General features: G+C 64.5%; 99 protein-coding genes and 3 pseudogenes. 59 read left to right on the forward strand and 43 right to left on the reverse strand.

Going from position 1 to position 115,343, the window contains the following annotated elements:
• The first annotated feature begins 484 nt into the window (after positions 1 to 484).
• Positions 485 to 1,354: a sugar phosphate isomerase/epimerase gene (locus tag KF886_19410; GenBank protein ID MBX3179530.1), complete on the forward strand. Its 870-nt coding sequence runs from the start codon at positions 485 to 487 to the stop codon at positions 1,352 to 1,354.
• A 79-nt stretch (positions 1,355 to 1,433) separates the two neighbouring features.
• Here the strand turns inward: KF886_19410 and KF886_19415 are convergent, their stop codons facing one another.
• Positions 1,434 to 2,948 (reverse strand): pectic acid lyase, encoded by a 1,515-nt coding sequence (locus KF886_19415; protein MBX3179531.1) that lies wholly within the window; start codon positions 2,946 to 2,948, stop codon positions 1,434 to 1,436.
• A gap of 26 nt (positions 2,949 to 2,974) precedes the next feature.
• On the opposite strand from KF886_19415, the gene KF886_19420 reads away from it, so the two are divergent.
• Genes KF886_19420 through KF886_19440 form a run of 5 tightly spaced genes read left to right on the forward strand, consistent with a single transcriptional unit; the run spans position 2,975 to position 7,594 of the window.
• Positions 2,975 to 3,184 carry a hypothetical protein gene (locus KF886_19420; protein MBX3179532.1) on the forward strand — a complete coding sequence of 70 codons (210 nt, stop codon included), beginning with the start codon at positions 2,975 to 2,977 and terminating at the stop codon, positions 3,182 to 3,184.
• A complete protein-coding gene (locus KF886_19425; protein MBX3179533.1) occupies positions 3,171 to 5,387 on the forward strand; it encodes a VTT domain-containing protein in 2,217 nt (738 codons plus the stop codon). Before KF886_19420 ends, KF886_19425 begins: the two co-directional genes overlap by 14 nt.
• Positions 5,388 to 5,391: 4 nt before the next feature.
• A complete protein-coding gene (locus tag KF886_19430; GenBank protein MBX3179534.1) occupies positions 5,392 to 6,108 on the forward strand; it encodes an endonuclease/exonuclease/phosphatase family protein in 717 nt (238 codons plus the stop codon).
• A 52-nt stretch (positions 6,109 to 6,160) separates the two neighbouring features.
• Positions 6,161 to 6,835, forward strand: a complete 675-nt coding sequence (locus KF886_19435; protein MBX3179535.1) for a LysE family translocator — start codon at positions 6,161 to 6,163, stop codon at positions 6,833 to 6,835.
• Positions 6,836 to 6,877: 42 nt separating this feature from the next.
• Positions 6,878 to 7,594, forward strand: coding sequence for an aminopeptidase (locus KF886_19440; protein ID MBX3179536.1), 717 nt, complete (start codon positions 6,878 to 6,880; stop codon positions 7,592 to 7,594).
• Positions 7,595 to 7,599: 5 nt separating this feature from the next.
• Here the strand turns inward: KF886_19440 and hemH are convergent, their stop codons facing one another.
• The 3 genes from hemH to KF886_19455 all read right to left on the reverse strand — a co-directional run bounded on the left by hemH (position 7,600) and on the right by KF886_19455 (position 11,313).
• The gene (gene hemH, locus KF886_19445) at positions 7,600 to 8,622 is read right to left on the reverse strand and encodes a ferrochelatase (GenBank protein ID MBX3179537.1); all 1,023 of its coding nucleotides are present in this window, start codon (positions 8,620 to 8,622) and stop codon (positions 7,600 to 7,602) included.
• 142 nt (positions 8,623 to 8,764) lie between these two features.
• Positions 8,765 to 9,688: a flippase-like domain-containing protein gene (locus KF886_19450; GenBank protein ID MBX3179538.1), complete on the reverse strand. Its 924-nt coding sequence runs from the start codon at positions 9,686 to 9,688 to the stop codon at positions 8,765 to 8,767.
• Complete coding sequence (locus KF886_19455) at positions 9,685 to 11,313, reverse strand: glycosyltransferase family 39 protein (GenBank protein MBX3179539.1); 1,629 nt, start codon at positions 11,311 to 11,313, stop codon at positions 9,685 to 9,687. The genes KF886_19450 and KF886_19455 overlap by 4 nt, the downstream gene beginning before the upstream one ends.
• Before the next feature lie 125 nt (positions 11,314 to 11,438).
• Between KF886_19455 and KF886_19460 the strand changes: the two genes are divergently transcribed.
• The 15 genes from KF886_19460 to KF886_19530 all read left to right on the forward strand — a co-directional run bounded on the left by KF886_19460 (position 11,439) and on the right by KF886_19530 (position 23,014).
• Positions 11,439 to 11,909 (forward strand): capsular biosynthesis protein, encoded by a 471-nt coding sequence (locus KF886_19460; GenBank protein MBX3179540.1) that lies wholly within the window; start codon positions 11,439 to 11,441, stop codon positions 11,907 to 11,909.
• Positions 11,906 to 12,385 carry a beta-1,4-galactosyltransferase gene (locus tag KF886_19465; GenBank protein ID MBX3179541.1) on the forward strand — a complete coding sequence of 160 codons (480 nt, stop codon included), beginning with the start codon at positions 11,906 to 11,908 and terminating at the stop codon, positions 12,383 to 12,385. The genes KF886_19460 and KF886_19465 overlap by 4 nt, the downstream gene beginning before the upstream one ends.
• 279 nt (positions 12,386 to 12,664) lie before the next feature.
• Positions 12,665 to 13,654, forward strand: coding sequence for a glycosyltransferase family 2 protein (locus KF886_19470; protein MBX3179542.1), 990 nt, complete (start codon positions 12,665 to 12,667; stop codon positions 13,652 to 13,654).
• A gap of 2 nt (positions 13,655 to 13,656) precedes the next feature.
• A complete protein-coding gene (locus tag KF886_19475; protein ID MBX3179543.1) occupies positions 13,657 to 14,388 on the forward strand; it encodes a glycosyltransferase family 2 protein in 732 nt (243 codons plus the stop codon).
• A gap of 3 nt (positions 14,389 to 14,391) precedes the next feature.
• Positions 14,392 to 14,784: a DUF2304 domain-containing protein gene (locus tag KF886_19480; protein MBX3179544.1), complete on the forward strand. Its 393-nt coding sequence runs from the start codon at positions 14,392 to 14,394 to the stop codon at positions 14,782 to 14,784.
• Positions 14,771 to 14,938: a hypothetical protein gene (locus tag KF886_19485; GenBank protein ID MBX3179545.1), complete on the forward strand. Its 168-nt coding sequence runs from the start codon at positions 14,771 to 14,773 to the stop codon at positions 14,936 to 14,938. The genes KF886_19480 and KF886_19485 overlap by 14 nt, the downstream gene beginning before the upstream one ends.
• Positions 14,939 to 15,137: 199 nt before the next feature.
• Positions 15,138 to 16,364: a glucose-1-phosphate adenylyltransferase gene (gene glgC / locus KF886_19490; GenBank protein MBX3179546.1), complete on the forward strand. Its 1,227-nt coding sequence runs from the start codon at positions 15,138 to 15,140 to the stop codon at positions 16,362 to 16,364.
• A 199-nt stretch (positions 16,365 to 16,563) separates the two neighbouring features.
• Positions 16,564 to 17,550 (forward strand): tetratricopeptide repeat protein, encoded by a 987-nt coding sequence (locus KF886_19495; protein ID MBX3179547.1) that lies wholly within the window; start codon positions 16,564 to 16,566, stop codon positions 17,548 to 17,550.
• Between the two features lie 49 nt (positions 17,551 to 17,599).
• Complete coding sequence (gene lepB / locus KF886_19500; GenBank protein MBX3179548.1) at positions 17,600 to 18,148, forward strand: signal peptidase I; 549 nt, start codon at positions 17,600 to 17,602, stop codon at positions 18,146 to 18,148.
• A 140-nt stretch (positions 18,149 to 18,288) separates the two neighbouring features.
• Complete coding sequence (locus KF886_19505; GenBank protein MBX3179549.1) at positions 18,289 to 19,062, forward strand: rhomboid family intramembrane serine protease; 774 nt, start codon at positions 18,289 to 18,291, stop codon at positions 19,060 to 19,062.
• A gap of 23 nt (positions 19,063 to 19,085) precedes the next feature.
• On the forward strand, positions 19,086 to 19,418 hold the full coding sequence (locus tag KF886_19510) for a J domain-containing protein (protein MBX3179550.1): 333 nt from the start codon (positions 19,086 to 19,088) through the stop codon (positions 19,416 to 19,418).
• Positions 19,419 to 19,454: 36 nt separating this feature from the next.
• Positions 19,455 to 20,468: a ThuA domain-containing protein gene (locus KF886_19515; protein MBX3179551.1), complete on the forward strand. Its 1,014-nt coding sequence runs from the start codon at positions 19,455 to 19,457 to the stop codon at positions 20,466 to 20,468.
• 148 nt (positions 20,469 to 20,616) lie between these two features.
• Positions 20,617 to 20,958: a type II toxin-antitoxin system RelE/ParE family toxin gene (locus tag KF886_19520; GenBank protein ID MBX3179552.1), complete on the forward strand. Its 342-nt coding sequence runs from the start codon at positions 20,617 to 20,619 to the stop codon at positions 20,956 to 20,958.
• Between the two features lie 63 nt (positions 20,959 to 21,021).
• A complete protein-coding gene (locus KF886_19525) occupies positions 21,022 to 21,327 on the forward strand; it encodes an XRE family transcriptional regulator (GenBank protein MBX3179553.1) in 306 nt (101 codons plus the stop codon).
• Between the two features lie 478 nt (positions 21,328 to 21,805).
• Positions 21,806 to 23,014 (forward strand): hypothetical protein, encoded by a 1,209-nt coding sequence (locus KF886_19530; GenBank protein MBX3179554.1) that lies wholly within the window; start codon positions 21,806 to 21,808, stop codon positions 23,012 to 23,014.
• A gap of 12 nt (positions 23,015 to 23,026) precedes the next feature.
• On the opposite strand, the gene KF886_19535 is transcribed toward KF886_19530, so the two are convergent.
• From KF886_19535 to KF886_19545, 3 genes are all read right to left on the reverse strand, one after another.
• Positions 23,027 to 24,757 carry a tetratricopeptide repeat protein gene (locus KF886_19535; protein MBX3179555.1) on the reverse strand — a complete coding sequence of 577 codons (1,731 nt, stop codon included), beginning with the start codon at positions 24,755 to 24,757 and terminating at the stop codon, positions 23,027 to 23,029.
• Positions 24,758 to 24,947: 190 nt separating this feature from the next.
• Entirely contained in the window at positions 24,948 to 25,289 is a 342-nt protein-coding gene (locus KF886_19540; GenBank protein ID MBX3179556.1) for an iron-sulfur cluster assembly accessory protein, read from the reverse strand.
• A 70-nt stretch (positions 25,290 to 25,359) separates the two neighbouring features.
• Positions 25,360 to 25,644 carry a DUF1858 domain-containing protein gene (locus tag KF886_19545; GenBank protein MBX3179557.1) on the reverse strand — a complete coding sequence of 95 codons (285 nt, stop codon included), beginning with the start codon at positions 25,642 to 25,644 and terminating at the stop codon, positions 25,360 to 25,362.
• A 224-nt stretch (positions 25,645 to 25,868) separates the two neighbouring features.
• Here KF886_19545 and KF886_19550 point away from each other — a divergent pair, with 224 nt between their 5' ends.
• Positions 25,869 to 26,225, forward strand: coding sequence for a Rieske 2Fe-2S domain-containing protein (locus tag KF886_19550; GenBank protein MBX3179558.1), 357 nt, complete (start codon positions 25,869 to 25,871; stop codon positions 26,223 to 26,225).
• A 9-nt stretch (positions 26,226 to 26,234) separates the two neighbouring features.
• Here KF886_19550 and KF886_19555 read toward each other — a convergent pair whose 3' ends face one another.
• The 4 genes from KF886_19555 to crcB are packed head-to-tail and all read right to left on the reverse strand — an operon-like array spanning position 26,235 to position 29,751.
• The gene (locus KF886_19555) at positions 26,235 to 26,999 is read right to left on the reverse strand and encodes a CPBP family intramembrane metalloprotease (protein ID MBX3179559.1); all 765 of its coding nucleotides are present in this window, start codon (positions 26,997 to 26,999) and stop codon (positions 26,235 to 26,237) included.
• Positions 26,989 to 27,666 (reverse strand): endonuclease III, encoded by a 678-nt coding sequence (nth, locus tag KF886_19560; GenBank protein ID MBX3179560.1) that lies wholly within the window; start codon positions 27,664 to 27,666, stop codon positions 26,989 to 26,991. The genes KF886_19555 and nth overlap by 11 nt, the downstream gene beginning before the upstream one ends.
• Positions 27,654 to 29,354, reverse strand: a complete 1,701-nt coding sequence (gene polX / locus KF886_19565) for a DNA polymerase/3'-5' exonuclease PolX (GenBank protein MBX3179561.1) — start codon at positions 29,352 to 29,354, stop codon at positions 27,654 to 27,656. Before polX ends, nth begins: the two co-directional genes overlap by 13 nt.
• Positions 29,347 to 29,751 (reverse strand): fluoride efflux transporter CrcB, encoded by a 405-nt coding sequence (crcB, locus tag KF886_19570; protein MBX3179562.1) that lies wholly within the window; start codon positions 29,749 to 29,751, stop codon positions 29,347 to 29,349. Before crcB ends, polX begins: the two co-directional genes overlap by 8 nt.
• Before the next feature lie 206 nt (positions 29,752 to 29,957).
• Here crcB and KF886_19575 point away from each other — a divergent pair, with 206 nt between their 5' ends.
• The 5 genes from KF886_19575 (at position 29,958) to KF886_19595 (ending at position 33,990) form a co-directional block, all read left to right on the forward strand.
• Entirely contained in the window at positions 29,958 to 31,127 is a 1,170-nt protein-coding gene (locus KF886_19575) for a PLP-dependent transferase (protein ID MBX3179563.1), read from the forward strand.
• A 105-nt stretch (positions 31,128 to 31,232) separates the two neighbouring features.
• Positions 31,233 to 32,849 carry a hypothetical protein gene (locus KF886_19580; protein ID MBX3179564.1) on the forward strand — a complete coding sequence of 539 codons (1,617 nt, stop codon included), beginning with the start codon at positions 31,233 to 31,235 and terminating at the stop codon, positions 32,847 to 32,849.
• A 95-nt stretch (positions 32,850 to 32,944) separates the two neighbouring features.
• A complete protein-coding gene (locus KF886_19585; GenBank protein MBX3179565.1) occupies positions 32,945 to 33,238 on the forward strand; it encodes a type II toxin-antitoxin system Phd/YefM family antitoxin in 294 nt (97 codons plus the stop codon).
• Complete coding sequence (locus tag KF886_19590; GenBank protein MBX3179566.1) at positions 33,216 to 33,542, forward strand: type II toxin-antitoxin system RelE/ParE family toxin; 327 nt, start codon at positions 33,216 to 33,218, stop codon at positions 33,540 to 33,542. Before KF886_19585 ends, KF886_19590 begins: the two co-directional genes overlap by 23 nt.
• A gap of 13 nt (positions 33,543 to 33,555) precedes the next feature.
• The gene (locus KF886_19595; protein ID MBX3179567.1) at positions 33,556 to 33,990 is read left to right on the forward strand and encodes an HD domain-containing protein; all 435 of its coding nucleotides are present in this window, start codon (positions 33,556 to 33,558) and stop codon (positions 33,988 to 33,990) included.
• A 15-nt stretch (positions 33,991 to 34,005) separates the two neighbouring features.
• Here KF886_19595 and asnB read toward each other — a convergent pair whose 3' ends face one another.
• The 5 genes from asnB to KF886_19620 form a co-directional block, all read right to left on the reverse strand.
• Entirely contained in the window at positions 34,006 to 35,895 is a 1,890-nt protein-coding gene (gene asnB / locus KF886_19600; GenBank protein ID MBX3179568.1) for an asparagine synthase (glutamine-hydrolyzing), read from the reverse strand.
• A 22-nt stretch (positions 35,896 to 35,917) separates the two neighbouring features.
• Positions 35,918 to 38,302: an endopeptidase La gene (gene lon / locus KF886_19605; protein MBX3179569.1), complete on the reverse strand. Its 2,385-nt coding sequence runs from the start codon at positions 38,300 to 38,302 to the stop codon at positions 35,918 to 35,920.
• Positions 38,303 to 38,963: 661 nt separating this feature from the next.
• On the reverse strand, positions 38,964 to 41,732 hold the full coding sequence (locus tag KF886_19610) for a hypothetical protein (protein ID MBX3179570.1): 2,769 nt from the start codon (positions 41,730 to 41,732) through the stop codon (positions 38,964 to 38,966).
• Between the two features lie 25 nt (positions 41,733 to 41,757).
• Positions 41,758 to 42,513 carry a metallophosphoesterase gene (locus KF886_19615; GenBank protein ID MBX3179571.1) on the reverse strand — a complete coding sequence of 252 codons (756 nt, stop codon included), beginning with the start codon at positions 42,511 to 42,513 and terminating at the stop codon, positions 41,758 to 41,760.
• A 74-nt stretch (positions 42,514 to 42,587) separates the two neighbouring features.
• Positions 42,588 to 44,744, reverse strand: a complete 2,157-nt coding sequence (locus tag KF886_19620) for a sulfatase-like hydrolase/transferase (protein ID MBX3179572.1) — start codon at positions 44,742 to 44,744, stop codon at positions 42,588 to 42,590.
• 155 nt (positions 44,745 to 44,899) lie between these two features.
• On the opposite strand from KF886_19620, the gene secA reads away from it, so the two are divergent.
• The 8 genes and pseudogenes from secA (at position 44,900) to KF886_19660 (ending at position 54,989) form a co-directional block, all read left to right on the forward strand.
• Positions 44,900 to 47,758 carry a preprotein translocase subunit SecA gene (gene secA, locus KF886_19625; protein ID MBX3179573.1) on the forward strand — a complete coding sequence of 953 codons (2,859 nt, stop codon included), beginning with the start codon at positions 44,900 to 44,902 and terminating at the stop codon, positions 47,756 to 47,758.
• Positions 47,737 to 49,221 carry a transglutaminase domain-containing protein gene (locus KF886_19630; GenBank protein ID MBX3179574.1) on the forward strand — a complete coding sequence of 495 codons (1,485 nt, stop codon included), beginning with the start codon at positions 47,737 to 47,739 and terminating at the stop codon, positions 49,219 to 49,221. Before secA ends, KF886_19630 begins: the two co-directional genes overlap by 22 nt.
• Before the next feature lie 554 nt (positions 49,222 to 49,775).
• Positions 49,776 to 50,516: an ABC transporter ATP-binding protein gene (locus KF886_19635; GenBank protein MBX3179575.1), complete on the forward strand. Its 741-nt coding sequence runs from the start codon at positions 49,776 to 49,778 to the stop codon at positions 50,514 to 50,516.
• Positions 50,513 to 52,207, forward strand: a complete 1,695-nt coding sequence (locus KF886_19640) for a hypothetical protein (GenBank protein MBX3179576.1) — start codon at positions 50,513 to 50,515, stop codon at positions 52,205 to 52,207. The genes KF886_19635 and KF886_19640 overlap by 4 nt, the downstream gene beginning before the upstream one ends.
• Before the next feature lie 3 nt (positions 52,208 to 52,210).
• Positions 52,211 to 52,606 carry a secondary thiamine-phosphate synthase enzyme YjbQ gene (locus KF886_19645; protein ID MBX3179577.1) on the forward strand — a complete coding sequence of 132 codons (396 nt, stop codon included), beginning with the start codon at positions 52,211 to 52,213 and terminating at the stop codon, positions 52,604 to 52,606.
• 337 nt (positions 52,607 to 52,943) lie between these two features.
• Positions 52,944 to 53,027 (forward strand): annotated as a pseudogene (locus tag KF886_19650) (prepilin-type N-terminal cleavage/methylation domain-containing protein).
• Between the two features lie 75 nt (positions 53,028 to 53,102).
• Entirely contained in the window at positions 53,103 to 53,957 is an 855-nt protein-coding gene (locus KF886_19655; protein MBX3179578.1) for a hypothetical protein, read from the forward strand.
• Positions 53,958 to 54,215: 258 nt separating this feature from the next.
• Positions 54,216 to 54,989 (forward strand): hypothetical protein, encoded by a 774-nt coding sequence (locus KF886_19660; protein MBX3179579.1) that lies wholly within the window; start codon positions 54,216 to 54,218, stop codon positions 54,987 to 54,989.
• 9 nt (positions 54,990 to 54,998) lie between these two features.
• Here the strand turns inward: KF886_19660 and KF886_19665 are convergent, their stop codons facing one another.
• The 9 genes and pseudogenes from KF886_19665 to KF886_19705 form a co-directional block, all read right to left on the reverse strand.
• Positions 54,999 to 55,880, reverse strand: coding sequence for a hypothetical protein (locus tag KF886_19665; GenBank protein ID MBX3179580.1), 882 nt, complete (start codon positions 55,878 to 55,880; stop codon positions 54,999 to 55,001).
• Between the two features lie 51 nt (positions 55,881 to 55,931).
• Positions 55,932 to 56,414 carry a 2-C-methyl-D-erythritol 2,4-cyclodiphosphate synthase gene (gene ispF, locus KF886_19670; protein ID MBX3179581.1) on the reverse strand — a complete coding sequence of 161 codons (483 nt, stop codon included), beginning with the start codon at positions 56,412 to 56,414 and terminating at the stop codon, positions 55,932 to 55,934.
• Positions 56,405 to 57,100 (reverse strand): 2-C-methyl-D-erythritol 4-phosphate cytidylyltransferase, encoded by a 696-nt coding sequence (gene ispD / locus KF886_19675; GenBank protein ID MBX3179582.1) that lies wholly within the window; start codon positions 57,098 to 57,100, stop codon positions 56,405 to 56,407. Before ispD ends, ispF begins: the two co-directional genes overlap by 10 nt.
• Positions 57,097 to 58,143 (reverse strand): TRAM domain-containing protein, encoded by a 1,047-nt coding sequence (locus tag KF886_19680; GenBank protein ID MBX3179583.1) that lies wholly within the window; start codon positions 58,141 to 58,143, stop codon positions 57,097 to 57,099. Before KF886_19680 ends, ispD begins: the two co-directional genes overlap by 4 nt.
• Positions 58,144 to 58,249: 106 nt before the next feature.
• Positions 58,250 to 59,095 carry a purine-nucleoside phosphorylase gene (locus KF886_19685; GenBank protein MBX3179584.1) on the reverse strand — a complete coding sequence of 282 codons (846 nt, stop codon included), beginning with the start codon at positions 59,093 to 59,095 and terminating at the stop codon, positions 58,250 to 58,252.
• A gap of 68 nt (positions 59,096 to 59,163) precedes the next feature.
• Positions 59,164 to 59,433 (reverse strand): DUF167 domain-containing protein, encoded by a 270-nt coding sequence (locus tag KF886_19690; GenBank protein ID MBX3179585.1) that lies wholly within the window; start codon positions 59,431 to 59,433, stop codon positions 59,164 to 59,166.
• Between the two features lie 236 nt (positions 59,434 to 59,669).
• Positions 59,670 to 60,605: pseudogene (locus KF886_19695) on the reverse strand (acetyl-CoA carboxylase carboxyltransferase subunit alpha).
• Positions 60,606 to 60,812: 207 nt separating this feature from the next.
• Positions 60,813 to 60,950, reverse strand: a complete 138-nt coding sequence (locus KF886_19700; protein ID MBX3179586.1) for a hypothetical protein — start codon at positions 60,948 to 60,950, stop codon at positions 60,813 to 60,815.
• A 314-nt stretch (positions 60,951 to 61,264) separates the two neighbouring features.
• Positions 61,265 to 62,113: an endonuclease/exonuclease/phosphatase family protein gene (locus KF886_19705; protein ID MBX3179587.1), complete on the reverse strand. Its 849-nt coding sequence runs from the start codon at positions 62,111 to 62,113 to the stop codon at positions 61,265 to 61,267.
• Positions 62,114 to 62,337: 224 nt separating this feature from the next.
• On the opposite strand from KF886_19705, the gene KF886_19710 reads away from it, so the two are divergent.
• On the forward strand, positions 62,338 to 62,907 hold the full coding sequence (locus KF886_19710) for an NAD(P)H-dependent oxidoreductase (GenBank protein ID MBX3179588.1): 570 nt from the start codon (positions 62,338 to 62,340) through the stop codon (positions 62,905 to 62,907).
• Positions 62,908 to 62,914: 7 nt separating this feature from the next.
• Here the strand turns inward: KF886_19710 and KF886_19715 are convergent, their stop codons facing one another.
• On the reverse strand, positions 62,915 to 63,310 hold the full coding sequence (locus KF886_19715; protein MBX3179589.1) for a hypothetical protein: 396 nt from the start codon (positions 63,308 to 63,310) through the stop codon (positions 62,915 to 62,917).
• A complete protein-coding gene (locus tag KF886_19720; protein MBX3179590.1) occupies positions 63,307 to 64,338 on the reverse strand; it encodes a sensor domain-containing diguanylate cyclase in 1,032 nt (343 codons plus the stop codon). The genes KF886_19715 and KF886_19720 overlap by 4 nt, the downstream gene beginning before the upstream one ends.
• Positions 64,339 to 64,482: 144 nt before the next feature.
• On the opposite strand from KF886_19720, the gene KF886_19725 reads away from it, so the two are divergent.
• The 4 genes from KF886_19725 to purD all read left to right on the forward strand — a co-directional run bounded on the left by KF886_19725 (position 64,483) and on the right by purD (position 70,473).
• Complete coding sequence (locus KF886_19725) at positions 64,483 to 67,734, forward strand: PAS domain-containing protein (protein MBX3179591.1); 3,252 nt, start codon at positions 64,483 to 64,485, stop codon at positions 67,732 to 67,734.
• Positions 67,735 to 67,843: 109 nt separating this feature from the next.
• Entirely contained in the window at positions 67,844 to 68,323 is a 480-nt protein-coding gene (locus KF886_19730; protein MBX3179592.1) for a nuclear transport factor 2 family protein, read from the forward strand.
• A gap of 185 nt (positions 68,324 to 68,508) precedes the next feature.
• On the forward strand, positions 68,509 to 69,114 hold the full coding sequence (locus KF886_19735; protein ID MBX3179593.1) for an IMP cyclohydrolase: 606 nt from the start codon (positions 68,509 to 68,511) through the stop codon (positions 69,112 to 69,114).
• 75 nt (positions 69,115 to 69,189) lie between these two features.
• The gene (gene purD / locus KF886_19740) at positions 69,190 to 70,473 is read left to right on the forward strand and encodes a phosphoribosylamine--glycine ligase (GenBank protein MBX3179594.1); all 1,284 of its coding nucleotides are present in this window, start codon (positions 69,190 to 69,192) and stop codon (positions 70,471 to 70,473) included.
• 68 nt (positions 70,474 to 70,541) lie between these two features.
• Here the strand turns inward: purD and KF886_19745 are convergent, their stop codons facing one another.
• The gene (locus tag KF886_19745; protein MBX3179595.1) at positions 70,542 to 71,480 is read right to left on the reverse strand and encodes a diguanylate cyclase; all 939 of its coding nucleotides are present in this window, start codon (positions 71,478 to 71,480) and stop codon (positions 70,542 to 70,544) included.
• 211 nt (positions 71,481 to 71,691) lie between these two features.
• Here KF886_19745 and KF886_19750 point away from each other — a divergent pair, with 211 nt between their 5' ends.
• Positions 71,692 to 72,135 carry a biopolymer transporter ExbD gene (locus KF886_19750; GenBank protein MBX3179596.1) on the forward strand — a complete coding sequence of 148 codons (444 nt, stop codon included), beginning with the start codon at positions 71,692 to 71,694 and terminating at the stop codon, positions 72,133 to 72,135.
• A gap of 5 nt (positions 72,136 to 72,140) precedes the next feature.
• Here KF886_19750 and KF886_19755 read toward each other — a convergent pair whose 3' ends face one another.
• Genes KF886_19755 through KF886_19775 form a run of 5 tightly spaced genes read right to left on the reverse strand, consistent with a single transcriptional unit; the run spans position 72,141 to position 74,987 of the window.
• Complete coding sequence (locus KF886_19755) at positions 72,141 to 73,337, reverse strand: hypothetical protein (GenBank protein ID MBX3179597.1); 1,197 nt, start codon at positions 73,335 to 73,337, stop codon at positions 72,141 to 72,143.
• Between the two features lie 28 nt (positions 73,338 to 73,365).
• Complete coding sequence (locus KF886_19760; protein ID MBX3179598.1) at positions 73,366 to 73,653, reverse strand: hypothetical protein; 288 nt, start codon at positions 73,651 to 73,653, stop codon at positions 73,366 to 73,368.
• Positions 73,654 to 73,673: 20 nt separating this feature from the next.
• Positions 73,674 to 74,153, reverse strand: coding sequence for a hypothetical protein (locus KF886_19765; protein MBX3179599.1), 480 nt, complete (start codon positions 74,151 to 74,153; stop codon positions 73,674 to 73,676).
• A complete protein-coding gene (locus KF886_19770; protein ID MBX3179600.1) occupies positions 74,153 to 74,413 on the reverse strand; it encodes a hypothetical protein in 261 nt (86 codons plus the stop codon). The genes KF886_19765 and KF886_19770 overlap by 1 nt, the downstream gene beginning before the upstream one ends.
• Entirely contained in the window at positions 74,400 to 74,987 is a 588-nt protein-coding gene (locus KF886_19775; GenBank protein MBX3179601.1) for an RNA polymerase sigma factor, read from the reverse strand. The genes KF886_19770 and KF886_19775 overlap by 14 nt, the downstream gene beginning before the upstream one ends.
• Before the next feature lie 281 nt (positions 74,988 to 75,268).
• Here KF886_19775 and KF886_19780 point away from each other — a divergent pair, with 281 nt between their 5' ends.
• The 3 genes from KF886_19780 to KF886_19790 all read left to right on the forward strand — a co-directional run bounded on the left by KF886_19780 (position 75,269) and on the right by KF886_19790 (position 80,440).
• Positions 75,269 to 78,712, forward strand: a complete 3,444-nt coding sequence (locus KF886_19780) for a HEAT repeat domain-containing protein (GenBank protein ID MBX3179602.1) — start codon at positions 75,269 to 75,271, stop codon at positions 78,710 to 78,712.
• A 501-nt stretch (positions 78,713 to 79,213) separates the two neighbouring features.
• The gene (locus KF886_19785) at positions 79,214 to 80,029 is read left to right on the forward strand and encodes a hypothetical protein (GenBank protein MBX3179603.1); all 816 of its coding nucleotides are present in this window, start codon (positions 79,214 to 79,216) and stop codon (positions 80,027 to 80,029) included.
• Between the two features lie 246 nt (positions 80,030 to 80,275).
• Positions 80,276 to 80,440: a hypothetical protein gene (locus tag KF886_19790; protein ID MBX3179604.1), complete on the forward strand. Its 165-nt coding sequence runs from the start codon at positions 80,276 to 80,278 to the stop codon at positions 80,438 to 80,440.
• 168 nt (positions 80,441 to 80,608) lie between these two features.
• On the opposite strand, the gene KF886_19795 is transcribed toward KF886_19790, so the two are convergent.
• A complete protein-coding gene (locus KF886_19795; GenBank protein ID MBX3179605.1) occupies positions 80,609 to 82,207 on the reverse strand; it encodes a hypothetical protein in 1,599 nt (532 codons plus the stop codon).
• Positions 82,208 to 82,432: 225 nt separating this feature from the next.
• Here KF886_19795 and KF886_19800 point away from each other — a divergent pair, with 225 nt between their 5' ends.
• The 5 genes and pseudogenes from KF886_19800 (at position 82,433) to KF886_19820 (ending at position 87,215) form a co-directional block, all read left to right on the forward strand.
• Positions 82,433 to 83,506, forward strand: a complete 1,074-nt coding sequence (locus tag KF886_19800; GenBank protein ID MBX3179606.1) for a LacI family DNA-binding transcriptional regulator — start codon at positions 82,433 to 82,435, stop codon at positions 83,504 to 83,506.
• 124 nt (positions 83,507 to 83,630) lie between these two features.
• Positions 83,631 to 83,825, forward strand: a pseudogene (locus tag KF886_19805) (DUF1559 domain-containing protein).
• 108 nt (positions 83,826 to 83,933) lie between these two features.
• Complete coding sequence (locus KF886_19810; GenBank protein ID MBX3179607.1) at positions 83,934 to 84,635, forward strand: hypothetical protein; 702 nt, start codon at positions 83,934 to 83,936, stop codon at positions 84,633 to 84,635.
• A 76-nt stretch (positions 84,636 to 84,711) separates the two neighbouring features.
• Positions 84,712 to 85,956, forward strand: coding sequence for a right-handed parallel beta-helix repeat-containing protein (locus KF886_19815; protein MBX3179608.1), 1,245 nt, complete (start codon positions 84,712 to 84,714; stop codon positions 85,954 to 85,956).
• 128 nt (positions 85,957 to 86,084) lie between these two features.
• A complete protein-coding gene (locus tag KF886_19820) occupies positions 86,085 to 87,215 on the forward strand; it encodes an alpha-mannosidase (protein ID MBX3179609.1) in 1,131 nt (376 codons plus the stop codon).
• A 33-nt stretch (positions 87,216 to 87,248) separates the two neighbouring features.
• Here the strand turns inward: KF886_19820 and KF886_19825 are convergent, their stop codons facing one another.
• Together KF886_19825 and KF886_19830 are read right to left on the reverse strand one after the other, a co-directional pair.
• On the reverse strand, positions 87,249 to 87,455 hold the full coding sequence (locus KF886_19825; protein ID MBX3179610.1) for a hypothetical protein: 207 nt from the start codon (positions 87,453 to 87,455) through the stop codon (positions 87,249 to 87,251).
• A 77-nt stretch (positions 87,456 to 87,532) separates the two neighbouring features.
• A complete protein-coding gene (locus tag KF886_19830) occupies positions 87,533 to 88,294 on the reverse strand; it encodes a hypothetical protein (GenBank protein MBX3179611.1) in 762 nt (253 codons plus the stop codon).
• 238 nt (positions 88,295 to 88,532) lie between these two features.
• Here KF886_19830 and KF886_19835 point away from each other — a divergent pair, with 238 nt between their 5' ends.
• Genes KF886_19835 through KF886_19845 form a run of 3 tightly spaced genes read left to right on the forward strand, consistent with a single transcriptional unit; the run spans position 88,533 to position 92,951 of the window.
• Entirely contained in the window at positions 88,533 to 89,939 is a 1,407-nt protein-coding gene (locus KF886_19835) for an arylsulfatase (GenBank protein ID MBX3179612.1), read from the forward strand.
• 3 nt (positions 89,940 to 89,942) lie between these two features.
• Entirely contained in the window at positions 89,943 to 91,769 is a 1,827-nt protein-coding gene (locus KF886_19840; GenBank protein ID MBX3179613.1) for a hypothetical protein, read from the forward strand.
• 54 nt (positions 91,770 to 91,823) lie between these two features.
• On the forward strand, positions 91,824 to 92,951 hold the full coding sequence (locus tag KF886_19845; GenBank protein ID MBX3179614.1) for an ATP-dependent 6-phosphofructokinase: 1,128 nt from the start codon (positions 91,824 to 91,826) through the stop codon (positions 92,949 to 92,951).
• Positions 92,952 to 92,978: 27 nt separating this feature from the next.
• On the opposite strand, the gene sugE is transcribed toward KF886_19845, so the two are convergent.
• The 3 genes from sugE to KF886_19860 form a co-directional block, all read right to left on the reverse strand.
• Positions 92,979 to 93,299 carry a quaternary ammonium compound efflux SMR transporter SugE gene (sugE, locus tag KF886_19850; protein MBX3179615.1) on the reverse strand — a complete coding sequence of 107 codons (321 nt, stop codon included), beginning with the start codon at positions 93,297 to 93,299 and terminating at the stop codon, positions 92,979 to 92,981.
• A 73-nt stretch (positions 93,300 to 93,372) separates the two neighbouring features.
• On the reverse strand, positions 93,373 to 96,726 hold the full coding sequence (locus KF886_19855; GenBank protein ID MBX3179616.1) for a mechanosensitive ion channel: 3,354 nt from the start codon (positions 96,724 to 96,726) through the stop codon (positions 93,373 to 93,375).
• Between the two features lie 258 nt (positions 96,727 to 96,984).
• Positions 96,985 to 102,054 carry a c-type cytochrome gene (locus KF886_19860; protein ID MBX3179617.1) on the reverse strand — a complete coding sequence of 1,690 codons (5,070 nt, stop codon included), beginning with the start codon at positions 102,052 to 102,054 and terminating at the stop codon, positions 96,985 to 96,987.
• Positions 102,055 to 102,316: 262 nt separating this feature from the next.
• On the opposite strand from KF886_19860, the gene KF886_19865 reads away from it, so the two are divergent.
• Positions 102,317 to 103,636 (forward strand): DUF1080 domain-containing protein, encoded by a 1,320-nt coding sequence (locus tag KF886_19865; GenBank protein MBX3179618.1) that lies wholly within the window; start codon positions 102,317 to 102,319, stop codon positions 103,634 to 103,636.
• A gap of 155 nt (positions 103,637 to 103,791) precedes the next feature.
• Here KF886_19865 and KF886_19870 read toward each other — a convergent pair whose 3' ends face one another.
• From KF886_19870 to KF886_19880, 3 genes are all read right to left on the reverse strand, one after another.
• Positions 103,792 to 104,052: a glutaredoxin family protein gene (locus KF886_19870; protein MBX3179619.1), complete on the reverse strand. Its 261-nt coding sequence runs from the start codon at positions 104,050 to 104,052 to the stop codon at positions 103,792 to 103,794.
• A 55-nt stretch (positions 104,053 to 104,107) separates the two neighbouring features.
• Complete coding sequence (gene mpl / locus KF886_19875) at positions 104,108 to 105,517, reverse strand: UDP-N-acetylmuramate:L-alanyl-gamma-D-glutamyl-meso-diaminopimelate ligase (GenBank protein ID MBX3179620.1); 1,410 nt, start codon at positions 105,515 to 105,517, stop codon at positions 104,108 to 104,110.
• 338 nt (positions 105,518 to 105,855) lie between these two features.
• Complete coding sequence (locus KF886_19880) at positions 105,856 to 106,506, reverse strand: DUF4203 domain-containing protein (protein MBX3179621.1); 651 nt, start codon at positions 106,504 to 106,506, stop codon at positions 105,856 to 105,858.
• 239 nt (positions 106,507 to 106,745) lie between these two features.
• Here KF886_19880 and KF886_19885 point away from each other — a divergent pair, with 239 nt between their 5' ends.
• The 6 genes from KF886_19885 to nrdR all read left to right on the forward strand — a co-directional run bounded on the left by KF886_19885 (position 106,746) and on the right by nrdR (position 112,391).
• Positions 106,746 to 107,042 carry a zinc ribbon domain-containing protein gene (locus KF886_19885; protein ID MBX3179622.1) on the forward strand — a complete coding sequence of 99 codons (297 nt, stop codon included), beginning with the start codon at positions 106,746 to 106,748 and terminating at the stop codon, positions 107,040 to 107,042.
• A 92-nt stretch (positions 107,043 to 107,134) separates the two neighbouring features.
• Positions 107,135 to 108,364, forward strand: coding sequence for an aspartate aminotransferase family protein (locus KF886_19890; protein ID MBX3179623.1), 1,230 nt, complete (start codon positions 107,135 to 107,137; stop codon positions 108,362 to 108,364).
• Positions 108,340 to 109,266: an ornithine carbamoyltransferase gene (gene argF / locus KF886_19895; protein MBX3179624.1), complete on the forward strand. Its 927-nt coding sequence runs from the start codon at positions 108,340 to 108,342 to the stop codon at positions 109,264 to 109,266. Before KF886_19890 ends, argF begins: the two co-directional genes overlap by 25 nt.
• A gap of 310 nt (positions 109,267 to 109,576) precedes the next feature.
• Positions 109,577 to 110,803, forward strand: coding sequence for an argininosuccinate synthase (locus tag KF886_19900; GenBank protein ID MBX3179625.1), 1,227 nt, complete (start codon positions 109,577 to 109,579; stop codon positions 110,801 to 110,803).
• Positions 110,804 to 111,271: 468 nt separating this feature from the next.
• Complete coding sequence (gene rsmD, locus KF886_19905) at positions 111,272 to 111,808, forward strand: 16S rRNA (guanine(966)-N(2))-methyltransferase RsmD (protein ID MBX3179626.1); 537 nt, start codon at positions 111,272 to 111,274, stop codon at positions 111,806 to 111,808.
• 133 nt (positions 111,809 to 111,941) lie between these two features.
• A complete protein-coding gene (gene nrdR / locus KF886_19910; GenBank protein MBX3179627.1) occupies positions 111,942 to 112,391 on the forward strand; it encodes a transcriptional regulator NrdR in 450 nt (149 codons plus the stop codon).
• A gap of 128 nt (positions 112,392 to 112,519) precedes the next feature.
• Here the strand turns inward: nrdR and KF886_19915 are convergent, their stop codons facing one another.
• Positions 112,520 to 115,216, reverse strand: coding sequence for a M48 family metalloprotease (locus tag KF886_19915; GenBank protein MBX3179628.1), 2,697 nt, complete (start codon positions 115,214 to 115,216; stop codon positions 112,520 to 112,522).
• Positions 115,217 to 115,343: the final 127 nt, after the last annotated feature.

A 115,343-nucleotide genomic window follows, 5' to 3' on the forward strand; every position in this document is an offset into this window, starting at 1 on the left:
GTGCCGAAAGAGATAGTCGGTATAGCTCCGAGTTGCCCAGACTTGAAAAACCGATGGTTCCTTGTCGTTTAAGTCCTTTCTGTCGTTTAGGTCTTTTTTCTGGCATCGCGCCGGAAAGCGCAAGTAAGCTTGCGCAGTCCAATGTCGTCTCTATCGCTTCGCCGCGTCCCACGAGAAAAGGAACGGCGCTCTCTGGACTGCGGTGGCTTGCCACCGCTCTTTCTGCGGGAGCTTGCTCCTATGCCGGACAGCTTCACCCGCCGCCGCGAGCAAGCTCGCTGGGATGAAGCGCAAGCAAGCTTGCGCAGTCCAAAGCGGAGCCCTTTACTACACGGCATCCGATTACGAGGGGCGCGTCTTTCTCTGGCATACCGACGATTGGTTATAGGCCCAAGGCAAGCGTTATCATCAAGACGTATTGCGGAATTTTCGGTATACCGGCCCTTCCGTTGCGAAGCCAGAGTACCACCAAGGAGATCCTGCCATGACAGGTTGCTGGAACTGGTCACAACGATTGGGGTGGAGTCTGGCGATAATGCTGGGCCTGTCGCAAGGAAGTTTTGGTCAAGCCATCGGGGACAACCCCTTTTTCGCCATGTGCACCGGCACGAAAGACGAGGCTCACGCCACGCCCGCCGCGCAGGTGGCTATGGTGAAGGAACTGGGCTATGCGGGCACGGATCTTATCGGCGTGGCTGGATTGAAGGACGTTCTGGAGGCCATTGACGGGGAGGGCAGCCGATTCTTCGCCCTTTACACGCCCGTCCGGATAGACCCGGAACAGCCGCAATGGGAGGAGGGTCTGGAGGACGCCCTGGCGCTGCTGGAAGGGCGGGATTGTGTCTTGTGGGTGCCCATGACGAGTACGATTCATCCGCCGTCTTCGCCGGAGGGCGATGAGGCCGCCGTGGCTGTGGTGCGCCGCCTGGCGGACCTGGCGGCGGCGAAGGGGCTCCGCGTTGCCCTCTATCCTCACACCAACGACTGGATGGAGCGTGTGGAGGATGCGGTGCGCGTGGCGCGAAAGGTGAATCGGCCCAATGTGGGGGTGACCTTCAATCTCTGCCACTGGCTGAAGGTGGACGGCGAAAATCTCCGGGAACGGATCGTGGAGGCCCGGCCCCACCTCTTCATGGTGACCATCAACGGGGCCGACGCGGGCGGCGACAACTGGAAGGCGCTGATCCAGCCCCTGGGCGACGGCGCCTACGACGTGCGCCCGCTGCTCGCGCTCCTGGAGGAGCTGAACTACGAGGGCCCCATCGGCCTCCAGGGCTACGGCATCGGCGGCGACGTGGCCGAGAATCTGCGCCGTTCCATGGCGGCCTGGCGCAGCCTGACGAACGTGGAGTGAGGCGGGGGAGCGGGTAGGGCCGCCTGCCCTCCCGACCCAACAAGATCCCCACAGGCCGCGATGCCCTCCAACACCGCTATTACGCCGCGATGAAGCGCGCGAGGGTGACGATGTTTCGGCTGAACGTCCGCGCGTCCAGCATGGGCGTTCCTTTTTCGATGCGGCTGCGGTCGCGGGCGGGGGCGGGTTCGACCCAGGCGCCATCTTCGCGCTGCGCCTTGAGGATTTTCGCGGCCTGATCCGCGAGCACATCGGAGGTCTTGCCGGGGGTCGCGGGACGCACAAGACGGCGCGGGGTCCATTCGCCCTCGGGGATGGCGGCGAGTTGCTCGTAATGCGCTTCGATGGCGTCCAGTTGGCTCGGGCTCTTGAAGCTGTAGTGCGTGGGCATATCCGCGTCGCTGTAGGTCACTTCATAGTCTTTCGTGAAGTAGAGCGGCGTGTTGGTTTTGAGTTCGTAGAAGCGCGCGAGGCGTCCGTCTTCCAGGAGGGAGGCCTTGTAATAGGTTAGGGCGCGGGGGAGGGGCGCCAGGTACTTGCGGTCGCCGGTCAACTCGTAGACCCGCAGCAGCGAGCGCATGACGCCCTGGGACTCGCCGCCGGTGATGGATGCGGGTTCGAATTTCCGGGCCCAGGCGGGGTGCATGTCCGCGTTGTACTGTTGCGCCCAGCCGGGCTGCGGGTCGGGCATCTGCGCGAGGATCATGAAATCGCCAGCACGCCTGCCGGACCGCGTGTAGGCGTCGTTCTGGTAGATTTCGCCCGCCATGAACATGACTTCCAGCGTATCCGCCAGGGTGTTGTCGTTGAACGTGTAGAAGTCGGCGTAGGGCGCATTGGGATAGGCTTTCGGCCAGTCCTCGGGATAGGACGCCGGCTTCACGGGGTAGTTCGCGGGGTCTGGAGGCCCCGAGAAGCGCTGGGGCCACGCGCCATTGGGGTATTGCGCCTCCATCAGTTTTTTCAGGGCGTAGGTCGCGGCTTCGTGAATGGCTCTGTCCGAGAATTCGAGCGCCTGGTCCACCCGCATGAGGCAGCGCAACGCCGCCTGGGTCGTATCGTCGTCCAGCGTGCTGGTGTTTCGCGCATTCTCGTTGTGATCGGACTCCACGCGGTACCGGTACTTCTTGCGGTCCTCCGGCGCGAACTCCAGGCGATAATCCCAGCCGCCCGAGTCCAGTTGTGTGCGCACCAGCGCGGTGGCGGTTTCGCGGGCGGCCTCCAGGTAATAGGGATCGCGCGTGAGCTCGTACACCGTGACGTAGGCCAGCCCCACGCTCGGCGTGCCCGGCGGCTGCGCCCAGGCGGCGGTGCGCGTCGCGGGCACTTCACCTTCGACTTCGGAGAAATCGGCGGCATAACGCCAGAGGTAGCCGCCTTCGATGGAGACCGTGTCGCGGAAATACGCCACGCCGCGCCGGAGCGCGTCGGCGGCCTCGTCGCGCGACGGCGCCGGATCGGCCCAGGCCAGCGGGTGAAGAAGGCAAATGAAGAGGCCAGCGAAGCAACAGGAGACGACGCCAAACCGCCCTCTGGATGCGCGAATTGCAGCGATTTCCTGAAAGAAGCGGGATATAAGAGGTCGGGGTGGCATTGAAATCTCCTGCGTGGGATACCATAATGGCTTTTGGTTCGCGTGCCGCCCCTCGCGCCCTGCTGGCCCGCGCCGGCCTGATTGTATTGAATCAGAAGCTTTTCGGGCAGTTCAAGGGCATGTGCGCCTTTTCGAAATTCCGCGCCGCATCCATCTCGGGTGGCTTCGCCGTGCAGCAGTACGTCTTGCGCTCTACGCGCGGACAAACACCGCGGAGAATGAATGAACTATCGTGATGAAGGTCCCGAATGGCGCGTAGCGGCGGGGCGCCTATCGCCCCTCGTGGACGGTGAGGAATATTATCCGGCGCTCCGGGACGCCCTGATCGGGGCGCGTAAGCAGATCTTCATCGTCGGGTGGGACCTGCACACGGAAGTCCTGCTGCTTCGCGGGGACGCGGCGGAAGAAGCGGCCCGGGAAAGCGAGTGGCCGATCCGGCTTGCGGATCTGCTGCTTGCGCTGGTGCGGGAGCGCGCGGACCTCCACATCCGGCTGCTCATCTGGGAGGGATCCCCGCTTTTTGTTTTCGAGCGCCAGCATATCCCGCGCATGCACTGGCCGTGGGCCAAACACCCGCGGATCGAGATTGTCTGGGATCGCGATACGCCACGGCTCTCTTCGCACCACCAGAAATTCGTGGTGATAGACGGCGCGATGGCCTTTGCGGGGGGGATGGACCTGACCTCGGGCCGGTGGGACACGCACGCGCATCACCGGGAGGACCCGCGCCGCAAGACGCCGGGACTGTTCGCCGGGGAAGGCCAGCCCTACCACGACATCATGCTCGCGCTGGACGGCGAGGCGGCGCGCACGCTGGGCGGGTGGGCGCGGGAGCGCTGGCTGCGCGCGACCGGAGAGCGGGTGTCGCCTTGCGAAATCGAGGTCGAGGCGGATTCGCACTGGCCCGTGAACCTCAAGCCGGTTTTTCGGGATCAGGAGGTGGAGATTGCGCTTACGCAGCCGCTGTACGGGGGACGGCCCGAAAAGCGCCAGGTGGAGTCCACCTATCTGGCGCAAATCGCGGCGGCGCGGAGGCTGATCTACATTGAGTCTCAGTACCTCACGTGTGCGCCTATTGTGGATGCGCTCTGTGATCGGCTCCGGGAACAGGGTGGGCCGGAAGTCATAATAATCCTGCCGTGGGGTTGCCCGGGATCGCTTCAGGCGATGAGCATGGATCCCCGGCGCGACGAACTGCTTGATCGGCTGCGCGATACGGGCGGTCGCGTCCAGGCCTATTGGGCGACGCTGCGCGGCGGCGAACTTGAAAGCATCGCGTGCGACGCGGTCTACATACACGCAAAGACGTTGGTCATCGACGACAGGATGATGCGCGTGGGATCGGCCAACCTGAACAACCGATCCATGGGGCTCGACACGGAGTTGGACCTTTCGATTTGGTTGAAGGACGGCGACGAGGCGGGCGCGCGGGCGATCCGGGATTTCCGGCGGCGATTGATGGCCTACCTGCTCGGCGTGGACGTAGACGCGGTGTCGCGCGCGGAGGCGGAGACCGGTTCCGTAGTCGGCGCGATTGAAGCGCTCCGCGGGGGCGAGCGGACGCTGCATCCCTTTGCGCACCGGGCGACCCCGCTCCAGTCCTCCCTGGTGCTGCCGCGGGAACTTTCGGATCCGGACCGGCCGCTGGATGACATCGACGCCGATCGCGTGCTTCGGGTCATCGCGGAACTCGGGGGCGGCGAACCGCCCCTGCGCCGCCCGCTGTATTCGGCAATCGGGATGCTGAAACGGCGTCGCGGCGGCATCATCGCGCTTGGATGCCTGCTGGCGCTGATCGCGCTCTGGGCGCTGTCGCCATTGCGCGGCCTTATCGACTCGGAAGCCCTGCAAACCTCGCTCGAACGCATCCGATCCAGTCCAGCCGGCGCGGCGGGCGTGACGTTGGCGTTTGCGTTGCTCGCCACCGCCGGCGTTCCCGTGAGCATGCTTGCAACGGCGACCGGCGCCGTTTTCAGCGTCGCGCTGGCGCTCCCGGTGTGCCTGGCGGCGACAACGCTTTCGGCGTACCTGAGCTTCAGTGCGGGCCAGTTTGCGCCCGACCGATTGCGGGCCTTTATATCGGGCCGCATGCCGGAGGAACTGGAGCGCCGGCTTTCGAACTTGAGCGTCCTCGGTGTGGTAATCCTCCGCCACATTCCCGTAGCGCCGTTCGCCATCGTCAACCTTGCGTGCGGGCTGGTTGGCGTGCCCCGGGGGCGCTTTCTTGCGGGAACCGCGCTGGGGATGCTTCCGGGCATGCTGATGCTCGCGTGGCTCGGACAGGAGACGGTCGAGGTGCTCCTTAATCCGGGTTCGGGGGGCGCGGTGAAACTCGCGGCCATCGCGGCCTTCGTTATCGGCATGGCTTTCGCCGCCGAACGCGTGCTGCGGCGCTATGACCCGGATTCGTACGACTCCTCCGGCGCGGGCGCGGAGTAGGCACGTGCGGCGCCGGGCGGCCAGCTGGAATATTCACGGGTGCGTCGGCCCGGGAGGGCAGCACGATGTTGATCGGGTTGCTCGGGTGTTGCGCACGCTGGACGCGGATGTAATCGGCCTTCAGGAAGTGGATTGGCGGCATCCGGCCGGCGAGAAGAAGGAAGTGCTGGCGTATCTGGCCGACGCCCTGGGTATGCACGCCGTCGAGGGGCCGAACCTCCATGATCACCGGGGCCGGTACGGCAACGGGCTTCTGACGCGCCTGCCCGTACTCGGATACCGCCAGCGATCCCTCGCCTGCGACGGGCGGGAGCCGCGCGGCGCCATTGACGCCACCCTGGACACGGGCGACGGGCGCTTGCGGGTGATCGTGACCCACCTGGGGCTCAACGCGCGCGAGCGCCGGATGCAACTGAACTGGCTGCGCGAGGCGGCGTCCGCGCACACGCGGGGAGACTATATGTTGCTGTTGGGCGACCTGAACGAGTGGTTCGGAACCCGCACCGTGCGGCGCGCGCTGACGCCGCAGCCATTTTCGGCCCTGTTTACCGGGCGCACGTTTCCGAGCCGCTGGCCGCTTTTTTCGCTCGACTGCATTCTTGCGGAACCCGCGCCGCGGGCGCTGTCGGGCCGGGTAGTTCGCACGCCGGAAGCACGGCTCGCCTCGGATCATCTCCCCGTGGTGGCGGACATCGCGTGGGACCCATGCGGGGCCCCGTAACGGGCGCCGCCCCGGCCTGGAGCCCACGATGCGCATGGGGCGGGGTCAGGCTGTGATTAGCTTTTCGATACATCCCGCCGGCGCCGTGGCGCTGTTCACCGCGACGGCGCTGCTCGCGGCGGTTCCGGGCGCCAGCGTGATCGCGGTAAGCGCCCGCGCGGCGGCCGGAGGATTCAGGCATGGCCTCTACACGGCGCTGGGGGTGACGGCCGGGGATTTGGTTTTCCTGATCACCGCGTTTGTTGGACTATCGGCTGTGTCGAATGTCCTCGGAGAAGCGGGCGCCGCCTGGCTCTCCCTGGCGTGCGGCGCGTATCTGATCGTCCTCGGGGGGCTGTTGTTACGCCCTCCGCCGAAATTTGCGCCAGAACAAGGGATTCCCGGCGGCGGAGCGGCGGCGTCGTTTCTTCTTGGCCTGGCCATTACCCTCGGCGATCAGAAGGCGGTGCTTTTCTATGCGGGCTTTCTTCCGGCTTTCGTGGATGTCCATGTGCTCACTCGGTGGGATTGTGCGCTGATTGCGGTGGCGATACTGACGCCACTGACTCTGGTCAAGCTCCTGTACGCCGCCGCCGCCAGCCGCGCGGGTGTGCGCGTTTCACCCCGCCTGGCGGGAAGGCTGGGAAAAGTCGCCTCTTGCGTTCTCGTGGCCGTGGGGGTATGGTTGGTGGTGCGGGCGCTTCCGGGACTTCTGCGCGTGTATGCCGGGGTCGGAATGGAACTATAGTCCGGCTATGCGGCACGAAACAAAGATAAGGAGGCAGGGATCATGATTCGATTTGTGTGCGGTGTTACCATCTTGTTGCTGCTTGCGGGATGCGCCAGCCGCCCCATTTCGAATTCGGGCTATTCCCGGCACGGGTATGGCGGCGGGAACCCGATGTACCGGGGCGAGCTGAGCGAATTCGACGTGCTGGGGGTTCGGGCGGGGACAGACGTTTCCGAGGAGGCCATTCGCGCGGCGCTCGACGAGGGTCCGGAGCGAATCACCTTGCGCCGGGGCGATCCGGTGCTCCTGATCCAGTCCGGGGCGCTGATGCCGGATGAGGAGATGATCGCACACCTGGAGCGCGACTTGAGCGTCACGGTTTTCACGGGAATTCCAGAGCGCGAGAAGGACGAGGACGCGAGCTACGCCAGTTCGCTGCGACTGGCCGCCGCGCGGGGCGGTATCGGGACGATTCTGGTGTATTGGGGCGTGCTGGAATCGGGCACGCAGAATCTGGCGACGAAGACCGTGTCCTGGGCGCCGATCGTGGGGTATGCGGTGCCGGACGAAACCCAGCGCATGCGGATCCGGCTGAAGGTGGCCGCAATCGACGTGCGTACGGGCCATTGGGAGATGTTTACGCCGGAGACCTTCGAGGACAAGAGCATGAGCGCGCGGGTCAACCGCCGGAACAGCGATCAGGCGCAGGTCGCAACGCTCAAATCGCAGGCCTACGAGAAGGCGGCGGGCGAGATCGCGTCGCGCTATATCCGGTAGACCGGCTAGACGGCGCGGATTAGATCGGCCATGGCCCGCACCCATGTCGGGTGGGTGTTGAGGGAAGGGATCAATTCGAACGCCTCTCCGCCATGTTCGAGGAAGCTTTCCTTCGCCTGCATCCCGATTTCCTCGAGGGTCTCGAGGCAATCCGCCGTAAACGCGGGCGAGAGGATCGCCAGCCGCTTCACGCCTTCGTTCGCCAGCCGTTCGACCGTCTCGTCGGTGGCCGGGGTAAGCCACGGATCGCGGCCCAGCCGGGACTGGAAAGTCAGCGTGCAATTGTCGTCCGTCAGGCCCAGCCGCTCCATGATCGCGCGGGCGGTGAAGGCGCAATGACGCCGGTAACAGTGCTTGTTGGCGGAATTAAGGACGCTGCAGCAGTCCGGAACCTTCAGGCAGTGCTCGCCGGAGGGGTCGCCCTTCTCGATTTGACGCTCGGGGAGGCCGTGGTAGCTCAGCACGACGTGATCCGGTTTGAAGGCCTCCAGGCGCTCCGCGGCGACTTCGCGCCAGGCGTCCAGGTAGCCCTCGTCGTCGTAGTAGGGCGGGAGGATCGAGAAAAACGGGACGTTCCACTGTTTCGCGGCGTAGCGGTAGCAGCGCTCCATTACCGCGCCGGTCGTCGCCGAAGCGTACTGGGGAAACATGGGCACGACGATGATCCGGTCCACGTCCTTTTCCAGGAGTTCCTCTATGCCGTCTTCAATCGAGGGCACGCCATAGGCCATGCCCAGGGCGATGGGCATGTCGGGGAGTTCTTTGGCGAGGGCCTCGGCGAAATCCTCGCTGATGCTGATCAGGGGGGAGCCGCGGTCCGTCCAGATGGCCTTGTAGGCCTCCGCGGTCTGTTTCGGCCGGAACGGGAGGATGAAGCAATTCACGATAATCCAGCGCTTCCAGGCCGCAATGTCGATAATCCGCGGATCGGACAGGAACTGGCGGAGATATTCGCGGGTCTCGGCGGTTTCGGGCGCCGAGGACGATCCGGTGTTCAGGAGCAGGATGCCGGTGGAAAATTCTTTCATCTGATAGCGGGTCCATTCGTTCTAACGGCCAATGCCCAATACGGTGAGGGGTGGCTGGCGTCCCCCTCGTTTGCCTGCCGCGGACGCTATCCCCTGACGCGCCGGCGGGTGGCCTGCGCGGGAGACGCTTGCGCGCCGCTTATTATCTTGTATTCCAATGACGCCAGGAAATAAGGCAGAAACTCCCCCAGAGTATAGCAGTTATTACGGCCACCTCCAACGCGAGCGCGGCCGTCAGCACGTTGTAGGGCACGCCACCGTGCTTGTGGAGCAGCCAGGCGGCGGCGACGAAGGGCGCGCCGGTGGCGTCGGGGGTGACGGGTATGGCGCTGACGAGCCCGTGGGCGCAGCGGGCGGCGCAAACGAGCAGAAACGAGACTTCGTAGCCAAAGGCGTCGCAAAGCAAGATTACGGCGAAGATATCGGTGAGTTTTGCGGCGGCGGTAAGCGCCATGATCACCGGCAGCTTCCGTTTAAACAGGGCGACCTCCCGGCGGAGGCGTTGAAGCAGTCGCAAGAGCCGGCGGCTCCAGTTCGAGGCCGTCTTTTCGTCGGCGTCCGCAAGCGATACCGTGGCACACCACCACCAGAGGGCCGCGGCCAGCGCCGCGCCCGCAACGAGTAAGCCGGCGGCGGCGGGCAATGACAGAAAGCCGATTGCCGCGACGCCGAGGACGCCCAGGCCCAGCGTCCAGGCGACCTCCACGGCGCGATCCAGCCCGATCCAGGCGGCGATCCGGACATTTCGATGGTCCCGCAGGAGGAGGGGCGCCAGTTCTCCCGCCCGTCCTGGGGTCCAGTGGCCGGCGGTCTTTGCGAGGAAGAAGAGGAAGACGCCGCTTTGCCCCGGACCGAGGGCATGGCCCCACTTGGCGGCGCGAATCCAGAAGCCGGCCACGATGAGCAGGGCCATGGCGGCGAGGGGAAGCTTTTCGGCGCCGCGCACGAGCGCGGCAAGGTTGCCGACGCCGAAATACCAGCCCAGAAACGCCGCCAGCACCATCCCCGCGAGGATGAGGTAGCGGTTCCAGCCGGGGCCGCGCGCGTTGGTGGACGCGCGCTTCATGGAATTTCCACCGCGCCATCGTCGCGGAGGAAGTCCCAGCGCCACACGGTCACGTCGTCCGAGCAGGCCTCGTCAATGCGCGTCATGTGCGTCTCCACCCAGTCCACCTCGCGCCCGAGGTCCTTCACCAGCGCCCCATGGTGGCGCCACATCAGGAAGCGGGAGGCCTCTGCGATGAAGTAGCCCCGGGGGTGATCGGCGAGAAAGGCCTTCAGGGCCTCCAGGGAATCGAGCCCTTCGAGGCCGGATTCCTGGTATTCCCATCGGGTGTAGCGGTTGGGGAACCAGTTGTCGACGTGACCGACATAGTGGTGGACGGGCAGGAAAGTTGTGGTGAGGACCGCTTCGCCCGGCTGCCGGCGTTCGCGCACCCAGCGCGTTGGAAGTTTCCATTGCGGGTGGCGCACCGCCAGGGTGGTGTGGGCCCCGCGCGCCGCTTCGAGGCTATCCCCCAGGAGTGTCGCCGAGCTCCAGGCCAGGCGGGAGAGGAAGATCACGATCAGAGCGGCGCAGAGGCCATGCAACAGGCTGCGCCGCGCGCCACGCAACACGCCCAGGAGGGCGAGTAGACCGCAGGAACCGAGCATGACATACAGGGGGTAGGCGAAGAAGATGAACCGGAAGCGGCGGTAGCCAATGAGGTAGGTGAGAACGAAGAGGGGCACGAAAAAGCCGAGCAGTACCCAAATCGAGGCCCGATCCCGGCGCCAGAGCAGGAGCGCGGCCCCGAGGATAGCGACGGCAAGATAACCGATGCTCAGGTTGTTGGCGAAGAAGCGGACGTAGTAGTAGCGATCGGTTCGGAGTTGATCGAGAAGTGTCCCGCCCAGACCGGTCTGGAAGACGGCCGCGCGGTCCACGGGGTTTGGGTTGAGCCAGAGCGCGATGATGGTGATCGCGCCCAGGGCCGCACAGCCGGTGAGCGCCCAGGCCCAGCGCGTATCGCGACGTCTATCTCGCCAGCCGAGGCCCAGGGCGAAGAGGCCGGGGGCGCCGAGGAAGAGAATGGAGTGAAACGAGGTCAGCAGGCCGAGCAGGTAGGCCGCCACGGCGCCGAGTCCCCAGTAGGGCGCGCTGGCCCTCGCGCCCGCGAAATAGCGCCAGGCGCAATAGAGGAAAGCCAGGTAGGCGGTCACCTGAAGCTCGTACATGCGCGCCTGTCGCGACCAGGCCACCTGCCAGGGGGAGGTGGCGAATAGCAGCGCGGCGAGGAGGGCCACCGGACGCCCGAGCCAGACCCGTGCGAGAAAATACACGAGCAGGGTGTTGCACGCCGCGAGGAGCACGGAGGGGAACCGCGCGGCGACCTCGCTGTCACCGAGCAGCGCCACGAAGGCCGCCAGCAGGTAGTTGTATGCGGTGGAACTGGGGTAGACGTTGCCGCTGGGGAGGGCGGGCCAGCCCACTTCCGCGATATTCTTCGCCACGTAAAGGTGGACCAGCTCATCGTGCCAGAGGCTCGGGACGCCCAGGTTGGGGAGCCCAAAGGCCAGGGCGGTGGCGGCCAGCAGGCCGATGGCGGCCCATTCCCAGCGCGCCAGGGCGGGCGGGGCCGGGCGGAGCGGCGCCAGGGCGAGGGCGTGGAGCTCGCGGGCGAATCGGATCAGGGGTTGAAGCGGGCGCATGGGTGCTGGTGAATTCCGTGACATGGCGGTGGGCGTATTGTATACAGGCGCCCGCGCGTTTGACGAATCGCCCCCCGTTTGGTTTAGTCTCAGCGCGGCGACAACCGAGCGCCATTGGAAACGCGATGACAACACCGATCAAGATATGTTGCGCCTGCTCCCATGGCGGCCACCTGAACGAGCTGCTTCAGATCCAGGAGGCCTTCACGGGGCACGAGGTCTTTTTCTTCTGTTACGAGGCGGAAACCACCCGGCGCCTTGAACGGGCGTATCTCGTGCCGAACATGGCTCGAAATCCGATTGAATTCCTCAAGAATCTCGGCCGCGTCTGGCGCATTTTCCGCCGGGAAGAGCCGAAATTGATCGTCTCCACGGGGGCCGAGATAGCCATTCCGGTCGTGCTCGTGGGGAAGCTCCTGCGGATCCCCGCGCTCTATGTTGAATGCGGTGCGCAGGTGGTCCGGCCTTCTGTCACGGGGCGTGTGATGTACTGGCTGGCGGACGAATTCTACGTGCAGTGGCCCGAGTTGCTCCAGGCCTACGGTCCCCGGGCCCGCTACGCGGGATCCCTCATCGACGAGACGCCCGCGCCGTGATCTACGTGACCCTCGGCACCATGTTTCTCGGTTTTGACCGGCTCGTTGAGGCTGTTGACCGCATCGCGGAGACCTCGGGGGAGCAGGTCGTTGTCCAGACCGGTCTCTCCCAAAAGCGGCCCCGGCACTGTGCCTGGTTCGACTTCCTGCCGCACGAGGACGTGCTTGCCATTCAACGGCGCGCGCGGGTCATCGTGGGGCACGCGGGGATCGGCACCGTGCTCGACGCACTGGCGGTGAAGCGCCCGCTGATCGTGGTTCCGCGGCTGAAACGGTATGGCGAGCACATGAACGACCACCAGATGGAAATTGCGGAAGCGGTCGCGCGGCGGGGCTGGGGGCGGATGGTGCTGGATGTGGAGGAACTTGCGGAGGCCTGCGCCCGCCCGCCTGCCGCGCCCGTGGATTATCGGCCCAATAAGGCGCCGCTGATTGCGGCTATACGTAACGCGGTTGAGCGCGTTGCGGGGGCGTAGGGGGGACTCTTCGAGGAGTGGCGCCCACATTCTTTTGGAGCCGCTCGCGTGGGGCAGTGCTGGCTGGGTTGTGGGCCTCTTGCTCCAGGCACACGAAGGCGCTGGGGCGCCATCGCGTGGCACGGAGGTTTTGGGGTGGATTGTGGGATAGCGAGCGTGCGTTGGCTTTCCAGGGTTCCGTGGGAGCTATCCCATGCGCGAATTCTTTATTCGCCGTGCGGTGGCGCGGCATAATGCGGCGGGAATGGCGGCTGTGACCTGGAAGGGAATCGATTCGCGGTGCGGGCGAGCATCATCATACCGGCGCACAACGCGCAGCGAACGCTGGCGCGGTGTGTCGGGGCGTGTCTTTCCCAGGAGTATCCGGATTTCGAGGTGATCGTGGTGGACGATGGGTCCACGGACGCGACGGCGTCGATTGCCCGGGAGATCGCGGGAATCACCCGCATCCAGCAGGAAAACCAGGGGCCCGCGGCGGCGCGCAACCGGGGCGCGGGGGCCGCGACGGGAGAGATTCTGGTATTCACCGATGCGGACTGCGTACCCGAGCCGGGTTGGCTTGCGCGGCTGCTCTCGGCCTTCGATGATGGGGTCGCGGGCGTGGGGGGGACGTACACGTGCGCGAACCCGGAGCGCCGTCTGGCCCGGGTGATTCAGGCGGAAATCGCGCGGCGCCACGCGCAGTTTGGCGATCGGGTGGATTTCCTGGGTTCGTTTAACGTGGCGTATCGCGCCGAAAACTTCCGCAACGTTGGGGGCTTTGATGAATCCTACCGCCAGGCTTCGGGGGAGGACAACGATCTCGCGTATCGTGTTGAGGCGTCGGGCGGCCTGCTGCGATTCACTTCGGAGGCCGCCGTGGCGCATTATCACCCCGACCGCTTATGGCGCTATCTGCGCACCCAGGCGCGCCACGGCTACTGGCGGATTAAGCTGTACCGCGACCACCCCGCACGCGCACGGGGCGACCAGTACGCCGGCTTGCCGGACCTGATCGCGCCGCCGCTCGCCCTTTTGGGGGCCGCGCTCGCCCCCGCACTGGCAGCCGCGCAGGCGCTGGGCTGGAACGGGATCCGCCTCCTGCCGGCCCTGGCGTCGGTGTGGACGGTGACGGCGCTGCTGCACGCGCCTTTGATCCGGCAAATGCGCGGCGCGCTCGCCCCCGCCGACCTGCTATACTTCGGCCTCGTGCTTTTGTTGCGCGATGTGGCCCGGGCGGCGGGCCTGTGTCGCGGATTCTGGGACTTTCAGGTGCGGGGAGGGAGTTGAGCATCGTGGCGCGCGTCCTGGTGATAGTGCCGGCATACAACGAGGAAGCAACGATCGCGGATGTGATCGCGCAGGTGCGGGCCGCGCTCCCGGACGGCGATATTGTGGTCGTGGATGACGGGTCCCGAGATGCGACAGCGGCGCGCGTGCGGAAGTCCGGCGCCGCCACGCTCCTGTCGCTCCCGTTCAACCTGGGCATCGGCGGCGCCATGCAGACGGGCTACAAATACGCGCTGCGGCACGGGTATGACGTGGCCGTGCAATGCGACGCGGACGGGCAGCACCCCGCGGGCGAGATCGGGCGGCTTGTCGAGCGCATCGCCGATGGCACGGCGGATGTCGTCATTGGATCGCGGTATGTGGCCGACCGAGGGTATACGCCAACGCTGATTCGCCGGATCGGGAAGTCGCTGCTCTCGCGCTGGATCGATTTCTTCATTGGCGGGGGCATTACCGACACCACGAGCGGATTCCGGGCGATGAACCGCGCCACGATTGCGGTGGTGGCCGAGCGTTACCCGGAAGACTACCCCGAGCCGGAAGTGCTGGTGATCCTGCATAAGCACGGCCTGAAGGCCGTCGAGATTCCCGTCACCATGCGCGCGCGGCAGGGGGGAATCAGCTCTATTCGCCCCCACGGCGCCGCCTATTACATGATCAAGGTCGGCCTCGCGGTTTTCATCGATCTTTTCCGCCAGTACGCCCCGCCGCGCGCGAACCAGCAGGAGCATTAGACTGTGGACGAGCAATCCGCCGAGATCATCGGATTCTACTGGTCGCACCGGGTGGGCCTTCTTTGCGTGAGCATGGCGTTCATGGGGCTTGTGCTCGAACTGGTCCGCCGGGGGCATTTGAAGGAGCGTTACGCCCTGCTCTGGCTCGCGGCGGCCGTGGCCGGGCTTTTCGTTGGTCTGTTTCCCCGGTTAATTGTGTGGATGTCCGGCGCTTTCGGCTTCCAATACTTGACCGTGTTTTACGTGACTTCCTTCCTTTTTTTGCTTTTGCTGGTGCTGGCGTTCACCGTGATTATCTCGAAGCTCTCCGATCGGAACCGCGCGCTCGCGCAGGAGATCGCCCTGCTTGCGCAGCGCCTGGATGCCTTGGAGGAGGCGCGCTGTGACTCCCGGTGAGCCGGCATTTCCCGGCCCGGCGGGGTGGCGCGCGTGGCTCCATCGCCTGCTTGCGGCGTGGGCCGTGTTCGTCGCCCTGTTTTTTCTGGTGCGGTTCAGTTTCGCCTTTTACTTCGCCAATCAGGCGGCGATTGAGGCCTTTTTTTCGCGCTGATCGGCGAACTCCCGGCGGCATCGGTCGGCGGCGCGTTAATTCGTGACAACGAGCGGGAATCGTGCTAAAGTGTAGGGGCTGCGTTCCGAATCGTCACCCGGTCCGGGATGTGGCCGAAGAGGCGCGGTGCGGGCGCCTGGGGTCGATTCAGGGCGTTCACCGAGGCCCCAGTGGCCGTTGATGGAATCGAGGGAAACCAGTGAATCGTGTGCTGACCATCATCCTCGCGGGCGGAGCGGGCGAACGGCTTTACCCGCTGACCCGGCACCGCGCGAAACCGGCGGTCCCCTTTGGCGGCTGCTACCGAATCATCGATTTTGCGATGGCCAACTGCGTCAACTCCAATTGCCGCCGCATTCATATCCTGACCCAGTACAAATCCCAATCGCTGGCGCGGCACATCCGGCACAGCTGGGACATCACCCGCCCGGAACTTGGGGAATCCATCGAGATCATCCCGCCGCAGATGCGCGTGAACGACAGCTGGTATCGCGGGACGGCGGACGCGCTCTACCACAACCTCTACTCCATCGATCGGGAAGCGCCCGACGAGGTGCTGGTGCTTTCGTCGGATCACATTTACAAGATGGATTATCAGAAGATGGTCCAGTTCCACCGGCAGACCGAGGCGGGGGCCACGGTGGCCACGATACCGGTGCCGCTGCTCGAAGCGCCGCGTTACGGCGTTGTTTCCGTCGACCGGGACAGCCGCATTATTGGTTTCGACGAGAAACCGTCCGAGCCGCGGCCTGATCCGGGCAATCCGGAGTGCGCGATGGCGTCCATGGGGATCTATGTCTTTAATATGGAGGTGCTTCGGGAGGCGCTGCTGGCCGACGCCAACCTGAATACGTCGCACGATTTCGGCAAGGACATTCTTCCGGCCCTGCTGAGCCGGGCGAGCGTCTACGCCTACCCGTTTCAGGACGAGAACAAGAAGTCCGCGCGCTACTGGCGCGATGTGGGCACGCTTGACGCCTACTGGGAGGCGAATATGGACCTCGCCAGCGTGGACCCGCTTTTCAACCTGTATGATCGCAACTGGCCGATGCTGATCCGCATGCCGGCCTATCCGCCCGCGAAGTTCGTGTTTGGCACGCCCGGCGATCGTTATGGCGTGGCCGTCGATTCCATCATCAGCCCGGGATGCATCATCAGCGGCGGCCAGGTGGTCCGATCCGTGCTTTCGCCCGAGGTCCGGGTGAACAGCTACGCCCATGTTGAGGAGTCCGTGCTGTTCAACGATGTCCACATCGGGCGCCATGCCCGGCTTCGCCGGGTGATCGTGGAAAAACATGTCCGGATCCCGCCCCACGCCGAGATTGGCTTCGATCTGGAGCGGGACGCGCGCCATTTCCGGGTCACGCCCAACGGGGTGGTGGTGGTGGAATCCGGCGACGCGATTCCGGTTGCGGCGGCGTTTTGAGCCCCCGGCGGGCGCCCTGACTTGCGATTTCCGGGGCCACGAATGCAATAGCAGCCCCATAGCCGCCCCAGGGAGCAGCCCGGTATGGGACTTCATGGCATACGAGGGTGTTCTTGTATGATGACGCGCTCGCGGTTATACTGCCTCCCCTCGGAATAAGCGAACATTGGCACTACAGCCCGGAAAGGCGTGTCTTGTGATGATTAGAACGGCACTTCAGATTCTCTGTGCACTGGCCGCCCTGGCGATTGCCCCGTACGCGCTTGCCCAGGCCGATGCTCCGGAGCCGCCCGCGCCGCCCGTGGCGGGGGGGCCGGACGAGGCCGAGTTGGCCGCCTATCTGGAGCCTCTCAAGGCGCTGGAAGGAGACCAGGCCGCCTTCGCGGACCGGGTGTGGGACATGGGGAACGCGGAGTTCAAGAAGCTCGACGAGAACCGGACCATCCTGGCCAATCCGCAGTCGAGCAACGACAGCAAGATCGCGGCCAGCCGCGAGATCCGTGTAAACGTGGCGCGCCTGGAGGCGCTGGCGGCGTACGGCGTTGAACGATTCGAGAACAATCCCCGTCTCCGCAACTTCCGCGGCAATGTTTACTACGACGTCCTGGACAAACAGGTTGAGGGCGTGAAAGAGTGGCACACGGCGGTGTCCCTGGACAGCAAGTACGCCGATCCGTACAACAACCTCGGCATGCACTACTTCCACGTGGGCCGATATCCGCTGGGCTTTCAGAACATGGATATGGCGCTCAAGCTCGACCCGAAGAGCCCGGATTTCTGCTTTAACATGGCCCAGAACTACCTTATTTACCGCCCGCAGACGGAATCCCACCGCGGGTGGCCCGCGGAGAAGGTGTATAAAGAGGCCATGAAACTCTCGAAGAAAGCCGTGAAACTGGCTCCGAAAGATTACGAACTCCTGCAGGACTACGCCGTGAACTTTCTGGCGGCGCAAAATTTTGGCGTTGAGCCCAACTGGAAAGAGGCGGTGAAAGCGTGGCGCGCCGCGCGCGTATACGCCCGAACGGACGAGGAGCGTTTTTTTACGTGGATGAATGAAGGCCGCGCCTGGCGCTCAATGGGGAAGAAGGGCGAGGCCATTGCGGCGTTCCAGGAAGCCCTCAAGATCATTCCGGAAAGCGAGGTGGCCCGCAACAATATCGCGCGGCTGGAGGCCGGGGAATGACAGCCGCACGCATGAGCGCCGCCGCGCCTCCGGAGCCTGGCCCGCGGCTGTGAACACCTTGCGATCCCTATTGACCAGCCGCAAGGCGGGCAATGTCGCCGTTGTCGCCTTCCTGCTGGTGTGCGCGTACCTTTTCGTTATCCGCGAAATGCGCTTCTTCCGGATCCCTTCCTCCTCGATGGAGCCCACCCTGTTGCGCGCCGACCAGATTGCGACGCTTTCCGAGCCCGCGTACCGGCGCGGGGACATCATCGTCACGAAGGACAACGCCAATGGGGGCTTCATGGTCAAGCGAATCGTCGGGCTGGGGGGGGACGCCATTGCGGTGCGCCGGGGCGCGCTGTTCGTAAACGGAGAGTACGCCTCCGAGCCCTATATCCTGGAGCCCATTGGCTACGAGATTCCCGCGCCGGTCATCGTGCCCGAGAATCATGTTTTTCTGCTGGGCGACAACCGTAACAACAGTTCGGACAGCCACGATCATCTCGAGACCTTTCCCGAGGCAGACATCATAGGCCGCGTTCGATTCATTTATTTCCCGTACGACCGCTGGGGGGTGGTGCGGTCGTATCCCCTGACAAACCGGCACGGCCAGTAGCGATTTCGGGCCCTTCCGTGGCGTGGCCGGGCGCAAATGCGGTACAATCAGCGGGTGGCGGCCCGGCCCGGCGAAGGCGGGCGCCGCGGCAGCAATGCGTGCGAGTTGGATGGGCTTAACCAGGAAGACCCCCGGAGCGGATGAGCCAGTACGAATACAGTTTTGGAAGCGGCGCCTCGGGGCGCCCGGGCATTACCTGGGCCACACAGCGCCTGATCCTGGCGAACGTGATCGTGTTCGCGCTTCAGCTCGTTTCCGATCCCCTGTTCAAGAGCGCCGGCGTACATTCCGGGTATTTCGGCGGCGGCTTCGGCCTCTGGTTCGGATTTTACCAGCCCGCCTTCCTCCAGGGCTTTGTATGGACCCCCTTCACCTACCAGTTTCTGCACAGCACGCTGCTGCATCTTTTTCTGAACATGCTCTGGCTGTTTTTCTTCGGCCCGGACGTCGAGCGGGTGCTGGGCACGCGCAATTTCTTTCGCTTCTACCTCATCTGCGGGGCCGGCGGGGTGCTGGCGACCTTCATTCCCTATTTCGTGAACGGATCCGCCACCAATGTGGTCGGCGCGAGCGGCGCGGTCATGGGGGTGCTGGTTGCTTTCGCCCTGATCGAGCCGGACCGCCAGGTCTTTCTGTTTCCGTTCCCGTGGCCCCTGAACGCGCGCGCCCTGGTCATGATCGTGGTGGTGATGAACATCATCACCGCCCTGAGCGCGGCGCCGGTGTCGGTGATGACGCATTTCGGGGGGATGGTCATGGGGTTCCTGTACATGAAATCCCTGCCCCTGATCTTAAATTTCCAGCGGAACCGCCGCCGCCGCGCGAGCGAGGCGAAAAAGAAGACCAAGCCCTCGGAAAAGGTGGGGGAGGCGGTGGACAATATCTTCAAGTTTGACGACCGGAAGCGCCGGTAGGCGAATACGGGAATGCACGGATCATGACCGGTTTCTCCGAGCTACTCTGGGTCAGCGCGATCATCCTGGTGCTCAGCGCCACGGGGGTTTGGCCCACCATCATGCGCGGCCTGCGCGAACTGCGTGGCGAGCCCCCGCTGGACGACGACCCGCGCCGCCATCCGGGCGCGCCGCCGGGCGACCTGGACATGTGCTTCCGGATGCTGGGGATCTCGCCCTCCTCGAACTGGGACGAGATAGAGAAAGCGTACAAGCGCAAGGCCAAGATCCACCATCCGGATCGCGGCGGCGACGAAGATACCATGCGCGCCTTGAACGAGGCCTACAACCGATTGAAACGCCTTCGCAAACGCTGACACGTTGCGGGCGTCCACCTGGCAAAGGGTTCAACCATGACTGAGTTTGTTCGCCGGATCGCCCTGGGAGCGGCCGTGACCGCCCTGTTCTCCACGGCCGCGCTGGCCGCGGGCATCACGTACGAGGGGGGCGAGGGCCCCGGAAAAGGCAAGCACATTGTGTTTGTCACGGGCGACGAGGAATACCGCTCGGAGGAGGGCATGCCCCAGCTGGCGAAGATCCTGGCGGTGCGCCACGGCTTCAAATGCACGGTGCTGTTTTCCATCAACAAGGAAACCGGCGAAATCGACCCGGGCACGCTGGACAACATCCCGGGCCTGGAGGCGCTGCGGGATGCCGACCTGATGGTGCTGTTCACCCGCTTCCGCGAACTGCCGGACGCGGACATGAAGCATATTGTGGATTACACCAACTCCGGGCGCCCGATCATTGCGCTGCGCACGGCGACCCACCCCTTCTTTTACCGGGAGAACCCGGACAGCCCCTACGCGAAATGGACCTGGAACAACCCCGATCCGGATTTCCAGGGCGGCTACGGGCGCCAGGTGCTCGGCGAAACGTGGGTGAGCCACTACGGCAAACACGGCACGGAAAGCACCCGGGGCGAGATCGTGCCGGAGATGAAGGACCACCCCATCGTTCAAGGCTGCGAGGACATCTGGGGGGACACGGATGTGTACGGGATCAACAGCCTGACCGGGGACAGCCAGCCGCTGGTGAACGGCATCGTGCTTACCGGCATGAACCCGGACGACCCGCCCGGCACGGAGAAGACCGAGAAGCAGCCGATCGCGTGGATCAAGACCTGGACCGGGGAGTCCGGAACGCCCGCCCGCGTATTCACCACGACCATGGGCGCCTCGCGGGACCTGCTGAGCGAGGGCCTGCGCCGCTTGCTGGTGAACGCGGCGTACTGGTGCACCGGGCTGGAAGAGCAGATCCCGCCCCGCGCGAACGTCGATATCGTCGGCGAATACAACCCGACGCCATTCGGCTTCAACGAACACCAGAAAGGCCTCAAGCCCGAAGACCACGCCCTGGCGGAATAGGGCAAGGGGGACCGCATGGGGCGGGCAGGTGTGCGAGTTCCCATAATACAGGATCCCGAACCAGCCAGAGGCTGTGCCTTGGCATTGACTGAATACACCATTTCAGGTATAGTTCTTCTGTGCTCAATTAAAAACTGGGGGCGCACGCATGAAGGAACTGTCATTCGAATTTGATACCCGAAAGCGTCTGAAAGCGTTCCCCTATGATGTCCGACGAGAGGTAGCACATGCACTATACGAGGCACAGCGAGGCGGAAAACACGAGAAGGTAAAGGTCCTCACCGGGTTTCATGGCGCGGGCGTACTGGAGATCCGGGACCGGTACGAGGGTTGTGCCTATCGCGTTTTCTATACGACGCTGATCCCATCTCGAATATGTATTTTGCACGCGGTTAAGAAGAAGTCGAAGCGAGGAATCTCCACGCCCAAACAAGAACTTGACCTGCTCCGGCAACGCTTGATCGCGACCAGAGAGAAATATGGCGGTTGACAATATCCGCCTTGGGAGTAACACACCATGAATCAGGCCAGGGACAGTCGGACTCGGGATACCATGGTGGAGCGTTGTGGGAACGTTTTTGCGGACTTGGGAATCAGAAATCCCGAGCTGGCAAGACTGAAGGCCGATGTCGCCATCGAAATAAAAGCGGCCATCGAACGTCGGGGGATTACCCAGAAAGAGGCCGGGAAACTCCTCGGCCTGCCGGCGCAAAAGGTAAGCGATATCGTCTGCGGGCGCCTGAAAGGCTATACCCTCGATCGCCTTTTCACCTACCTGAACCGCTTGGACATCGACGTGTACGTCAGGATGGCTTCCAAGCCGGCGCGGCGCGAGAAGGCCGAATTGCGGGCTGTTTAACAAGGGGACCGCATCGGGCGGGCAGGTGTGCGAGCTCCCGTGATTCAGAATCCCGCACCGGCCCAAGGCTCTGCCCCCCAAGCCCCCTCCGCTCGCCTGGCCGCCGCGAATTGAATAAACCGCGCGCTCCCGCGTCCGTTTCCGCGAAGACACGGTAGTTCCCGTATCGGGACGGGCGCCCTGTAACAAAGGGCTGCCCCAGTGGTATCCCTTAGCAGGACACCCCCGGGCCAGGGGGGAAGAGGAGCGCAGGCGGACCATGTTTGAGGCGATCGCGGAATCGACCCAGTCGACGGTGGACATGTTGTTGCGGCTGTTTGGCGGCGCCTTCCGGAGGGCGGGGCGGCTTATCCGGGGGCGGTAGCGGCGTCCATCGGGCCGGTGGCGGGCGCCGGGATCCTGTGCGCGTTGCGGGGCCGCCCGGGAAATGGATGGCGTGAGGGCCAGAGGGGACCGATTGCGGATGATGAAAACCGGAATGGAAGCCAGAAAGCGGCGCGTCCTTTTGGCGGGACTGATACTTGGCCTGTTGATCGTGCTTGGCGTATGGATGGCCCGAACGAGCCCTTCCACCCTCGAGAATCATAGCGTCGTGGCGGCGAACGACGCACCAGCGCGCGAATCGACGCGCCCCGAACGGGAGATAGCGCCGGAAAAGGGCGCGGGTGACCCCGGCGAGAACGAAGGGGAAAGGGCGACCCTGGCTGACCTGAAGCATGGGTGGCGGAACGACAGCCTTTTTGAAATTGACGCTATTCGGAACGAGACCCCGGCGGAGACCTTGTACGATCTCGCCGACCGGATGAACACGTTCTATATGGTGGGCAATTTCACCGGTAACGGGACGCCGGGCACCCGCGGTAATCTCATGGTCCTTTCCCTTTCCCGGCGGTTTGCGCGGCTCGTGGCCGAATTTGATCCGGCGCCGGACGCCGGCCAGATCGCCCTGGTGCTGGATCAGCTGCGAAGCGACACCGAGAAGCTCTCCCGGATGATTGAGGAGCGCGGCGTTCGAGAAGTAATCGAGCACGAGGGCAACGTGTATCCTACGGGACTTCGTATCCCTGGCGATGCGGTGCACCGGCCCTCTCTTGAGGATCAGTCCGATCTGCCGACCCCGCTGGGGTTCAGAATCAATGTGGCGGGACTGCTGATCGCGCGGTATTCGATCGCCGAGGGCTTGCCGGCCTATCTGGATGCATTCGAGACGGCGTTTGAGCTTTCCAGCTACTCGAACGAGACGCTCATGTTCCGGATTGTGGACCGCGTTATCGGGGATGGTGACGCTTCGAACTGGACGCCGGAACAACAGGCCATCCAGTCGGAGTATCTGGCGTGGTTTGAGGGGCTGCCTGAAGTGGAGCCCGACGGGAAACCCGGCCTGGAACGCGAGGCGATGACCTGGGAGACGCGCGCGTTGCCGCCGTGGGATTCGCCGGCGCGTCCGGGTGAACGGGCCGTATCCACTGGCACGCCGGTCGCGATGGACCAGGAGGGCACGATTACGGTCGCCTTTCCGACCTACAAGCCCGCCTGGAATTTTCGAATGGACGGTGGTCAGGCTCACCGAATGAACAACCCGGACATGATCTGGCCTGACGACCGGTACGGGGACTGGGCGGCTATGATGATGGATTTTGCGCGGCGCTTCAGCGAGGCAACACGCGGGGCGACTCCGGCGAATTGACTATGGCGCTTCTCAGCCCAACTGCTTCAACCGCCGCTCCATTTCGCGCATGGGCATGAGGTCGCCTTTGCGTCCGGCGACTTCGATGCCGGTTTTGTAGGCTTCGCGGGCGGCTTCGGTGTTGCCGAGGACTTCGTGGCATTTGCCGAGGTTGAGGTAGGCGGCGGAGAAGTCCTTCTGGACGCGGGTGGCGGTTTCGAGGTGGGGGATGGCGTCGGCGTGGCGGTCGAGCTGGATGTAGGCCTGGCCGAGGCCCATGGTGGCGACGGGGTCCTCGGGGTCGATTTCGAGGACTTCGAGGAACATGCCGATGCGCTGTTCGGCTTCGGCCTGGATGCGCGCGCGCTCGGCCTGGGCGGCTTTTTCGGCCTGGCGCGCGTCGAGCTGCTGCTTGAATTCGAGTTGGTGGGCGATGGCCTTCTCGTCTTCCGCCTCCTGGATGCGGCCCTGGGTCATGTAGAAGACGGAGAGGTTGGTGTGGGCCATGACGCAGTTGGGATTGAGTTCGGCGAGCTTTTTCATGAAGCGGATGGCCTCCTCGACGCGGTGGTGCCGGTGGAGGATGACGCCGAGGGCCTCGTAGGCGTCCTCGAAATCCGGCGCGAGGAGCAGGACTTCCATGAGGATTTGTATGGCGGTGTCGTCCTCGTCGCGCGCGTCGGCCTCGAAATGGCCCAGGGCTTCGTCGTAGTAGCGCTGCGCATTCTCCCGGCGCGACGGCGGCTGCCAGGCGGGCAGATGCGCGAGCACGCCGCGGATCGGGGCGTCGCCGCCCTCCGGCTGAAGGGTGTAGCGCGCGCCGGAGGTCCGGTGGTCGCGGTCGAGGTAGGCGTGCAGCAGCCAGGCGTTGAGCGTGGGGGAGAAGCCGCCGCGCGCGGCGCGCCCGGCTTTCCGGTCGCCGTCGCGCAGGATTGCGCCGGGCGGCGGCATGGGGGCGCCGTCGTCGTCCACGAGCAGTGCGACGAGCCGCTGTTTCGGGCTGCCGTAGGCCTTGAGCCGCGCCACGACCTCCTGGCCCAGGTAGCAGCCCTTTTCATAGCTCACCGCGCAATCGGCCAGGGGTGTTTCCGCGATGATGCACTCGCCGTCGATGCCGCCGTTCCAGCGCGGCATGCCGGATTCTAGGATGAGGGTGTCGCGCGCCTCGGGGCCGACCGGCATCAGAAAGAAGTCGTAGCCGGCGTCCTCGATCTTCTGGTAGAGCGATTCCGCCTCGCCGGGCGCGGGGAGGAGGAGGAATCCGTCCTCGCCGGATTCGGTCTGGCGGAACACGAGCACCTCGTGATCGAAGATGCGTATGGGGGCGAAGGCGTGCAACGCGGTCGGAAGATGCCGCGCGGCTTCGAGGGGATCCTCGTGCTGGTTCGCGAGCAGCACGACGGTGCGGGGGCCTTCCAGGAGGATTTGGGGGGTGTCCGCGCCAACCTCCTCGACCGCGACGTCCTCCAGAAAGAGGTGGGACTCCACGCGCGCCATCAGGGCCGGGAACTGCGCCTTCTCGATGATTGCCCAGAACTCGTCTTCCCAGCGGTGCAGCGAGAAAAAGGCCTGCACGCGCCCCTGGCGATCGAGGATCGCCTGCATGTTCCCCTGGCCGGAGCGAAGGCCGACCACATCGTTCGAGGTCTGCGCGTGAAGCCAGGCGCCCGCGTCCTTGCCGGTGAACTGCACGACGGTGTAGTCGTCGCGCATCCAAATGCCGGCGTTCTTGCGGACTGCTTCTATTTCTCGGAGGATGGGCATCGGGGGGAAGTCTGAAGGGTGAAGGGTGAAATGGACGCGGGTTGCAGGGACTTCAGGGACGGCAGCGACAACAGGGACTATAATCATACAGGATTGCGATGGGATTAGCCGACGTAAGCGCATAAGGAGAATTTATCTAATCGTCCCTGGCGCCGCTGAAGCCCCTGCTGTCCCTGAAGCCTCCCGGGCGCTATACCGAGAACGATTCCCCGCAGCCGCAGGTGCTTGTGGCGTTGGGGTTCTGGAAGACGAAGCCTTTTCCCTGCAGGCCGGCGCGGTAGTCGAGCACGATGCCCTTGAGATAGATCGCGGACTTGCGGTCCATGAAGAACTTCACGCCGTCCTGCTCCAGGGTGTTGTCGCCTTCGCGCGGGTTATCGAAATCGAGCACGTACGAAAAGCCGGAACAGCCGCCGCCCTTAACCCCGAGCCGCACGCCTTCCTTGCCGGCGGCCTCGGGCCCGTCCTTCATGGCGCGGAGCGCGGCAATGGCGTCGGGCGTGGCCTTCACCAGCGCCTTGGGCGGTTCCATCGTCGTGTCGGTGGCGGTCATTTCTGTCTCCTGTGGCGCGCAGTGCGCCTCGCGGTGTGGGTTTTCTGGTTTACTCGGCGTCCGCGCCGGATTCGCCCGGGCTGGTGGACGGGGCCGCGGCGGCATGCTCCTGCGGGTCGTGCTCCATGAGGCCCTCAAGGACCTCCAGCAGCACTTCGGCGTCCACGCCATAGCCCATGCACACCTGTTCGATGGTTTCATAGTGGGCGATACCACAGTGCGAGCATCCGCCCAGGTGAAACGCCGCAAAGACCTCGGCAACGCGGGGATGCATCGCCATCGCCTCGGCCACCGGCATATCGAGCCGGAAGTACTTGTCTTTCGCTTCGAGCATGGAGCACCTCATTTCCAGGGGTCGGACGGCGCGCGATATGCCGCGCCATCGCAGGTACAAGCAGCACGGCGCCGAAAAGCTATCCGCTTGTATTATAACGAATTACGCCGGCTCGCGCCAACGTTGCGCCCCCCGACAATCCGCCTGATCAGCCGGCACACTGGCTGTTAACCCCTGTAAACACGTATAATCCCCGAAACATTCCTTCCGCAGAGATCGCCGCCGTGGATTACGTCAAACTTGCCCACATACAGGACTTCGCACATACGCGCATCCGATCGTACCGGCTGCTGGCGCGCCCGGTGGGCATTATCAAGCTGCCCGACGGCTCGTTCATCGCCACGGAGGTGGGCTGCAAGCACGAAAACGCCGATCTCACCCAGGGCCGGATGGAGGGGGATGTCGTGACCTGCCCCTGGCACGGCTGGAAGTACAACCTGGTGACCGGCGAATGCCTCCGCGGCAGCAGCGCGTGCCTCCGGCGCCACGGGATCCGGATTGAGGGGGACGATATCTACGTTTCGCTCCGTCCGCTGGATGCGGAGCCGATTCCGGAGGACTGGGGGCCCCCGTTGCGGTAGGGCGGGGCGCTACCCGAAGAAGGTGAGGAACAGCAGCAGTTCCACCTCGATGATCAGGTGCACAACCAGCGCTAGCAGCCAGTTTCGCCGCCGCAGGCACCACCACGTCAGCACGAGGGAAAGCGCGAACATCCCCGCCGCCTCCAGCCAGGCTTTCTGCAGGTGGTAGAGCGTCTCGGCCAGGGGAACCAGCAGCCACCCCCATTGGGACCCGCGCCATCCCGGCAGCCCGCCGTCCAGCGGCTCCCGCTGCACCGCTCGCAGGAGGGCGTAGCGGTGGAGAAACTCCCAGCCGACGACCCACGAAAGGGTCCAGACCAGTTGGATGGCGAAAAAATGCAGGCGGACCGCCAGGGGCAGGTCGGATCGGGGTGGGTAGAACTCGCGCAGGGCCGGCACGAGGGGAATGAGGAACATGGCCGCCATGCCGGCGGCGGCGATCGCGGCGAGAAAGACGAGATCGGGGCGTTTCCAGGGCCCCCGGAGGAGATAGGCCCAGTCCATGCGCGGCAGGCAGGCGCAAACGGGGATCAAAAGCCAGAATATAAACTTAAACAGATCAAAACGCGCAAAAAAACCGCTTTGAGTCGCCGGGAGGATGTTGCCCAGATGCCAGGAGAACATGCCCCAGTTCAGCGGCCACGCAGTTCGGGTCGCGGCGAGGGTGTCGACGGTGAGTACGACGGCGACATACAGCAGCACCACCAGGGTCCGCCCGGGCGCTATCGTCGCGCCCCCGGTATCTGTATGTGTTGGTTTGGCGCTACTTGGCAATCTTCTTGCCTTCCGCCGTGTCCGGGAAGGGGCAGAGGTCCCGGAGGGCGCATTGTGAGCATTTCGGGGCCCGCGCCGTGCATACCGCCCGTCCGTGGAACACCATGAAGTGGGAAAACAGCGTCCAGTGCTCAGGCGGCCAAACCTTCATGAGGTCCTTTTCGATCTTGACGGCGTCCTGGTTCTTGGTGAAGCCGAGCCGGTTCGTGAGGCGCGTGCAGTGGGTATCCACGATGACCCCCTGATGTCCGAAGCACTCCCCGAGCACCACATTGGCGGTCTTTCGGCCCACCCCCGCCAGCTGGACGAGTTCCTCCATGGTCTGGGGCACCTCGCCGCCGAATTGTTCCACGAGGCTCTTGCAGGTGGCCATGATGTTCTTCGCCTTCTGCCGGTAGAAGCCGCAGGAGTGGATCATACGCTCGATATCCTTGATATCGGCGTCGAGGAAGGCCTGGGGCGTGGGGTATTTGGGGAAAAGATCCTGGCAGACGATGTTCACGCGGGCATCCGTGCACTGGGCCGCGAGCGCGGTCATTATGAGGAGCTGGAAGGGGCTGTGGTAATCCAGGGTGCAGCGGATGTCGGGGTAAAGATCGACGAGCCGGGCGTAGACCTCCCGGGCGCGCGCCTGCTGCGCTGCTTTCGACCGGCTTACTTTCGCCACGCGAGCAATTCCTCGGCCGTCCAGCAGTTGATACAGTGTTCCTTCTCCAGCCAGCCTTTGCGCGCGATGCCGACGCCGTAGCGGACGAAGTCCAGCCCCGCGACGCTGTGGGCATCCGGGCCGATGGAGAAAAGCACGCCTTTGTCACGCCCATGGCGGATGTGGCGCCAGTCGATGTCGAGGCGTTTGCAGTTCGCGTTGATCTCAACCGCCACTTTGTTGGCCACGCAGGCGTCGAAGACCTTCTCGTAATCGAGCGGAAAGCCCTTGCGCGACAGGAGCAGACGGCCGGAGGGGTGGCCGAGGATCGCGGTGTAGGGATTCTCGATGGCCGCGATGACGCGTTTGGTGGCCTCTTCCTCGTCCATGTCGAGCTTGTTGTGCACCGACGCGATCACCAGGTCAAAAGTAGCCAGCACGTCCTCGTCGTAATCGAGCGAGCCATCGATGCGGATGTCCGACTCAATCCCCGAGAGCACGCGAAAGCCCTTGAGTTTATTGTTGAGTGCGGCGATTTCCGCCTGCTGTTTTTTCACGCGATCCGGCTTCAGGCCGCCGGCGTAGCCCGCGGACTGGCTGTGATCGGTGATGAGCATGTATTCATAGCCACGCTCCCGGGTGGCCTCCACCATTTCGTCGAGGGTGTTCTTGCCGTCGCTGTAGGTGGTGTGGCAGTGGATGAGCCCCCTGAGGTCCTTTTCCTCCAGCAGGCGGGGCGTCTTCTTCGGCTCGAATTCGCCGCGATCCTCGCGTAATTCCGGCGGGATGAAGGGGAGGTCGAGCGTCTTGTAGATTTCCTTCTCGGATTTGCACTGGACCAGCGCGTCATCGCTCGTGAACAGGCCGTACTCGTTCAGCTTGAGATCGCGCTCTTTTGCGCGCTGGCGCAGGACGACGTTGTGCTCCTTGCTGCCGGTGAAGTGGAGCAGGGTGTAGGGGAATTCCGCCGCATCCACCACGCGCAGATCCGCGCCGATGCCGGTTTCGAAGCGCACGGAGGATTTCGTCTCGCCATGGCCGACGACCTGCTTCACTCCAGGCGCCTCCACAAACGCCCGCATAAGCGCGGCGGGGTCCTTTGCGACCGCCACCAGGTCGATGTCCTTAATCACTTCCTTGCGCCGCCGCAGGCTCCCGGTCACGGCGATTTCCGCCACCAGACCGGAGTCCTTCAGGAACGCCACGAGCGCCTCGGCCTGGGCCTCGGCCTTATCGAAATGGAAGGAGCCGGTGTGTGCGCGCGCGAATTCGATGCCCTCCAGGATTTTCGCCTGCATCTTCGCGCCGATGCCCTTGAGGGGCTTGAGTTCATCGTTCCGGCAGGCGGCCTCCAGCTTGTCGAGCGAATCGATGCCCAGCGCTTGGTAGACCTGCTTGATGCGCTTCGGCCCGAGCCCGGGAATGGCGAAGAGCTCGTAGATGCTCTCCGGAAACTCGGCGCGCAGGCTCTTCAAATCCGCGCTCTCGCCGGTTTCCACGAGCTCGGTGATGATCGCGGCAAGCCCCTCGCCAATGCCCTTGATTTCGCGCAGGCGTCCTTCCGCCACGATGGTGGCCAGGTCCTCTTGCAGGCCCTCCAGCGTTCGGGCGCCGTTGGTGTAGGAGCGGACGCGAAACGGGTTCTCGCCCTTGAGCTCCATGAGCATGGCGATTTCGTCGAGGGCCGACGCCACCGCTTTCTTATCCATGGGTGACTCCCACATAGCGGCCCGCATACAACCCGAGGAAAATCAGGCCGATGCCGAGCGCGTTCTGGCCGATAACGTAGACCGCGGCGAGGCCGACCTGGCCCTCCCGCAGCAATGCGCCAGCGTCCACGGCGAAAGTGGAAAAGGTGGTGAAGGAGCCCATGAACCCCACGAGGACCGCCAGTTTCGTGTGATCCGCGAAGGGAATGCGGTGCTCCGCCACGGACACGAAGATGCCGAAGAGCAGGCACCCGATCATATTCACGAGGAAGGTGGCCCACGGAAAGCCCTGCCAGCCCAGGTGGCGGACGAGGCCGTAGACGCCGTAGCGGGCGAGCGCGCCCAAGGCGCCCGACAGGGCGACGACGAGGATATTGAAGGAGAGACTGCTGTTCACGGGGGACTTTCCAGGGAGGATCCAGCAGCCACAAGTCTAGGGCGTCGGGACAAAAAAATGCAAACCACCCCGTCCACTCTGTCCACCCCGTCCACCCCGTCCACCCCGTCCACTCCGTCCACCCCGTCCACTCTGTCCACCCCGTCCACTCTGTCCACTCTGTCCACCCCGTCCAGGCTGTCAACGCTCCACGCCCAACTGCTACAATGCCGCGCAAACCCCGATTCAGGAGAAACCCCGTGCAATTCCGTACCCGCGCCATCCACGCCGGCCAGGGCCCCGACCCGCTCCACGGCGCCGTGATGACCCCGGTCTATCAGACCTCCACCTTCGCCTTCAACGCCCCCGACGACGCCGGCGAATTCGACTATTCGCGCTCCGGCAACCCGACGCGCAAGGCGCTGGAGGAATGCCTGGCGTCGCTGGAAAACGGGACGCGAGGCTTCGCGTTCGCCACGGGCATGGCGGCGGAGACGACGCTGCTCATGCTGCTGGAGGCGGGGGACCACCTGATCGCGAGCAACGAGTGCTACGGCGGCACCTACCGGGTGCTCATGAGCGTGATGAAGAACAAGGGCATCGAGATCGATCTGATCAACCTCAATGATCTGCCCGCCGTGCGCCACGCGATTAAGCCGAACACGAAGATGATCTGGATCGAATCGCCCACAAACCCGCTGATGACCGTGGTGGACCTGGAGGCGCTGGGGAAGATCGGGCAGGCGAACAATATCCTCACCGTGGTGGACAACACGTTTCTGTCGCCCTACCTGCAGAACCCCCTCGACCTCGGCATCGACATCGTGGTGCATTCGACGACCAAGTACATCAACGGCCACTCCGACGTGGTTGGCGGCGGCGTGGTGGTGAAAGATGCCGCGCTCGGCGAGCGCATCTACTTCCTGCAGAACGCCATCGGCGCGGTGCAGGGGCCCTGGGACTGCTTTCTCGTGCTGCGCGGCATCAAGACGCTCGCCCTGCGCATGGAAGCGCACGTGAAGAACGCGCAGGCCCTCGCGGAATACCTCGAGGCGCACCCGAAGATCGAAAAAGTGCTCTATCCCGGACTGCCGAGCCACCCGCAGTATGAATTAAACAAGAAACAGGCGCGCGGCGCGGGGGGGACTTTTTCGTTCTACGTGAAGGGCGGCGTGGACGAGGCCTACGCCCTCCTCGGCAAGCTGGAGCTCTTCTCGCAGGCTGTGTCCCTCGGCGGCGTTGAATCGCTGATCGAATACCCCTGGACCATGACCCACGGGACGATCCCCGAGCAGGCGCGCAGGGACATGGGCATCGCCGCGAACCTCGTGCGCGTGTCCGTGGGCCTGGAGGACATTGACGACCTGATCGCCGATTTCGCGCGGGCGCTGGGATAGGCGGGTACGCACGGTCAGAGTCCTTGTTGGGCGCTTCCTGTTGATTGACTCGCGCGCGGCCACGTGTCAGTATGTCGCCAATACGTCTATCGAAGGAGCCGCAGCATGCGTGCAATTGGACTACCCGCCCTGATTCTTCTTGCAATCGTTGTGCATCCGCCGCCCGCGATGGCGGAGGCGGCCGGCTGGCGGGAGGCATACTTCTCGGGCGCGCCGCTGCGCATCGGCAACAAGCCCCAGTTCCTGGTGGACGATTTCCTGGTTGAGGACCGGTATGCGCTGGATCGCGTGGTCGGCCCGGTGGAGAAGTACGCCGGGAATCCACTCCGCATCGGGGAAACGATGCCCTGGGAGGAGGCGTCGCTGAACTTCTCCGGGGCCAACCTCCGCCACGTTGTCTATGATCCCGAGGAGGCGGTGTTTAAGGGCTGGTACGTCACCTACCGCATTGAGCCGGACCGGAACGGATCCGGGACGAACTACAACTATGACACCCTCTACGCGGAGAGCCGGGACGGGATCACGTGGGAAAAGCCCGCGCTGGACCTGTTCCCCTTCGACGGCCGCCCCACCAACACCGTGCTGCACGCCGATCGGGAAACGGCCCTGCTGGAGGAAGTGATTCTCGATCCCGCCGCCGCGGATCCGTCCCGGCGGTATACCGCGCTTGTGAAGACGGTTCCGCCGGGAGAGTCGATCCGCTGCATCGTGCGGATGCACTCCCCGGATGGCAAGCGCTGGACCCTGGACGAGGATCCCGTCCTCTTCCGCGGGGCCTCGGACGGCTCGTATTCGCTGGTCCGGGATGGCGCGCGGGATCGCTGGCTGCTTTTCCGGCGCCCGCCGGCGCGCGCGCTGGAGAATCGCGACGATCCGTTCTACGGCCACCGCAACAACAAGCGGCGCTTTTCCGTGTCGTCCAGCGAAGACGGCCACACGTGGACTTACCCGCGCGCGATCCCTATCCTGGACGAGGTGGACGACGCGCGCCTCGAGCAGGTAGGCAACCGGATGGACATCGACTGGGCCACGGCCTTCGCGCGGCACGGCATGTTCTTCGGGTTCCTGAGCCTGATGGACAACCTGAAGATTGCGGCGCCCGTGCACAACCAACTGATGTGGAGCCGCGACGGGTTTCGCTGGGAGCGGCTGCCCGCGCGCCCCGCGTTCATTCCCAACGGGCCACGGGGCGACTGGGACGCGCAGTCGATCCACGCCGGATCGATCATACCGCACGGGGATCGCTTTCACCTCTACTACAGCGGCAGCAACACCACACAGTCGTTCCACGGCCGCGAGGGCGAGACGAACATTCCGCGTTTCACCGGGACGGGACTGGCGTTTATCGGGCGCGATCGGTTCGCCGGGCTGGCGGCGGGCCCGGAGGGCGGCTACCTGCTGACCCGGCAGATCCTCCTGGAAGGGGACCGCTTGCACGTGAACATCCGCCCGCACGAGGGCAATCCGCCGCCAGGCCAGGAGAGCCGCATCATCGCGGAGATTCTCCGGCCGGCGGAGGAGCACTACGGCGCGTCGCCGTACCCCGGGTTCGGATTCCACGACTGCGACGTGGAACCGCTGGGCGATTTCTACGAGCACGCCATCACCTGGAACGGTTCCGGCGATCTCTCCACTCTCCAGGGCAAGCCGGTTTACATCCGCTTCAACATCAAGAACGCCACCCTGTATACCTTCACCATCGTGAATACGCCCGGCGCCTGATGCACCAGCGAAGCAAGTCGCGGCGCGATATTGACTCCCCACGCCGCCCGTGGCACCATAATCTTTACGGCAGCCCTTCGCCGCGGAGTACTACTATGATTCAAGCCCAAGAATCCTATACCCTGGTCGAGTTCACCCAACACGCCATGGACCACATCGCCCGGCTCAAGTCCAGCGGCCAGCCCGAAGTTTTGACGGTGGACGGCAAAGCTGAGGTGGTCGTACAGGATGCCGCAGCCTACCAGGCCCTTCTGGATCGGCTGGATTCCATCGAGGCCATCGCGTCGGTAAAGGCGTCCATGGCCGAATTCGAGCGCGGCGAAGGAATACCGTTTCAAGAGGGCATCGCCGCCCTTCGAGAAAAGCATGGAATTCCGAGTCTCGATTAGTCCTACAGCACTCGCGGACATCGAGGCATTATTGCTCGGTAAAGCCGAACGCTCTCTGGAATTCGCCGCTATCTGGTTGCTTGATTTGGAAGTTGCTACAAAGGCGCTCTCAGAGCTACCGTTGCGATGCGGCCTTGCATACGAGGCACGCGCGTTTAACATACAGGTCCGCCAATTTATCTACGGGAAGGGACGCGATACGTATCGAGTGCTCTTTACCGTCGAGGGAGATGAGGTTCGAGTTCATCACGTACGCCATACGCGCCAGAAACCGCTCGAAAAAGACGACTTCCCCAGAAAGTAGATCAAGGTACCCCATGGCCACACTCGAACGCGCGCTCGTTATCGCCGCAGAGGCACACGCGGGCATGACCGACAAGGGCGGCGCACCCTATATCCTCCACCCGCTGCGGCTCATGCACCAGATGACTACGGCCGACGAACGGATTGTCGCCCTGCTCCACGATGTGGTGGAAGACTCCCCCTGGACGCTTGAGGCCCTCCGCGCGGAAGGCTTCTCCGAGAACGTCGTGGCGGCGGTGGACGGCCTCACCCGCCGCGAAGGCGAGCCCTACGAAGACTTCATCGCGCGCGGCGCGGCCAACCCGCTCGCGCGGCGGGTCAAGCTGGCGGACATTGAAGACAACCTGGACCTGCGCCGATTGGGGGAGCTGGAGGAGAAGGACCTGGCGCGCCTGCAACGCTACCAGCGCGCGCGGCGGGTGATCCTGGCGGCAATCGCCGGCGAATAACGCGCCTACCTCCCGTTACCGCGGTCCACACCACAACGCAAACATCAACACGGCAAACAGCGCGTGTCCATGGTCACGCCGGCGTGCCGCATGCTCCCGCCACACCGCCTCGACCGCCGCCACGTCCAGATAGTCCCGCGCAACGCTGTCCCCGCGGCCGAGCTCGTCAAAGAGCAAGTCCCGCATCTTCGGCTGCCGCATCCAGGCCTCCAGGGGGATGTTGAATCCGGCTTTGGGGCGTTCGAGGAGGGCGTCGGGGTAGAAGCCGCGGAGGGACTCGCGCAGGATGTGCTTGCGCACCTTGCCGCGGTGAAGTTTCGCGTCGGCGGGCAGGTTGGCGCAGAAGGCGACGAGATCCGTATCGAGAAAGGGCACCCGCACTTCCAGCCCGTGCGCCATGCTCATGCGATCGACCTTCACGAGCATGTCGTTGGGCAGGTGAAAGTGCAGATCCGCGTGGAGCCGCGCCCCGAGCCGGCCAAAGTTCGCGGGGACCTCGTCCATGAGCGACGCGTAGCGCGCCACCGGGTCGAAGGCGGCGCACCGCGCGCGGAAGTCCGCCGTATAGATCCGGCCCTTCACGCGCTCCCCGCAGGCGAGCCGCCAGGAGGCATGATCGCGGTTCGGCCCCGCCTCGGCGCCGTCGACGAAGCGCGTGGCGACCTGGTGCAGGTTGTATTTTCGGTCGGCCACGGGGATGCGGTGGGACAGCGGCGCGATCAGGCCGCGCCGCACGGGGCCGGGGATCATCCGGTAATACCGTGCCCATTCGCTCGCGCGGTAGGTCTCGTAGCCCGCCAGGAGTTCGTCCGCGCCGTCGCCCGCGAGCACCACCTTCACGTGCCGCGCGGTCATGCGCGAAAGCAGGTATACCGGCAACATCGAAGAGTCCGCGGTGGGCTCGTCCATATGCCGGGCGATTTCCGGCAGCAGCGCGACGCTGTCGATATCCAGGACTTCCTCGATCAGATCCACGCCCGCCGCGTCCGCCGCGATCCGCGCCTGGGGCCGCTCATCGTAGGCGCGCTCCGCAAAGCCCGCGCTGAAGGCCTGGAGGCGGGCGCCGCCCGAGCGCGCAACCGAGGCCGCCACGGTGCTGGAATCCAGCCCGCCGGAAAGAAACAGCCCCACGGGCACATCGCTCACGAGCTGGCGGGTCACGGCGCGGTCGAGCAGCGCGCGGAACTCCTCCAATTGCTCGCCGAAGGGGCGTGAATCCGGGGTATCGCGGTAGGGGATTTCCCAGTAGCGCGTCTCTACGCAGCCCTTCGCGTCCACCACGGCGTAATGGCCGGGGGGGATCTGCCGCACCGCGCGCCAGCCGGTCAGCGGGGCGGCGGAATAGCTGAAGGTGAAGAACGCGTCCAGGCCCTCGTCGCTCGGCGTACGGTCCACGCGGGGGTCCCGGAGGATCGCCTTGATCTCCGACGCGAAGTGAAAGCGCCGCCCGTCATCGGCGTAAAACAAGGGCTTGACGCCCAGGGGATCGCGCGCGAGGAACAACTGCTGTTCCGCCGCGTCCCACAGCGCGAACGCGAATATCCCCGAGAAGCGCGCGAGGCAGTCCGCGCCCCATTCCATCCAGGCCCGCGCAACCACTTCGGTGTCGCCCCGCGTGGTGAAACGGTGCCCCTTCGCCTCCAGCGCCGCGCGCAATTCGCGGTAGTTGTAGATCTCGCCGTTGTAGGTCAGGACGGCGCGATCCCGGTCGGCGCGCAACGGCTGGTTCGAGGCCTCCGTGGGATCGAGGATGGAAAGGCGGCGGTGGCCCAGGCCGATGGGCCCTTCAACCCAGGTCCCCCCGGCGTCGGGGCCCCGGTGCGCGAGGGATGCCGCCATGGCCTCGACGAGTTCCGGCGAGGCCCGCCCGCCGGCGTATTCAAACAGGCCGGCTATGCCACACACGGCCCCGTCCTCCCGCGGCCGCTCAAACCTTCAAGCCCAGCGCGATTTCCAGCACTTCGTGCATGCGCGAGACGAAATGCACCGTGAGTTTCCCGCGCACGTTGTCCGGGACTTCCTCCTCGAACATCGCGCGGCAGGATTCCGGCAGGATGACTTCCTTCACCTTCGCGCGGGACGCCGCCAGGACCTTCTCCTTGATGCCGCCGACCGGCAGCACGGAACCGCGCAGGGTGATTTCGCCGGTCATGGCGAGGGCGGGCTTCACGCGTTTGCCCAGCAGGAGGGAGCACATGGCGGTGAGCATCGCCACACCCGCGCTGGGGCCGTCTTTCGGGGTGGCGCCCGCCGGAACGTGGACGTGCAGGTTGTACTTCGTGAAGGACTCCTCGTCGACGCCGAACTGGGCCGCGTTGGCGTGGAGGTAGCTCAGCGCGGCGCGCGCGGACTCCTTCATCACGTCGCCGAGCTGCCCGGTGAGGATCAGTTCGCCGCTTCCCGGCATGCGGGTCGCCTCGATGAAGAGGATGTCGCCGCCGACCGCCGTCCACGCGAGCCCGATGACCACGCCCGGCAGGCGCGTGCGCTCGGCCATGTCGTATTGGACCTTTTTCGGCCCCAGGTGTTCGCGGAGCGCCTCGACGGTGATGCTGACGGGCTTTTTCCGGCGGCCGGCGAATTTCCGGGCGCACCCGCGGCAGACGTGGCCGATTTCGCGCTCCAGGTTGCGCACGCCGGCCTCGCGCGTGTAGGAGGCGATGATTTCCTTCAGCGCTGCGGGCGTGAACTTGAGCTGCGCGGCCTTGAGGCCGTGCGCTTCGAGCTGCCGCGGCACGAGGTAGCGCTTCGCGATTTCGAACTTCTCCTCCTGGGTGTAGCCGGCGATCTCGATGATCTCCATGCGGTCGCGCAGCGCCCAGGGGATGGTATCGCCGACATTCGCCGTGGCGATGAACATGAACTTCGACAGGTCGAAGGGCAGGTTCAGGTAGTTGTCCGTAAAGGTGTTGTTTTGCGCGGGATCCAGCACCTCCAGGAGGGCGGACGAGGGATCGCCCCGAAAATCGCTTCCCAGTTTGTCGAGCTCGTCGAGCATGATCACGGGGTTCATGGTCTGGACTTTCCGGGCCATCTGGATGATGCGGCCGGGCATCGCCCCGACGTAGGTGCGCCGGTGCCCGCGGATCTCCGCCTCGTCGCGCATGCCGCCGAGGGCCATACGCCCGAACTCGCGCCCGAGCGCCCGCGCGATCGACTTGCCCAGCGAGGTCTTGCCGACGCCCGGCGGTCCGATGAAGCAGAGGATCGGCCCGTGCGCGTCGGGCTTGAGCTTCCGCACGGCCAGGTACTCCAGGATCCGCTTTTTCACGCGATCCAGGCCGTAGTGGTCCTCGTTCAGGATGGCCTCGGCCCGCTTGATGTTGAGGCGGTCGCGCGTGGACTTATTCCAGGGCAGTTCCAGCGCGGTGTCCAGGTAGGTGAGGATGACGTGGTAGTCCGAGCTGGACTCGTGCAGCCGCGCCAGGCGATCGACCTCGCGCAGCAGCTCCTTGCGCACCTCGGGAACCACCTCCAGCGCCTCCACGCGCGTCCGGTAGGCCTCCGCGTCGGACCGCTCCGATTCGCCCTCACCGAGCTCCTCCTGGATCGCGCGGAGCTGCTGCCGCAGGAAGAACTCGCGCTGGCCCTTGTCGAAGGCGTTCTTCACGTTCTGGTGCAGTTTGCTGGAGAGCTCCATGATCTCCAGCTCCCGCTGCAACACGTACATCAGCCGCGTGATCCGCTCCTGCGGCTCCGGCAGCGCCAGGATCTTCTGCTTTTCCTCGTTGGAAATCGAGAGGTTCCCCGCCACCATGTCCGCCAGGTAGCTCGGATTCTCCACGGACTCGATGATCACCTGGACCCCGTCCGGGATGTTGGGGGAGAGGGAGATGAGCTGCGCCATCTGCGTTTTGATGGTCGCGGCGAGCGCATCCAGCTTCTGCTTGTCCTTGATCACGTCCTCCATGGGGAGGATGCGCGCGACGGGATAGGGCTCGCGGCGGATGAAGCCCGTGATGCGGCAGCGCTTGAGCGTCTGCAACATCACGTTCAGCGTGCCGTTGGGCGGCTGCTGCACCTGCACGATCCGCGCGATGCAGCCCACGTCGTAGATGTCGGCCAGGTTCCCTTCCTTGCCGCCGGTCTCCTTCGCCGCGCAGATCGCCACCAGGTGCTCGCCGTTGTGCACGTCGTTGATCAGCCGGAACTCCGATTCCGATCGCACCGCGATCGGCACCAGCGCCAGCGGGAACACCACCTGATCCTGCAACACAACCAACGGGAGCGCATCGGGAAAATCGCGCGGAACCGGCACCGGAAGGCCGGAATCTTTCGAATCATTCTCGGACACAGTCGCAAAAAACCTCATAACGGACGTGGGCGGGACCGGGAGGGGGCGCCCTGCCGCGGGCCCGCCCGCCAGACAGTACACGGGGCCATGCACATGCGCATAGTATACCGCCCGCCCCGCCGCCGCGCCAAAACGGAGCGAGGGCGCGAGGGCGCCTGCGGGACATCGTGTAACGTTTCAGCCGTCTGGAGCAGCGGCGCCCAACCAGGGATCGCGGACACTCATGTCTGCGGCAGGGCGAGCCAGCGTTCCCGAAAAAAAGGGTGCGGTTCTGATATTACCGCGCCCAGACTGTGGGGAAGTAAGAAAAGTCTCGGTTTTTGCAGTTCGCCGGAAACCCACCATGATACGGGCTTTCAGCCCTGGCCGAAATCGTCGTCACTCTTCCTGGGCCTGCGGCCCAGGCTGATATGATCGTGCGCCACCGGCGCTGAAGAAACGATATTCAGGGCCGAAGGCCTTTTTCAAACCAGCCTGGGCCATCGGCCCAGGCAAAGGGATCCGATATACCATGAGGGCTGAAGGCCCGCTCCATAGCGCTGGTAATTCATCGGCAATATCAGAACTCCACCCGAAAAAAAACAGTCCGAATTGACCACGTCCCTAGTTTCACTCACCTTCAAAACATCCGATACACACACCACCAAACAAGGCCGTTATTTTCACCCGGCGTCCCCCGTCACGGCGCGACGGCTTCCAAGTCATCCCCCGAAATCCCCGCCACCCACGAATTCAGCCACGGCCAGTGCCACCACAGGTTGAACACCGATCCGAATTCCGGCGCGCTGTTCCAGTGCGCCCACTGCGCGCGGGCCGCCTCCTCAAACCGGCTGTCCCCCGTTAGCTCGCCCGCAGCCGCGATAAGCGGAATAATGAACGGATCGAGCGACGCCACCCGCGGGTAGCGCGGGTTCGGCGAATACGTCGCCATTGCGCCGGGCGGCTCCCACGGCCCCCCCTCGCAGATCAGCGATTCCGCCAGGCCCACCAGCAATTGCGCCGCCTCCACATCGCCCGTCATCTGGTACCAGCTCCATAGCGGCCCCGCCAACTGCGCCGCCATCCAGGGAACATTCCCGGGATAGCTTTCGGATCCGTGCCATTCGATCCAGACGCCCCGCCGGCGATCGGCGCGCGTCAGCATTGTCGCAAGCCGCTCCGCCCCCGCCTCCAGGAACGTCATTTCGCCGGTCTCCCGGTACGCGGCCACAACCGTGGCGAAGGGAGCCGCCGCATGCCGCGCTGTCTCGCCGCGCAGGCCCGCGCGCGACCGGACGCAATAGTCGGCCACCCCCAGGAACGCCTCGTTCGCTTCCGGATTCGCCGCGAGCCGCGCGTATAGTCCGAAGCCCTCGCCGCGCAGCATCGGGCTCCAGGGCCCGCCCCGGTGGTCCGGGCCGGGGCCCAGCATCGCGCCGATCCAGTTCTCGTCCGGAACCTCGGTATGCGCCACCGCCACATCCATCAGGTGCGCGCACATCGCTGTCGCCCGGTCAAACCACGCCCGGTCTCCCGTTATGAGCCACGCCATCCACAGCCCCATCATGCGGCCGTTGTAGTTGTTGGACCAGACCCGGGGGTTGTCCAGGTACGCGCTGTCCGGAAAATGGCGCAGCCCCAGCGACTGACCGAGATCGCGCCACGACTTCCCCTCATAGGTGTCCGCCAGGTGGCGCGCAAGCGCGCTTTCCGCCGTGATGGGCGCCGCGGGCCCGAATACGCCGGTATTGCAGTAATATTCCGGCGCCTGGAATATCGGCGACTCGGCCACGGCCGACGCCAGCGCCCTGCCGTCCACCGCGCCGAGCCCCAGCCAGACTTCGTGGCTCTTGGCTTCGCCGGGGTGCAGCGTAATCGGAGACGCGCCTCCCGCAAACAAGTCCAACGCGATCGTGTTTCCGGCCCGCGACAGGCCTTTCGGAAACAGCTCGTAAAAATGCTTCACCGCCAGCGCGCCCGTCGCCCACTGCGCGTAAAACAGGCCGTCCGCCGTGTGCTCCTTATCCGATGCCCGGTAGCCATCCGGCCCGGCCGCAATGAGGTCAAAATCACCGGCCACGTCGCCGTGGGGCAGCGTCAGGGATTCCGGCGGATCCGCCAGCGCCAGTTCCAGCCGCAGGTGCGCGATATTAAGCGGGGCCGCCGTGTCGTTGAAGACCCGCAGCCACAGCTTCAGCCACGGCAGATCCCGGTATGCCGAAACGTACAGCACGAAGGACCCGTGCGCGCGCTCCAGCCCCTCAAAGCGCCCGTCGATCGCGATGACGGTGCAGAACGGCCCTTCCTCCACCACCCGCCAGGCATCCGCCGTCCCGGGAATCACCACGCCACCGCGCTCCATCGCTATCCCGGCGCGCTCCACCACGGGTTTGCCTTTCCACGCCACCGCCTGAATCGGATCGCCCGCGCCCAGCGCCAGCGCAACCGTTCCAAGCGCAATCTGCGCCGTCCCATCACCCTCGTCCCGAATCTCGGGGGCCGCCGGGGCCCTCGCCGTATCCTCCCGAAAACTCAACTCCAGCGTGCGTTCGCCCGGCTTCACCGGCAGTCGGACCGTGGCCCAGCGCACGCTGCCGTCCGGCCAGGTCGACTCGACCGTCTTCTGTGCATAGACCGGCGCGCCGCCCCGCCGCAACCGAAAATCGCCCGGCCCCGGAACCGCGCCTTCGGGAAACGGGATGCCCATCTCCAGCGGGAAACCGGGCGCGGGCAGATGCTCGGGCGCCGCAATGGAAAGCGCGACCGTTTTTCCCCGCCACGATGCCGCGTCCGGAACCGGCGGCCACGTTTCGTGATGTCGCGCCAGCACCCGCCGTTCGCTCGGGCGCGGGCGTGGCGTCAGCGTTTCTTCGCCCGAGATGAGCGCCAGATCGCCCCAGTACACCGTGGTGCGGAAGCGTGTCGCGTCCGGATCGGTTTCGCGCGCCAGCCCGGGAGTGGGGGGGCGGTAGTAGTCGCCCCGGGCCGTCTCCGCGGACGCGCGCGAATCGAAGGCCACAAGCTGAATGCGCAACGTCCGTGATTCCGGAAGCTCGGGCAGCGCCACTTCGACCCACGGCGATTCCCCCGGGACGGCGGGATCGCTCACATCGACGCTCCAGACCAGCGCGTCGTTCACCAGCACCTGCTTGCGGCGGTGCGCGGTAAACGCATCCGCCGCAGGCGCCCCGGGAACCGCGCCGGTATGGTAGTCATCGCTGACGTAGAACCCGAGCCGCACGGGCCCTTCCCAGTCCGCCGGCGCCTGCACGGTGCGCGTCGCCATCGCGAAGTTGCCCTCCTCGCTAGGGGTCCAGGGGTGCCGCATGGCCAGCAGATCGCGCTGGTCCACCCGCATCGACCACGGGCCCCGCACCGTGTGTTCCCAGCCCTCCGCCAACTCGATATACTGCACGGCGGCGGCGACTGACGCCAGGAACAGCGGAACGCTCAATGCGGTGCTCACCATGCGCGGCTCCCTTCCGGCGGCGCGATCACTCCGCCGCGGCCGGTTCGTCCGGAATGCGCCCTTCGGGTATTTCCAGGGCCACATAGCGGTGCGAAAGCGCGCCATCGCCGCCCAGCGTCCAGACCCGGAATCCATACGGCGCCCCGTCGAAGTTCTTGCTCGTCGTGGCCGACGCGATCACGGGGATTCCCTCGAAATCACGCTCCAGATTCTTGTGCACGTGTCCGGCGAGCCACGCCTTCACCCCGGCGCCCTTCGCCAGTTCCAACACCTCCGCCCGGGTGGCGGGGGGGAGGTTGTAGTAATTCTCGTCCTCGCCCGGGTTGTCCGTAAACGGCGGGTAATGGCTCACGAGCAACGTTGGCGCGCCGCTGGCCTGGCTTTCGGCCAACTCCTCCCGGAACCAGCGGTCGTGCGCCTCGCTTTCACCGGCCACCGGCGCCTTCCACAACTGCGTGTTGACGATCATCAGCTTCACGCCGCCCTCGCGGACCGCGTAATAATCCGGGCCATACTGGTCCCGATACCGCTTCAGGCTTTCCAACGTGGGTTCGTTGCCCACATCGTGGTTGCCCGGCGCGAGATGGCACGGCATCTCGAAACCCCGCGCAATCGCCTGAAAATCGGCCACCGCCTGATCGTTGTTGCCGTCGTTCACCAGATCCCCGCAAATCACCACCCAATCCGCCTTCAGCGCATTGATGGACTCCACCGCAATCTCGAAGCGCGACTGATCCGCCGCGTAGCCGCCCATGCCCAGCTGCGTGTCGCACAGCTGCACAAATGTGGCGGCGGGTTCGGCGGCGCCCGCGGCCAGGCGGATCAGCGCAAACCCGATGCAAGCGAGAACGCGCTTTATCGCGCCGCCGTGGCCGCCGAAAGATGCGGCTGCAGATAGTCCTCGATCACACGGGTCAGCGTGCGCACCACTTGTGGCTCCTGCTGTTGGAATTCCTTGTTCCATTTTGTCTCCCGGTAGTCCTTGATGTTATACAGCGCCCCGGGCGCCGGAGAGCCTACACGCTCCAGGCTGCCCGGACGCCGGCCCGACTGCCAATTCATTCGCCATTCCGTGGTCCGAAGCGAGAATTCCATCGGATCTCCGAACACCGATATCGGATCCTCCGGCGGCGTGTGGTCCAGCAGGCTTCGATCGGAGAGCGCCGTCCGCAACGTGACGCCGCCCAGCGACGCCAGCGTCGATCCGAGCCCCTCCAGCGATACCGCCCCCCGCCGCGTACGGCCGATGCCCTCGGGAAGCGACACGATCAGCGGCACCCGCAGCGACTCTTCCGTAAGCCGCGCCACGCCCGGCCCGCCGCGGCGCCACACGCCACGCCCCGGCTCCGAGAAATCCAGGCCGTAGGGCGACGTGATCGCCACTACGGTATCGTTCAAAGCGCCCATTTCGCGCAGGCGGTCGAGGAATATTCCCAATTGCTTATCAATATCCAGGACCGCCGTGTCATACACGTCCAGCGGCTGCGGCACGCGTTCCCAGGGCTTGATAAAGCCCTGTCCGTAACGCTTCAGGGGCATCGGGCGGCGTAATTCCCGCAGCCGGATGAATAGGAAATGCCGCTCGTGTTCGCGGTGCGTCTGGATCCACTCCGCCGCCTTCGTAAGCGTCACGCGCGACCCCTCCGGCGCCAGGGGGGCCGGACCCGCGCCGTCGTGCGGCAACGGTCGTTGCGCGTACCGCGGGTTGAACAGCTGGAATCCGCGTTCCACCCCGGATCCATGCACGAGATCCCGCACCTCCGCGCCCTCGGCCTCCGTGAATGCAATCGTCGCGTAGCCGGCCTCCGCCAGGCGCTCGGGCAGATAATCCGTTCCCGGCGGCAGGGGCGTCGCCTCCCCGCCGGTGTTCCCGTGCATAATCGGCGGAAGCCCCGAAAACAGGCTCATCACCGTGCTGAACGTATCCGGGCACGGCGTAAACGCATTCTCCCACACGATGCCGCGGCCGGCCAGCGCCCGCAACTGGGGCGACGTCTCGCGCTCATAGCCGAACAGCTCCATGTGGTCGGCGCCCAGCCCCTCCACCAGGATCACCACCAGGTTCGGCCGCTGGGAAGACGCCGGCGCGGGGTGGCGGTAGGGCCCCGACAGATACATTTGCTTGCCGGAGGTATACGCCGGGCGCAAACCCGTTCGCCGCACCCATTCGGGTTCCTCGTCGGCGTTCCAGAACAGGCCGATGGACGCTGTGCCCTCCGGGGCCGCCCCCGCCGGAATCCGGTATTCGAACCAGCCCTCCTCCGCCAGCGCCAGGCTCTCCGCGACCGTCGCGATCGGCGTATCCGAATCCGCGCCGTAGAAACTGCACGTTACAACGATCGTGTCCTGCGGCGCCACGCCGTCGCCCGGATTCGCCCACCGCATCGTCAGGTGTTCGTCCTGGCGCGGCGCGGCGTCGAGCCGGTAGAGCAGGCCCTCGGTCAGCGCCCGCGCGTCCGCAAACGTCTCGCCCACGCGGACCGGCGCCGCTTCGGGCAGCGGAGCGGATCGCACCACGCTCAACGCGCTGTGCCATCGATCGAAGCCCTGCTGCGCGCTGATCGTGGCCACAAAGGCAATCGCCACATAGGGTATCGCGCGCACGGGCGTACCCGGCACGGCCTGGGTCGCGGCGAACAGCGTCGCCAGCTTGAAAAAACCGTGCAGCGCCAGAAAGACGAAAAAATAGATCGCCGGTTCCAGTTCGGCGAGCTTCGGGTGGGGCCACGGGACCGGGAAATTCATGAGATACGGAACCAGCGCCAACGCCATCAGCAGCGAAAGGCATTCCGTCAGGTGGGGCCCTTTGCTCTTGAAGGGCTTGATGGCCTGGATTAGCGCGCTGTAGGCCGCCTGCACGACGATATACCCGCACGCCACCATCACCGCCGCCGCGATGCCGGTCTCGAAATCCGTGACGTAGCCGCCTAGCGCCACGATCCGGCGTCCGAAAGCGCCGACTATCCCGGCCGAAATGCCCAGTGCGGCGAGGTAGAGCGGAAAGAAACTCAATGGCTGCCCTCCGCGCGCCGAATTGGCCCGCGGCGTGACATCGTGCCTGTACACATGTGCTCCAAACCCAACCCGGACGTTTCCTTACGCTGTCCACGGCCACACTCCCCCCCGGGCGGCCATAGAATTCCTTTCCTGCCCTTTGTTATCATGCGATGGTAGCAGATAGGGCAAAACCGACACCAGATCCCGGTCTGGAGGCCATAGCGTACAATGCCTCACAAGGCGGAGACAGTTTCGTAGTGTTAAAACAGATCGTCACGGCCGGACTTACGGCCATCTTCGGTACCGAAAAGGACCGTGAAGTTAAGAAGTTCATGCCCGTGGTCGAGGCGGTGCGGGCGCTGGAAGCGCGCATGGTCGCCATGACCGACGCCGAATTGCGCCGCCAGACCAGTATCTTCAAGCAGCGGCTTGCGGCGGGGGAGACCCTCGATGACCTGCTGCCGGAGGCTTTCGCCGCCGCGCGCGAGGCCGCCAAGCGCGTCGCCGGCATGCGCCCCTTCGACGTGCAGATCATCGGCGGCGTCACCCTGCACCGCGGCAATATCGCCGAAATGACCACCGGTGAAGGCAAGACCCTCGTCGCCATCCTGCCCGTCTACCTCAACGCCCTCACCGGGCGCGGCGTGCACGTGGTCACCGTCAACGACTACCTCGCCCAGCGCGACGCCGAGTGGATGCGGCCCATCTATGAATTCCTCGGGCTCACCGTCGGCCTCATCCAGCAGGATATGGATCACCTGGAGCGCAAGGTGGGATACCGCGCCGACATCACCTACGGCACCAACAACGAGTTCGGCTTCGACTACCTCCGCGACAACATGGCCAAGCACCCGGATCACCGCGTCCAGCGCCACCTGAACTACGCCATCGTGGACGAAGTCGACTCCATCCTCATTGACGAAGCCCGTACCCCGCTCATTATCTCCGGGCGCCCCGAAAAAAGCAGCGATCTCTACATCAAGGTCGATGAGGCCGTGCGCAAGCTCCGCAAGGGCGAAGACTTCGAGATGGACGAGAAGCAGCGCCACATTATCCTCACCGACGACGGCATGGATCACGTGGAGCGCCTCCTCGGCATCGACGACCTCTATACCAGCGAGACCATCGGCTGGGCCCACCTGATCGAACAGTCCCTCAAGGCCTACTACTTCTTCAAGCGCGACAAAGACTACATGGTCCGCGACAACGAAGTGCTCATCGTCGACGAATTCACCGGCCGCACCATGGAGGGCCGCCGCTATTCCGACGGGCTCCACCAGGCCCTCGAAGCCAAGGAGCGCGTCCCCCTGCGCTTCGAGTCCCAGACCATCGCAAGCATCACCTACCAGAACTACTTCCGGCTCTACGAGAAGCTTGCCGGCATGACCGGCACCGCCGTCACCGAGGCGGCGGAATTCGACAAGGTCTACAAACTCGACGTTACCCAGATCCCGACCAACCTGCCCATGGCCCGCGCCGACGAGACCGACCTCATCTTCGCGACGGAGAAAGGCAAGTTCCGCTACGTGATCAACGAGTTGAAGGCCATCCGCGACGCCGGACGGCCCGCCCTCGTGGGCACCGTCTCCATCGAAAAATCCGAATTGCTAGCGCAGATGATGGAAGAGGCCGGTCTGACCGACTTCCAGGTGCTCAACGCCAAGCACCACGAGCGCGAAGCCTCCATCATCTCCAACGCGGGCAAGGCCGGCGCCGTCACCATCGCCACGAATATGGCGGGCCGCGGCACCGACATCAAGCTCGCCGAAGGCGTCCGCGAAGCGGGCGGCCTCTACATCATCGGCACGGAGCGCCACGAATCCCGCCGCATCGACAACCAGCTGCGCGGCCGTTGCGGACGCCAGGGCGACCCCGGCTCCACGCGCTTCTTCGTCAGCCTGGAGGACGATGTCGCGCGCCTCTTCGGCGGGGACCGCGTCAAGAAGCTCGTCGATTTCCTCGGCAGCGAGGAAATGGACGAGGAGCCCCTGAGCCAGCGCATGGTCTCGCGCACCATCGAACGATCCCAGCGCCAGGTCGAGGAATACAACTTCGAAATCCGCAAGCACGTGCTCGAATACGACCAGGTCATGGACAAGCAGCGCAAGTACATCTACGCCATGCGCCGCGACGTGCTCGAAGACCGCGACGTGACCGAGCAGCTGCGCACCATGATCGAAAACACCCTCGGCGATGTGGTGGATGAGTACGCCCCGGAGGCCGTTCCCCCGCAGGAATGGGATCTGGAAGGCCTGGAACGGCGCTTTGAAGCCCTCTTCAACTTCACCCCGGAACTCCCCGAAGACGAGGGCGAGGAAGCGCAGGGCGGCGATCTCGTCCCCGCGCTGTTCGAACAGGTGATCGCCGAGTACGATCGCCGCGAGGACATTATGGCCGATGAGCTGCGCGAGAGTTTCCGCGCCGAGATCGGCGGCAGCGAGGAGGGCATCGATTTCGATCAGCTCGCCCGCAAGCGCGTGCACGACCTCGAGCTCATGGCCCTCCTGCGCGCCGTGGACGACAAGTGGATCGATCACCTCTACGAGATGGACTACCTCCGTGAGTCCGTCCGCCTCCGCGCCTTCGGCCAGAAGGACCCCCTCCTCGAATACAAGCAGGAAGGTTTCGAGATGTTCCAGAACCTCGTCCGGAGCATCGAGGAAAGCGTCATCACCACCCTTTTCCGGATCACGGATCCGGAAGTGCGGAAGAAGCGCGCCGCAAGCATCCAGCGCGGCACGCTCACCCAGCAGGAAGACCCCTTCGCCCAGCTGAGCCAATACCACTACGTCGCCGCCGACAAGCAGGCCGACAGCAGTTTCGCCAGCTTCGACACGACGCGCTTTGACCTGGCCGGCCAGCCCGAGGACGCTCCGCAGGCGGGCCAGGCGACCACCGTCAGGACGGAAGCCGCCCGCAAGAAGCCCAAGCCGCAGCCCGTTCGCGCCGAGAAAAAGGTCGGCCCGAACGAAAAGTGCCCCTGCGGCAGCGGGAAAAAGTACAAGAAATGCTGCGGAAGCAACGGCTGATTGTTGCTTCCGCCATCACGGCCTTCTGGCTCGTGATGGTGGCGCTCTTCCTGGCGCGCCAGGGATGGTTCGCGGCGCCGCCCGATCCGCCCCCGGCGGCCCGCGCCGATCTCCCGCGCGAGCAGTGGATGGGAATCTTCCTGGAGGATGGCAAGCGCGTAGGCTACCTCCACCTGCGCACGGATCCCGCCGCCCGCGACGGCGTGCCCGGCCAGGATCTCGCCCTCGACGCCCGCCTCGAAACACGCCTCTTCGGCATGAGCGCGGGCATGGCCATTTCCGGGGAGGCGTGGACGGCTGAAAACGGCGAAACCGCCAATTTCTCCTTCGCGCTTACCTCCGGCGACCACAAAATGGGGGCGGAGGGCGCGCTGTCGGGCGGGCGGCTGATCGCCACCCTCCAGACCGGCGGCCAGGCAATCCCGCTTGTATTCCCGGTCCAATCGCCGCTCCTTCCGGCCTCCGCCATGGGCTTGACGCCCGCCGGCATGCCCGATCTGGAGCCCGGCGAAAGCGTCACCATCCCGGCATTCGACCCGCTCGCCATGAAAATGGGGGAGGCCCGCATCGAATGTGTGGGAAACGAGCTGATCGCGGCGGCCGGCGTGGAATACGGCACGCGGGTCTACGCCACCACCATCGGCGGCCTCACCAGCAAAGCCTGGGTCGCCACCGGCGGCGAAGTCATCCAGGCGACCACACCATTCGGCTTTACGCTCCGCAAGATCGCCCCGGAAACGCTCGCGGAAGCCACCCCCGAAGCCGATCAGGGCGACATTATCCAATCGCTGGCCATTTTTCCCACGGGGGAGACGGTCTGGATCGACGCAACACGCCTCCGCGTCCGGATTACCGGCATTGACCCCGAGAAGCTGCCCCACGATCCGCCCTGGCAAGTGCGCGAAGGCGACGTGCTCGAAATTCGCCAGCCCGCGCCCCTGCCCGCGCCGGGCGATCGCCCCGCCGGGCCGGAATTCGACACCGTACCGTACCTCGAATCGGATCCCTTCATCGCCGCCGATCACCCCGAGATTATCGAGCGCGCGCACGCGATCGCCGGGGACGAAACCGACCCCTGGGCCAGGGCCGTCCGCCTACACGAATGGATGTACGAAGAAATTGAGAAAATTCCCGTGCTCAGCGTGCCCAACGCCCTCGACGTGCTACGCACCGGCCAGGGCGACTGCAACGAGCACGCCGTGCTCTACGCCGCGCTCGCCCGCGCGCTCGGCATCCCCTGCCGTATCGCCATTGGGCTCGTGTACAGCGATATGCTCGGCGGCTTCGGCTACCACGCCTGGCCCGAGGTGTACCACGGCGAATGGTACCCCATCGACCCCACCCTCGGGCAGCTCGCCGCCGACGCAACCCACATCAAACTCTTCAACGGCGGCCTCGACGCCTGGATGCAGCTCGCCGGATACATCGGGCAGATGGAAATCGAAGTGCTCGAAGTCGAATAACCGTCAGGACACAGATATTCGCGTCCGCAACAAAGTAGGATAGCCGTCCCGGCTGTCCACGCGCCGAAGGCGCAATGGCTCGCGGACATTCCCCGCGGCAACGCAAGTTCGCCTCTCCCACAAAACCCTGCGCCACAACACGAGCCCGGACCAATGGGAGCGCGGGCGGCCCGCCCGCAAAGCGCCGAAGGCGCAAAGGATCGCGGACATTTCCGCCCAGGCGGACCCTCGGCCTGTCCGCGGCAACGCAAGTCCGCCTCTCCCACATAACCCAGCGCCACAACACGACCCGGACCAATGGGAGCGCGCCCCCCCCCCCGCAAAGCGCCGAAGGCGCAAATGTAGGACAGCCGTCCCCGCAACCCCAGGCGCCAATCCTCCCTCACATGGCGCCAACATGCGTATCATTGCTACCCTGTACGCCGACGCATCAAGAATCCATGCCCGAGGAAAGAAGAAAGCCCCGGATGACATAATACGCCCCGCCCCCCGCAATTATTGTAGACCCGCCCCGGGCGCTCCGCAAGGGGACGCTGAAACAGAATCGGATAGCCGTGATACAGACCGAACAACTTACCAAGCATTTCGGTGCAAAAATCGCCGTGTCCCCGCTGGACATGTTCATCCCCGAGGGCACGTTTTTCTGTTTTCTCGGCCCGAACGGCGCCGGCAAAACCACCACCATCAAAATGCTCACCGGCCTGCTGCGCCCCAGCGGCGGCGTCGCCCGGGTGGGGGGGATAGACATCCAGCAAGACCCCGTCGCGGCCAAACGCCTCCTCGGCTATGTGCCGGATCACCCCTTTCTCTACGACAAACTCTCGGGACGCGAGTTTATGCGCTTCGTCGCCGGCCTCTACCAGCTCCCCGAGGCGCACTACCGCGCCCACTGCGAGCCCCTGCTGGAAATGTTCGAAATAAGCCGCGTGGGGGACCAGCTCATCGAAGACTACAGCCACGGCATGCGCCAGAAGCTCTCGTTCGCCTCCTGCTTCCTTCACGACCCGAAGATCGTCATCGTCGACGAGCCCTGGGTCGGCCTCGACCCGAAAAACATCCGCTTCGTGAAAGACTTCCTCAAGCAGAAAACCCGCGAAGAGGGCCTGACCGTCTTCATGTCCACGCACACCCTCAGCATTGCCGAGGAAATCGCCGACCAGATCGGGATCATCAACGAGGGCAAGCTCCTCCACATGGGCACCGTCGCCGAGATCAAAGCCCTGCACAAAAACCCCGGATCCCTGGAGGAAGTCTTCCTCGAACTCACCAGCACCCGAGACGAGGGAGCCGCATGAACCAGGTCTGGACTGTACTCTGCGCCAAAGCCCGCATGGCCGGCCACCAGATCGCCGCCGTGCGCCACGAGTCCAAGCTCAAGGTCGCCGTCCTCAGCCTCTCCGCCGTGGGCCTCTGGTTCGCCGCCGTCGAACTCTTCCACCGCGGGTTCGGCTGGCTCATTGATTTCGGCGGAGCGGGCGGCAGCGAATTCGCCTTCGGCCTGGCGCTCCTGCGCCAGAGCCTCAGCATCTTCGCCCTCTCGATCTTCCTGCTTCTCATCTTCTCCAATACCCTCGTCGCCTTCTCCACGCTCTACCGCTCCCGCGAAGTGGTTTACCTGCTCCAGGGCCCGATCCGATTTACCGACTTCTTCTATGCCCGCTTCATCGAGAGCGCCGCCTTCAGTTCCTGGTCCCTCGCCTACCTCGGCTCGCCCCTCGTCATCGCATACGCCATGAGCACCGGCGCGGGACCCGCCTTCTACGCCGCCGCCGCCCTCGTATTCCTGCCCTACGTCGTCATCCCCGCCTGCATCGGTTGCGCCATCACCATCGTGCTCGTGCGCTACTTCCCCCGCATGAAACTCCCCGCCGTCGCCCTGCTCGGCGGCGCCGCGCTCGCCGCCTTCTTCCTTTATATCCGGAGCATCATCCGCAGCGCGCGCGTCTCCGAAGACCGGACCTTCCAGGCGATACTCTCCGCGATGGAGCAAACCCAGGCGGATATCCTGCCCAGCTACTGGGCCACCGAGGCCATCCTCTCCGCCGCCGACGGCGACTTCGCCGACGCCGCGTTCTGGTTCCTCCTCCTCTTCTCCACGGCGCTCATGGCCCTCCAGTGCACCGCCTGGCTCGCCGGCCACATGTTCTACCCCGGATGGTCTTATCTTATGGGGCAGGACCGCCAGCGCCTCAAACCGCTCGGACGCGGCCCGATGGCCTGGGCCGGCCGCGCGCTCCGGATTCTGCGCGAGCCCTATCAATCCCTCTTCCATAAGGACATTAAGCTGTTCTGGCGCGACCCCACGCAGTGGTCACAGTTCGTCATCTTCTTCGGGATTATGGCCATCTATATCGCCAACATCCGCGGCTCCTCCCGGATCTACGAGTCCGAGTTCTGGCGCGGCTGGATCGCCTGCCTCAACGTTGGCTCCGTCATGCTCATCCTCGCCACCCTCACCAGCCGCTTCGTATTTCCCCTCATCAGCCTCGAAGGCCGCCGCATCTGGATCCTCGGCCTCGCCCCCCTGACCTTCCGCCAGCTTATCTGGCAGAAATTCTGGCTCAGCGTTACCCTCACCGCCTTCTTCACCGTCGGGATCGCCGTCCTCTCCGCATCCATGCTCCGGCTCGAACCCGTCTACTTCGGCCTCACCGTCTACAGCGTCCTCGTCTCCACCTTCGGCCTTTCCGGACTTGCCGTCGGGCTCGGCGCGCTATACCCCACCTTCACCGAAGACAACCCCGCGCGCATCGTCTCCGGCATGGGCGGCACCCTCAACCTGCTGCTCAGCATCGCCTTCATCTCCTGCATCGTCGCCGCGCAAGTCGTCGTGCTACAGTCCAAAGCGCTCGGGCTCTTCCACTCCGAGGCCCAGTATCAGACCGCGCTCTTCTCCGCCGTCGCCGGCGTGACCTTGCTCAGCGGGCTCTGCGCCGCGCTCCCCATGCACCTCGGCCTCCGCAACCTCAACCAGCTGGAGCTCTGAACCATGCATCACCTCCGCGTCTCCTCGCGAAAGCACACCGAATTCATCAACATCGATCGGGAAATCCAGCACATTGTCACCACGGCGGGTATCCAGGAGGGCGCGGTCCAAGTCTTCGTCCCGCACACCACCGCCGGCGTCACCATCAATGAAAACGCCGATCCCGACGTCGTCGCCGACATGGCCCTGATCCTCGACCGCGCCATCCCCTGGGACGCCGGATACGCCCACGCCGAAGGCAACTCCGCCGCCCACGTCAAAGCCAGCATGATGGGCAGCTCCGTCACCGTGTTCATTGCCCAGGGCCGCCTCCAGCTCGGCGCCTGGCAATCCATCTACTTCTGCGAATTCGACGGCCCCCGAAACCGCCAGGTATGGGTACGCCTCAGCACAAGCTAGAACCACAACCGCCCCCGCTGCCCCTGTCGTCCCTGTCGTCCCTGTCCACTGCCATTTTTCTATCACCACGCAAAATCAAAAAAAATCAAATAATCCCCCGTTGACAATCCGGGTATATTGAACTAAAGTAAAACTCGATTCGGATAACACGGGCAGTGTGACCACCGGGCGCGACGGCTTCACCCGTCGCTCCAGCGACCCACGCCAGGCGCCACACACCGCCTCGTGAACGCTGGGAGATTGGCTCCCGTAAGAGGAGAGGACCCACCCCCATAGTCCCATAGTGTATTCATCTATTATGCTTTAATGCCAATCTTATTGGAGGCTCTGTCTGAACATGAAGAAACGCGGATTCACCCTCATCGAACTGCTGGTGGTTATCGCGATCATCGGTATCCTGGCCGCCATCCTGCTGCCCGCGCTGGCGCGCGCCCGCGAAGCCGCGCGCCGCGCCAGCTGTCAGAACAACCTCAAGCAGCTGGGCCTGGTCTGTAAGATGTTTGCAAACGAGTCAAGTGGCGAGCGCTACCCGCGCCTCGCCGTCTTGCGTTCCTGGGACGACACCGAAACCTATTCCCCCGCGGGCGCCTCAGTCACCACGAGCGCCGGTACCTTCACCGCACTCGGTTACAGCGAATGCGGCTACATCAACGGCATTGGCGTAGGCGGCCCCGCCAGCGCCGGGTCGGGCGAGGTCAACCTGGAATTCGTCATGGATGGCCAGCTGGTATACCCGGAATACCTCACCGACATGGGCGTGCTGATGTGCCCCTCCGATTCCAAGGGCAATGTCGTTGCGGATGGCAAATGGAATATTAACGGGGACCCCAATCTCGGCATCGACCGCTGCGCCCAGACCGCGGAGTCCTACACGTACGTCCCCTGGCTGGTCGACCCCGTGTGGACCCACGTGACCAACGCCAGTCCGAACCAGCAGCCCCCCGCCCCGAAGATCCAGTTCATTCAGGACGTGGGCGCCGTTATCGTACAGCTTGTCGGCGCCGCGGCCACCAACAACGTCGCCGGCGCGGAGATGATTCTGGAGCGCGATATCAATCTGACGCTCACCGGGCCGACCCTCGACCCGCCGAGGCCCGGGCTCACCGCAATGCGGCTCCGCGAAGGCATTGAACGCTTTCTGATCACCGATATCAACAACCCCGGCGCCTCGGCGAAGGCCCAGAGCGAAGTGGTCATCATGTTCGACCTCATCAGCACGTTCGCCCAGGAATATAACCATATCCCGGGCGGGACCAATGTGCTCTTCCTCGACGGCCACGTCGAGTTCTCCAAGTTTCCCGGTGAATTTCCGGCGACGGTCGCCTTTGCGGACATCGTGTCGCGTTTTTAGGATACCGCTCCGGTTCCGATTCGGGCCGGGAGTCGCGCACTCCCGGCCCGGCTCGTTTTGCGGCTCCCGGTGCATTCGTGCGCGTCGGTGTTCAATCGTGGTTAGAAATGCGCCCGCATTCAAGCATCCATTCCATCTGCGTACAAGAAATCACCCTGTGCGCTCTTTGTGGCTTCCACTCCAATCCGGGCGGTTGTGCCGGGACTGGCGGAGATGCGCTATACTCCGGCGGATGAACCTGAAATACCGGAACGCGGAATGATGCGACGCTTCCTATCCATACTTGCGGCGGTGGCCGCTTCGCTGGCCGCTCCGAGAGACTCCGCGGCAAGCGCTACCCTTTCGCTTGCCGTCACGGCGGGGAATGTTCCGCCGGGCGGCCTGATTGGATTGCAGGTCCGGTGCGAAGGGGCCGCGCCCGACGCCCTGGTCGTGAAGATCGCCTTCGACACCAACCGTCTATCCGTATGGGGCGCCGCAACCGGGGCCGCCGCCGCCGCGGCGGAGAAAGCGATGATCTGGCGCGCGACGGAGGACGGCGCGGCGCTGGTGCTCTATGCCGGCGCGGGGGAAATGTCGCCCGGCCACGCGGCCACGGTGTACCTGGAGGCGGAAAGCGGCGCGGCCGCGGGTCCCGGACTGCTCGCCATTTCCGAAGCATCGGCGGCGACGTCCGACGCGCGCGCCCTTTCGGTACAGGCGGCGGCGGCCTCGCTCACCATTGCGCCGCTGCCGAACCGGCACAGCGCGGACACCAACGCGAACGGCCGTATCGGGCTTGGGGAACTGTTGCGCGTTGTTCAGCTGTACAACACGGGCGCCTACGGCTGCGATCCAGGTTCGGAGGACGGATTCGCGCCCGGCGGCGCTGACCGGAGCTGCGGCCCGCACACACTGGACTTTCGGCCCCCCGCCTGGACCCTGGATCTCAGCGAACTCCTGCGGGCCATTCAGCTGTACAACGCGATCGGCGGGGCCTACCACGCGAATCCGGAGGGCGAGGACGGCTTCGCCCCGGGACTGCCGGACTGAATCCGCGGGCTATCGGGCGTACATTCCGCGGCGGTAACGCTTGGTGGTCCAGAGCGAATCGTCCCAGAAGGCGTCCACCTCATACGTGTCCCCCGCGGGCTTCACGGCCCAGTGGTAGTGCTGGGCCGGCGTCACCGCGTCGTTGAGGCCGATGCGTACACAACGCCCGGCGATATCGTTCCGCATGGCCGCGTGAAAGTACAACTCCACATTGTCTGAATGGGCGGGCGGGATTCGGTCCGGAACGATCTCGGCAAACGCATCAACAAAGCGATTGGCCGCCGCTTCCAATTGCGGATCGACTTTCCAGGCGTAAACAATTCGCGGCTGCAGCCGGGCCGCGCCAAGCAAGACACCCGCGTACAGTACGGTGGACTCGCGCAGTGCGGCAATGCATATCGGATCGCGTGCGCGGCAGGCCAGCCCGACCAGGGAGATGTCGTCTCGGGCGACGGCTTCGTCGCGGGCCACTTCGGTCAGCCGCAACACGTCCCAATGATCAATTGGAACCTTCTTCAACGCGAAATACAACGCGTCTGAACGGGACGGCAACAGGGATTCGTTGGAAGGGGCCACACCAAAAACGGGGGATTGCACAACGCGGAGCAATTCCGCAAATGCCGGGAGGGCGTCCACGCGCGATCGCGAGGACGCGGGTTTTCCCTGGAGTCCACGCATAATTCGAAAGTAGAGTTCGAGCTCGGGGCTCTCGGTGTAGTACCCCTCGATTGGGACATCCAGCGGATCCGCCCCGAGCGCGCCCGCGACTTCCCGCGCCAGGGGCAGCAGGCGCTCCACCTCGTGGGCCTTCATGGCGTCCCGGTAGAATTCATCCAGACCGAGAATGAGCTCCCGGTCGCCCACGGTGCGCGTGATGGTGTCTCGAAACACGGCGAATCTCCGGAGTCCAAGTAGCGTTGAAGCTGGCGGTGCTCACAGGACCTAATACGGAATCACCGACACCAGCAACGCCACCGCCTGCGCACTGATGGCCTCTTCGCGCCCCTCCGGCCCGACGCCTTCGTTGGTCTTGGCCTTCACCGACACCATGTCCGCGGAAATATCCATCGCCGCCGCCAGTTTCGCACGAATAGCGTCGATATGGGGGTTGAGTTTGGGGCGTTGCGCGACGACGGTGCTGTCGATGTTTTCCACCCTCCAGCCCGCCTCCAGCACGCGGTCGCGGGCCAGCCGAAGCAGAACGAGGCTGTCCGCATCCTTGAACTTGGGATCGTTGTCGGGGAACAGCTGACCAATATTGCCAAGATTCGCCGCGCCAAGCAGGGCGTCGGTGATGGCGTGGGCAAGCACATCGGCGTCGGAATGGCCGGCGAGGCCCTTTTCGTGGGGGATTGTGACGCCGCCGAGGATCAAGGGCCGGCCCGCTTCGAGGCGGTGCAGATCGTAGCCCTGGCCTATACGCATCCGATCCCCTTTCGGATGAAGGTCTCCGCGACATGCAGATCCGCCGGGCGCGTGACCTTCAGGTTCTCCGTCGAGCCCGGCACCAGCTTCACCGGATGGCCGCAATGGCGAACGAGCGTCGCGTCGTCGGTCCCCCGAAAGCCGCGCCGCACCGCCTCGGCATGCGCGCCGCGGATGATTTCCGCGCGAAAGGTCTGCGGCGTCTGGCAGGCCCAGAGCAGGCGCCGGTCGGGGGTCTCCCGAAGGAAACCGTCGCCGTCGTCCATCAAAATCGTATCGACCACGGGAATGGCCACGGTCGCGGCCCCGTAGGCGGCGGCCGCGTCGATGGAAGCCTGAATTATCTCCGGTGAGACGAAGGGGCGCGCGGCGTCGTGAATGGCGCAGATTTCGGTGTCCGGATCGAGCGCTTCGAGGCCCAGCCGCACGGAGTCCTGGCGCTCCGATCCGCCGGGGACGAAATGGAACGGCTCTCCGGGAAAGGCCGCGCGCAACGCCGACTCGAATTCCGGCCGAAACGGCTTGGGAACGACCACGACGGCGTTGCCGGCGATGCCCAGGCACGCGAACTGGCGCAACGCGCGCACGATAAGCGGCACGCCTTCCACCGGCACCAGCGCCTTGGGTATGGCCTGCTCCAAACGTTCCCCCTGGCCGCCGGCGGGAATCAGCACCTGCACCTTCATGGCTGAACGTCGTTGAACCGCGTGAAAATCATCCGCCCGGCCGCGGTCTGGAGCACGCTCGTCACCACGACCTGAACCATCTTGCCCATGTGCGAGCGCCCGCCGTCGACCACCACCATGGTGCCATCATCCAGGTAGCCCACCCCCTGGCTGGGCTCTTTGCCCTCCTTGATAATCTTGACTTCCATCTGCTCGTCGGGCAGCACCGCCGGTTTCAGGGCGTTGGCAAGATCGTTGATATTCAGCACCACCACGCCCTCAATCTGCGCCACCTTGTTCAGATTGAAATCGTTGGTAAGAACCTTGGCGTGGAACTTCTGCGCGAGGCGCACGAGCTTGCTGTCGACGTCCCGCACATCCTGGGGGTCGTCCTCGATGATCTCGATGACGACCTTGGAGGATTCGCGCTGTAAATCCTTGAGAATATCCAGCCCGCGCCGGCCCTTGGCGCGGCGAAGCACATCGGAGGAATCGGCGATGTGCTGGAGTTCATGCAAAACAAACCGGGGCACCAGCAGCGTTCCTTCGAGGAAGCCGCTGTCGCAGATGTCCGCGATGCGCCCGTCGATAATGACGCTCGTATCCACCAGCTTCAGCGAGATCTTGCCCGCTTTGGATCGTTCGACGGCGGTCAGGAGCGACTGCATGCTCGACGCGCGGGTGAGCCCAAGATATATGCCCACGTAGCCGAATATCAGCACGAAGGTTACGGTGATGAACAGGCGCAGGTTCGGGCTCGCGTCCGGAACCCAGATCAACAGCCACGTGGCGAGCGCGTACCCGAAAACCATCGCAATGATAATGGCGACCATCGCGGGCGCAAGTTTCTCGTAGATATCCTGGGTGATGAAGCGTACAAGCCAGAGGACCAAAACCCCGACCCCGCCGCCGATGAGGCCGCCGATGATGTGCCACGGAAGCGCGCTGCCGTAGTTGTTACCCGGGTTGTTAGTTTCCACGGCCTCACGGGCGTATACGGCCCAGATAACCCCCATGATGAGACAAGAGAAGACAAAGATCAGCCGAATGATTTTTTCGGACATGTATACGCTCCAGTAACTCTACGTTCTGCCCAAACTGCGCAATCCGATCAAATCGCCACATCCCGGTAAATCATTGACAGATATTAGCACAAACAACACCCGATTCCTAGAATACACTGCCGCCCGACGCGCGCAACCCCGCCAATACCGCTTCCACCAATCGGGTCAAGCTGGGTTCCGCCGCATTTGCGGTCGCAATGATCCGCTCGATATCCACCGGTTCGAGTGCATCCGGCAAACATTCGTCGGTAATGACGGACACGCCGAGCACCTTCAATCCGGCGTGTACGGCCACAATGACCTCGGGAACCGTGCTCATGCCCACGGCATCCGCGCCGATAAGGCGCATGAAGCGGTATTCCGCGCGGGTCTCGAGGCACGGGCCACTGCACGCGAGGTACACTCCGCGTTGTGTCTTAATACCCATTTCGAGCGCTTTGGTTTCCGCCAATTCGAGAAGGGCGGCCGTGTAGGGCTCGCACATGTCGGGGAATCGCGGACCCAGCGTGTCGTCGTTGGGCCCAATCAGCGGGTTGTCCCCGATGAGGTTGATGTGGTCGGAAATGAGCATCAGGTCGCCCGCGCGAAACTGGGGGTTCAGGCCGCCGGCCGCGTTGGATACGATCAGGGTGTGCACCCCGAGCGCCCGGGCCACCCGAACCGGAAAGGTCACCTGCTGCAGCGTGTAGCCCTCGTAGTAGTGAAAACGCCCCGAGAGCGCCACCACCGGCGTATCCGCCAGCGTGCCAAAGACCAATTCGCCCGCGTGCGTATCCACGGTCGACGTGGGGAAGTGGGGGAGATCGCCGTAGGGAATCCGGGCCTCGACCTGGAGCCGATCCGCCAGGGAACCCAGCCCCGTCCCCAACACCACCGCGACTTCGGGATGGAGGGTGGCCCGCTCGCGCACCCTGGCGACCGCTTCCTGGACCATTTCACCAAGTGTAGCCATACAACCTCCTCAACCGCTCTTAAACGGGCCTGTTCGCCAATCCTGCAAGAGCGCGTCACGCAATCTCGCTACCGGCGCGCCCGCATCGCGCCATCCAGCGCGCGCCGCACCTCCGCCGCATCCACGCCATCAATACACAATGCCTTCATTCTGGAATGGCCACCCGCCGCCAGGGTGATGCGGCGGCGGCGGATCCCAGTCAAGTCCGCGAGAAACCGGATCAGCGCCTGATTCGCGGCGCCCTCCGCGGGAGGCGCGGCAATCGCAACCCGGTAGTAGTCCTCGGTAGCCTCCAGCACGGCGTTTCTCGCGGCCCCGGGCTGCACCTTTAAGCGCAACAGCGCGCCGCCCTCCCGATCTTCCACCGCACCGGCCGACACCGCTACTGGGCGGCCCGAGCCGCTTCCGCCTCGCGATCCGGAGCGCCGGCGGGTTCTTCTTCGGCGGGCGCCTCCTTTTCGCCGCTACCGAGGGCCTTTTCGGTGTGCGCGCCGCCGGCGGCCTCGGCAACCTCGGTCACGTCCGGCTCCGCGGGGGGCGCGGCGGGCGTTTCTTCCTCCAGCTCGGGCGCTTCTTCGAGCCAACGCCCCATCCGGCGGAATTTCTCCTGGCGTCGCTCCAGGGTCCATGCGCCCGCGTCGGCTTCGGCCAGAAAGGCGCGGATCTCCTCCGACACCGACTGGCAGGCCGCGTCGGGGTCGCGGTGTGCGCCGCCGTTCGGCTCGCGCAGCACCGAATCGATCACACCGAGGCCGAGCAAGTCGGTCGCCGAAACACGCAAGGCGGAAGCCGCCATTTCCTTTTTCTCCACATCGCGCCAGAGGATCTCCGCGCAACGTTCCGGCGGGCAGATGACATACACCGCGTGTTCAAACATGGCGATGCGATCGCCGATTGCGATGGCCAGTGCGCCGCCGCTTCCGCCCTCGCCCAGTATGATCGAGAGAATCGGCGTATTGATCGAGAAGCACTCGAGCAGATTGTTGGCGATGGCGAAACCCTGGCCATGCTTCTCCGCCTCGAGGCCGGGGTGCGCGGCCGGGGTGTCGACAAACGTAATGACCGGATGGCCGAGCCGCTCGGCCATCTTGAAAAGCCGCAGCGCCTTCCGGTAGCCCTCCGGATGCGACATGCCGAAGTTACACTTCACCTTCTCGTCGGTGTCCACGCCCTTCTGCTGGCCGGCCACGAAGACCGTGCGGCCCTGAAACCGGGCAATCCCACAGACCATCGCGGCGTCATCGCCCAGCGCCTTGTCGCCGTGAAGCTCCACGAAGTCCTCAAAGATCCGTTCCACGAACGTGCGCATGCGAGGCCGCTTGGGGTGGCGAGCAAGCTGCACGCGCTCCCACGGTGAAATATTCGCGAATATGGCCTCGCGCTGCGCATCCCGTTGCTCGCGCAAGGACTCGCGCTCTTCCTCGGTTTCAGCTTTCTCTATCTGCGCTTCGATGTCGTGCAACGGTTGCTCGAAGGGCAGGACGATCTCGGTGGTGTTCTTTGATCGCATGATCTGCACGATTCGTTGATCCCATACGTGGTGAAAGGCGCGGCCAGAGGGCACAGGCGCCCGGGCAATCCCTACTGCGGGGCAAACACGCCTATTGTAACACGGTCGCCCCCGGAATGCAGCCCGGCTTTTCCCGCCGGAGAAAATGGAAAACCTCGGCGGGGCGAGCGCCCGGCCGAGGTTTAGAGTGGCGATTGGTGTTTCGAGTTAAACCGTCTCAAGTATCTCGCCGAAGTATTCCTGGTAACATTCGGCATGCCAATACTCACCTTCAAGGTCCACGGCTTCACCAAACTCGAAATCGACGTCCTCAATGTGCTCATTGCACAACGTGCACTGTTTCATGGTTCTATTCACCTCCATTTCATTCTGGTCTTAGTACGCTCTTGTGCACGCATACTTGAACGGCTTTTACCACAAGCGACGCAATAAGTCAAGAAAAAAAATACGAAACGGCGAATTTTTTTGAAATTAGGGATGACAAAAAAATCAGTTTGGTAAATTAATCAATATAAACCGTTCAAAATAAACTACTTCCAATGTGTTAAATTTCTGCGGATTTTCGCGTTCAGACCGGAATTCCGCAATCGGAAATCTGCAATTTTTTCGCCGAATAGGTCCCGTATACCCCGCATGGCCGCCGAAAAACGGATCGCCGATCAGTCCAGTTCCGGCGGGACAATCCGCGCGATGACGGGCATGTGATCGGACGGAAATCGGCCGTTTTCGTGGCGCGCGTCGATGGCGCACGCCGTCACCCGAGCGCCGGGCGAGACGAGGATCCAGTCAATCCGCCGGTATTGTTCCGGCGCGGGAATGGCAAAGCCGTTCCAGGTGTTCGGGTCCCCGGTTCGAACCGCCGCTTCATTCCACGTATCGAGGAGACCGCCCTCGGTAAGGGCCTTCCAGGGCGCGCTGGTTTCCGCGTTCGCGTTGAAATCGCCAGTGAGCACCACGAATTCGCCGGCGTGCAATTCCCGGATCCGGGCTTCCAGCATTCGCGCGCTTTCAAGGCGCGCCTGTTCGCCCCGGTGGTCGAAATGGGTGTTGTAGAAATAGAAGGTCCGCCCGGTGGCGCGCCGGTAGAACTTCACCCACGAGGCAATGCGCGGGAGGGACGAATCCCAGGACTTGGAGCCGGGCGCGCCGGCTGTTTCCGAAAGCCAGAAATGCCCCGATTCCAGGGGGATCAGGGCGTCCTTCCGGTAGAGAATCGCCGTCATCTCGCCGGTCGCGTCCTCCTGGCGTCCCAAGCCGATCCAGGCGTAATGCGGCAGCTGATCCGCGAGATACTGCGCCTGGAAGTCGAGGCATTCCTGCGTCCCGATGATGTCCGGATCGTATTCCTTAACGAGCGCGACCAGGCGGTCGCGGCGGAGATCCCAGGCGTCCGGACCGTCATTTGCGGAACCATAGCGCAGGTTGTAAGACATCACAGAGAGTTCGGGGGCCGGGGCGCCGGTCGCCAGCAGGGCCGACGCGGACAGCAAGAGCGAAACGAGAGACATGGAACAAACTCCGGGGGTGGAGGTTCGGATTGGCGCGCCACCGGCTATCCGGTGACGCCGCGCGCCGCCGATACCGGCCCGAACCCGCTGAGGCTGCGGTGTGATTGGAATCAACGCCGCCTATGCTGGCAGAATACCGCTGCTGGACGCAACCGCCCGCCGCGCGGCTCCGCCGCCGGCCCCGCGCGTAACCTTCCCCGTACCCGGTAAAGATCGGATGCCGCATGACCCACAACGCCCCGCCCGCCATCCACCTCGTCGCTGTCTCGGGCAGCGTGCGCCGCGATGGCTATACGCGCCGATTTCTTGATCTGATGATCGGCATGCTCGAAGCCTACCCCGGCGTTACCGTGGATTGCATCGATCCGGCGGATTTTCAGCTGGCCTTTCCCGGGCAGCCGGAGGCCGGCGCCTTCCAGCGGGCGCTTACGGACCGCGTGACGCCCGCCGACGGCATTCTGCTGTCCACGCCGGAATACCACGGCAGTTACAGCAGCGTGATCAAAGTTCTCATTGATAGCATGGGGTATCCATCGGTCATGGCGGGGAAGCCAGTATCCTTGCTGGGCATCGCCACCGGGCGGCTGGGCGCCATCAAGGCCCTGGAACACCTGCGCAGCGTCTGCTCCCATGCCGGCGCCATCGTGCTTCCCTACCCCGTTTCCGTGGCGGAAGCCCACAATCGAATGGACGCGGCGGGGGCCTGCACCGACCCCGACATCAACGAACAGATGGCGCAATGCGCGCGCCAGCTCGTGGCCTATACCCGCTCGCATGCGAGCCTCAAGGGCTGACCCGGCGCTACTCCGGGAGATCCTCCGCCACTTTCTCCACCACTTTTTTCTGGACGAAGCCGAGTTTGATGAAGGAGCCATCCGGGTTTTCCCAGATGTGCCACGCGGTAACCGTCGGCGCCACGTACGCCGACTCACCGGCGCTGTAGGTGGACTCCTGCCGGTCCGACTCCGCGCCGAGCACATCCCGCGCCTGCGGGTACGTCATCCCGTGGAGAATTTCCTCAAATTGCGCCTGGGTAAACGTCGGGCGCGCGGGCGGCGCGGGTTCCTGGGGAGCCGGCGGGGGAGGGGGCGGCGGCGGATCGCCGCAACCGGCCGCCAGCGACAAGGCAAGGCAAGCCCCAATCAGGCCGTTCCAGCGCCAATGACCGTTCCAGCGCGCATGACCCGGATTCTTCATAGCCCATCGATCTCCACACGGTTTCTGCCGAGTTCCTTCGCGCGGTATAGAGCGCGATCAGCCGCTTCCACCAGCGCGGCGGGCGCGGCCAGATCGCGGCGGTGCTGCGCGACGCCAATGCTGGTGGTCACGTGAAGATCCTGTCCGGTGGCGCCTCGAAAGACGTGCGCACGGACCAGGGCGCACAGCTTGTTGGCAAGCAACGCGGCCTCCTGCAGGACGGTCTCGGGGAGTACTACGACCATCTCTTCCCCGCCATACCGGCAGCAAATGTCGGAATCGCGGGTGTTTTCCTCCAGCAACCGGGCAAACTGCTGCAAGACCAGATCTCCGGTCTGATGCCCGTGGGTATCATTAAACTTCTTGAAGTGGTCGATGTCAAACAACATGATCGAGAAGGTGCGGCTATAGCGGTCGGCGGCCGCGAATTCCTCTTCGAGCCGCAGGTCGAAATAGCGGCGCACGAACAGCCCGGTCAGGCCATCGGTGACGGCGAGGGCATAGAGTTTGGCGTTGTGGATCGCGATGGCGATCTGCGCGCCGAGCTGCCACAGGAGGATCTGGTCCTCCTCCTGGAATGGCTCGCCATCTTCCGGATCTTCGAGCACGAGGAGGCCAAGCGGCTCGTTCTTGGCAATAAGCGGAATCAACGCCGCGGCCCGGTTCCCGTCCCACTCGAGAACCGCCGCCCGGCTTTCCAGGGCCCGGCCGAAACGCGGGCCCCGGGCGGAGATTGTGTCCTCCGCCAGGCGCTCCCGCGTGATCAGGTCCTTCCCGTACCGCGCGACCACCGGCTGAAGCGTGCGCCCGTCCTTGCTCAATTCGTAGACGGTGACCCGGCGCACGTTCAAGGCCCCCTGCACGACGGTGGCGATGATGGGGAGGGTTTCGTGCAGTTCCAGGGTCTCGGTGATCGCCAGGCCGATCTCGCGCAGGGTCGACAGGTGATCCACCTGCCGGACCAGCTGCATGTTCCGCCGGTACAGCGCGTCAAAATCGCCGCCGGTCTCGGGGAGTTTTCTACCCACCAAATCCCTCCTCTTTCACCGCCCATATTAGCACGCGGGCCATAGCGGCGCCACGTGGGGGCGTGGCCGTTTGTCCGGCGCCCATGCCGTCGGTTACACTCAAACCGGGGATGGTGGACCTTCATTCATCAAGGAATCAGGCGTTTGCTTACGGCCGTGCGTCTTTTCAGTGTCGAGCTGGTGCAGAATCTGGCGGTCCTCGTGGCCGTTTGCGCCATTTCCGGCGTTGTGGGGCGTCATCTGCGCGAATCGGCCGGTGCGCGCGCGCTTCAGGGGCTTCTTTTCGGAAGCGCGGCCGTCGTAACGATGCTGGCCCCTTTTCAGTTTACCGCTGGCATCCAGTTCGACGCGCGCTCGGTGGCGCTCAGTGTATGCGGGGCCTTCTTCGGCCCCGCCGCGGCGCTGACCGCCGCGATCCTGGCGGCGGCGTGCCGGATCGCCCTGGGCGGAGGCGGAACGCTCACCGGACTCCTGGTCATCGCAAGCTCCGCCGCTATCGGCGTACTGTTCTTCTACCGGCGTCCGGCGTCGGACACGGCCCGGTTTCTAGCAACGATGCTCGCCCTGGGGTTGGCCGTGCACGCCGTGATGCTCGCGCTCATGTTTACCCTGCCCGGTGGCGCCGCCTGGGAAGTCCTCCCCTTGATCGCCCCCACGGTCCTGGTCTTCTATCCGCTCGCAACGGCCCTCATCGGCACCATCCTTTCCGATCAGTTTGAAGCCCGGGCGCTCCTTCGCCGGGTCGCGGAAAGCGAGGAGTCTCTCCGAATGGCGGGGGAAGTGGCGCGCGTGGGCGGCTGGTCCATCGAGCCGGCGACCGGCGCCATGCAGTGGACGCCGCAGGTGGCCGCAATGTTGGATCTGCCCGCCGGCCACCCCCCTGAGCTTCAGGAGGTGCTCAAACTGTTCCCCCCGGCGTCGCGCGCCGCCGTGGACGCCGCATACCAGGCGTGCGCCCAAAGCGGGGCGCCCTTTGATCTGGAAGTGGAACTCTTGACCGCGCGAGACCGGCGGATCTGGGTCCGAACCATCGCGCGCCCCGAGCGCGATCAGGCCGGATCGATTGTCCGAATACAGGGCGCGGTGCAGGAAATCACGGTTCTGAAGGATTTCGAGCGGCTCGTGGCCCAGAGCGCCAGTCGGTTCCACCAGCTTGCCGACACCGTCCCATTGTTCGTGTGGACCGCGACGCCCGACGGCACGCTCGACTTCACAAATGCGGAATACAAGCGATACGCCGGATCTCCCGAAGATGCGGATCCCGGCAGTTTCTGGATCGGGACGGTCCATCCGAGCGATCGCAAACGCGTGCTGGAGACCTGGGAAGCGGCTGTGCGGCAGGCCGAGCGCTACAGTTGCGAATTTCGCGTTCGCCGGCACGACGGAGAGTACCGCTGGCACTGCGCGAGAGCGCTGCCGCTTCGGGACGAAAGCGGCGAGATTGTGAAGTGGTGCGGCACGGGCACGGACATCCATGACACGAAATTAAACGAGGTAACCCTGTCCCGCATGGCCGCGCGCCTGCGCACGACGCTAGAAAGCATCACCGACGCGTTCTACATACTGGACCGAAACTGGCGCTTCACCTATCTGAATTCCGAGGCCGAACGCCTCTTGCGCCACACGCGCGAAGAGATGCTCGGCAGGCGCCCGGTGGACTTCTTCCCGGACGCGATCGATGGCGAGGTCGCGCAACGGTACAGCCAGGCATTTCGTTCGGGCGAGGCCGCGCATTTCGAGACCTATTTCGAACCCTTTGGGCAGTGGTTTGAAGTTCATGCCTATCCCTCGGACGAAGGGCTGGCCGTATATTTCCGGGACATCACCTCGCGCGTCCAGAGCGAGGCGGAACTGCGTGCGGTGAGCAACCGGCTCCAGAATCTGCTCGAATTCAGCCCGCTGTTGATCACCGAACTTGATTGTGAAGGCCGCTACCTGATGGCCAACAAGGCGGTGGCGAACCTCGTGGGGCGTCCAGCGGGCGAGATTGTTGGCCGCCACCTCTCCGAGTTGCTTCCGCCCGATAGCGCCCGGCTCTTCCTATCGCGGATCCAGCAGGTTCAGGCGTCGCGGGCGCCGCTTTTCGTGGAAGACCTCTTGCCCATGCGCGAACAGGCGCGCACCTACTCCACAGTGCTGTTTCCCTTGTTGGACGAATCGGGCGCGGTGGCTTCCGTGGCCGGTGTCGCCCAGGACATCACCGAACAAAAGGCCGCCCGGGAGGAGCGCGATCGCCTGGAGTCCCAGTTGCGCCAGGCCCAGAAACTTGAAGCCGTCGGGCAGCTTGCCGGCGGCGTCGCGCACGATTTCAACAATATGCTGGGCGTCATACTCGGGCACGCGGAAATGCTGCTTTCGGCCATACCGGAAGACGACCCGATCTACCACCAGCTTGAAGAAGTGCAGCACGCCGCGACACGATCGGCGGAATTGACCCGCCAGTTGCTGGCGTTCGCGCGCAAGCAGACCATTGCGCCGAAAGTGCTCGATCTGACCGAAACGGTCTCCGGAATGCTGAAAATCCTGCGGCGGCTCGTGGGCGAAGACATTACCATCGAATGGAGGCCCGGCGGCGGCGCGTTGCCCGTGCTCGCGGACCCGTCGCAGGTGGATCAAGTCGTCGCGAATCTGGCGGTAAACGCCCGCGACGCCATCGGCGGCAACGGCGCGATCACCCTCGAAACCGCGGCCGCCACCTTCGATGCGGCGTACTGCCAGCGCCATCCCGGTCACCTGCCGGGCGAGTATGCCGTCATCGCGATGCGCGATACGGGATGCGGGATGAATGAGGAGACGGTGTCGCACATATTCGAGCCATTCTTCACCACCAAAGCCCAGGGCAGCGGAACGGGCCTCGGGCTGGCCACCGTCTACGGCATTGTCCAGCAGAATCGCGGCTTTGTCACCGTCTCCAGCACGCCCGGGTCGGGCAGCGATTTCCGCGTGTACTTCCCGATCTTCCGCGGCGCGGCGCCCGCCAGCCCCGCGCCCCCGCCCGAAAGCCATGCGCCGGGTGGCGAGGAAACCGTACTGCTCGTGGAGGACGAGGCCGCGCTGCTCCAGTTAAGCAAGCGCATGCTCCAGGCGCTGGGATACAACGTGCTCGCGGCGGATACTCCGGGCAAAGCGATTGATATTGCCTCATCGTTCGAGGGTCGGATCGATTTGCTGATTACCGATGTGGTGATGCCGGAGATGAATGGGCGCGAACTGCGCGAGAAACTCGATACGGTGCGCCCGGGCCTGCGCACGCTGTTTATGTCGGGCTATACCGCCGACGTGATAGACCGGCGGGGCGCCCTGGACAGCGGAGTTTACTTTCTCTCAAAGCCCTTCAAGATCAAGCAGCTGGCCGCGATGGTGCGCGAGGCCCTGGATCGCGCCGGAGCCTCGTGATCCGCCCCGATCGGGATGTCGATATTGCCTGGCGATTACCGTATCATTGGCTTGGACCATTAACCGTCTGAACGCGCGCATATACGGCGCGCCTCCTGGAGAATGACGTATGCAAAGCGTAAGGCCGTCCCTTCATCGTTCCTCTTTGAAGGCAGGTATCCTGCTCCTGGCCGGAATTCTGCTTCCGGTGGTGATGGTTGCCGCCCGGGATTCCCCGCCGGACGACGAGGCGGCGGTGCGCGCGGTGGTGGAACAATACTTCCACGGGATCATCGCGTACGACGAGGAAGCGCTGAGAAATGCCTTTCACCCCGACGCCGCGGTCATCGGGTTGAACAAGGAAGGCGAGACGGAAAGTGTGCGGTTTGACGATTGGGTGGTCTACACACGCGGAACCGCGCCCGACGCCACGGGGCGCAACAATACGATCGTCAGCGTGGATATAACCGGCACGGCCGCCGTAGTGAAGACGGATCTGAACTGGCCCCACGTCCGCTACACCGATTACCTCTCGCTCATGAAGAGCGGCGGCGAATGGCGCATCGTCAACAAGATCTTTCACCGCGGCGCCCCGGGGGAAACGCTCTGACAGCGGTTTGGCGACGGCCGGCAGGTTGCGATTGCGAAATCGAGCGCGCATCCACATCGGCCTGCCCCCCGGGATTGCGAGACCCGTTGAGAATTCGACATTGCCGCGCAATTGCCGTATCATTCCCTTCCTTTTGTTAAAATCGCGGACCCGCGCCACCGGCGCCTCCCGCGGGAGGAATGGAAATGCCCAGAGTACGGCGGGCCATACTGAGTTGCTTTGACAAGACGGGCGTCGTCGAGTTGGCGACCTTGTTGCGCGATCTGGAGGTCGAACTGATCAGCACCTCCGGCACACTGACCGTGTTGCGCGAAGCCGGAATCGACGCCCTCAGCATCGAGGAGTACACCGGCGTGCCCGAGATGATGGGCGGGCGGGTCAAGTCGCTCCATTCGAAAGTGCACGCCGGCCTGCTCGGCCTGCGCGACAACAAGCTCCACTGCGAGCAAATGCAGGCCTACGAAATGCACTGGGTGGACATGCTCGTGGCCAACATCCGCCCGATGCGCGATATCACCGGCCAGCCCGGCGTTACCACGGAGGAAGTGCTCGACCAGACGGACATCGGGGGCGTCGCGATGATCCGGTCGGCCGCGAAGAACTTCCGTTTTGTCACCTGTGTGGTCAATCCCGACCGCTACGCCTCCGTAATGCACGAGCTGCGGGCGCTCGAAGGCGAGGTTCCGTTTGCGGCGCGCTACCGGCTCGCACAGGAGGCGTTCGCGCTGACCGCCGAATACGACCGCGCCATCGCGGACTACCTCGAAAGCACCGTTCCTCCCGAGGAATAGGTGGACGGACCAACCCCAACACAACGCGCTTGCGCCGGCTTTGCGCCCGCGCTCGTTTCGGATCAGGATTGAATGATGAACATACTTGTATTGGGCGGCGGCGGGCGCGAACACGCGATGGCGTGGAAGGCGGCCCGGAACAGCCGCGTGGAAACGGTGTACTGCGCGCCGGGGAACCCCGGTGTCGCGGGACTCGAGAAGGGCGTCTGCGTAAATGTGGATCCCGAAGACGCGGCCGCGGTGCGCGCATTGATTGCGGAAAAGGAGATCGATCTCGTCCTCGTCGGCCCGGAAGCCCCCCTGGCCGCCGGTATTGTGGACGCGCTGGCGGACACCCGGGCGATGGTATTTGGACCGGTGAAGGCCGCCGCGCAACTGGAAGCGAGCAAGACCTTCGCCAAGGAATTCATGGCGCGACACAATATCCCGACCGCGGCCTATCGCGCGTTCACCGATCCCGAAGCCGCGCGGGCCTATGTCGACGAAATCGGCGTCCCCCTGGTCGTCAAGGCCGATGGCCTGGCGGCGGGAAAGGGCGTGACCGTTGCGTTCGAACGCGATCAGGCGCTTCAGGCCATTGACGACGCGATGGTGGGCGGAGTCTTCGGAGCCGCCGGCGTCCGGATCATCATTGAGGCCTTCCTCGATGGGGAGGAGGCGTCCATTCTGGCGTTCTCCGACGGGAAAACCGTGATTCCCATGGCTTCCAGCCAGGATCACAAGGCGGCCCACGACGGCGATACCGGCCCCAACACCGGCGGCATGGGGGCCTACTCGCCCGCACCCCTGGTAACGCCGGCGCTCCTGGATGAGATCCAGCGCCGCATACTACAGCCCTGCGTCGACGGCCTGGCCGCCGAAGGATCCCCCTACGTGGGCGTGCTGTACGCCGGGCTGATGATCACCGCCAAGGGACCTGAAGTCGTTGAGTTCAACTGCCGCTTCGGCGACCCCGAGACCCAGGTCGTGCTGCCGCGCCTGACCACCGACCTGGTGGATGTCGCGGAGGCCTGCTGCCGCGGAACCCTCGACCAGATTTCCCTCGAATACACCGATCAACCCTGCGCGACCGTCGTGCTGGCAAGCGAGGGCTATCCGGGCAGCTACCCGAAAGGGCGCGCCGTCACGGGAATCGACGACGCCGAGGCCGTGGAAGGCGTCACGGTGTTCCACGCCGGCACGCGGGACAACGGGGGACGCCTCGAAACCAGCGGCGGGCGGGTGCTGGCGGTAACCGCGCTCGGCGCGAACCTGCGAGAAGCGCTGGACCGCGCCTACGCCGGTGTCGCCCGGATTCACTTCGATGGGATGCACTACCGGCGGGACATCGGCCAGAAGGCCTTCAAGCGCATCCCGTAGCCGCGTGGACAGACAAAGTACGCCCCGGAAGCACGACCGAGTTCTCGGGATGCTCCGGGGCGTTGCCGTTAGAAACTCGATTCCGACTTGTCGTGCAGGTCGCGCGCGTACAGCCGCTTGCCGTGCCGGCTTTTCGCCTTGAAAAGCCCCTGCATCGCTTCGCCGAGGATGTGCTCGGCGCCCGTGGCGCTGCCGTTCCGGCAGGAGACCACGCCAAATCGCAACTGCGCCTGCGACGGGCAGCACGGGTCGTTGAAGGTAATGGTGCTGATCTCGTCGTGAATCTTCTGCGCGTAGCGGATCGCTTCGTCCAGCACGGCGTGGGGCAGCACGGCGGCAAACATCGCGCCGTCGTAACGCGCGAGAATGTCGTAGTTCCGCGAGGCATTCCGCATCGCGATCGCCACCTCCACCAGAACGTCGTCGAGGCTTGCCGTGCCCATTTCGTCGTTCAGGGCCTTCACCTCGTCCACGTCGAGCACCACGCACGATACGGGATAGTCGTAGCGGTGCGCTTTCTCCACCTCCTCCTGCAGGCGTTCCAGAAGGAAGCGGCTGTTGCGCAATCCCGTTAACTGATCGGTATAGGCCGTGTCGATCAGGTCCCCCGGGGAAGGAAGTTCATCGTGGGTTTGTTGTGTTCTCATGAGCGCCTCGATCCGGATCATTACCACCGGCAGATTAAACGGCTTGCCAATATAATCGGCCGCACCTGAATTGTACCCCCGAATGACGTCTTCTGTATCGCTGCGGGCGGTAATAAAGATAACCGGTATGCCGGCTGTTCGCGGATCCGCCTTCAAGTGCCGGCACACCTCATAACCGTCCATGTCCGGCAATCCCACGTCGAGCAGAAGCACGTCCACCGGCTGGCGGCGGCATACGTCCAGCGCCTGGCGGCCCGTAAACGCGCTGAGCGCCTCGTAACCGTTCAGGCAAAGGCCAGCCCGGAGCAGGGCGTTCTCGTCCTCGCAATCTTCAGCTACGCAGACGGTGTACTGATGCACGCGGTACCCCTGACTGGCTCTCTACCATCCCACAACGCGTCCCGAATGGAACCGCACCAAGTTTACCTGATTTGGAGGAATTTCGCAAACGCGCCGCGATTTTTATCCACGCGGAACTTGTTCGCTGCCAGCAGCTTGGACTAAAATCGCGGCGGCATGGGACCGCGCCGCGCGGGCCCGCAGATCGCCGCAACCTGGAGGGCGGAATACCGTGAATAACGCGTTTGGGCGAGCCCGCAAACCCCGGCGACCGAGCATCAATATCACGTCGCTCATCGACGTCATGTTCCTGCTGCTCATCTTCTTCATGGTCTCATCGGTGTTCCGCGACAACGCGGGTATCGACATTACGCTGCCATCCGCCGCCACCGCCACCGAACAGCTGGAGGCGCCTCACGAAATCCGCTTGGATTCCGGCGGTGGTATCGAGTTCGACGGGGAATCGGGTATCTCAATGGAGGCGCTGGAGGCGCGGTTGCGGGAGCTTCTGGCGGAGGAGCCCGGGGCGCGGATGGCGTTGAGCGCCGACGGGGGAGCGGACACGAAGGACTTCGTGGCGGTGATCGATCTGGCCCGCAAGGTGGGCGGGGAGCAGTTGATTATTCGCACGCAGCGCCCGGATACTCCCATGGAGGAACCTGCGGGCGCGGAATGAACCGGCTACCCCGTCTCCGGGCCGTCCAGCGCCTCAAGCGAAAGTGACGAAGGGCGATTTGTGGAACGCTCCGGCGCCGTCTCCGGCCCATCTTCCGTCGGCTGGACCGCGTCCAAAGCCTCCAGCGTGCTCGCCGGTTCACGGTTTTCCAACTTTTCCGGGCGGTCGCGCGGGCCATTTCGAGGGGTTCCGGAGATTGCCGTCTCCTCCGCGGGTGCGGCGCTCTCAAGCCGCTCAAGCGCGACGCGCGGACCCGCCGCGGGCTGTTGAACCGGGACTTCCGGCGCGATGTCCGAATCCGAAGCGCCGGCTTCTTCCAGAGACACCAGATTGACTGTGGCGGCGCCACCCGGTTTCGGTTCCGCCGCCGCCCCGGTCCCCGTGCGGTTCCCGGAAAGCTCCCTCGCGCGCGCGGCCCCGATACCGGCGACCTCCAGGGCATTTTCCGGGTGCTCCGCGTGCTCCTGCGGGAGGGTGGCCTCGTCCAGCGCTTCAAGCGCCGCGGAAATCTGGAAATCCGCCCGCTGGGCCCGGCGCTCCAGGCGATCGCGTACCACCGGCGCGTCCAGGGAGTCCGGATAATCCGACAGAAAGGCCAGAAGCGCGCTGTCCGCTTCGTTGGGAACCTTCAAATCCCCATCATAGAGGGCACAGAGCCGGTTCACCGCAACAAGGGCTTCATCCGGCCCGGCGGCCCGCTTGCGCGCGCGCTGATACCACACGCTGGCCTCTTCCGGGCGTTCGAGGAGTTCGTGGATGCGGGCGGTGCGCTGGAGCACTTCGAAGTTGCGCGGATAGATTCGCGCCAGCACCAGGTACTCCTGCAGGGCGCCCTCGTAATCCTCGCTGCGCTCCAGCGCCTCCACAGGCCCGAAACGGGGCTGATCGGCGGGCGTGACGTCCCCGGCGAGCACCAGGTCGACCAGGACGCGGGACGCCAGCGAGATCAGGACGTGAGCGTACAGCGCGAATGCCGCCACGGCCAGACCGAGCAGCGCGAAGAGATAATAGAGCAGTTGGTGCCCCAGGGCATGCCGGAGCGCGGCGGCCTCGATCCATAAGAACAGCACGAGCCCGCCCGCCGTCAGCGCCTCGACAAGTATCGAATTCTCTTCGTAATACAGGAAGCGCCGGCGCAGCAAAACCACGGCCCAGCCAAAAAAGGGGACAAGCAGAAGTATCCCGACTATCTGAAGAAACACAGAAATACCGGCGGACTCCCGAATACCGTTAACCTGTCGCTGCGAACGGGCGGCGCGCGATCATCATCGGGCCCATGGTGGCGTCTTCCACGGGCGACATGGTGCGCCAGACCCGCCAAACCATATCTTGACGTTCTCTAAATAACGATAACGTGCGCAAGCCGAAAAAGTCCAATTTTTCTGGTTGCCATTCCCGTATTTGCCCGGCGGAAATCCAGTTTTGGCGCAAATCCGCCCTCGGCATCAACCGCTCCGGCCGCGCGTCGAAGCGCTGAAACGACACGAAACCGGAGAAGCGCTCCGCCGTGCGCCGCATGCATGCTTCAAGCCCCAGCCCTACAGCCCCTCGCAGGGGTGCGCCGGCGAGGCGCCGTCGCCGGTTTTGTACTTCGGCAGCGGCGGCAAGAACACCGAGCAGATCTTCCGGTGCACCTCCCGGAACTGGGCCTGCTGGGTCTCGTTCAGCAGGGGCAATATTTCCCGGCCCATCTCGTAGAATATCTGGTGAACCCGGATCGCGTTCTCGCCCTCGGCTTTCGCAATCGCGTCGTGGTGCTTCCGGAAGATGCGGTCGAAGGCGTCCCGCTGATCCGGCGTGAGCGCCAGATCATTGGCCAGCCTCGGAACCACATGGTCCGGAAGTTCGTCCATGTGCTCCGCGTGCTCGCGCATCTGGCGAAACGAGAAATCGATCCCGTAGAGCGCGCCGGATACCGCGCCCGCCAGAAAAATCACCAGCATAAGCAGCACGCGTAACGCGATCCGGAGCGGGCCGCGCCGGTGGCGGGGGAGGGGGGCTCGGGGCGTTTCGGACATCAATAGCTCCACGGCGCATTCATATACGCAAGCCACGGGTCCCACAAGAGCCGCAGCGCGGGTAGAAACGCCACAAAGAATCCGGCGGTCACCGCGAGGGACAGCCCCGCAAAGGCCAGCGCGGGCCGGTCGATCAGTTCCGCCTCATCGAATGCCGCCTCAAGCAGCGTCGCCCGCACCCGGGCGCGCACATCCACCGCCGGCACGGGCGCCGTCTCCGCGCGCCGCGCCAGTTCCTCCAGCCGTTCAACCACGTCCATCTTCGAGTTTCTCCAACAGCCTCTTCAGCTTCTTCCGAGCGCGAAACGCCTGCACCCGCACCATGCTCCCACTCCAGCCGGTCAGTTTCGCGGCTTCCTCCGTGGAGCAGCGCTCCCAATACAGCAACGTCAGCACCAGGCGGTCCCTCGGCGGCAACTGGCCCAGGGCGGCATGCAGCGCCTGGTGCGCCGCGGAAGCCGGTTCCGGATCCGCCTCCAGCGCGTGGATCACGCCCGGATCCCGCGCGATCTGATCATTCAATTCGTCCCGGTTCTTCTCCCGCGCCTTCTCCTTCCAGTGGCGGTAACCCACCCGCACCCCTATCGTACGGATCCACCCGCCAAGCGGGCCCGTACCCCGATACTTTCCCAGGCTGAAATAGGCCTGTACGAACGTATCGTGCACCAGCTCCTCCAGCTTCAGCGGATCCGTCGTAAAGCGCCACATCAGCCGCGCCACCATCGGCTGGTGCGCCTCCACAATGGCCATATACGCGCCCTCGTCGCCCGCCAGCGCGGCGGTCACCAGGGCCACGTCCCCGCCATGGGGTATGTCGGCATCGCTGCTGGTCAACGGTGGAACTCTTCATCCTTTTCCGAAACACCACACCGCGCGGACGCCAGGCGGGGAATCCCACGTTCTACTGCCTTGTGCGCGCATGCGTGCACTATGTTACACCCGCCGTCGACGCCCGACGCCGCCCGGTCAGCCAGCGAAGGAGCCTTCAGACTGCGAATTCTGCGCTTTCCCGCTTGGCCGCACGACAGCCTTCATGATACCCTTCCCAACTTCCACACTATCGTTCACTCCATTCCTACCAGAACTCGCCCGCCCGATCCAAGGATTTTCCTGTGTTGTTTTTCGCCAATAAGCGCCGTTTACCCCACGTGATTGCCGCGATCCTGGCTTCGCTCACCGCCCTGGGAGCCCCCGCGCAGTCTGCCCCGTACCAGCCCGATATCGCCCCGGCCTCCGACGAAGGCCAGCGCGCAATCGCCGCCTTCACCGCCGCGCCGGGCTTCGAAATCGAGCTGTTCGCCGCGGAGCCGCAACTGGCCAATCCCGTGGCGTTCTATGTGGATTATCAGGGCAATTTCTATGTTGCCGAGACCTACCGGCACCACAAGGGCGTGGGGGATATGCGGGGCCACCGCGAATGGCTGGTGGATGACCTGGCGTCGCGCACCGTGGAAGACCGGCTGGTCGCGATGAAGAAGAATCTCGGGGCGGATTTCGCCAATTGGGTCGGAGAGCATGATCGCATCAAGGTTCTTGGCGATGCCGACGGGGACGGAAAGGCGGATTGGGACAAGGTCTATGCCGATGGCTTCAAGGATGCGCTGGCGGGTATTGGCGCGGGCGTGCTGCTCGATCGCGGCAACCTGTATTACACCTGCATCCCCGAACTCTGGCGCCTGCGGGACAACGACGGCGATCATGTGGCGGACGAACGCGAAGTACTGAGCACGGGCTACGGGGTCCACATCAACTTCCTCGGTCACGACCTGCACGGCCTGCGCAAGGGGCCAGACGGCCGCCTCTACTTCAGCATCGGCGATCGCGGCGTGAATACTCCCATGCCCGACGGCAGCCGCCTGGAAGATCAGGACACCGGCGCGGTGTTCCGTTGCAACCTGGACGGGTCCAGGCTCGAAATCGTGCACCGCGGCCTACGCAATCCGCAGGAACTGGCCTTTGACAACTACGGCAATCTCTTCACCGGCGACAACAACTCCGATGCGGGCGATCAGGCCCGCTGGGTCTGGATCGTGGAGGGCGGCGACAGCGGCTGGCGCATCGGTTACCAGTGGATCACCCAGCCCAATACGCGCGGCCCGTGGAACGCGGAGAAGATGTGGGAGCCGCTGCATGCGGGCCAGCCCGCGCACATCGTGCCGCCGATCCTAAACCTCGGCGCGGGGCCGTCCGGACTGGCCTTCTATCCGGGCACGGGCATGTCGGACGCCTACAACGACACCTTCTTCCTGTGCGATTTCCGGGGCGACAAGGATCGCAGCCTCATCCACGCCTTTCAGGTCGCGCCGAAGGGGGCCAGCTTCGAACTGGTGAACCGGCGCGACTTCAGCAACCACATGCTCGCCACGGACGTTGAGTTCGGTATGCGGCCCGGCCTCTACTTCTCCGACTGGACCCAGGGCTGGGACCAGCCCATGAAAGGGCGGCTATACCGCGTCTTCGAGCCCGCGCAGGAAAACAACGCAACCCACGCGGAGGCCGTCCGCCTGCTTCGCGAGGGTATGGCCCATCGCACGCCCGGAGAACTGGCGGGGCTCCTGGGACACGCCGACCAGCGGGTTCGCCTGGAAGCCCAGTGGGCCCTCGCCGACTTGCATGAAGCCGCCTTGCCAATATTTGACGCGGCGGCAAATGCCGGGGCTACCCTGTTTGCCCGGCTCCACGGGATCTGGGGGCAGTGGCAGCTTCTATTGCAGGGCGACATCGACGGCGCCACACTGCTGCCGCTGTTATCCGACGCCAGCGAGGAGGTCCGGCTGCAGGCCGCCCGCGTACTGGCGGAAGCCTCCCCGGGTCAGGTCGTGGCGGCGCTGCACGAGGCCCTGAACGATCCCAGCCCGCGCGTACAGTTCCACGCGGCGACCAGCCTGGGCCGCCTCGGGGTGAAAGATCCCGCCGCCACCGCCGCGCTGGTCGATTTGCTGCGCCGGAACGACAATAAGGACGCCTACCTCCGCCACGCCGCGGTAATCGGCCTTCGGGGGACGGCGGAAGAGGCCGCGCTCGCCGCACTCGCGTACGATCCGACGCCCGCCGTGCGTCTGGGCGCCCTCCTGACCCTCCGCCGCCTGAAGAGCCCCGAAACGGCCCGCTTTCTCACCGATTCCGACGCCTTCATCGTCGCCGAAGCCGTCCGCGCTATCCACGACGCGCCCATCGAGGCCGCATACCCCGCGCTTGCCGCCCTGGCGGATACCGGAGCCCGGATCGCGGAAGGTGATGCCTACACCTGGCGGCGCGTCCTCAACGCCCACTGGCGCCTGGGCCGCGCCAACGACGCCGCGGCGCTGGCCCGACTCGCCACGCACGCCGGTATCCCCGAAGGCGCCCGCGTGGAAGCGCTTGTGCGCCTCGCGGACTGGACCGAGCCCCCGGCGCTCGATCCCGTCACCGGCGCGTGGTGGCCCCGGCCCGCCGGAAGCGCCGACGACGTGCGAACCGCCATCGCCACCGCGCTGGACACGCTCGTGCGTGCTCCCGAGCCCGCCGTGCTGTTGGCGGTGGCCGCGGTTTGCGAACGCCACCAGATCGAGGGCGCGGGTCCGGCCCTGGCCCGGCTCGTGGCGAATACCGAGGCCGCGCCCGAAGATCGCGTGGAGGCCATGCGGGCCCTGGGACGCATCGATGCCGCCGCGCTTCGCCCGCTGCTCGATACCACCCTGCACGCCGATTCCGACGCCATCCGCGCCGAATCACTCACCCAGCTCGTGGCCCTGGACTCCGCCGCCGCAAGCGCCGCCATCCGCGCGCGCCTGGAGGAAGGCAGTGTTCCGGAGAAACAAGCCGCCCTCCGCGCCATTCCCCGACTCGATATGGCGTCTCAGGCGGATCTGCTCGTGGGACTCCTGAAAAAACTCGTCCGCAACGAAACCGATCCGGCTATCCAATTGGAACTCGTCGAAGTCGCCGGCGCCTCCACGCACGAGCCCGTTAGAGATGCCTTCGCAGACTATCACGCGTCGCTGTCCACGTCAGACCCGCTCGCACCCTACCGGCCCGCGCTGGCCGGGGGCGACCGCCGCGCGGGGCGCGCCATCTTCTTCGAACGCGCCGAGACGCAGTGCCTCCGGTGCCACGCCGTGGATGGGGAGGGGGGCAGCGAAGTCGGACCCGATCTCACGGGCATCGGCGCCCGCGTCGACCGCGAACACCTCTTGGCGGCCATAGTCACCCCCAATGCGGCCATCGCCGAGGGTTTTGAAAACGTCGCCATCACCCGCCGGGACGGAAGCTACCTCACTGGACGCCTTCTCGCCGAGGACGACGCCACGCTGACCCTGGAGGTCCCGAAAGAAGAAGATCCCTTCGCCGATCTCGACGGCCCCGAGCTGCCGCACAGTGAGGTCGATGTCGTGGCGGAGGATAGCGCCCACGGCGACGCCGCCACGCTCGCACCCCCGAACGTCGAACGCGTAACCATACCCAAGTCCGATATCCTGACCCGCGATCGCGCCCTTTCCAGCATGCCGGAGGGCCTCGCCAACTTTCTCACCTTGAGCGAACTCCGCGATCTGGTGGAGTTCCTGGCCACGAGAAATTAGTATGATCCTACCGCGCCGCGCGCACGCCAGCGTGGCCCGAGCCGTGGTTCTTGGTTGCTTTAGACGCTAGAATGAGGCGATATTTCGGGGGCGAAATCTGGTCGTCTCCGGCACAGCGAAGGAGCGATACGCCCTGGATGACTGGATTTGCCGGCGGAAATGGTACGCAGGGAGGCAATATCCTCCGCTCATTTTATGCCGCGTTGGCTGCCGTTGCCCCCCCAGACGTGGTAGCCAGAAACCTGGGGCCCGGTTGTGCTCGGATCGAATGCCCTTGTGTTTGGATCGGACCAGGACATGAACGTTAATAAGAGAGTGAGTGGCCGAATCTTGTTGGTTTTGGCGTCTTGTCTGCTCCTTGCGGGCTTCATGCTCTTGCTGACAAGGACAATAACCTCTGAGGACGAAATAGTCCTCGACGAAACGCATGGTCCAGGCGCGGATACCCAGACGCCGCATTCAACGGATGCTCGAGGCAGGCAGAGTGACGTGGAAGCTGGAATGGAAGAATTGGAAAGCAACACGTTATTGCAATCGAATGCGCATGCTGCTGGCGCGACAATTGATACGCGTGAGTATCCAGATCGCATCATGAAGTACTTACGCCCGTCCGGCGGGAGCATATTCCTTGAATCTTATGTTCTAGACAGGCTTTCGGAAGACGATTTGCCGCACCTGTCACGCGCACTTCGGGACGAGGCGTACGCCGCACAATGGGGGGACGTCATATTCGCCATCTGCGTCCTTGAGGAAGATGCCAAAGCCCTCGATGTGGTTAAGGAATTCGTTTCCAAGCCTTGGGACTGGCGTACGGCCAAGCTGCCGGGCCGAGAGGCATCGCAGGTAGTACGGGGCATCGCAATTTCTCTAATGAATCTCGCGATGTTGGATCCCGAAGTAAGTGGCCCGTTCCTAAAAGAGATGTTTAGTCTGGAAGGAGCGGAATACATTTTTCAAATATGGCGCGAGGCGCAGTTCCCGAGCAGCGATTCGGAACGCGTGTTCAAGGCGGATCTTATGTACGGCGCGGCGTCCGGGCTGCTGCACAGCAGATCACCAGAATTGCTGAAAATCGTCGAAGACACGTTCCACGAACTTCATGCACTCCACCCAACGGAAAGAAGCGAGGAACAGCGGACGCTATTGTTCACGTGTAAACAGATATTGGGGGAAAACGAGTTCTATCAAATTGTAGGCTGGGATAAAGGGATCGCGCACATATACGGACTCCATCCGGAGGAAGCTGCAAATCTGGAAATCGTCAACATGGGTAGATTCATGGCGAAAGTAAGTGCCGGAGTCGCCGCTAACGATTAGAGTCCGGTGACTTGGGCTTGGCTCCCCGGGGCTTCCTCCATAGAGCCCCCCCGGCCGGTGCCTTTATGAGCCATGGAGTGTTGCGGTGTTGGTGTGGTGATCGAAGTGGCGGTGACTTGAAGCCTTGCTGCAGCATGAGGGGAAAGCGGCGGCGCTATGGGGGATCCATAGGGGACAAAAAGAGATCTTCACACGAGGATTGTAAATTATCTCCCCGGAATGCATTCGGCTTCCTTGCATTCTTTGATGAGCATTTCATGGTTCATCCGTGACGACGCGGGGATATACACCGTTGTCCTCACGGTTACCAGCGCGGACGGCAACGACACCGAGACGCGGGGGAATCTGATCGAAGTGGGCGGCGCGGATTCCTCGATTGCGGTGCTGCCAAACCTGGTACAGTTCGGGTAAAACTTTAGCGGAATGAAGTTGGATTGACTCCTCTACGACCCAATCCCGCGTTGCAACGGAAGTGCGCTCCCAGCCTTGCGCGCTCTCGTCGTAGTATCGCGGCATGAAAATAATGGGCTGGCGCTACTTCATTCGGCTAAAGTGTTACGCTGATTCTTTCGAGCGAGATTACGGCGCCGCGATCATATCCACCAATTCGTTGTACCCGCTGCGCGACGGAATCTCCCGAATCGGCTCCAGGCCGGGGTCCAGAACCGCCGCGCCGTTGACATCGTCAATACGGTACACCTTCGCATCCGGCCCCACACCGATCTGGAGCTCCTCGACCGCCGTCAGGTAGATGTCCCCCGCGCGGACATGGCCGGATGCGGAGTGGTAGTCGAAAAAGACGGTTTGCCGGTTTCCGACCGGGCTGCGCCCCGCGATCCGGTAGTACCGCGCGAACGGGTCCGCCAGCGTTGGACCGTCGGGTTCCGGCGTATCCGGAAACCCCGCGCGAATGCCCACCTGCGCCGTCCCCGCCGGCAGTGCGCCGGGACCGCTGATCACCGCCGTGTCGTCCGGAACGACCACGATCAGCCGGTCCGTCCCCGCGTCGTCCCACACGGCCGGCAGCCAGCCGCCCGACCCGAAAAAGGAGTTCGCCAGCAGCAGGTCGGTCGGGGCGGTTTCGTCGATGTACCACACGAACACATCGTCCCCGTTCCCACCGAAGATGCGGCAATCCCGAATGTTTCCGCCCAGAATGACCACGTCGTCGCCATCCAGCGGATCCACCGTGTCCGTCCGCCCATCCCCGCCGTTTCCGAGATCGATGGCCGCCTGCTCCATGTGGTTGATGAACACCAGGTCGCTTCCCGGCCCGGTATGGATCGTCGCCGCGCGGATCGCCGGATTCCCCACCGCGCGCGCGATTTCGTCACCCGCGATCACCAGGTCGTTATCCCGCAACCCCCCGTTCAGGCTGGATCCAGTCCGTACGTCCGCGGCAAACACCGACCCAACCCGCAGCACATCCGGCCCATCGCCCGTATTGAACCCCGCGCTGAAGCGGATGAACCCGCCGGCGCCCGCATCCCAGATATCGGTTCCGGAGGAGCCGGCGTACACATCCGCGGTGAAGTCTATCTCCATGCCCGCCGGACGCGCGCGATCGAAGCGCCACCCGTACGGCCGCCCGCCTGAATCCTCCAGCGGGACGATGGTCGCCACCTTGCTCCGGAACGCATTCAGATTGGCCAGCGCCGATACCTGCATCGTCACCGGGTCCACGTAGTCCCAGTCTCCCGGGGGCAGCAGGGGCGTGGCCACGCCGTTCAACACGTGGCCATCAAAATATCTGTCGTCGTACAGCCCGGCCGGCGGAAGATCCGCGGGCGTCGGGGACCAGCTCCCATCCCACGAATACGCGTTGGGCGGACCCGGCGCCACTTCGCCATCCCGATCCGGTATCGGCGCCGGGAGGCCCGCCGCTTCGCGTAACTCCGTTTCGCTCAAGCGGCCATTGCTGTTGGCGTCCAGCGCGCCGAATTGCGCGCGCGTCAGCCCCGATTCCTCGACGCGGGCCTCGGCCAGAGACAATTCGCCATCCGCGTCGCTGTCCAGTGCGGCAAGGCGGTTCAGCAGCCGCCCGGCGATCTCCTCGAGATCGGCGGGCGCGGGCGGGTTCGGTGGAGGCGGACAGCCCGCCAACAGCGCGAGCGCGAGGCAGGGCGAGAGAGTGGAAAGCATGCGGCAAATCATCCCGCGCGCGCGGCGTTCCTTCATGATGAGATTCCTCCGAGCCCTTGCCGACGCCGGGATTATACCACCGATCGGCCTCGCTCAGCGTGCGCCGTGGTCGGGCCGCGCGCCCGATATACGGAACCCGGGAACTCGAAAAGCCGCCTCAACCCGCCTCTGTACCATATTTTGGTACACCCGTGATGTTTTCGTTGACAAACTGCATCGATCGTGTTATCACAAAGCTTCATTTTGCTGGTTGGGAGCATCATGGGCAGCAAGAACGCACACGTCATGTCGGCCATTGAACAGGATATCCGTAACCGCGGGTTGCGGCCGGGGCAGCCCTATTGCAGCGCGCGGGAGATCGCCGATCGCCTGGATGTGAGCCCCATGACCGCTGATCGCGCCATGCGGCGCCTGGCGGATAGCGGCGTGCTGATCCGCCGCCACGGCTCGGGCACTTTTGTCGGCGCCGCGCTGGCCGACCGGCTTGCCGCCGAGGTCCGGTTTATCCAAATCTTCATTCCAGCCAATTTTTACAATGCCTATCGCGTAATCGTCGAGAACATCGTCGCGACGCTGCACCAGGCCTTTCCCCGGGATCGCATCGAGCAAGTCTTCATATCCGACGCGGCGCAGGAATCCTTTTGCCGCCAGCTTGTTCGCGCGTGGCGCACCGGCGAAGCCCCCCGGGCGGTGGTGCTCGTTGGGTGCGGCCTACCGGTCCAACGCCTCTTTGCCGAGCAGGGGATACCCGTGGTCGCGACGGGCGGCGTCTCCAAGACGCAATCGCCCCTGCCCTGGATTGACATGGACCACCGCGAGGCGGGCCGCCTGCTGGGGCATTGGGCCGCAAGCCTTGGCCACCGGCGCGTACTTATTCTCATGAACCACCTGTGGGGGTGCGGCGACAACGATTTCCTCGACGGGCTTGAGGAAGGATTGCGGCCCGCGTCGGGCAAGCCGATTGAGGCCCGGGTGCGCAGTGTGGACGTGGAAGGCAGCGACGTGGAATCCGTGCTCCGGGAAGCATTCCAGCGGGGCAACCCGCCAGGGGCGCTTATCTGTACCGCCCGCCGGAACGCCGAGATCGCCGTACGCATCGCGGAGGACCGCGGCTTGCGGATTCCGGAAGACTTCGCGGTAGCCACGGTGCTGGTTCGCGCGCCGACCGGCCCGCCGCCCCGTTACACCTATACCCGCTGGGCCACCACGCGGGAAACGAACGACGCATTGCGCACCATGGTGCGCCAGCTGATCCGGGGCATGCCTCCGGATCCCGCGCAGTTTCTCATACCGGTTGAACTGGTGACGCCGGGTTGCCTGGACGAATGGATTTGAATGCGCGCAGCCAACGCGCGGGCTTGAGCGCCCTGGAAAGGAGGTTTGCATTTGCGCGGCCGCCGCAAACGAGAGAATTCGTGAAATGTTTGCACTAATAGAAACCAAACGGAGAGTACACGCTATGAAACGCAGTGGTTTTACCCTGATCGAGCTGCTGGTTGTGATTGCCATCATCGGCATTCTCGCCGCCATCCTGCTTCCCGCGCTGGCCCGGGCCCGCGAGGCCGCCCGCCGCGCAAGCTGCCAGAACAACCTGAAACAGATGGGCCTTGTCCTGAAGATGTACGCCAACGAGTCCAAAGGCGAGGTCTTCCCGCCCATCTATGTCGACCATCAGGCCCCTTCCTACGACTGCGACGCCTTCACCAACCAGGCCTCCGTCGACAACGCCGTGCCCGTGGGCACCGAAAACGTCTACGAACCCATGGTCGACCCGCGCGAAGTCTACCCCGAATACCTGGTCGACCCCGGCATCCTCGTGTGCCCGTCCGACGCCACCCTGACCACCGAAGCCTGGACCACCGGCGGCGGCGCCACCTATTTCCACAAGGTCTGCGAGGGCGACGACGACAAAGGAAGCCGCGCCGGTCAGGACAGCTACCTCTATTTCGGCCACATCTTCGACCAGTGTGGAAGCAATGATCGCGCCGTGGACGCGGCCCTCCTCGGCCTGCCGATCCCGGGCAACATCTGCCTCCAATCCACCCTGTGGGATGTCGCCGTGCGCACGCTCACCGGCTGGCCCGCCACCAACACCGCGGAAACCCGCGTGCTGGGAAGCATTAACCTGAATAGCGCCGCGACCGCCATCGGTTTCCCCGATACCCGCGACTACGGCAACGGCTTCAGCTCGGACCTCCTGCGCTTCCGCGAAGGCGTCGAGCGATTCATGATTACCGATATCAACAACCCCGGCGCGAGCGCGAAGGCGCAGTCGGAAATATTCGTGTACTTTGACATTATCACCGTAACCGTGGATATCAACCGGGTGGACTTCAGCCACATCCCCGGCGGCGCCAACGTTCTATACATGGACGGACACGTCGAGTTCCTCAAGTATTCCGAAGAAGGCGCCGCTCCCATCAACGGCAACACCGCCCGCGGCATCGGTAACAGCATCGGATAACATCAACCTCATACCGGGATCGGGCCGCCCCCCCACGACGCGGCCCGGTCCCGGCTTCTCATTCAGGAGTATGTGCATGAAAACGGTAGTTCGCTTTGCGCTGTGCGCCATCGCATGCGGCGTCGCCAGCGCCGAAACAGTCGTCTTCTCACCGGGGCCCGATGCGCAGTTGCAGATTCAGGAGGCCTTTATCCTCAGCCCGCCCGGCACGGTGTTCCACTTCCAGGAAGGGCGCTACGAATTCGACCACACCCTCTCCCTCGATGTGGACAACGTCACCATACGGGGCGATGGTATGGAGAAGACCGTGCTTACGTTCCAATCCCAGGACGCGGGCGCCGAAGGGCTCTACGTCACCAGCGACAACGTAACCCTCGAAGACCTCGCCATTGAGGACACCAAGGGCAACGCCTTCAAATCCAACGGGGCCAACAACCTGATCATCCGCCGCGTGCGCGCGGAATGGACCGGCGGTCCAAAAGCGACCAACGGCGCCTACGGCCTCTATCCCGTCAGCGCCAGCAACACGCTGATCGAGGATTGCATCGTACGGGGCGCCTCGGACGCCGGCATCTACGTCGGCCAGACGAAGAACGTAATCGTCCGGCGCAATCTCGTGGAATTCAACGTCGCCGGCATCGAGATCGAAAACTGCCACCACGCCGACGTGTACGACAATATCGCGACGCGCAACACAGGCGGCATTCTCGTCTTCGACATGCCCGGGCTCCCGCTCAAGGACGGCCAGCGCACGCGCATCTATCAAAACAAGATCTACGACAACGACACCGTGAACTTCGCGCCCGAGGGCAATATAGTCGGCACGGTGCCGACCGGAACCGGCGTCATCGTGATGGCCAACTATTACGTCGAGATCTTCGACAACGACATCTACAACAACCAGACCGCCAACGTCCTCCTCACCAGCTGGCTCGCCAGCGGGCGCCCCAACACCGATCCCGAGTACAACCCGTACTCCGAGGGCATCTATATCCACGGCAACCGTTTCGGGAAAGGCGGCTACGAGCCCATGGGCGACGGCGGACAACTCATGGCCGCACAGGCGGGCGTTCCGCTGCCCGATATCCTCTGGGACGGTTCCTTCGACACCAATCGGCTCGTGAACGGGGAAATCCCCGAGGATCGCCGGATCGTCATCGGCGAAAACGCCAAAACGGGCGGCGGCGAAGTCACCTTCGCCAACCTGGGCGGCGCCGAGGCGATCTTCACCACCTCCAGGGAGGCCGTGCGGCGCGACATTTCCGCGCACGCGGGGGCGCTCCCGCGCCTGCCCGAAGTCACGCTGCCGCGGATGGAGTAAGCGCCTTCATCGCGTAATCGAGTCAGAAGTCCGGACAGGTTGCGCGTGACTTGCCGGGGCCCGAAAGGGTACCCTTGCGTGTCACGTTCAACCTGTCCGATTGTTTTCAGCCCGACCCGGAATCCCGTATGCCCCTGATCCGTTCCCTGCTCAGCCTCTTCGCCATCTGGCTTGCCCTCCCCGTATCGCCCCGGGAAGCCAACCCCGACGTACACGCGTTCTACTATTCCTGGTACGGAAACCCGCAGACCGACGGCGCCTGGCGCCAGTGGGACCACGCCGTCGCCGCGCGCAACCCCGACGAGAAGCACACCTGCAAACCGCCCGAAGACATCGGAGCAAACTTCTACCCGGAAATCGGACTGTACAGTTCCAACGACCCCAACGCCGTGGCGCAACACATGCAACACCTCAAACAGGCCGGCGTCGGCGTTGTCTCCGCGACCTGGTGGGGGATAGGCGACTACACCGACGCCGCGCTGCAAATCCTGTTCGACGAGGCCGCCCGCGCCGGCGTCCGCGTCAACTTCCACATCGAGCCCTTCGGCGGGCGCGACGGCAACGGATTCCGCAAGGCGCTGGTCCACCTCCTCGATCGCTGGGGAAACCACCCCGCGCTCTACCGAAACGCCAACCACGGGAACCGCCCCCTGGTCTACCTGTACGACAGCTACAAGACCCCGGCAAGCGAGTGGGCCCGCGTCCTGACGCCCCAGGGCGACCTGACCATCCGCGGAACCGCGTACGATGTGATCGCCATCGGGCTTTGGGTCAAGGAGGACGAAACCGCCTTCCTGCGCCAGGGCGGCTTCGACGGCTTCTACACCTACTTCGCGACCGACCGGTTCACCTACGGATCCACCTGGGCGAACTGGCCCGCGCTCGCAGAAATCGCACGCGAGAACAACTGGATCTTCATCCCCAGCGTCGGCCCCGGCTACGAAGACCGCAAGATCCGGCCCTGGAACGGCGTCAACAGCCGCGCGCGCGAAAAGGGCGCCTACTACGACCGCGCCTTCCAGGCGGCCATCGCCGCAAATCCCGCCCTGATCTCCATCACCTCCTTCAACGAGTGGCACGAGGGCACCCAGATCGAGCCCGCACGCAGCCATCCGCCCGCACTGCCGCCCGAGCCCGACGGCAAACGCCAGGTCTTCTACCTCGACAACGAAGGCCTCCCACCGGACTGGTATCTCGACCGGACCCGCCACTGGATCGGCGTGTGGGAGGGGCCGGACGAGACGCCGCCCGAGAGATGAAGTAGAGGGCGCCTCCTCGACCAGATGGGCCAATTACGGCTGCGGCGCGTTCAGGGCCATCCACGCCATGATAAGCAGCAGAATGAAGGCGAATATCGCGCCGGCGCACCCGAAATAGAGCCGGATCTTGAACCAAGTGCTCTGGTACGTGCAGTCCGGATTCGGGCACACGCCGCGGTTGATTCCCATCAGTTCGCCGCAAAGCGGACACAATTTGGTGGCGTTGTCTGGAACGGGCACGCGAGGCAATTCCTGTGGTTCTTCGAGTAGGGCCCCGAGTATACCGCCGCGCCGCCCCGGCCCGCCACTCCCCGACGTCAGGAATCCGCCGGCTCCGGACACGGCTCTTCGACGTAGTCCAACGCGGTTTCATTCTCGTAAAGCGGAAAAATGGTCAAATATCGCTCTTTTGCGGCGCGCCGGATCGCCTTCACCAGCCTGAGAGATAGAAACAACAACAGAGCAAAGCCACCCGCGGCCAGCCACAAGCGCCCGGTTGTCAACGCCGCGAACAAGGCGATACCGAGTATGGGAAGCACACCGCTGACCGTTGCAAGAAAGACGATCGGCAAACGCTGGTTTGCCGCCAGCCACGCCTGCACCTGCGTCCGGCTGACGTGCGGCCACCACCACGCATAGAGCGGATCCAGGAAATCGCGCTCCAGGCGCCGGAATTTAACTCCTTCGCAACCGATCTGAACCTGCTCGCCGTTCTCCAGCACCACCACGGGCGGCCCCTCCCGCAGCCCCACGCATTCCCGGAACTTGATGTATCGCGTCCGCCCGCGATAATGGTGAATAGCGAGCGTCCGCGAATTCGCAAGCAGCGCGACCGGCATGGCCTTCTTGAACCAGATGGTGTGCACGCGCAGCGCGCCCTGGATAAGCCCCAGGAATCCACCCAGAAGCGACATCCCGCCCCCGACGAAGTCTCGCCATAGAGAATCAAGCCCCGCGCCCGACACCAATACCAGGATGATGGGGGCGAGGAATAATATCGGAAGCACCGTGGACATCGCCAGGACCGGCCCGTAAACGACAGCGGCCCACGCCCACGGGCCCGGTTTAATCTTCAACATAAGCAGCCTCCGGAATCAGGTCGGATTGCGAATCGGGCGGCGATGATACCCCCCGAAAATGAAGTGCATTTCCGCTGTACATATCAACTCCCTGCGTGGTACTGCCTTTCAACATGGTAATCCATTCTCCCGAAAACCGCAATACCCCCGGCGCCCGAACTCGGGGTTGTAACGCCGCCCCGCAAATACTACAATCGAGGCTTCGAAGCAACGACACCGCACCGGATGGGAGCGTACCATGCGCAGAAGAGAATTCCTTGCAAGCGTCGGCCTGGGAGGGCTGGCCCTCGGGGCCCTGAACACCCCCGCGAAGGCCCAGGCGAGGCCCAACATCATCTACATCATGGCCGACGACCTCGGCTATGGCGACCTGGGCTGTTACGGCCAGAAGGATATCCAGACGCCCAATATCGACCGCCTGGCCGCCGAAGGTGTCAAGTTCACGCAGCACTACGCCGGCAGCACGGTATGCGCGCCCAGCCGCTGCGTGCTGATGACGGGCCTGCACACGGGCCGCTCTCATATCCGGGGCAACAAGCGCGTCAACCTGCGCCCCGAAGACGTGACCATCGCCGAAATCCTCAAGAGCGCGGGCTACGCCACCGGCCAGGCCGGCAAGTGGGGGCTCGGCATCGAAGGGGAGGAGGGCGTCCCCACCCGCAAGGGATTTGACTATTTCTTCGGCTACCTCGACCAGGGCCACGCCCACAACTACTACCCGACCTTCCTGATCGAGAACGAACGGCGCATCGAGCTGGACAACGTCGTGCCCGAACCGAAGGAATCCGGCGCGGGCGTGGCCACGGAGAAGCGCACCTACAGCCACGATCTTATCGCCCAGGCCGGCCTCGATTTTGTGCGCCGCAGCCACGCGCAGCCCTTCTTCCTTTACTGGTCGCTCACGCTCCCCCACGCAAACAACGAAGCCGGCAAGGATGGGATGGAGGTTCCGGATCAGGGACCGTACAAGGACAAGCCCTGGCCGGAGAACAAAAAGAACATGGCCGCCATGGTCACGTGGATGGACCGCGACGTCGGCCGCCTCCTCGACCTGCTGGACGAACTGGGCATCGCGGACAACACGCTGATCCTCTTCACGAGCGACAACGGCCCCCACCGGGAAGGGGGCAACGATCCGGAATGGTTCGACAGCAACGGCCCCCTGCGCGGCATCAAGCGCGATCTGTACGAGGGCGGCATCCGCGTGCCCATGCTCGCGCGCTGGCCCAGGGGCATCCCGGCGGGCGGCGTGACCGACCACATTTCCTGCTTCCAGGATTTCCTGCCCACCGCCGCGGAACTCGCGGGGGCGCCCGTTCCGGACGGCCTCGACGGCATCTCGTATGTGAACGCCATGACCGGCCAGCCCGGCCAGCAGGCCCACGATTACCTTTACTGGGAGTTCACAGAGCAGGGTGGAAAACAGGCCGTCCGCGAAGGCGACTGGAAGGCCGTGCGCCTCGACGTCTCGGAGAACCCCGACGCCCCGCTGGAGCTCTACAACCTGGCGAATGACCTCGGCGAGGAAAACAACATCGCGGAGGAACACCCGGATATCGTCGCGCGCCTGGCGGGGCATATGGCGGCGTCCCACACGCCATCGGAACTGTTCCCGCTCTTCGCCTCCGAACGAAAGGGCCAGTAGATTTTGAATCGATTGCGCTTTCTCTCCATTCTCGCGGCCGCCGCACTGTTGGCGCTGGGTTGGGCCCTCCCCGCGCCCGCCCAGGATCCCGCGCCCCAACGCCAGGGACCGCCGCCCATTGTTCAGTACGATGCCGATGACGTCTTCTGCTTCGCGCTCTACACCGTGCAGGACCGCGTGCTGAAGCTCACCGCACAGCTCTACCCGCTCCCCGACGGGGCCGACCATACCGTCCGTCTCGAAATCGATAGGGACGGCGCGTGGACCGAGATCGCCTCAACCCAGGTCGTGAATCCGGGTTGGACCGCGCCCTTCCGCGTGGAGAAGTGGGACCACACCCGCGACTGGAACTATCGCGTGGTCCATGGCGACGCGTCGTATGCCGGCCGTATCCGGAAGGATCCCGTCGATAAAGACGAGATCATCGTCGCCGCGTTTACGGGCAATTCCAACCGCGAACGCGAAATGAAGCCCGACATCATCGCCAACATCCAGGCGCAGGACCCCGATCTGCTCTTCTTTTCCGGCGATCAATCCTACGATCACAAACGCCATTACGAGGCCTGGCTCCTCTTCGGCCAGCAGTTCGGCGAGATTATCCGCGACCGCCCCACGATCGCCATCCCCGACGACCACGATGTCGGCCAGGGCAACATCTGGGGCGCGGGGGGGAAGGTCTCCGAAACACCGGCCGGCCACGACGGCGGCTACTTCATGCCGGTCGAGTACGTGAACGAAGTCCAGCGCGCGCAGACCAGCCACCTGCCCGATCCCTTCGATCCCGCGCCCATCGAGCGCGGCATCACGGTCTACTATACCTCGCTCAATGTCGGCGGAGTCGATTTCGCCATCATCGAGGACCGCAAGTTCAAATCCGGCCCGCAGGGACTCGTCCCCGAACAAGGCCCGCGCCCGGATCACATTACCGATCCCGATTTCGATCCCCTGCTGGCGGATGTGGAAGGCGCCGACCTCCTCGGCGAGCGCCAGCTCCACTTTCTCGACGTCTGGGGCCGGGACTGGGAGAAGGCCGATATGAAGGCCGTGCTCTCGCAAACGGTCTTCGCGAACGCCGCGCACCTCCACGGCAAGGACGCAGAACGCCTGATCGCGGACCTCGATTCGAACGGCTGGCCCCAGACCGGGCGCCGCAAGGCCCTGGAAGCCATCCGAAAGCCCTTTGCCTTCATGATCGGCGGCGACCAGCACCTCGCCACCGTCATCCACCATGGAACCGAGGATTGGAACGACGCCGGCTATTCCTTCTGCGTACCCTCCATCTCCAACTACTACGGACGCTGGTGGAAGCCCCTGGAACCGCCGGTGAACCATCCCGGCGGCCCCCTGCCCGACACCGGCCAGTACTACGACGGCCTGCGCAACAAGATCACCATGCTCGCCTACGCCAACCCGACGGACGATAACTATCAGGCCGCCGGATATGGTATCGTACGCTTCAACAAGAAGGATCGCAGCATTACGATGGAATGCTGGCCGCGATTCGTCGATGTGACCCAGCCGGACGCCCAACAGCACCCCGGCTGGCCCATCACCATCGCCCAGGAAGACAACTACGCCCGCGAGGCGGCCGCGTGGCTGCCTGTAATCACGGGCGCTCCCGGCCAGAGGCCCGTGGTCCAGGTCGTTGACGAGGAAACCGGCGAAATCGTGTATACGATCCGCGTCAAGGGCCTTCCCTGGCAGCCGAAGGTCTTCAAGGAAGGCAAGTACACCCTGAATCTGGCTGATGGAAGCCGGAAGGCCACCATAAACGGCCTGGTTGGCGTAACGGAACAATCCCAGGCCGGAGCGCTTCCCCTGAGCTGGTAATGCCGCCCCGATTCATGCAAACCCAAACGACCGCGCTGGAAAGACCGAAACCGAATGCCCGATAAACTTCGAACCGTGGGGATCCTTACCTCCGGCGGCGACTGCCCCGGCCTGAACGCGGTAATTCGCGCAATCACAAAGACGCTCACCCCGGAAGGCACGGAAATTTTCGGCTTCCTCGAAGGGTTCAACGGCCTCGTGGAAAACCGCTACATCCGCCTGACCGACGCCGACACCAGCGGCCTGCTCACGGTGGGCGGGACCGTGTTGAAGACCAGCCGCAACAAGCCCCACAAGATGCCCGCGGCCGACGGCGGCACGCGCGACATGACGGGCGCGGCCATCGAAACCTACCGCCGCATGCGCCTCGACTGCCTGTTTTGCCTGGGCGGCGGCGGCACGCAGAAAAACGCCTACCACCTCATGAAGGAAGGCGGCATCAACGTCATCACGGCCCCGAAGACCATCGACAATGACGTGTGGGGCACCGACACCTGTTTCGGGTTCGATACCGGCATGTACATCGCCACGGAGGCGATTGACCGGCTCCACACCACCGCCAGCAGCCACCACCGCGTCATGGTGGTCGATATCATGGGCCACAATTCCGGGTGGTTGGCGCTCGGCGCGGGCATCGCCGGGGGCGCGGACGTCATCCTCATCCCCGAGATCCCCTACGACCTCGACGTCGTGGCGCAATCCCTCCTCGCGCGCATGCGCCGCGGCAAGATGTTTAGCATCGTGGCCGTCGCCGAAGGCGCCCACTCCAAAGCCGAGGCCGCCCAGCTGGAAGAAGAGGGCGGCAAGAAAAAGAAGAAGAAAGGCTCCAGCGAACTGGAGCATATTAAGGAGCCGGTGAGCGCCATTCTCGCCGAACACCTCGAAGACGTCACGGGCCTCGAAACCCGCGTCACGTCACTCGGCCACCTCCAGCGCGGCGGCATCCCCACGCCCACCGATCGCCTCCTCTGCACCAAGTTCGGCACCCACGCCGCCGATCTCGCCCTCAACGGCCAGTTCGGATGCATGGTCGCCAAGCGCGGCGAGGAATTCGCCGCCGTACCGCTCGAAGAAGTCGTCGGTAAGAAGCGCCTGGTGACGCTCGACCACCCCTGGGTGCGCGCCGCCCGCGACGTATCCGTATGCTTCGGCGATGTCATCCCCAAGGGTCTGGAGCACTGACGCGCCACGCGCCGCGGTAACCGCGCCTCAGGCGGGCGATGCGAGCTTCAGCCCGAGGATACCGGCGAGAATCAGGCCGATGCACCCGATGCGCGCAAGCGTCGCGGGCTCGCCGAACAGCGCCATCCCCAGCAGCGCCGTGCCCGCCGCGCCAATACCTGTCCACACGGCGTATGCGGTGCCCACCGGCAGCGCCTTCATCGCCGCCGCCAGCAGGTAGAAGCTCATCGCCATGGTGACCAGCGTAAACAGCGATGGCCACAGCCGGGTGAATCCCTCGGAATACTTCAGGCCGACCGCCCAGCAGATCTCCAGCAGGCCGGCGGCCAGGAGCAGTAACCACTGCATTCAGCAAATCCTTCTGCGCCCGCGCGCCGGCGGGCTGGAAAGAGAAATGGGGAGGGAAAGCGGATGGGCGCGCTCAGCCGAGCGGCGGATCGCCGCCGCGCTCCACCGGAAGCGAAGCCCGGATCGACCGGACATGAACATCGCGCTGCGGAAACGGAATCTCGACGCCGTGCTTCCGGAAAGCCTCGTCGATGCCCGTCAGCATCGCGTCCTTTATCGCCAGGAAGGAGTCCAGGTCCGGGCTGTGCACCCGCAGTTCGAAGTCGAGCGAACTGTCTCCGAATCCCTGGAAATACACCGCTGGAGCCGGGTCCTTGAGCACGCGCTCGTTCTTTTCCGCGACCTCCAGCATCAGGCGCCGGGCCAGCGCCGTGTCGGAACCATACGCAATGCCGATCGGAATCTCCACGCGCAACACCTGATCGGACAGCGTCCAGTTGATCAGGCGGCTGGTCACGAATTCCTTGTTCGGAACAATAAGTTCCTGCCGGTTAAAAGCCGTAATCCAGGTCGCTCGAATACGGATCTTCGAGACGGTCCCGCTGATCTCGCCGACCGTCACGGTGTCCCCAACGCGGATTGGCCGCTCGAACAAGATAATGATTCCGGAAACGAGGTTCGCGAAGATTTCCTGCAAGCCAAAGCCGAGGCCCAGCCCGACCGCCGCTACGAGCCATTGCACCCGCGACCAGCCAATGCCGATCGAGTTAAACGCCCACACCAGACCCGCGATGGCCAGCACGTAACCGATTATCATGTTGATTGCGTACCGCTCCCCGGCGATCAGGGGCATTCGCTGCAGCAATACGATCTCCACCAGCCCCGGCAGGTTCTGCACCGCAATAAACGTCACCGCGAGGATGAACAGGAACACCGCCACATCCCGCAGGGTGATCGGCCCGCTCTGGCCCGACACGGATCCCGGTTCCGCGAGCGCCGGTACGGTCCCGACGGCCCCTGTGGGCATGGGCGGCGCCGGCGTTTCCGCCGCCGTTTCCGCCGCCGGCCACAGCTCCACGCGATCGAGCGCGCCCAGCGCCGGCAGCGTTTCCGACCAGACCACCCAGATGCACGCCGCCAGCGCGATTGCGAATCCGCTCCAGATTACCCGGGTCGCCTGGGTATCGACGCGGTCCAGATCGATTCCTTCATGCGGGCTGGCGGTCTCAATATCGCTGGAAGATCCCCGCATGGCCTCCAGGCGTCCCCGCGCGCGCGTGCGGGCCAGCCTGCGGCGCGCCATCAGCACCGAACGGGTCACGATTTGGAGCAGGACCATCAGGCAGACCGCGCTCGTCAGCGTGCTGTGAACCTTCGTCGTGAGCAGGAGCGCCGAGTAGTAATACCCGAGCACCGCCGCAACCATCAGGGCCAGCGGCGCGCCAACCGCCAGAAAATACCAGACCCGCCGCAGCATCAGATTGCTGCGCTTGCGCGCCCGCTCGATCACGTCCAGCAATGGCCCGTGCCGGTAGCGCAGGAGCCGGTGCGCCAACACGGCCAGCGACAGCAGCGCGAGGACGAGCGAAAACCGGCCCAGCGAAACCTGCCAGGGCTGGTCCACTTGCACGTCGAAAATCGCCACGAAAACAAGCAGCGGCACGGTGATGAACTCGAAAATAAACAACTGGCGCGCGATGGAACGGCTCGGCGTCTCCGACCAGCCGAAATGCGCGATGCCGAGGCCATTGCGCCGCACCACCTCCCGGCAGAATTCCAGACTCCACAATACGAAGGCGGTGCCCGCGAGGCCGGCCCCGACCGCCCGGGTATATTCCGTGCTCGCCAGCGACGCCTCGCTCCGCCACCCGATCAGCGCGATCAGCAACGGAACGCTGGAGGAAAGCAGCACCGTGTAGAGCGCCGCGTCCAGCGTCGGCCGGATCGACATGCACCCGCGCCGTAAGGCCGCTTCCGCGCACGCCGCCAGCCGCCGCCGGAACACTCCCCGCAGCATGTTCAGCACAAGCACAAAGAGGAGGCAGGCGAGCACCTGAACCGGCGATTGAGACAAGTCGCTGAGAAGCGCATGGGCCAGCGCGCGCAGGTTCTCGCCATCGGCCAGCCAGCGAAGCCCGCGGAGGATCCCGCTCCATTCATTCAGGCTCAGCGCCTCGCCGCTGCGCACCCAGAGCACACGCTCGCTGATGTAGTCCCGAAACTCGCGCACGGTGGCCACCAGCTGTTCCTCGCGTGAATTCAGGGACAGCAGGCGATCAAAGCACGTCTCGAAATCCTCCACCCGCCCGTCCAGCGAATCGCGGAGCACGGTATACAACTCGCTCAGCACAACGCGAATGGCTTCTATTTCGGGCTCCGTGTTGCCGGGAGCAAACTCCAGCGCACCCGACACCAGCGCATCGATATTGTAAAGCTCCCGGCGCGCCTCCTCCGCGCTAATCTGTGCGATCTGGAGTTCCGCAAGTTCTTGCTGCCGGTTCCGGATGTCCTGCTCAATGGCCCGAATATCCGGCAGGTTGCGCCGGTGCCCGCGAAGGAGCACCCCGATCACGGAACTGTTACTCGCCGCTTCCACCTTCTTCCGGAGCGACGAGAAGTCGCTTTCCAGCGTGTTGATGGTTTCGGTGACGGCGCGGATCCGCGCATCCGCCTGTTCGGTCTTCCGGAGCAGGCCGTCCGCCGCGGTTCGCGCCTCCAGCAATTCCCGAATACGCTTGGAAAGGTCCGTCGCCAGGGTCTGTATGGCCTCCGGAGCCGCGTTTTCCCGAAGCGCCGCGAGGATCTCCGTGTCGCGGACCGTTTGCCACGCCGCCGCGGCATCCCGCTGGCGGCGTTCCGCAAGAAAGCCGCGCCATGCGTCGACCGCCGCCGCCGCCTGTTCCACGTTTCGCCGCGCCCGGTCAATACGCAGCGAGAGCAGGCGCCCGCGGGCGTCGTAGCTCAGCAGTTCCTCCTCGTACGCGCGGAGCTCCATTTCGATCGCCTGGCGCCGCGCCTGCCGGAGCACCGAGGCCGCCTCGGCTATTTCCACAGGCTCGCCCTCCGCCGGCGACACCGGCGGAAGCTCATCCAGCCGCTGCCGCGCCCCCGCCTGAAGGTCTGGAACCTGGCGCCGCCGCTCCGCCCGCAGGGCCGACTCGCGCTCCAGATCCGACAGCGCCGCCTGCGCCCCCGAATGCGCGCTCACCCGTTCCGCCAGCCGCAATTCGAGCTGGGTGATTGTGAGATCATCGTCTTCGGGAAGGGCCGGCGCTTCGACGGGTTGCGCCAGCTCCGCCTGGATCTCCTGCATCCGGACATCCGCGTTCTGGCGGAGGGAGGCGAATTCGTCCCCCTTCGCCCTCCACTCCTCCGCCGCCCGGAGCTGGTCCAGCGCCTGGGTGTACATCTCGGCGATTCGCGCGTGCGTCGCTTCGTCCAGCGCCGCGTTTGCCGCCGCCTGTGCGCGCGCCTCCACGGTCGTCACCGCCAGGGCGGGCGGATCCGCCGCGGGTTCCTGGGCGCGGGAAGCGGGGGAGAGAACCAGGAAAAAGAACGCAGCGCACCAAAGCGCCCTAAATGCCCACGCATTCCAGAAAGCGCGCTGCCCGCGCGCCGTCCATTCACAAGTGTAATACGTCATACCACGCAGTATATCGGCTCACGCGCGCGCGGGCAAAAAACACCCGCCAGCGCCCGCCCAAAAAACGCCTATACCCGGAGACCAAAGCCTCCCGACTGGCCGTTATTCCACCGGCGTCAACCGGATCCCCCTCAGATCGAGCAGGTTTCCCCGGATCGCGCCATCCGATCGAAATACGATCCGCTGCTCGCCCTCGCGCAACACCACGCGCCCGATAGGTACGGTGCGGTAGTTGTCCCAGGTCCCCGTGCCCCGCACCGTGCCCGTAAGCACGTTGGCGCCCGCCTCCAGCCGGAACGTGTTTCCAGCCGCGCTGTCATCACTGCAATACTCCATCACCGCCTCGTAGGCGCCCGCCGCCGGCGCGTCCACGGTCCACGCCGCGTGATCGCTCGTGCTCGACCAGTAGCCCAGATTCCGGTAGGTCACCTCGTACACCAGCGTCGCGCCGTGAATCTCCGCATTCGTCGCCAGCAGTTCCAGCGCGCCGTCCGCGCCGGGCCGCACCACGGTCGGTGTATTCCCCGGGAACGCCTTCGGGGCCTGGTTCGGCCCGCGGATATACGCAATCAGGTGCGCGAAATCCTGCGGCGTCAGCCCCTCTTCCAGCCCCTCGGGCATGATCGACTGATCGCCCGCCGTCATGCTCGAAATGTTGTCCCGCAGGACCGTCTGCTCCACGCCGCCCGCATTGATCAAGGTCACGCTGTTCGCGCTTTCGCCGGCCAGGACCCCGGAGAAGCTCTCGAAGTCGTGCGTTTCCACCGTGTACGGCGTATAGCGCCCTTCCACCGCCCGATTGGGGTCGAGAATCGCCGTCACCAGCGTCTCAAACGTGCTGCTGCCCGCCGCCGCCAGATCCGGCCCCACCGGAAAGCCCACGTCCGCCATCTGGTGGCATGTCGCGCAGCGCTCTTCGTAAATCGGGCGGCCCAGTGCCGGATCGCCGGTCATCTCGGCCGCCGCCAGGTAGGTTTCAATCACTCCCGCGCGATCGCGGTTGATCAGCCCGGCAAGCACCTGCTCCACCCGCGCCCGTATCCCGGCGTCCTGGCTTGTCAGCAGCATCTGCCGGTGTTCCGCGTCCATCTGGCGCGGCGAAATCGAACCCGACTCCAGCCCCGCGACCACCGCCTCGACACCGTCCGGACGCGCCAGCAGCGCCCCCAGCACCTGGCCGCGCATCGCGTGGGTGTACTTCGCCCAGCTCTCCAACAGCACGGTCGCGCCCCCGGCGCCCGCCCCGCGAATCACCGCGTCAATCGCGGCGCGCGCGACGTCCAGGGACGTGCGCGGGTCAATCAGCGACACCGCAAGCGTGATATCCGCCTCCCGCTGCGAAGGCTCGCGCCCGGCGAGCGCCAGCGCGGATATGCGCGCATCCGCCGGGGCGTCCTCGTCCGCCGTAATCTGGCGCGCTTCCGCCAGCAGTGGCGCAAACGACCCTGTCGCGCCTTCCGCATTGCCCAGCAGCATCACACGCGCCTCCTCGGAGCGGGCGGTCTGCAGAATCGTCGCGGCCGCCTCAAAGCGCCCGGGGCGTCCGGGCGCGGCCAGCGCTTCGGCGAGGCCCGCGATCATCGAAACGCTGTTTCCCGCCTCCGCAAGCCGCACGGCCATCGCCAGCACCTCCAGCCCATGTCCGGACGACACCGCGTCCGAAGCGATATAGGCCGCCAGGGCATCTTGCAAGTCCGCGGCGTTGCCGGGATTCAGCGAGCTCAGCGCCGCCGTGGCGACGTGACGTTGCCCGGCGTGGGCCAGAAGCGTCCGGCCAAGCGCCTCCGACGCGCGCGGATCGGTGGATTCGCCGAGCGAATAGGCCAGTTGCTGGGCGACCAATGCGTCGGCCGTATCCACCAGCGCGAGCAAGCGCTCCAGGAAAACGGGGTTGGCGTCCAGGCGCGATTCGGCCAGGCGAATCGCCTGCGCGATCACCCCGGGGTGGGGCGGCTCGAAGGCCTGCGCGAGCACCTGGTCCCGGAGCGCGTCCAGGCCCTCCAGGGCGTTCAGCGCATGCACCCGCGCCACCGGATTCGACGCGTCCCGGGCGATCGCTTCGAGCGGGGCGACCGAAGCCGGATCCTGCCGCTCGTAAATCAACTGGTGCGCCATGTCCCGAACCCAGCCGTTCGGACCCGCCAGCGTCGCCGCCAATTCCGGCCCGGACTTGGTGTCCAGCCGCTCGATCGGGCGCGGCCGCTGATCCGAGGGGAACACACGGTAGATGCGGCCCTTGTCATTCCCGTTCAGGAAATTGAAGCGCGCCTGGTCAACCTCCGAAACGTACTCCGTGTGCTCGATGTGCTCGCGGTACATATCCGCGATCCACAGCGCGCCGTCGGGACCCGTCCGCAGCATCACCGGGCGAAACCAGTTGTCCGTCGAGGCCAGAAATTCGCGCTCTTCTTCGCCCGCCGGCCGCCGCGCGTCGAAGGTCGCCCCGTTCGGCGTCAATTCCATGCGCAGGATCAGATTGTGCACCGGCTCGGCGATAAACGCGTTTCCGTAGAAGGCCTCGCCCAGCAACGTGTCGCGATAGAGATCGAGCCCGCACACGGACGTAAACTTGTTCGCGTTGTAGTGCTCGTTAAAACGCGTCACCAGGCGGCTGATCGCGAAGGCGTCCCGGTGGGGAAAGGCCGTGTGGTTTGCGAAGGGAAACGGGTAATGCGGATTCCGCCGCGCGTATTCCTCCTTCAGGGTGAAGTGGAAGAGCGGGTTGGAGTTGCTGCACCCGAACCAGTTGCCGAAATCGTCCATCGCCCGGCCATATTGCGTCTGGCCCTTCTGGCCCTCCAGGGCGCCGGTGTCCGGGTTGAACCGGAAATCGCGGCCGCGCAGGCTCAGCGTATCGTCGCTCTTCACCGACTCGATATCGCCCGAACTGTCGCCGTTCGCCCCGTAAATCCAGTTGTCCAGGCCCCAGCGCAGCCCGTTTACGCGGTGCTGCTGGTTGCCCTCGCCAAAGCCCGTATACAGAACCTCCTTCACATCCGCCACGTCGTCGCCGTTGGTGTCCTTCAGATAGAAGATCTCCGGCGCGCACGTCACGAGCAGCCCCCCGCGCCAGGGGTGGCAGCCCGCGGCAAAGGCCATGCCGTCGTAATACACCGTGGATCGGTCGTAGATGCCGTCGCCGTCGTCGTCGCGCAACAGGCGGATGCGGCTGCCCGGCGCACCCTGGCCATCGAGACCCTCGGGGTAATCGCGCATTTCCACGACAAACAATCCGCCGTCCGGCGCCCACGCCAGCGTGATGGGGTCAACCACCAGCGGCTCCGCGGCCACCAGCTCCACCGTAAAGCCCGGGCGCACCGACATCGAGGCGAGCGAGGCCTGGGGCGACCGCGCCTCGGGCGTCACCGTGCCGAGCAAGTCGTTAAAGGAGCGCCGGTCGACCAGATCCGGCAGTTTCGAGGTCGTCTCGTTCATCACCCACAGATGCCGGGAATGAAACCACGCGCCGTTGTTCTCGCCGTTCACGGTGATAGGGGGGAGGGCCTCGCCCTCCGGCAGAATGGAATCGCCCCAACCCGTTCCCTTCGATCCGAACAGATAGACGCCGCCGCCGTTTTCGTTCGAAAGGATCACGTCCGCGTCACCATCCGGCTCCAGGTCCACGAAACGCACGCCGAGATCGCGGCCATCCGTATCGGCGAGGCGCACGCCATCGGGCAGGGCATACGGCAGCCGCTCCCATCCGCCCGACCAGCGGTACACCTCGCCGCTTGCGCCGAGCACGAGTTCCGGCGCGCCGTCGCCATCCAGATCCCGAAAACGCACGCCCGCGTCCTGGCCCGCCTGCGCGACCGGCAGCGACCGCGTGGCCGCCGCCATGTCCGGCAGCTCCGACCAGCCTTCGCGCGTCCAGGCCCAGGCCCCCGATTGGGCGCCGTTCGGCAGCAGCGCGATCACGGACCCGCGTTCATCCAGGTTCGCGGCCAGCCGCACGCCGCTCGGCCGCCCGTCCGCATCGACAAACCGGAACGGCAGCGTCTGCTCGATCCAGGTGTTCGCGTTCGGGTTCCAGGTGCGCGCCGTCTGGGCGATCGCGTTGCCCGTCAGGACATCCAGATAGCCGTCGTCGTTGATATCCAGGAGGCGCACGCCGTTGTCCCGGCCCTGCGCGTCACGCAGCGGCTGTCCGGCCAGCAGGTGCTGGTCGATCCGCTGCTGGATCTCCGCGAAATTCAGAAACTTCACCTTGTTTCCGTGCTTTGCCACGGCATGGTCTATCAACTCCACCACCTGCATGTTTTCGATCCAGCCGTGCGGGTGAAAGACCAGGGTGTACACCCCTTTTTTCGCGACCGCCACATCGATCGCGGCCTGCATGTCCGCCACGGACCGCGGCGCGTTCACGCCGTTCAGGTTCTGCGCCTCCCAGTCGCTCGGAACCATCGCCGGGAACTCCCATAGGACCCGGTTAATGACGTAGGGATACGGGTAGTCCTCAATCGTGTTCACGAAGGAAGGAAAAGGCACATACTTCCGGAAACGCTCCGTTCCATCCGGATCCAGCACCAGTTCGCGCGGCAGTTCCGGGTCGTTCGGCGTGGTGATATTGAACACGGACGAGTCTATCGTAAGAAAGGCGCCGTCGCGCGTCGTTTTGTCCATAATCCCGCTGTAAAAGCGCGGGCTGGGCGTGTTCTGTGAATCGCAGCACGGCATCCGGTAGGCCACCGCCTGGTTTCCCGGTATCTGGTTCAGGAGCGTCGTGCAGTCGTGCACATTGTCGCTCGCCCATTGAAAACCCTGCTCGTTCAACAAGGGACACGGATGGGTGATGGTGTGAACGTCAATCGAACAGCCTTCCGCGAGCAATCCCTGCAAAAGCGGGTCCGCGGAATCCGGCTTGTTTGCGAAGATGGTCACCGGCGCCCGCCCGTCAATCCGCTTGAGCCGGTCCAGAATCGGGCGCAGGTAGCCCTCATACTTCGCGGCGTCGCTCATGTCGTCGATCGACAGCACGATCACCGCCTCGACGTCCGGCTCCCCGACCCACATGGGCGTGGTCAGTTTCGGGAAAGTCCGCGAGACGTAGTACGGGTCCGTCTCGTCAAGATACACCAGGCGGTTCGCGTCCGATGCGCCCGCGATGCCGGCGACAAACGCCGCAAGCAGCGCCGGGAGGGAGTAGCGGAGGGAAAACAGAGAAGAATGCATGAAATCTCGGTCCTTGCGCCCGCGCGGGGCGTTCAACAGCGGGGAATCGGGCCGGGCAGCCGCCCGAAAGCAGGCCCCAATCTATAAGAAGTGTCCCGCGCGTATCAACGCGGGCCGCATCGGCGGGCGGGAGCGGGGGAGCGAAGCCCCCGTGTGCGGGCCGGCGGCGCCTTTATTCTTCCGCGGAAATACGCTAGAATCGGCCTTTGTAATTGCGCGGGCGCCCCTTCGGCCCCCGCTGGCGCAAACTGGAGAAAACACCATGCATCTGACCCACTTTAACGCTCCCCGCGGGTTCCGCCGCGCCTGTCTGGCCGCTTCGGTCGCCCTGGCGGCCCCCGCGGCCCTGGCGCAACCGGCCGGCTTCGAGGCCCTCTTCAACGGCCAGAACCTGGAAGGCTGGTACGGCAACAACCCGCACACCACCCTCAAGGGGACCATCCACGATCAGTTTGCCTCGATCGCGCTCCAGCAGGAGGAATTCAAACAGCACTGGAGCATCGAGAATGGCGAATTCGTGAACGATGGCCACGGGCCCTACGCGACCACACTGAAGAGCTACGGCGACGTCGAATTCCACGTCGAATACCGCACTGTGCCCCTCGCCGACAGCGGCATCTACCTGCGGGGCACCCCCCAGGTCCAGATCTGGGACTACACCGAGGAGAAAAAGTTCAACATCGGCGCGGACAAGGGTTCCGGCGGCCTCTGGAACAACAGCCCCGACACCCCCGGCAAGGACCCGCTCGTGCGCGCGGACAAGCCCTTCGGCGAGTGGAACGCCTTCAAGATCCGCCAGCTCGGCGCACGCACCACGGTACACCTGAACGATCAGCTGGTGGTCGACAACGCCATCATGGAGAACTTCTGGGACCGCTCGAAGCCCCTCCCGGCGACCGGCCCCATTCATCTCCAGACGCACGGCGGCGAAATCCGCTGGCGGAACATCTTCGTCCGCGAAATCCCCGCGGAAGAGGCCAACGCCCTGCTGCGCGGTGACGACGCGGCGGACGGCTTCACGCCAGTCTTCAACGGCAAGGATCTCAGCGGCTGGGCCGGCGCGCTGGACAACTATGAAGTCCGCGACGGCGCGATCATCTGCAAGCCCGACCACGGCGGCGTGCTGCACACCGAGGAGTCCTACAGTGACTTCGTGGTGCGGCTCGAGTTCAAGCTGCCGCCCGCCGGCAACAATGGACTTGCAATCCGCTACCCCGGTTCCGGCGGCGCCAGCTATGACGGCATGACCGAACTCCAGATCCTCGACAACACCGCGGAGGTCTACAACCAACTGGATTCGCGACAGTACCACGGCTCGGCCTACGGGATGGCGCCCGCCCACCGCGGCTACCTACGGCCCGTGGGCGAATGGAACTACCAGGAAGTGACCGTGGTCGGCTCGAAGATCCGCGTCGAGCTGAACGGAACCGTGATCCTGGACACCGACCTCGGCCCGGTGACGGAATTCATGGACGGCAAGCCGCACCCCGGAAAAGACCTGAAGGAAGGGCATTTCGGATTTGCCGGCCACAACGACCCCGTCATGTTCCGGAATATCGCCATCAAGAAGCTCAACGGATAGCGATCTGACCGACGAAGCGTAGAACGGGACGGCAGCGACGACAGAGACATCAGCAGCACGCATTCGCGTGGCTTACTGGTGTCCCTGAAGTCCCTGCCGTCCCTGTTTTTCTGCAATGCGGACCGCCGCCCCGAATTCAACCAACGCGTGCGGGCTTACGCCATGCCGAAGAGCGCTTTCGCGAAATCCTCGGAAAACGGCTTGCCCGGATCATAGCCGCGCACCCACTCGCCGTTGATCACGAGATATGGCACGCCCAGCTTGCCGGTCTTCTGTTCCAGCGTTTCGCCATGGTGCGGCTCTTCCCGGATGTCACGGTTCTCGAAATGGATACCGTGGCGCTCCATAAAGGCCTTCAGGTGCTGGCAATCCCCGCACAGTTTCGCCGAATACATGATGATGTCGTGTTTGTTCATAGGCTGCACTCCTTCGACTCTTGCGTATACACCATAAAACAATCGTTGGCCCGGATTATTCCTCGACCGCGGCCCGCTCCCGGAAGCGCCGGTATATCCCCCCGAACGCGCCGTTGCTTAGAATGAGCACGATGTCGCCCGATTGGCCCGTCTCGGCGATGTGGTCCGCCAGGGCGTTCGTGTCGTCCTCGACCCGCGCCAACGTCCCCGATTTGGTCAACACCTCGGCCAGCCGCGCCCGGTCGAGCCGCTCGGTGGCGGGAATCTGCTCGCCGCGATAGATGGGCCCCAGGTACACCTCGCCCGCGCCGGCGAAACAGCGCTGGAGATCGTCAAAAAAGCGATTGGTCACCGTCGTGTTGCTACGCGGCTCGAACAATACGCGCAGACGGCGGTCCGGCCAGCGCAGGCGCGTCCCGGCGATGGTTTCGGCAATCGCCGTGGGGTGGTGCGCGAAATCATCGATATAGGTTACGCCGCCCGCCTCCAGAAAAACCTCCATCCGCCGTTTCACCCCGCGAAACGAGGCGATTCCCGACGCGATGGCCTCCGGCGTGGCGCCAAAATAATCCGCAGCCGCAATCGCCGCCAGCACATTCTGCAGGTTGTGGCGTCCGGTCAGGACGGTCTCGATTTCCCCCCAGGGCGCCCCGCCCGCGAACACGGCCATCCGCTGCCGGCCCTCGGCCACGCCGCGCAGTTCCCCGCGCCAGTGGGCGTCGGCGGAAAACCCGTACGTGGTCACCGCCGAGAAGGCGTGCGCCGCCAGGCTCACTGCGTGGTTGTCCGCGCAGCAGATCAGGCGCCCCTCCGCGGGAATCTGGCGCAGCATCCGCTGAAAGGCCAGCTCGATCGCCGCAAGATCCGGGTAGATGTCGCCGTGATCAAACTCCAGCGACGTAACCACCGCCACCTCGGGCAGATAATGGAAGAACTTGGCGCGCTTGTCGAAGAATGCCGTGTCGTATTCGTCACCCTCGATCACAAAAGGCGCGCCCGCCGGGCCCAACGCCGCGGAGTGGGGGAAATCCAGCGGCTGGCCGCCGATCAGGTAGCCGGGGTTGAGACCGCAGGCGGAAAGCACGTGCGCCGCAATCGCCGTCGTCGTCGTTTTCCCATGCGTGCCGCAAATCGCCACCGGACGCCGCGCGCGCAGGACATGTTCCTTCATCCACTCCGGCAGGCTCATGTAGCGCATCCGCCGGGACAGCGCGGCCTCCACTTCGGCGTTGCCCCGGCTCAGTACGTTCCCCAGCAGCACCACGTCGGGGTTCCAGTCCAGGTTTTCCGCCGCATAGCCCTGCGCCACCGGCACGCCCAGCGCCGCGACCATGTCCGAGGTGGGCGGGTAGAGGGGGTTGTCGCTCCCGCGCACCGCCCAGCCCGCCTCCAGCGCCAGGCGCGCCCCGGCCACCATCGCCGTGCCGCCTATTCCGGAAAAGTGCACGCTGGGCTTCGCAGGCATAGATATCTCCACTTCAAAAGATTAACAGTCGGTTCAAGCGCGCGAAGTATAACAAATTCCGCACAACCCCACCCCGTCCACCCCGTCCACGCTGTCCATCCCGTCCACTCCGTCCACTCCGTCCACTCCGTCCCGCCTCCAACCCGTCCACGCTGTCCATCCCGTCCACTCCGTCCCGCCTCCAACCCGACCCTAACCCGCCGCGACCTTCCCCGGCCCGAAGGGCCAGCGCAGCCACAGCCCGGGGCAAAGCGAGTTCGCGCCCACGGCGCGGACGAGCGACGCCCCGGGATCACGCAGCCCCCCACGGAATGCGCCCTGAAAGGGCAGCGCAGCCCCTACCCGCCCGACGCCTTTCCACGACCCGCGCGCATCTGCACATAGAACCCCAGCATCCCCAGCAGCGCCCAGGCCAGAAACGCGCCCCAGCCGAGATAGGGTATCGGCGGCAGCGTCTCGCCGAGCTCGCGGGCGGGCTCGGGAATGTGCTCCAGCCAACCCTGGTCCCGCGCGATCACCAGGCCCGCCTGCGTTAACAGCATCGACCCGATCGCCGCCGTCGCCAACGCCATCACCGGCCGCTCGATCAGCAACGCCAGAAAGCCGCCCGCCAGCCCCAGGCCCACCACCGCCCACAACGCCCAGGCCTCGGGCCGATCCTGAAACACGGCGTACGCCACCAGAGCCGCCCCCACCGTGCCCAGGCAGAAGATTCCCGTCTTATAGAGAAAAAACAGGGCCATGGCCCCGCAGATCCCGCCAACCAACAAGGCAATCCCCATGCCGATCAGGTTCCCGTAGCTCAGAAACCCCACGAGGGACGCCGCCGCGCTGCCGGCCAGCAGGAACCCGGTCAACCCCAGAATGAACTTCAGGATCCGGTACCCCAGAAAACAGTAAAGCCCCCCAGCGATCACCAGCCCCACCAGCACCAGCCGCGCCTGCTCCGGAGGAACGTCTTCCAATCGTGTCGTAAGCAATGCTTCCATGCGAAATCCTTGCCGTAAGCAGCCAGTATACCCGTTCCCCGCGCAACAGCCCAACAACGCGCAAATTGAAACGCCGCCGGCGCTTTGCTACAATGCACGGTTTCCCGAGCCCCCCACCGTCAAAGGGGCCAAGACAAATCATTTCAATCCCTTACGCGAAATAGCCCCGGCGGCTTCGCGGCGGGAGCACGGTTGAAAAACCCCGGCCCGGCGCCGGGTCATAATGGAGAATGCGTGCTGTGCCTACCTATTCCTATGAGTGCGGCGGTTGCGGTCATGTGTTTGACGTGTTCCACGGGATTTCGGCGGAGCCCAAGATAGCCTGCGAGTCGTGCGGCAAGCGCTGCCGCCGCCTGCTCGGCACCGGCGCCGGCATCATTTTCAAGGGATCCGGCTTCTACGAAACCGATTTCAAGGAGAAGAAGGGCAAGGCTCCCGAAAAAAGCGGCGAAAGCAAGGCGAAAAGCGGGGAAGCGAAGACCGGTTCAGAAACCCCCAAGAAGAGCGACGCGCCCAAGAAGGCCGCCAACAGCTAGCTGCGCATAATACAGCCGCGATTCCGGACGCCCGCTGCGCATACTCCCGGTGCTCATAATACCGGGCGCAGGGCCCGGCCGGAGATTCGCCCATGAGCACCACGATCCTGGAAAGTCCCGTCCTCATGTCCATGACCGACGAAATACGCGCCCTCAACGACGCGCACATTATCAACACCTACGGCGCGCGCAAGGTCGCGCTGGCCCGGGGTGAAGGGATGCGCCTGTGGGACGTCGAAGGGCGGGAATACCTGGACTTCTTCGCCGGCATCGCTGTGTGCAATCTCGGCCATTGCCACCCGGGCGTGACCGAGGCCATCTGCAACCAGGCCCGCAAGCTGGTTCACGTCTCGAATCTATACTACATTGAGCCACAAACCCTGCTCGCCGCCGCGCTGAGCCGCCATTGCTTTGCGGAGAAGTGGTTCTTCTGCAATGGCGGGGCCGAGGCCAACGAGGCCGCCATCAAGCTGGCGCGGCGCTACTGGCACAAGCAGGGAACCCCGAAACCCCACTTCATTACGGCGCAGGCGTCATTCCACGGGCGCACCCTCGCCACAGTGACGGCCACGGGGCAGCCCAAGTACCACGAGGGCTTCGCGCCCCTGCCGCAGGGCTTCAGCTACGTCCCCTTTGGCGACCTGGCCGCGCTCGAAGCCGCCATCACCCCGGAAACCGGCGCCATCCTGCTCGAACCCATCCAGGGCGAGGGCGGCGTGCGCACGCCCCCGGAGGGCTACTGGCCCGCCGTGCGGAAATTGTGCGACGACCGCGGCATCCTGCTCATCCTCGACGAGGTGCAGACCGGGCTCGGGCGCACGGGCACGCTTTTCGCCCACCAGGGCTACGGCATCACCCCGGACATCATGACCCTCGCCAAAGGCCTCGGAAACGGCCTCCCGATTGGCGCGATGGGCTGCACCGATCGGGTTTCCGTGGGCTTCGAACCGGGGTCGCACGCCTGCACCTTCGGCGGCAATCCCCTCAGCGCCGCCGCCGCCGTGGCCACCATCAGCGCCCTCACCGCCCCGGGATTTCTCGAGGGCGTGGGGGAGAAGATCGCCTATTTGTTCGACCGCCTGAAGGAGGTCGCCGCCGGCTGTCCCTCGGTTATCGAAGTGCGTGGCAAGGGCCTCATGGCGGGCATCGAATTCAACCAGCCCGTGGCGCCGCTCGTGGGCAACCTCATAGAAGCGGGAATCATCTGCGGCCCGGCCGGCCCCAATGTCCTGCGATTCCTGCCCCCCCTCATCGTGGAAAAGGAACACATTGACCGGATGATCGCCATCCTCAAGACCTGTCTGGGAGAGTTGCAGTGGTAAAGAAAGATTTTATCTCCCTCGCGGATTACACCGGCGAGGAGATCGTCGCCCTCCTGGATCTGGCGGATGACCTGAAGCAGAAACAGCGGAACCGAATTCCGCACCGCCTCCTCGAAGGCAAGACGCTGGCCATGATCTTCGAGAAGCCCAGCCTGCGCACGCGCGTCACCTTCCACACGGGCATGTTCCAGCTCGGCGGAGACTCCGTGCTCATCGAGACCACCCTGGGCGCCCGGGAGTCCGTTCCCGATGTGGCCCGCAACCTCGCCCGCTGGGTCGACGGCATCATGGCGCGCACCTACCGCCACTCCGACGTGCTCCAGCTCGCGGAGTTTGCGGGTGTCCCCGTCATCAACGCGCTGACCGATCGGCTGCACCCCTGCCAGATCCTGGCGGACGCCCAGACCTTCCGGGAACACCGGGGCAGCGACTTCGCCAACATGAAGCTTGCCTTCGTGGGGGATGGCAACAACGTATTCCATTCCTGGGCCCATTTCGCCGCAAAACTCCCGATCAGCCTGACCCTCGTGTGCCCGCCGGGCTACGAACCCGACGCGGATATCATCGCCGAGGCGCGCAGGACCGCCCGGGGAACCATTGAGATAACCCACGAGGTCGCGGCCGGCGTTCGCGACGCCGATGCGGTCTATACCGACGTCTGGGCCAGCATGGGCCAGGAGAAGGAGACCATCGAGCGGGAACGCGCCTTCGCCCCCTACCAGGTGAACGACGCCCTGATGGCCCACGCCCGCAAGGACGCGCTCTTCATGCACTGCCTGCCGGCACACCGCGGAAGCGAAGTCACCGACAGCGTGATCGATGCCCCGACGTCCGTCGTGTTCGACCAGGCCGAAAACCGCCTGCACGCGCAAAAAGCCGTCCTCGCAACGCTCATGGCCTGACCCAAGCATCCAGACTTTCCTGCCTGAGAAAGAGACGGGGCCCCAGTCATTCCTGAGTAACCCTTTCCCATTCCGATTGAAAAAAATGAACGCCAGCAGTACAATAGCGCGGGGAAAACCCGGCCAGATCACCCTTCGGGTAATGGCCCGCAATGGCGTCCCTGCCGTCCCTGCCGTCCCTGAAGTCTCTGAAGTCCCTGAAGTCCCTGAAGTCTCTGCCGTCCCTGAAAAACCTGCGAGGCCCGCATAGCCTCCGACAGCGCCCCGGCGCCCAATACACCACGAAGCACAACAAGGACCCCCAACCACCATGGCCAAAGACGTCAAGAAGATCGTGCTCGCCTACTCCGGCGGCCTCGACACCTCCATCATCCTCAAGTGGCTCCAGGAGACCTACCAGGCCGACGTCGTCGCCTTCATCGCCGACGTGGGCCAGGGCGAAGAGACTGAACCCGCCCGCCAGAAGGCCATCGCCACCGGCGCCAGCGAAATCGTCGTGAGCGATCTCCGGCGCGAGTTCGTGCGCGATTTTGTTTTCCCCGCCATGCGCGCCAACGCCATCTACGAGGGCGTCTATCTCCTCGGCACCAGCGTCGCCCGGCCCATCATCGCCAAGGAGCAGATCCGCATCCTCCGCGAGACCGGCGCCGACGCCGTCTCCCACGGGGCCACGGGCAAGGGCAATGACCAGGTCCGCTTCGAGCTCACCTGCTACGCCATGGAGCCCGGTGTCACCATCATCGCCCCCTGGCGCGACCCCAAGTGGACCCTGAACAGCCGCGAGAAGATGGTCGCCTACGCCGAGAAGCACGGCATCGAGGTGCCGGCCTCCAAGCGCGAGAAGGCGCCCTACTCCATGGACCGCAACCTCCTTCATATCTCCTACGAGGGCGGCGTGCTGGAAGATCCCTGGAACGAGCCCAGCGAAGACATGTTCCGCCTCTCGGTCGACCCGCGCCAGGCCCCCGATGAACCGGCCTACGTGGAAATTGACTTCGAAGAGGGCACGCCCGTCGCCGTCAACGGAAAGCGCCTGGAGCCGGAAGACCTCCTGGCCGAGCTCAACGCCCTCGGCGGCGCCAATGGCGTCGGCCGCGTCGACCTGGTCGAAAACCGCTTCGTCGGCATGAAGTCCCGCGGCGTCTACGAGACACCCGGCGGAACCATCCTCTACGCCGCCCACCGCGCCGTGGAATCGCTCACCATGGACCGCGAGGTCATGCTGCAGCGCGACCAGCTTTCCCCCAAAATCGCCCAGCTTATCTACAACGGCTTCTGGTTCTCGCCCGAGTTCGACGCGCTCATGACCTTCGTCAACAAGACCCAGGAGAACGTCACCGGCACGGCCCGCATCCGCCTCTACAAGGGCAACTGCACCGTCGTCGGACGCAAGGCCGCCCGCTCGCTCTATGACGAAAAGATCACCACGTTCGAGGAAGACGAGGGCGCCTACAACCAGCTCGACGCCACCGGCTTCATCAACCTGAACGCCCTGCGACTCCGCGTCCGCAACCGCGCCGGCCTCTTCAACGAATAGCTTTCGCGTGGCGCGCGCGGCGCGCCATGGGTTGAAATTCCAGGATGGGTTCCTTGTGGCCGGTCAACGTGTGCGCCCCCCGCGACGTTGACCGGCCCCTGTATTCGACGCGGGCGCGGTCGAGGATTAAGACATTTTCTGCGCCCGAATTTGCCGAAACCGCCCCGAGTTTCTCGCAATCCCGCGTTTCTGCGCCGCCAGAGACCGATCTTTTCCACAGGTTTTCCACCGGCCCGCCACAACGGCCCGGCGCGGTGTAATATCCTGCATACACAGCTGTAAGTATCTGCAAAACAATGCTTTGAGGCTTCGACTAATTTTTGGCGATTCCAGGCCACTTGCGCCGAAATCCCTCCTAAGCCCAAGTAATTCACCGGCTTCCGCGCCTTTTGTGTGGGTTTCGTGAGCCCTGCCGAAAACTGCCGACGCCATCCGAATGGCGCCACCGAAAAGAGGAGAACCTATCCCATGCGGGTAATCGCCGGCAATGCCCGAGGCAGACGCCTGCTCACGCCGCCCGGAGATCGGGTGCGGCCCACACTCGACCGGGTTCGGGAAGCCCTCTTCAACATCCTGGCGCCCCAACTCCCCGGCGCCCGCTTCCTCGACCTCTTCGCCGGAAGCGGCGCCAACGGCATCGAAGCCCTCAGCCGCGGCGCCGCCGAGGCCGTCTTTGTGGACGATCACCCGCAATCCCTGGCCTGCCTGGAAAAAAATCTGGAAACCACCGGCTTCAAGCCCCAATCCCGCGTGCTCCGCTACCGCCTCCCCGAAGACCTCGCGCGCATTTCCGGCCCCTTCGACTGCATCTTCGCCGATCCGCCCCACGGATTCGCCCAATACCCCGAATTGCTCGCGGCCATCGACGAGGCGCGCCTCCTCCGGGAAGGGGGAACCCTCGTCATGGAGCACGCCCGCCGCCATCCGCTCCCGGAAGCCGCCGGCAAGCTCACCCGCACCCGCGAACGCCATTACGGAATGACGACCCTCTCGTTTTACGCTTGACACCGTATATAGTATGTGCTACCCTCAGTAGCATACAATATGTGGAGGTTGTTCGGCATCGGGGCCCGGCAGGAGACCGGGCGGGTGGGATGCGCGCGAACACCCCCGTAAATACAGGGTGTACAGACCAACCATGCGATGTCCCTTTTGCAGTGATACCAATGGCCGGGTGGTGGATTCGCGGTCTTCCAAGGAAGGCGACGCCATCCGCCGCCGCCGCGAATGCCTCAACTGCGGGCGTCGTTTCACCACCTACGAGCGCATCGAAGAAGTCGCGCAGATGGTCATCAAAAAAGACGGGCGCCGCGAGAACTTCGACCGCTGGAAACTCAAGAGCGGCATCCTCAAGGCCGTCGAAAAACGCCCCATCGGACTCGAACAGGTCGACGCCCTCATCGACGAAGTCGAGCGCGAACTCTTCAACTCCACCGAACACGAAGTCCACACCGACGCCGTCGGCGAAGCCGTCATGCAAAAGCTCAAAAAGCTCGACGAAGTCGCCTACGTCCGCTTCGCCTCCGTCTACCGCCAGTTCAAAGACCTCAACGAATTCATGGGCGAACTCAAAAGCATGCTCACCTGAATCGCAACCGCATTCAGGTTTTTCCGCGCGCGCCGCCATCCCGGCGGCGCTTTTTCGTTGGCCCCCGGTGGCCACCCGCGCCAACGGAAGGCGCGTGCGGCGCGGCGCGACAACCGGAACCGGGGCGCTCACGGGTTGTGCCGCAGACCATACCACCACCCAGGCAGAGATATCATGAAGATCGCCAGGAAAGACGCGCCGGCGGCCGCGGCGGCCGAATAAGCAAAGGGCGTGACTCCGGGCAGGCCGGCAGCGTGGCCAATCGCGAACGCGCAGGCCCCCGAACTGAACCCGCCAAGCATCATGGGCCACAACCGGTAAACATCAGCAACGTGCTGGCCCTTCGGCTCCAGCTTCAGTGGCGGCAGTGGGTGGGTAGTCGCGCATCCCGAAGTAGGTTCGGCCGGTACGGCAAGCCACTTCCGAAGGCTACACACCAGACTGTGCGTGGCGCGATTGTCGCCCGTAAGGGTAAATGCTTCGGCAATATGGAAGCAAAACACGCGCGGCGCGTTATCCAGGCGATCATCGCGCCAGGTCACACATGCGTCGACGGCAGGTATCGGGCCCTGGATGCGCCGCACCGGCGCGATCTCAGCAATGGCCGCGCGAGGCACGGTGAATGTGACCGCATCGCCGACATAGTGCAGTCCCCCTTCGTCAACAGCCAGCAGGCCAACGTCCCAGTTGGTGAACCCGTCGTAGAGTTGCGCGGAGTCATTGGGACAAAAAGCGACAAAATACACACGCGCGCTGGTCTTGAACTGCTCTGCGTGGCGGTCGCGCATCTGCCGCGCCAGATTCCGGAATCCGCTCATGGCGATACGGTTGCAAAGAAAGAGCAAGGCGATAATAGTCAGTGCGGCAAGTCCCGGCAGGAAGAGGGCGGCAGGCATTGGGATCCATCCTTTTGTGTGGAGCCACAGCAGGGCCGTCGCGACGAGGCCCGGAAACAACAGGAAGAGAAGGGAATTGGACTGTACGACCCGCATCTTGTGTTCCGTACTGAACAGGCGTCCAGCAGCTTCGGGCATGGGATAGCGATCATCCCCCGTGCTGGCGCCAGCGCAATGAGCCTCAATGGCAGCTTCCGAAAGCCCCGCTTCCTTTCCGATCGCATGCGCGCGAAGGAAAGTCGAAGGATGCGTCACCAGGCCTTCCTGCCACGGTCGACCCCAGACCATCGGCATGTGGCTCATGCGCGTGATTTTGCTCAAGCTGGAGATCTGGGCTTCCGGGTCGCCCACAAGCGCCAGACCGCCGGAATCCGCGACGCGTTCAAATCGGCGTGATCGGCGCAAGTAAAGCAGGTGCCCAACACCCATGGCGGACAGAAACAGGGCCAGGTACAAAAGGCGTTTCTGGAATGCGGGCAAGAAAATATCCGCCGACTCCAATCGAAAAACGAGCGCCGTGTTGACGAAGAGTCCGAAGACGATGGGCAGTACGAAATAGCAGACAATCCAGAAGCGATGCAGGCGCTCCGGATGCCGGTGTTTAAGGTGGGTCACTTCATGCGCGATGATGGCATCGACTTCGCGGCGCGTCAGGTGTCTTAAGAGAAAGTCGGTGAGCAATACGCGCGTCCGATTGGCGGCAAAGGCATTGAAGATCGGGGTGCGCGTCATTCTCAACATGTAGACGCCCGCAATTCGGGCAATACCTGCCTGATCCGCTATCGCATCCACACGCTCCCGGAGCGGTCCCTCTTCAATCGACTCCACCACGAAGCCCAGGGAACGAATAAGGCGCCTGTAGAAGAAGGTTGCCGACAGAAACGCCACGACGATGAGTGCAAGTGCGCGCGATGGATTACTGACAAGATTGGAAATCGCGGCGCCGGGCAGACTAAACAGGACGAGGACAAATGCGGACCCCCATATGGATTGGAGAACAAAGTCAGTCCGCATCCATGATGAGTCGGGATAGCGTTCGTACACGCGGAAGAGGAACAGCCGGCCCGCAATCGTGGACGGCACGGCAAGCACGGCAAGCCAGGCCAGACGGAAGGCGAAATCGGGAAGCGTGCGGTGCAGGCCTTCCCAGACGTAGGGCAACGGCGCGGCGGGATCGTAAATCGCCCAGACAAAAAACACAAGCCCCGCCCAGAGCGCGATTATTGCGTGAACGTAACCCCGTGTGCAGGCGAAACACGCCGCACCGGCCGCGTGCGCGGGCTGCCGCAGGGCCGAGCGCCGGAGAAACCACAAATACGCCCAATACAGCACCAACACAAGCAGGGGAGAGGCGTACCAGCGGAGGAGACTCGCTCCGGTGAATCCATAGGTAATGCGGAGGCGCGGAAGCGGCTCTTCCAGCCCGCACACGAGGGCGTAGCCTTCGAAGAATCCGCCCGAAACAGCGCCCCCGGAAACCGCCGACACGGACGCGCCCGGCTGGCCGTCCTCGGGAAGATAGATCTCGATGCGCATCGCGTGTGCGCCGGCGCCTGCAAGCGCGGGTCGAATCGCGTCGAAGTCGAGTTCGCCCTCCACGAGGCCGCCGGATCGCGCCAGTGCATCAATCAAATAGCCGGACCACGACACCTCCAGCGGCTCGCCCTGCTCGTTCCAATCCATTTCCCCGTCGTACAGCGCCTCCACATCGCCGGGCTCTTCGATGCTCAGCATCTCCGCGAGGACCTCAGTGACGGGGGAGGGATCGGCGGGCGCCGCGCGAAGGCACAGATCAACCCAGATCGAGCCATCGGATTCAGGGTACAGATAGAGGGTTGCGCTCCCCGCATCGGATTCCGATTGCCCGGCGACCGGCCATAGTAGGAGTAGGGCCAGGAACCATTGGACCGCCCGTGCCTTACCTTTCATGATAATCTGCCCTCCGTGTGGCGATGTGGAGCCACATCGTTTCAAGGAACCCGCCGACCCAATGCGCCGCCTCAGCCAGAGTCTACCTGCTCGATACGGTGCGATTGTATAGCAACGGATGCCTGCT

The organism is Candidatus Hydrogenedentota bacterium (assembly GCA_019637335.1).
GTDB lineage: Bacteria > Hydrogenedentota > Hydrogenedentia > Hydrogenedentales > JAEUWI01 > JAEUWI01.

Coding starts and splice junctions, on each gene's coding strand:
- KF886_19890 (MBX3179623.1), top strand. CDS start 107,135: ATGAGCACCACGATCCTGGAAAGTCCCGTCCTCATGTCCATGACCGAC.
- KF886_19575 (MBX3179563.1), top strand. CDS start 29,958: ATGCCGCGCAAACCCCGATTCAGGAGAAACCCCGTGCAATTCCGTACC.
- KF886_19735 (MBX3179593.1), top strand. CDS start 68,509: ATGCCCAGAGTACGGCGGGCCATACTGAGTTGCTTTGACAAGACGGGC.
- KF886_19535 (MBX3179555.1), bottom strand. CDS start 24,757: ATGCCCATCCTCCGAGAAATAGAAGCAGTCCGCAAGAACGCCGGCATT.
- KF886_19590 (MBX3179566.1), top strand. CDS start 33,216: ATGGAATTCCGAGTCTCGATTAGTCCTACAGCACTCGCGGACATCGAG.
- KF886_19900 (MBX3179625.1), top strand. CDS start 109,577: ATGGCCAAAGACGTCAAGAAGATCGTGCTCGCCTACTCCGGCGGCCTC.
- KF886_19455 (MBX3179539.1), bottom strand. CDS start 11,313: ATGCGCCCGCTTCAACCCCTGATCCGATTCGCCCGCGAGCTCCACGCC.
- KF886_19655 (MBX3179578.1), top strand. CDS start 53,103: ATGTTTGCAAACGAGTCAAGTGGCGAGCGCTACCCGCGCCTCGCCGTC.
- KF886_19525 (MBX3179553.1), top strand. CDS start 21,022: ATGGTGGAGCGTTGTGGGAACGTTTTTGCGGACTTGGGAATCAGAAAT.
- ispD (MBX3179582.1), bottom strand. CDS start 57,100: ATGAAGGTGCAGGTGCTGATTCCCGCCGGCGGCCAGGGGGAACGTTTG.
- KF886_19450 (MBX3179538.1), bottom strand. CDS start 9,688: ATGAAGCGCGCGTCCACCAACGCGCGCGGCCCCGGCTGGAACCGCTAC.
- KF886_19835 (MBX3179612.1), top strand. CDS start 88,533: ATGCGCAGAAGAGAATTCCTTGCAAGCGTCGGCCTGGGAGGGCTGGCC.
- KF886_19880 (MBX3179621.1), bottom strand. CDS start 106,506: ATGGAAGCATTGCTTACGACACGATTGGAAGACGTTCCTCCGGAGCAG.
- KF886_19630 (MBX3179574.1), top strand. CDS start 47,737: ATGCTGCGGAAGCAACGGCTGATTGTTGCTTCCGCCATCACGGCCTTC.
- KF886_19870 (MBX3179619.1), bottom strand. CDS start 104,052: ATGAACAAACACGACATCATCATGTATTCGGCGAAACTGTGCGGGGAT.
- KF886_19495 (MBX3179547.1), top strand. CDS start 16,564: ATGATTAGAACGGCACTTCAGATTCTCTGTGCACTGGCCGCCCTGGCG.
- rsmD (MBX3179626.1), top strand. CDS start 111,272: ATGCGGGTAATCGCCGGCAATGCCCGAGGCAGACGCCTGCTCACGCCG.
- KF886_19685 (MBX3179584.1), bottom strand. CDS start 59,095: ATGGCTACACTTGGTGAAATGGTCCAGGAAGCGGTCGCCAGGGTGCGC.
- KF886_19415 (MBX3179531.1), bottom strand. CDS start 2,948: ATGCCACCCCGACCTCTTATATCCCGCTTCTTTCAGGAAATCGCTGCA.
- KF886_19530 (MBX3179554.1), top strand. CDS start 21,806: ATGGAAGCCAGAAAGCGGCGCGTCCTTTTGGCGGGACTGATACTTGGC.
- KF886_19505 (MBX3179549.1), top strand. CDS start 18,289: ATGAGCCAGTACGAATACAGTTTTGGAAGCGGCGCCTCGGGGCGCCCG.
- KF886_19645 (MBX3179577.1), top strand. CDS start 52,211: ATGCATCACCTCCGCGTCTCCTCGCGAAAGCACACCGAATTCATCAAC.
- KF886_19715 (MBX3179589.1), bottom strand. CDS start 63,310: ATGAAGAATCCGGGTCATGCGCGCTGGAACGGTCATTGGCGCTGGAAC.
- KF886_19585 (MBX3179565.1), top strand. CDS start 32,945: ATGATTCAAGCCCAAGAATCCTATACCCTGGTCGAGTTCACCCAACAC.
- KF886_19545 (MBX3179557.1), bottom strand. CDS start 25,644: ATGCTCGAAGCGAAAGACAAGTACTTCCGGCTCGATATGCCGGTGGCC.
- KF886_19845 (MBX3179614.1), top strand. CDS start 91,824: ATGCCCGATAAACTTCGAACCGTGGGGATCCTTACCTCCGGCGGCGAC.
- polX (MBX3179561.1), bottom strand. CDS start 29,354: ATGGATAAGAAAGCGGTGGCGTCGGCCCTCGACGAAATCGCCATGCTC.
- KF886_19540 (MBX3179556.1), bottom strand. CDS start 25,289: ATGGAACCGCCCAAGGCGCTGGTGAAGGCCACGCCCGACGCCATTGCC.
- nrdR (MBX3179627.1), top strand. CDS start 111,942: ATGCGATGTCCCTTTTGCAGTGATACCAATGGCCGGGTGGTGGATTCG.
- KF886_19815 (MBX3179608.1), top strand. CDS start 84,712: ATGAAAACGGTAGTTCGCTTTGCGCTGTGCGCCATCGCATGCGGCGTC.
- KF886_19460 (MBX3179540.1), top strand. CDS start 11,439: ATGACAACACCGATCAAGATATGTTGCGCCTGCTCCCATGGCGGCCAC.
- KF886_19640 (MBX3179576.1), top strand. CDS start 50,513: ATGAACCAGGTCTGGACTGTACTCTGCGCCAAAGCCCGCATGGCCGGC.
- KF886_19730 (MBX3179592.1), top strand. CDS start 67,844: ATGCAAAGCGTAAGGCCGTCCCTTCATCGTTCCTCTTTGAAGGCAGGT.
- KF886_19770 (MBX3179600.1), bottom strand. CDS start 74,413: ATGGACGTGGTTGAACGGCTGGAGGAACTGGCGCGGCGCGCGGAGACG.
- mpl (MBX3179620.1), bottom strand. CDS start 105,517: ATGCCTGCGAAGCCCAGCGTGCACTTTTCCGGAATAGGCGGCACGGCG.
- KF886_19830 (MBX3179611.1), bottom strand. CDS start 88,294: ATGTTGAAGATTAAACCGGGCCCGTGGGCGTGGGCCGCTGTCGTTTAC.
- KF886_19510 (MBX3179550.1), top strand. CDS start 19,086: ATGACCGGTTTCTCCGAGCTACTCTGGGTCAGCGCGATCATCCTGGTG.
- KF886_19425 (MBX3179533.1), top strand. CDS start 3,171: ATGAACTATCGTGATGAAGGTCCCGAATGGCGCGTAGCGGCGGGGCGC.
- KF886_19595 (MBX3179567.1), top strand. CDS start 33,556: ATGGCCACACTCGAACGCGCGCTCGTTATCGCCGCAGAGGCACACGCG.
- KF886_19705 (MBX3179587.1), bottom strand. CDS start 62,113: ATGTCTCTCGTTTCGCTCTTGCTGTCCGCGTCGGCCCTGCTGGCGACC.
- KF886_19410 (MBX3179530.1), top strand. CDS start 485: ATGACAGGTTGCTGGAACTGGTCACAACGATTGGGGTGGAGTCTGGCG.
- KF886_19795 (MBX3179605.1), bottom strand. CDS start 82,207: ATGAAGGAACGCCGCGCGCGCGGGATGATTTGCCGCATGCTTTCCACT.
- KF886_19440 (MBX3179536.1), top strand. CDS start 6,878: ATGATTCGATTTGTGTGCGGTGTTACCATCTTGTTGCTGCTTGCGGGA.
- lon (MBX3179569.1), bottom strand. CDS start 38,302: ATGAGGTTTTTTGCGACTGTGTCCGAGAATGATTCGAAAGATTCCGGC.
- KF886_19680 (MBX3179583.1), bottom strand. CDS start 58,143: ATGTCCGAAAAAATCATTCGGCTGATCTTTGTCTTCTCTTGTCTCATC.
- KF886_19820 (MBX3179609.1), top strand. CDS start 86,085: ATGCCCCTGATCCGTTCCCTGCTCAGCCTCTTCGCCATCTGGCTTGCC.
- KF886_19700 (MBX3179586.1), bottom strand. CDS start 60,950: ATGAAACAGTGCACGTTGTGCAATGAGCACATTGAGGACGTCGATTTC.
- purD (MBX3179594.1), top strand. CDS start 69,190: ATGAACATACTTGTATTGGGCGGCGGCGGGCGCGAACACGCGATGGCG.
- KF886_19865 (MBX3179618.1), top strand. CDS start 102,317: ATGCATCTGACCCACTTTAACGCTCCCCGCGGGTTCCGCCGCGCCTGT.
- KF886_19660 (MBX3179579.1), top strand. CDS start 54,216: ATGATGCGACGCTTCCTATCCATACTTGCGGCGGTGGCCGCTTCGCTG.
- KF886_19860 (MBX3179617.1), bottom strand. CDS start 102,054: ATGCATTCTTCTCTGTTTTCCCTCCGCTACTCCCTCCCGGCGCTGCTT.
- secA (MBX3179573.1), top strand. CDS start 44,900: ATGGTAGCAGATAGGGCAAAACCGACACCAGATCCCGGTCTGGAGGCC.
- KF886_19810 (MBX3179607.1), top strand. CDS start 83,934: ATGGTCGACCCGCGCGAAGTCTACCCCGAATACCTGGTCGACCCCGGC.
- KF886_19765 (MBX3179599.1), bottom strand. CDS start 74,153: ATGTCCGAAACGCCCCGAGCCCCCCTCCCCCGCCACCGGCGCGGCCCG.
- KF886_19760 (MBX3179598.1), bottom strand. CDS start 73,653: ATGCGGCGCACGGCGGAGCGCTTCTCCGGTTTCGTGTCGTTTCAGCGC.
- hemH (MBX3179537.1), bottom strand. CDS start 8,622: ATGAAAGAATTTTCCACCGGCATCCTGCTCCTGAACACCGGATCGTCC.
- KF886_19420 (MBX3179532.1), top strand. CDS start 2,975: ATGGCTTTTGGTTCGCGTGCCGCCCCTCGCGCCCTGCTGGCCCGCGCC.
- KF886_19800 (MBX3179606.1), top strand. CDS start 82,433: ATGGGCAGCAAGAACGCACACGTCATGTCGGCCATTGAACAGGATATC.
- KF886_19915 (MBX3179628.1), bottom strand. CDS start 115,216: ATGAAAGGTAAGGCACGGGCGGTCCAATGGTTCCTGGCCCTACTCCTA.
- ispF (MBX3179581.1), bottom strand. CDS start 56,414: ATGCGTATAGGCCAGGGCTACGATCTGCACCGCCTCGAAGCGGGCCGG.
- KF886_19520 (MBX3179552.1), top strand. CDS start 20,617: ATGAAGGAACTGTCATTCGAATTTGATACCCGAAAGCGTCTGAAAGCG.
- KF886_19710 (MBX3179588.1), top strand. CDS start 62,338: ATGACCCACAACGCCCCGCCCGCCATCCACCTCGTCGCTGTCTCGGGC.
- KF886_19580 (MBX3179564.1), top strand. CDS start 31,233: ATGCGTGCAATTGGACTACCCGCCCTGATTCTTCTTGCAATCGTTGTG.
- KF886_19785 (MBX3179603.1), top strand. CDS start 79,214: ATGGAAGAATTGGAAAGCAACACGTTATTGCAATCGAATGCGCATGCT.
- KF886_19790 (MBX3179604.1), top strand. CDS start 80,276: ATGAGCATTTCATGGTTCATCCGTGACGACGCGGGGATATACACCGTT.
- KF886_19515 (MBX3179551.1), top strand. CDS start 19,455: ATGACTGAGTTTGTTCGCCGGATCGCCCTGGGAGCGGCCGTGACCGCC.
- KF886_19610 (MBX3179570.1), bottom strand. CDS start 41,732: ATGGTGAGCACCGCATTGAGCGTTCCGCTGTTCCTGGCGTCAGTCGCC.
- sugE (MBX3179615.1), bottom strand. CDS start 93,299: ATGCAGTGGTTACTGCTCCTGGCCGCCGGCCTGCTGGAGATCTGCTGG.